This window comes from Dyella humicola (assembly GCF_026283945.1).
GTDB classification, from domain to species: domain Bacteria; phylum Pseudomonadota; class Gammaproteobacteria; order Xanthomonadales; family Rhodanobacteraceae; genus Dyella; species Dyella humicola.
In genome coordinates, this window is the sequence record NZ_JAPDPC010000001.1 from 56,239 (window position 1) to 171,581 (window position 115,343).

94 protein-coding genes, 1 tRNA gene, 1 pseudogene and 1 riboswitch (2 of these 97 only partly in view) are annotated in these 115,343 nt (G+C 62.2%); of the genes and pseudogenes, 54 read left to right on the top strand and 42 right to left on the bottom strand.

Annotated elements, in window-relative coordinates:
- From OUZ30_RS00270 to OUZ30_RS00285, 4 genes are all read left to right on the top strand, one after another.
- On the top strand, positions 1-1,112 hold the 3' portion of the coding sequence (locus OUZ30_RS00270; RefSeq protein ID WP_266180150.1) for an MFS transporter. Its footprint begins 178 nt before the window's first position; 1,112 of the gene's 1,290 nt are visible here — the last part of the coding sequence; its start codon lies off the left edge, out of view; the stop codon is at positions 1,110-1,112.
- A 107-nt stretch (positions 1,113-1,219) separates the two neighbouring features.
- Positions 1,220-2,878: a multicopper oxidase family protein gene (locus tag OUZ30_RS00275; protein ID WP_266180151.1), complete on the top strand. Its 1,659-nt coding sequence runs from the start codon at positions 1,220-1,222 to the stop codon at positions 2,876-2,878.
- A gap of 221 nt (positions 2,879-3,099) precedes the next feature.
- Positions 3,100-5,142, top strand: a complete 2,043-nt coding sequence (locus OUZ30_RS00280) for an alkaline phosphatase family protein (RefSeq protein WP_266180152.1) — start codon at positions 3,100-3,102, stop codon at positions 5,140-5,142.
- A 69-nt stretch (positions 5,143-5,211) separates the two neighbouring features.
- Entirely contained in the window at positions 5,212-5,691 is a 480-nt protein-coding gene (locus OUZ30_RS00285; RefSeq protein WP_266180153.1) for a DUF3617 domain-containing protein, read from the top strand.
- 772 nt (positions 5,692-6,463) lie between these two features.
- On the opposite strand, the gene OUZ30_RS00290 is transcribed toward OUZ30_RS00285, so the two are convergent.
- The 4 genes from OUZ30_RS00290 to OUZ30_RS00305 all read right to left on the bottom strand — a co-directional run bounded on the left by OUZ30_RS00290 (position 6,464) and on the right by OUZ30_RS00305 (position 16,370).
- A complete protein-coding gene (locus OUZ30_RS00290; protein ID WP_266180154.1) occupies positions 6,464-9,619 on the bottom strand; it encodes an efflux RND transporter permease subunit in 3,156 nt (1,051 codons plus the stop codon).
- 335 nt (positions 9,620-9,954) lie between these two features.
- On the bottom strand, positions 9,955-13,116 hold the full coding sequence (locus tag OUZ30_RS00295; RefSeq protein WP_266180155.1) for an efflux RND transporter permease subunit: 3,162 nt from the start codon (positions 13,114-13,116) through the stop codon (positions 9,955-9,957).
- A 206-nt stretch (positions 13,117-13,322) separates the two neighbouring features.
- Positions 13,323-15,221, bottom strand: coding sequence for a TonB-dependent vitamin B12 receptor (gene btuB / locus OUZ30_RS00300; protein ID WP_266180156.1), 1,899 nt, complete (start codon positions 15,219-15,221; stop codon positions 13,323-13,325).
- Between the two features lie 129 nt (positions 15,222-15,350).
- A riboswitch (cobalamin riboswitch) is annotated at positions 15,351-15,582 on the bottom strand.
- Positions 15,583-15,617: 35 nt separating this feature from the next.
- Positions 15,618-16,370, bottom strand: coding sequence for a GntR family transcriptional regulator (locus OUZ30_RS00305; RefSeq protein WP_266180157.1), 753 nt, complete (start codon positions 16,368-16,370; stop codon positions 15,618-15,620).
- Positions 16,371-16,589: 219 nt separating this feature from the next.
- Between OUZ30_RS00305 and zwf the strand changes: the two genes are divergently transcribed.
- The 4 genes from zwf (at position 16,590) to OUZ30_RS00325 (ending at position 21,482) form a co-directional block, all read left to right on the top strand.
- Positions 16,590-18,056: a glucose-6-phosphate dehydrogenase gene (zwf, locus tag OUZ30_RS00310; protein WP_266180158.1), complete on the top strand. Its 1,467-nt coding sequence runs from the start codon at positions 16,590-16,592 to the stop codon at positions 18,054-18,056.
- A gap of 144 nt (positions 18,057-18,200) precedes the next feature.
- Positions 18,201-18,905, top strand: a complete 705-nt coding sequence (gene pgl, locus OUZ30_RS00315; protein WP_266180159.1) for a 6-phosphogluconolactonase — start codon at positions 18,201-18,203, stop codon at positions 18,903-18,905.
- A 68-nt stretch (positions 18,906-18,973) separates the two neighbouring features.
- Positions 18,974-20,791: a phosphogluconate dehydratase gene (edd, locus tag OUZ30_RS00320; protein ID WP_266180160.1), complete on the top strand. Its 1,818-nt coding sequence runs from the start codon at positions 18,974-18,976 to the stop codon at positions 20,789-20,791.
- Between the two features lie 43 nt (positions 20,792-20,834).
- The gene (locus OUZ30_RS00325; protein ID WP_266180161.1) at positions 20,835-21,482 is read left to right on the top strand and encodes a bifunctional 4-hydroxy-2-oxoglutarate aldolase/2-dehydro-3-deoxy-phosphogluconate aldolase; all 648 of its coding nucleotides are present in this window, start codon (positions 20,835-20,837) and stop codon (positions 21,480-21,482) included.
- A gap of 3 nt (positions 21,483-21,485) precedes the next feature.
- Here OUZ30_RS00325 and OUZ30_RS00330 read toward each other — a convergent pair whose 3' ends face one another.
- Positions 21,486-21,791 carry a DUF1272 domain-containing protein gene (locus tag OUZ30_RS00330; protein ID WP_266180162.1) on the bottom strand — a complete coding sequence of 102 codons (306 nt, stop codon included), beginning with the start codon at positions 21,789-21,791 and terminating at the stop codon, positions 21,486-21,488.
- 143 nt (positions 21,792-21,934) lie between these two features.
- Between OUZ30_RS00330 and OUZ30_RS00335 the strand changes: the two genes are divergently transcribed.
- From OUZ30_RS00335 to OUZ30_RS00345, 3 genes are all read left to right on the top strand, one after another.
- Positions 21,935-22,786: an EamA family transporter gene (locus tag OUZ30_RS00335; protein WP_266180163.1), complete on the top strand. Its 852-nt coding sequence runs from the start codon at positions 21,935-21,937 to the stop codon at positions 22,784-22,786.
- Positions 22,787-22,913: 127 nt separating this feature from the next.
- Positions 22,914-24,518, top strand: coding sequence for a S10 family peptidase (locus OUZ30_RS00340; RefSeq protein ID WP_266180164.1), 1,605 nt, complete (start codon positions 22,914-22,916; stop codon positions 24,516-24,518).
- Positions 24,519-24,615: 97 nt separating this feature from the next.
- Positions 24,616-24,987 (top strand): nuclear transport factor 2 family protein, encoded by a 372-nt coding sequence (locus OUZ30_RS00345; RefSeq protein ID WP_266180165.1) that lies wholly within the window; start codon positions 24,616-24,618, stop codon positions 24,985-24,987.
- A 128-nt stretch (positions 24,988-25,115) separates the two neighbouring features.
- On the opposite strand, the gene rpoD is transcribed toward OUZ30_RS00345, so the two are convergent.
- A complete protein-coding gene (gene rpoD / locus OUZ30_RS00350) occupies positions 25,116-26,969 on the bottom strand; it encodes an RNA polymerase sigma factor RpoD (protein ID WP_266180166.1) in 1,854 nt (617 codons plus the stop codon).
- A gap of 163 nt (positions 26,970-27,132) precedes the next feature.
- On the bottom strand, positions 27,133-27,588 hold the full coding sequence (gene dtd / locus OUZ30_RS00355) for a D-aminoacyl-tRNA deacylase (protein ID WP_266180167.1): 456 nt from the start codon (positions 27,586-27,588) through the stop codon (positions 27,133-27,135).
- A 106-nt stretch (positions 27,589-27,694) separates the two neighbouring features.
- Between dtd and OUZ30_RS00360 the strand changes: the two genes are divergently transcribed.
- Positions 27,695-28,588 carry an LpxL/LpxP family acyltransferase gene (locus tag OUZ30_RS00360; protein ID WP_266180168.1) on the top strand — a complete coding sequence of 298 codons (894 nt, stop codon included), beginning with the start codon at positions 27,695-27,697 and terminating at the stop codon, positions 28,586-28,588.
- Between the two features lie 7 nt (positions 28,589-28,595).
- Here the strand turns inward: OUZ30_RS00360 and OUZ30_RS00365 are convergent, their stop codons facing one another.
- The 6 genes from OUZ30_RS00365 to OUZ30_RS00390 form a co-directional block, all read right to left on the bottom strand.
- Positions 28,596-28,922 (bottom strand): hypothetical protein, encoded by a 327-nt coding sequence (locus OUZ30_RS00365; RefSeq protein WP_266180169.1) that lies wholly within the window; start codon positions 28,920-28,922, stop codon positions 28,596-28,598.
- Positions 28,922-30,628, bottom strand: coding sequence for an ArnT family glycosyltransferase (locus OUZ30_RS00370; RefSeq protein WP_266180170.1), 1,707 nt, complete (start codon positions 30,626-30,628; stop codon positions 28,922-28,924). The genes OUZ30_RS00365 and OUZ30_RS00370 overlap by 1 nt, the downstream gene beginning before the upstream one ends.
- An 85-nt stretch (positions 30,629-30,713) precedes the next feature.
- Positions 30,714-31,742, bottom strand: coding sequence for a CDP-glycerol glycerophosphotransferase family protein (locus tag OUZ30_RS00375; protein ID WP_266180171.1), 1,029 nt, complete (start codon positions 31,740-31,742; stop codon positions 30,714-30,716).
- A gap of 3 nt (positions 31,743-31,745) precedes the next feature.
- Entirely contained in the window at positions 31,746-32,561 is an 816-nt protein-coding gene (locus tag OUZ30_RS00380; RefSeq protein WP_266180172.1) for a glycosyltransferase family 2 protein, read from the bottom strand.
- Between the two features lie 72 nt (positions 32,562-32,633).
- Positions 32,634-33,626: a glycosyltransferase family protein gene (locus OUZ30_RS00385; RefSeq protein ID WP_266180173.1), complete on the bottom strand. Its 993-nt coding sequence runs from the start codon at positions 33,624-33,626 to the stop codon at positions 32,634-32,636.
- A gap of 33 nt (positions 33,627-33,659) precedes the next feature.
- A complete protein-coding gene (locus tag OUZ30_RS00390) occupies positions 33,660-34,934 on the bottom strand; it encodes an O-antigen ligase family protein (protein ID WP_266180174.1) in 1,275 nt (424 codons plus the stop codon).
- Positions 34,935-35,169: 235 nt separating this feature from the next.
- On the opposite strand from OUZ30_RS00390, the gene OUZ30_RS00395 reads away from it, so the two are divergent.
- Positions 35,170-36,291, top strand: coding sequence for a glycosyltransferase family 4 protein (locus OUZ30_RS00395; RefSeq protein ID WP_266180175.1), 1,122 nt, complete (start codon positions 35,170-35,172; stop codon positions 36,289-36,291).
- A 19-nt stretch (positions 36,292-36,310) separates the two neighbouring features.
- Here OUZ30_RS00395 and OUZ30_RS00400 read toward each other — a convergent pair whose 3' ends face one another.
- From OUZ30_RS00400 to def, 4 genes are all read right to left on the bottom strand, one after another.
- On the bottom strand, positions 36,311-38,038 hold the full coding sequence (locus tag OUZ30_RS00400) for an ArnT family glycosyltransferase (protein ID WP_266180176.1): 1,728 nt from the start codon (positions 38,036-38,038) through the stop codon (positions 36,311-36,313).
- 100 nt (positions 38,039-38,138) lie between these two features.
- Positions 38,139-39,437: a 16S rRNA (cytosine(967)-C(5))-methyltransferase RsmB gene (gene rsmB / locus OUZ30_RS00405; RefSeq protein ID WP_266180177.1), complete on the bottom strand. Its 1,299-nt coding sequence runs from the start codon at positions 39,435-39,437 to the stop codon at positions 38,139-38,141.
- 2 nt (positions 39,438-39,439) lie between these two features.
- The gene (fmt, locus tag OUZ30_RS00410; RefSeq protein ID WP_266180178.1) at positions 39,440-40,378 is read right to left on the bottom strand and encodes a methionyl-tRNA formyltransferase; all 939 of its coding nucleotides are present in this window, start codon (positions 40,376-40,378) and stop codon (positions 39,440-39,442) included.
- Complete coding sequence (gene def, locus OUZ30_RS00415; RefSeq protein WP_266180179.1) at positions 40,375-40,884, bottom strand: peptide deformylase; 510 nt, start codon at positions 40,882-40,884, stop codon at positions 40,375-40,377. The genes fmt and def overlap by 4 nt, the downstream gene beginning before the upstream one ends.
- A 189-nt stretch (positions 40,885-41,073) precedes the next feature.
- Between def and OUZ30_RS00420 the strand changes: the two genes are divergently transcribed.
- The 6 genes from OUZ30_RS00420 (at position 41,074) to purD (ending at position 49,818) form a co-directional block, all read left to right on the top strand.
- Positions 41,074-42,201: a LysM peptidoglycan-binding domain-containing protein gene (locus OUZ30_RS00420; protein ID WP_266180180.1), complete on the top strand. Its 1,128-nt coding sequence runs from the start codon at positions 41,074-41,076 to the stop codon at positions 42,199-42,201.
- Positions 42,202-42,293: 92 nt separating this feature from the next.
- A complete protein-coding gene (gene dprA, locus OUZ30_RS00425) occupies positions 42,294-43,427 on the top strand; it encodes a DNA-processing protein DprA (RefSeq protein ID WP_266180181.1) in 1,134 nt (377 codons plus the stop codon).
- Between the two features lie 125 nt (positions 43,428-43,552).
- Positions 43,553-46,081 (top strand): DNA topoisomerase I, encoded by a 2,529-nt coding sequence (locus tag OUZ30_RS00430; RefSeq protein ID WP_266180182.1) that lies wholly within the window; start codon positions 43,553-43,555, stop codon positions 46,079-46,081.
- On the top strand, positions 46,082-46,654 hold the full coding sequence (tsaC, locus tag OUZ30_RS00435) for an L-threonylcarbamoyladenylate synthase type 1 TsaC (protein ID WP_266180183.1): 573 nt from the start codon (positions 46,082-46,084) through the stop codon (positions 46,652-46,654).
- Positions 46,655-46,847: 193 nt separating this feature from the next.
- A complete protein-coding gene (locus OUZ30_RS00440; RefSeq protein ID WP_283255856.1) occupies positions 46,848-48,227 on the top strand; it encodes an AMP-binding protein in 1,380 nt (459 codons plus the stop codon).
- A 307-nt stretch (positions 48,228-48,534) separates the two neighbouring features.
- A complete protein-coding gene (gene purD, locus OUZ30_RS00445; protein WP_266180184.1) occupies positions 48,535-49,818 on the top strand; it encodes a phosphoribosylamine--glycine ligase in 1,284 nt (427 codons plus the stop codon).
- Positions 49,819-49,833: 15 nt separating this feature from the next.
- On the opposite strand, the gene OUZ30_RS00450 is transcribed toward purD, so the two are convergent.
- Together OUZ30_RS00450 and OUZ30_RS00455 are read right to left on the bottom strand one after the other, a co-directional pair.
- Positions 49,834-50,241 carry an SRPBCC family protein gene (locus OUZ30_RS00450; RefSeq protein WP_266180185.1) on the bottom strand — a complete coding sequence of 136 codons (408 nt, stop codon included), beginning with the start codon at positions 50,239-50,241 and terminating at the stop codon, positions 49,834-49,836.
- 37 nt (positions 50,242-50,278) lie between these two features.
- Positions 50,279-50,605 carry a VOC family protein gene (locus OUZ30_RS00455; RefSeq protein WP_266180186.1) on the bottom strand — a complete coding sequence of 109 codons (327 nt, stop codon included), beginning with the start codon at positions 50,603-50,605 and terminating at the stop codon, positions 50,279-50,281.
- An 89-nt stretch (positions 50,606-50,694) separates the two neighbouring features.
- Between OUZ30_RS00455 and OUZ30_RS00460 the strand changes: the two genes are divergently transcribed.
- Positions 50,695-52,569 (top strand): MFS transporter, encoded by a 1,875-nt coding sequence (locus tag OUZ30_RS00460; protein ID WP_266180187.1) that lies wholly within the window; start codon positions 50,695-50,697, stop codon positions 52,567-52,569.
- Between the two features lie 288 nt (positions 52,570-52,857).
- Here OUZ30_RS00460 and OUZ30_RS00465 read toward each other — a convergent pair whose 3' ends face one another.
- From OUZ30_RS00465 to OUZ30_RS00500, 8 genes are all read right to left on the bottom strand, one after another.
- On the bottom strand, positions 52,858-53,727 hold the full coding sequence (locus OUZ30_RS00465) for a regulatory signaling modulator protein AmpE (RefSeq protein WP_266180188.1): 870 nt from the start codon (positions 53,725-53,727) through the stop codon (positions 52,858-52,860).
- Positions 53,728-53,858: 131 nt separating this feature from the next.
- A complete protein-coding gene (gene nudC / locus OUZ30_RS00470) occupies positions 53,859-54,830 on the bottom strand; it encodes an NAD(+) diphosphatase (protein WP_266180190.1) in 972 nt (323 codons plus the stop codon).
- Positions 54,831-54,843: 13 nt separating this feature from the next.
- A complete protein-coding gene (gene erpA, locus OUZ30_RS00475) occupies positions 54,844-55,221 on the bottom strand; it encodes an iron-sulfur cluster insertion protein ErpA (protein ID WP_266180191.1) in 378 nt (125 codons plus the stop codon).
- A gap of 46 nt (positions 55,222-55,267) precedes the next feature.
- Entirely contained in the window at positions 55,268-55,690 is a 423-nt protein-coding gene (locus OUZ30_RS00480; RefSeq protein WP_266180192.1) for a bactofilin family protein, read from the bottom strand.
- Positions 55,677-56,429, bottom strand: a complete 753-nt coding sequence (locus OUZ30_RS00485) for a DUF6776 family protein (RefSeq protein WP_266180193.1) — start codon at positions 56,427-56,429, stop codon at positions 55,677-55,679. Before OUZ30_RS00485 ends, OUZ30_RS00480 begins: the two co-directional genes overlap by 14 nt.
- A gap of 120 nt (positions 56,430-56,549) precedes the next feature.
- Positions 56,550-57,020 carry a bacterioferritin gene (bfr, locus tag OUZ30_RS00490; RefSeq protein ID WP_266180194.1) on the bottom strand — a complete coding sequence of 157 codons (471 nt, stop codon included), beginning with the start codon at positions 57,018-57,020 and terminating at the stop codon, positions 56,550-56,552.
- Positions 57,021-57,163: 143 nt separating this feature from the next.
- On the bottom strand, positions 57,164-57,364 hold the full coding sequence (locus OUZ30_RS00495) for a (2Fe-2S)-binding protein (RefSeq protein WP_266180195.1): 201 nt from the start codon (positions 57,362-57,364) through the stop codon (positions 57,164-57,166).
- Between the two features lie 75 nt (positions 57,365-57,439).
- A complete protein-coding gene (locus tag OUZ30_RS00500; RefSeq protein WP_266180196.1) occupies positions 57,440-57,997 on the bottom strand; it encodes an RNA pyrophosphohydrolase in 558 nt (185 codons plus the stop codon).
- 186 nt (positions 57,998-58,183) lie between these two features.
- On the opposite strand from OUZ30_RS00500, the gene OUZ30_RS00505 reads away from it, so the two are divergent.
- Positions 58,184-58,260 (top strand) — tRNA-Met (locus OUZ30_RS00505).
- 275 nt (positions 58,261-58,535) lie between these two features.
- Here OUZ30_RS00505 and OUZ30_RS00510 read toward each other — a convergent pair.
- Positions 58,536-58,844 (bottom strand): annotated as a pseudogene (locus tag OUZ30_RS00510) (IS66 family transposase); the annotation flags it as partial.
- A gap of 504 nt (positions 58,845-59,348) precedes the next feature.
- Between OUZ30_RS00510 and dcm the strand changes: the two are divergent.
- The 10 genes from dcm to OUZ30_RS00560 all read left to right on the top strand — a co-directional run bounded on the left by dcm (position 59,349) and on the right by OUZ30_RS00560 (position 77,627).
- Positions 59,349-60,620 carry a DNA (cytosine-5-)-methyltransferase gene (gene dcm, locus OUZ30_RS00515; RefSeq protein ID WP_283255857.1) on the top strand — a complete coding sequence of 424 codons (1,272 nt, stop codon included), beginning with the start codon at positions 59,349-59,351 and terminating at the stop codon, positions 60,618-60,620.
- Positions 60,620-61,066: a very short patch repair endonuclease gene (locus tag OUZ30_RS00520; protein ID WP_266180197.1), complete on the top strand. Its 447-nt coding sequence runs from the start codon at positions 60,620-60,622 to the stop codon at positions 61,064-61,066. The genes dcm and OUZ30_RS00520 overlap by 1 nt, the downstream gene beginning before the upstream one ends.
- On the top strand, positions 61,063-62,262 hold the full coding sequence (locus OUZ30_RS00525) for a type II restriction endonuclease (RefSeq protein ID WP_266180198.1): 1,200 nt from the start codon (positions 61,063-61,065) through the stop codon (positions 62,260-62,262). Before OUZ30_RS00520 ends, OUZ30_RS00525 begins: the two co-directional genes overlap by 4 nt.
- 188 nt (positions 62,263-62,450) lie before the next feature.
- Positions 62,451-65,852, top strand: a complete 3,402-nt coding sequence (locus tag OUZ30_RS00530; protein WP_266180199.1) for a hypothetical protein — start codon at positions 62,451-62,453, stop codon at positions 65,850-65,852.
- Positions 65,845-67,149 (top strand): coiled-coil domain-containing protein, encoded by a 1,305-nt coding sequence (locus OUZ30_RS00535; protein ID WP_266180200.1) that lies wholly within the window; start codon positions 65,845-65,847, stop codon positions 67,147-67,149. Before OUZ30_RS00530 ends, OUZ30_RS00535 begins: the two co-directional genes overlap by 8 nt.
- Positions 67,146-68,600 carry an Hsp70 family protein gene (locus OUZ30_RS00540; RefSeq protein ID WP_266180201.1) on the top strand — a complete coding sequence of 485 codons (1,455 nt, stop codon included), beginning with the start codon at positions 67,146-67,148 and terminating at the stop codon, positions 68,598-68,600. Before OUZ30_RS00535 ends, OUZ30_RS00540 begins: the two co-directional genes overlap by 4 nt.
- Before the next feature lie 335 nt (positions 68,601-68,935).
- Positions 68,936-70,759, top strand: coding sequence for a UvrD-helicase domain-containing protein (locus OUZ30_RS00545; protein WP_266180203.1), 1,824 nt, complete (start codon positions 68,936-68,938; stop codon positions 70,757-70,759).
- A gap of 7 nt (positions 70,760-70,766) precedes the next feature.
- Entirely contained in the window at positions 70,767-73,961 is a 3,195-nt protein-coding gene (locus OUZ30_RS00550; protein ID WP_266180204.1) for a helicase-related protein, read from the top strand.
- Positions 73,962-74,007: 46 nt separating this feature from the next.
- The gene (locus OUZ30_RS00555) at positions 74,008-75,879 is read left to right on the top strand and encodes a DUF1998 domain-containing protein (RefSeq protein WP_266183070.1); all 1,872 of its coding nucleotides are present in this window, start codon (positions 74,008-74,010) and stop codon (positions 75,877-75,879) included.
- The gene (locus OUZ30_RS00560) at positions 75,879-77,627 is read left to right on the top strand and encodes a nuclease-related domain-containing DEAD/DEAH box helicase (protein ID WP_266180205.1); all 1,749 of its coding nucleotides are present in this window, start codon (positions 75,879-75,881) and stop codon (positions 77,625-77,627) included. Before OUZ30_RS00555 ends, OUZ30_RS00560 begins: the two co-directional genes overlap by 1 nt.
- 30 nt (positions 77,628-77,657) lie before the next feature.
- On the opposite strand, the gene OUZ30_RS00565 is transcribed toward OUZ30_RS00560, so the two are convergent.
- Entirely contained in the window at positions 77,658-78,026 is a 369-nt protein-coding gene (locus OUZ30_RS00565) for a hypothetical protein (protein WP_266180206.1), read from the bottom strand.
- Positions 77,984-79,198 (bottom strand): tyrosine-type recombinase/integrase, encoded by a 1,215-nt coding sequence (locus tag OUZ30_RS00570; protein ID WP_266180207.1) that lies wholly within the window; start codon positions 79,196-79,198, stop codon positions 77,984-77,986. Before OUZ30_RS00570 ends, OUZ30_RS00565 begins: the two co-directional genes overlap by 43 nt.
- Before the next feature lie 353 nt (positions 79,199-79,551).
- Here OUZ30_RS00570 and OUZ30_RS00575 point away from each other — a divergent pair, with 353 nt between their 5' ends.
- Positions 79,552-84,564, top strand: a complete 5,013-nt coding sequence (locus tag OUZ30_RS00575; RefSeq protein WP_266180208.1) for a site-specific integrase — start codon at positions 79,552-79,554, stop codon at positions 84,562-84,564.
- Between the two features lie 28 nt (positions 84,565-84,592).
- Here the strand turns inward: OUZ30_RS00575 and OUZ30_RS00580 are convergent, their stop codons facing one another.
- The 5 genes from OUZ30_RS00580 to OUZ30_RS00600 form a co-directional block, all read right to left on the bottom strand.
- The gene (locus OUZ30_RS00580; RefSeq protein WP_266180209.1) at positions 84,593-84,859 is read right to left on the bottom strand and encodes a Txe/YoeB family addiction module toxin; all 267 of its coding nucleotides are present in this window, start codon (positions 84,857-84,859) and stop codon (positions 84,593-84,595) included.
- Positions 84,859-85,131: a type II toxin-antitoxin system Phd/YefM family antitoxin gene (locus OUZ30_RS00585; RefSeq protein WP_266180210.1), complete on the bottom strand. Its 273-nt coding sequence runs from the start codon at positions 85,129-85,131 to the stop codon at positions 84,859-84,861. The genes OUZ30_RS00580 and OUZ30_RS00585 overlap by 1 nt, the downstream gene beginning before the upstream one ends.
- Before the next feature lie 292 nt (positions 85,132-85,423).
- Complete coding sequence (locus OUZ30_RS00590) at positions 85,424-85,852, bottom strand: hypothetical protein (protein WP_266180211.1); 429 nt, start codon at positions 85,850-85,852, stop codon at positions 85,424-85,426.
- A gap of 368 nt (positions 85,853-86,220) precedes the next feature.
- Entirely contained in the window at positions 86,221-86,823 is a 603-nt protein-coding gene (locus OUZ30_RS00595; RefSeq protein ID WP_266180212.1) for a mobile mystery protein B, read from the bottom strand.
- Positions 86,816-87,301: a mobile mystery protein A gene (locus OUZ30_RS00600; protein ID WP_345781033.1), complete on the bottom strand. Its 486-nt coding sequence runs from the start codon at positions 87,299-87,301 to the stop codon at positions 86,816-86,818. Before OUZ30_RS00600 ends, OUZ30_RS00595 begins: the two co-directional genes overlap by 8 nt.
- Before the next feature lie 155 nt (positions 87,302-87,456).
- Between OUZ30_RS00600 and OUZ30_RS00605 the strand changes: the two genes are divergently transcribed.
- A complete protein-coding gene (locus OUZ30_RS00605) occupies positions 87,457-87,603 on the top strand; it encodes a hypothetical protein (protein WP_266180213.1) in 147 nt (48 codons plus the stop codon).
- A 302-nt stretch (positions 87,604-87,905) separates the two neighbouring features.
- Here the strand turns inward: OUZ30_RS00605 and OUZ30_RS00610 are convergent, their stop codons facing one another.
- Both OUZ30_RS00610 and OUZ30_RS00615 read right to left on the bottom strand, forming a co-directional pair.
- Positions 87,906-88,727, bottom strand: a complete 822-nt coding sequence (locus tag OUZ30_RS00610; RefSeq protein WP_266180214.1) for an HAD domain-containing protein — start codon at positions 88,725-88,727, stop codon at positions 87,906-87,908.
- 75 nt (positions 88,728-88,802) lie between these two features.
- A complete protein-coding gene (locus tag OUZ30_RS00615; RefSeq protein ID WP_266180215.1) occupies positions 88,803-89,000 on the bottom strand; it encodes a hypothetical protein in 198 nt (65 codons plus the stop codon).
- A 96-nt stretch (positions 89,001-89,096) separates the two neighbouring features.
- On the opposite strand from OUZ30_RS00615, the gene OUZ30_RS00620 reads away from it, so the two are divergent.
- Positions 89,097-89,663, top strand: a complete 567-nt coding sequence (locus OUZ30_RS00620) for a phosphatase domain-containing protein (protein WP_266180216.1) — start codon at positions 89,097-89,099, stop codon at positions 89,661-89,663.
- A 376-nt stretch (positions 89,664-90,039) separates the two neighbouring features.
- Here OUZ30_RS00620 and OUZ30_RS00625 read toward each other — a convergent pair whose 3' ends face one another.
- A complete protein-coding gene (locus OUZ30_RS00625) occupies positions 90,040-90,750 on the bottom strand; it encodes a hypothetical protein (RefSeq protein WP_266180217.1) in 711 nt (236 codons plus the stop codon).
- Between the two features lie 459 nt (positions 90,751-91,209).
- Between OUZ30_RS00625 and OUZ30_RS00630 the strand changes: the two genes are divergently transcribed.
- The 4 genes from OUZ30_RS00630 (at position 91,210) to OUZ30_RS00645 (ending at position 97,924) form a co-directional block, all read left to right on the top strand.
- Positions 91,210-91,785 (top strand): hypothetical protein, encoded by a 576-nt coding sequence (locus OUZ30_RS00630; RefSeq protein ID WP_266180218.1) that lies wholly within the window; start codon positions 91,210-91,212, stop codon positions 91,783-91,785.
- A 323-nt stretch (positions 91,786-92,108) separates the two neighbouring features.
- Complete coding sequence (locus OUZ30_RS00635; protein WP_266180220.1) at positions 92,109-92,330, top strand: LysR substrate-binding domain-containing protein; 222 nt, start codon at positions 92,109-92,111, stop codon at positions 92,328-92,330.
- A gap of 113 nt (positions 92,331-92,443) precedes the next feature.
- The gene (gene dcp / locus OUZ30_RS00640) at positions 92,444-94,654 is read left to right on the top strand and encodes a peptidyl-dipeptidase Dcp (protein ID WP_266180221.1); all 2,211 of its coding nucleotides are present in this window, start codon (positions 92,444-92,446) and stop codon (positions 94,652-94,654) included.
- 723 nt (positions 94,655-95,377) lie between these two features.
- Entirely contained in the window at positions 95,378-97,924 is a 2,547-nt protein-coding gene (locus tag OUZ30_RS00645; protein WP_266180223.1) for an ATP-binding protein, read from the top strand.
- A 27-nt stretch (positions 97,925-97,951) separates the two neighbouring features.
- On the opposite strand, the gene OUZ30_RS00650 is transcribed toward OUZ30_RS00645, so the two are convergent.
- Positions 97,952-99,646, bottom strand: a complete 1,695-nt coding sequence (locus OUZ30_RS00650) for a SulP family inorganic anion transporter (protein ID WP_266180224.1) — start codon at positions 99,644-99,646, stop codon at positions 97,952-97,954.
- Between the two features lie 204 nt (positions 99,647-99,850).
- On the bottom strand, positions 99,851-100,801 hold the full coding sequence (locus OUZ30_RS00655; protein WP_266180225.1) for a transporter: 951 nt from the start codon (positions 100,799-100,801) through the stop codon (positions 99,851-99,853).
- 360 nt (positions 100,802-101,161) lie between these two features.
- Here OUZ30_RS00655 and ppk2 point away from each other — a divergent pair, with 360 nt between their 5' ends.
- Positions 101,162-101,983: a polyphosphate kinase 2 gene (gene ppk2, locus OUZ30_RS00660; RefSeq protein ID WP_266180226.1), complete on the top strand. Its 822-nt coding sequence runs from the start codon at positions 101,162-101,164 to the stop codon at positions 101,981-101,983.
- Positions 101,984-102,039: 56 nt separating this feature from the next.
- The gene (locus OUZ30_RS00665) at positions 102,040-102,303 is read left to right on the top strand and encodes a hypothetical protein (protein ID WP_266180227.1); all 264 of its coding nucleotides are present in this window, start codon (positions 102,040-102,042) and stop codon (positions 102,301-102,303) included.
- A 105-nt stretch (positions 102,304-102,408) separates the two neighbouring features.
- Here OUZ30_RS00665 and OUZ30_RS00670 read toward each other — a convergent pair whose 3' ends face one another.
- A complete protein-coding gene (locus OUZ30_RS00670; RefSeq protein WP_266180228.1) occupies positions 102,409-103,359 on the bottom strand; it encodes a hypothetical protein in 951 nt (316 codons plus the stop codon).
- Positions 103,360-103,630: 271 nt separating this feature from the next.
- Between OUZ30_RS00670 and queD the strand changes: the two genes are divergently transcribed.
- The 13 genes from queD (at position 103,631) to glmU (ending at position 114,129) form a co-directional block, all read left to right on the top strand.
- On the top strand, positions 103,631-103,993 hold the full coding sequence (queD, locus tag OUZ30_RS00675; RefSeq protein ID WP_266180229.1) for a 6-carboxytetrahydropterin synthase QueD: 363 nt from the start codon (positions 103,631-103,633) through the stop codon (positions 103,991-103,993).
- Between the two features lie 152 nt (positions 103,994-104,145).
- A complete protein-coding gene (locus tag OUZ30_RS00680) occupies positions 104,146-104,538 on the top strand; it encodes a phasin family protein (RefSeq protein WP_266180230.1) in 393 nt (130 codons plus the stop codon).
- 240 nt (positions 104,539-104,778) lie between these two features.
- Positions 104,779-105,144, top strand: a complete 366-nt coding sequence (locus OUZ30_RS00685) for a hypothetical protein (protein ID WP_266180231.1) — start codon at positions 104,779-104,781, stop codon at positions 105,142-105,144.
- A gap of 3 nt (positions 105,145-105,147) precedes the next feature.
- Positions 105,148-105,963, top strand: coding sequence for a F0F1 ATP synthase subunit A (gene atpB / locus OUZ30_RS00690; RefSeq protein WP_266180232.1), 816 nt, complete (start codon positions 105,148-105,150; stop codon positions 105,961-105,963).
- 67 nt (positions 105,964-106,030) lie between these two features.
- The gene (gene atpE, locus OUZ30_RS00695) at positions 106,031-106,330 is read left to right on the top strand and encodes a F0F1 ATP synthase subunit C (protein WP_108471844.1); all 300 of its coding nucleotides are present in this window, start codon (positions 106,031-106,033) and stop codon (positions 106,328-106,330) included.
- A gap of 98 nt (positions 106,331-106,428) precedes the next feature.
- Positions 106,429-106,899: a F0F1 ATP synthase subunit B gene (locus OUZ30_RS00700; protein WP_266180233.1), complete on the top strand. Its 471-nt coding sequence runs from the start codon at positions 106,429-106,431 to the stop codon at positions 106,897-106,899.
- A 3-nt stretch (positions 106,900-106,902) separates the two neighbouring features.
- On the top strand, positions 106,903-107,436 hold the full coding sequence (locus OUZ30_RS00705; protein WP_266180234.1) for a F0F1 ATP synthase subunit delta: 534 nt from the start codon (positions 106,903-106,905) through the stop codon (positions 107,434-107,436).
- 26 nt (positions 107,437-107,462) lie between these two features.
- The gene (gene atpA / locus OUZ30_RS00710) at positions 107,463-109,013 is read left to right on the top strand and encodes a F0F1 ATP synthase subunit alpha (RefSeq protein ID WP_266180235.1); all 1,551 of its coding nucleotides are present in this window, start codon (positions 107,463-107,465) and stop codon (positions 109,011-109,013) included.
- A 93-nt stretch (positions 109,014-109,106) separates the two neighbouring features.
- Positions 109,107-110,036, top strand: a complete 930-nt coding sequence (atpG, locus tag OUZ30_RS00715; RefSeq protein ID WP_266180236.1) for a F0F1 ATP synthase subunit gamma — start codon at positions 109,107-109,109, stop codon at positions 110,034-110,036.
- Between the two features lie 78 nt (positions 110,037-110,114).
- Positions 110,115-111,527, top strand: a complete 1,413-nt coding sequence (gene atpD / locus OUZ30_RS00720; RefSeq protein ID WP_266180237.1) for a F0F1 ATP synthase subunit beta — start codon at positions 110,115-110,117, stop codon at positions 111,525-111,527.
- A gap of 58 nt (positions 111,528-111,585) precedes the next feature.
- Positions 111,586-112,014 carry a F0F1 ATP synthase subunit epsilon gene (locus tag OUZ30_RS00725; RefSeq protein WP_266180238.1) on the top strand — a complete coding sequence of 143 codons (429 nt, stop codon included), beginning with the start codon at positions 111,586-111,588 and terminating at the stop codon, positions 112,012-112,014.
- Between the two features lie 90 nt (positions 112,015-112,104).
- Complete coding sequence (locus tag OUZ30_RS00730) at positions 112,105-112,677, top strand: hypothetical protein (RefSeq protein ID WP_266180239.1); 573 nt, start codon at positions 112,105-112,107, stop codon at positions 112,675-112,677.
- 84 nt (positions 112,678-112,761) lie between these two features.
- Positions 112,762-114,129: a bifunctional UDP-N-acetylglucosamine diphosphorylase/glucosamine-1-phosphate N-acetyltransferase GlmU gene (gene glmU / locus OUZ30_RS00735; RefSeq protein ID WP_266183072.1), complete on the top strand. Its 1,368-nt coding sequence runs from the start codon at positions 112,762-112,764 to the stop codon at positions 114,127-114,129.
- A gap of 20 nt (positions 114,130-114,149) precedes the next feature.
- Here the strand turns inward: glmU and OUZ30_RS00740 are convergent, their stop codons facing one another.
- Positions 114,150-115,142, bottom strand: a complete 993-nt coding sequence (locus OUZ30_RS00740) for a chorismate transformation FkbO/Hyg5 family protein (protein WP_266180240.1) — start codon at positions 115,140-115,142, stop codon at positions 114,150-114,152.
- A 90-nt stretch (positions 115,143-115,232) separates the two neighbouring features.
- On the opposite strand from OUZ30_RS00740, the gene OUZ30_RS00745 reads away from it, so the two are divergent.
- On the top strand, positions 115,233-115,343 hold the 5' end (the start) of the coding sequence (locus OUZ30_RS00745) for a phosphopantetheine-binding protein (RefSeq protein ID WP_266151054.1). 159 nt of this gene lie beyond the right edge of the window; the window shows 111 of its 270 coding nt (coding positions 1-111); its start codon is at positions 115,233-115,235; its stop codon lies beyond the right edge, outside the window.

The following is a 115,343-nucleotide window of genomic DNA, read 5'->3' on the forward strand; positions in this document are numbered from 1 at the left end:
CGCGTGCGATCTTCATGTTGATCGGTGGCGCGGTGGTGGATCGCATGTCGCCACGGCGGGTGCTGCTCGCTGCCCGTGGTGTCAACGCCTTGCTGGTGAGCCTGCTGGCGCTGCTGGTGTGGAGCGGGGCCATCAACATGCCCCTGGTTTATGCGATTGCCCTGGGCATCGGCCTGTCGACGGCGTTTGCCTATCCGGCGTCCTCGTCGATCCTGCCGCAATTGATGGAACCCACCCAACTGGCCCCAGCGAACGCACTGATCATGGCCATGCGCCAATTGAGTGTCTTCGTGGGACCGCTGCTGGCTGGCCTGGTGATCGGCACGGGAGCGCATGCCGCCGTCACGCGCGGGCCGGCGGATGCGCATGGCCTGGGCCTCGCTTTCGGCATCGATGCAGTGAGCTTCCTTGCCTCGTTGGGCTCGCTGATGATGATCAGGCTGCACAGCGACGATCATCCCCGGCGTACCCAGGGCAGCGTGCTGGCCGCCGTGGCCGAGGGCGTGCGCGGGGTATGGGCCGATGTGCCACTGCGTGCGTTCATCCTCTACGTGGGCGCGGTCACGGTGTTCGTCGGCGGCCCGATCCAGGTTGGCCTGCCCGTGCTGGCAGACACGCGACTGGACCTGGGCGCGGCCTCGCTGGGCATCCTGATGACGGCCAACGGTGGCGGGATGGTGCTGGGAGGGTTTCTGTCGAAGCTGGCCGCCCGCCTGATCCGGGGTCGGCTTGGCCTGATGGTGCTGTGCATCGACAGCGTCGCCGGCCTGGGCTTGGTGCTGCTGGGTTGGGTCCACAGCACCTGGAGTGGAGCGGTACTGCTGGCCATGACCGGCGTGCTGGCGGGCATCGCCCAGATCTCCATCATCAGCTGGATCCAGCAGCGCGTATCGCGCGAAATGATGGGGCGCACGATGAGCCTGCTGATGTTCACGTTCATGGGACTCGGGCCGGTCTCGGCCGCGTTGGCCGGTGCCCTACTCAAGATCATCAGCCTGCCCGCCTTGTTCGCTGGCGCCGGCCTGGCCCTCACGGCGATTGCGCTGGGCTGCCTGACCAACTCGGCGTTACGCAGTATCGGCGCGCCCAAGCCCGACGAAGCCGTGGGCTGAAGCGGAGCCGCGGCTGGGCTGCCACGCGGTTGTCATGGGCGATTCTTAACGTGTGACGCCATGGCAGCCGCACCCTTCCCACACCGGCCCGAGCTGGCCCTCATCGCGTGAGTCTTTCGCGTCGTCGCTTCCTGCGTGGCCTGGCGGACATGGCCGGCGCCGCGGCCGCCGCCGACCTCGGCTTGCTGGCCTGGGCTGCCCCTGCATCGGCCGACGCGGGCATGCCACGCATGGCGATGCCGCAGCTCGCCGCGCCGAAGGTGGCGCTGGTCAATCCGGTGACCCTGGCCCGCTTTGTCGATCCGCTGCCGATTCCGCCGCTGGCGCGGGCGCTGGGGCAGCGCGAGCACCCGGCCTACCCGGGCAGGCAGCTTCCGCTGTATCGCATGGAGATGCACGCCTTCAGCGCGCGCCTGCATCGCGACCTGCCACCCACGCCGCTTTGGGGTTATGGCGGTACCTTTCCAGGGCCAACGCTGGTAGCGACGCGCAACGAGCCGATCCTGGTCGAGTGGGTGAATGCGCTGCCCGAGCGGCATTTCCTGCCGATCGATCACACCATTCACGGCGCCGAGCGCAGCAAGCCGGATGTGCGCACGGTGGCGCATGTGCATGGCGCGCGCGCACCCGCGGGCAGCGATGGCTATCCGGAGGATTGGTTCGCGCCCGGCCATTCAGCCGTCTATCACTATCCGAACGCGCAGGATGCCGCCACGCTCTGGTATCACGATCACGCCATGGGCATCACGCGGCTCAATATTTACGCCGGCTTGCTCGGTGCCTTCATGGTCCGCGACGCCGAAGAGCAGGCGCTTGGCCTGCCCTCGGGAGATTGCGATCTACCGTTGATCCTGTGCGACCGCCTGATTGCGAAAGACGGCCAGCTCTACTACCCCGTGTCGGATGATCCCGCGGCGCCATGGGTTTCCGAGTGCAACGGCAACGCGATCCTGTGCAACGGCAAGCTCTATCCGTTCCTCGACGTCGAGCCGCGGCGTTATCGGCTGCGCTTGATCAACGCGGCCAACACGCGCTTCTTCAACCTGTCGCTATCGTCCGGCCAACCGTTCCAGCAGATTGCCAGCGACCAGGGCCTGTTGCCGGCGCCGTTGCCGCGCGAGCGCATTGAACTGTATCCGGCCGAACGCGCCGACGTCGTGATCGACTTCAGTGGTCTCGACGGCAAGGCGTTGCAGCTGCGCCATCAATCCGAAGCGCTCCTGGAGTTTCGCGTGCGCGATCGTGGCCGTGGTGACGCAGCCGCGTTGCCGGCGACGCTGCGTAAGGTGGACCGCATCGATGCAAGCGTCGCCGTACGTGATCGCCTGCTCACGCTCGGTGAGCAAGATGACGCGGGCGGCCGTCCGATGATGATGATGTTGGGCGGCAGGCACTGGTCCGCGCCCATCACCGAAGACCCGCGGCAGGACAGCGTGGAGATCTGGAGCCTGCTCAACGTCACGGGAGACGTGCATCCGATTCATCTGCATCTGGTGCGCTTCCAGGTCGTCGATCGACGCCCGTTCGATCTGTTCGCCTGGAACGCGAACAAGACACTCAAGTACACGGGTCCCGCACAACTGCCGTCACCTCACGAGATGGGGTGGAAGGATACCGTGCGCGCCGACCCTGGCATGGTCACTCGCATCATCATGCGATTTGAAGGGGAGCCGGGTCGCTATGTGTGGCACTGCCATCTGCTCGAGCACGAAGACAACGAGATGATGCGGCCCTTCCAGCTGCTTCCCGCGCACGCAAAAGCATAGCGCCACCGAACGCTTTTTCTTGATCGCTCGCGCAAGCTCATGCGCCGTCGCAGCACTGTCATGTTGGGCGGCGGCGCTGTCGCCATAGTGCCAATGCACCGTCATCTTCGCGGACCAGACTCGCCGCTGGCCTGGATGCCCGATGTTGCGATCGGTCCCCAGGTTAATCAGGGGGATTACTCGATTGCAGCCCGAACAGGGTTTCTGCAGGAGATTCAGACATGTCCATGATGTATGTCCGCAAGCGGCTCATGCCGTTTGTCATCGGCACACTCACGGCCGGCCTCGCCGGTGTTGTCAGCGCACAAAGCACCACCTCGCCCGACCATGACGCGGTTTTCCGCGGACAGGTGCCGGCGTCTGGTGTGAGCAACCGCTCCGGTGTACCGGGAGGCGTCACCGTCTTGCATGCTCCCGGTGATGGTGAAGATCGTAGCGGTCGCACCAAGTCGCCCATCAAGCATGTGATCTTGCTGATCGGCGAAAACCGCACGTTTGATCATGTGTTCGCCACCTACACGCCGCCCAGCGGCCAGAGCGTGAACAACCTGCTGTCCGAAGGCATTGTCAATGCGGATGGCACGCCGGGCCCGAACGTCGCTGCTGCACGCCAATGGCAGGCTTCCAGCACCGGTGCGTTTTCGCTCGCTCCGACGCACACCAGTGCGTACACGGTGCTGCCGTCGATGAACACCGGCGGCGCGCCGACGCAGGCGCCGTTCGCATCCGCAGCACAGGCCGAAGCGTTGGAGCCGGCGTTGCCGACCAGCGCCTATATTGAACTTGCCGAAGGCGGCACGGGCCTGCCGAACAAGGTGGTCGACACGCGCTTCCCCACCCAGCTGCCCAATGCTCCGGTCGATATGCACGCGTCGATCAGTTACGACGACTACGCCAACAGCCCGGTGCACCGCTTCTTCCAGATGTGGCAGCAGCTCGACTGCAATGTGCAGGCAGCCACGGCAAAGAACCCCAGCGGTTGCCGCAACGACTTGTTCCCGTGGGTCGAAACCAGCATTGGCGCCGGCACCAATGGTGTTGCCCAGCCGGCCGGGTTCAACGAACAGAGCACGGGTGAAGGCTCGACCGCCATGCAGTTCCTCAACATGGCCAAGGGTGACGCGCCCTACTTTGCCGAGCTGGCGCGCACGTATGCACTGAGCGACAACTTCCACCAGTCGGTGATGGGCGGCACGGGTGCCAACCACATCATGCTCGGCTTCGGCGACTTGATCTATTACGCCGACAGCAACGGTAATCCCATCACGCCGCCGTCGAACCAGATCGAAAACCCGGATGCGCAGCCCGGTACCAACAACTGGTACGTGCAGGATGGCTACGGCGGCGGCTCGTATGTGAATTGCGCGGACGACACGCAGCCTGGTATCGCTGCCGTGAAGACCTACCTGAAGTCGCTGCCGTACCACACGTTCCATGGCACCGATTGCAGGCGCAACGCCTACTACCTGGTGAACAACTACAACCCGGGCTACCTGGGTGATGGTACGCCGGCCCCGCTCGGCGCCACGCAGTTCACCATACCGCCGTCACAGCAGGACAACCTCGCGCTGCTGTTGACGCGTCATCACGTGAGCTGGAAGTACTACGGTGAGGGTTGGGGTGGTGGCAAGGAGAATGGCGAAGCGGGCACGTTCTGCAATATCTGCGACCCGTTCCTGTACTCCACGCAGGTCATGACCAATCCGAAGCTGCGCGCCAACAATCAGGATATCAACGATCTCTACAACGATATCCAGAACGGCACGCTGCCGGCCGTCTCCATCGCCAAGCCGGATGGCATTCTGGACGGCCATCCGGCCTCGTCCAAGCTCGAGCTGTTCGAAGGCTACGTGAAGAAGATCGTGGACATGGCGAAGGCCAACCCGAAGGTGTGGGACGACACCGTCATCATGGTGACCTTCGATGAGGGTGGCGGTTACTACGACTCCGGCTATGTGCAGCCGGTCGACTTCTTCGGCGACGGCTCTCGCATCCCGCTGCTGGTGATCTCGCGTTATTCGGAAGGCGGTCGCGTGGTGCATACGTATTACGACCACGTCTCGTTCGACAAATTCGTCGAGGCCAACTGGGGCCTGCAGGAGACGATCTCGGGTCGCAGCCGCGACAACCTGCCCAACCCGGTATCGATGCCCGGCAATCCTTATGTGCCGGTCAATGCTCCCGCCATTGGCAATCTGATGAACATGTTCGACTTCGATCGTGGTGCGCAGCCGCATATGGCGGCGGCAGAAACGCAGGACTGAGTGCCTGCGGTTCATGCCCTGCCTGCGCAAGCAGGCAGGGCATCCTCATCGATCGACGGAGTCATGCTCATGAAGCAGTATCTCAATGCGATGGTTCTGCGCTGGCGTCGATGGAACGCGATGGAGCGCGTCGTCGCGCTGGCGTCGCTCGCCGTACTCAGCCTTGCCGCTGCGGCCAGCCATGCCGATCCGGGCGACTTCCAGGCCATGCCTGGCCTGTGGAAGATCGTCACGCACGGCGTTCATGGAAGTCATGCCGGTCAATCCACCGTGCAATGGCATTGCGTCGACGAAGGCGCTGACCCCTGGGACGAGTTCGCCAACATGCCGGTTCCGGCAAACGATCAATGCCGGCGTAGCGACCAGCATCGCAGCAGCACGGCATTGGCATGGACGCTCAGTTGTCCGGGCAGTGCGCAAACCACTGGTCGCGGCCGCGTGGACTTCGACTCGCCGGAACACTACACCGCCAGCACGAGCTTGCATGGCCATGAGGTCATGCATGTGGAAGGCCGGCGCTACGCGGCGTGTACCAGCGCGAACGATTGAGCGATACGGTTTTACTTCTTTTTTTCCTGCAAGCGATTTGAAGTAAGTCCCTATGGATCGCAGCGGGCGTTTCGATCGCCCGCCGGCGTTCCTTCACCTTCTCCCCTGCGGGGAGAAGGTTGGGATGAGGGGCGGGTGCTCGCGATGACGCGACAATCGAGCCTTATGGCCAGCTTGCCGCTTACGCAGCGGGCGTTCCGAACCGCTGCCGCGGTCCGGGTCACTTTTCTTTTGCTGGCCCAAAATAAAAGTAACCCAAAGTAGTGGCCTAAAGAGCCAGAGCTCATAGCATGGCGCGGGATACGAGCCTGACCGGCGTGGCCAGCCGAATTAGTTGCGGCCCATGGCCTACACACCGCCGCTACACCGCAACGCGCCGGTGCTCAGAGGGCTTAAGGCGTGGGTGGTGCGGTGGCCATCTGCGCACCCGGATACCGCAAACGTCACGCCCTTCGGCCGACCCTGCCTTAAGTCCTCGCCGCTTTGGCGCGTTGCGGTGTAGCCGCTGTGTCTCGCCGTGGGTCACCAAGTATTTTCTCGCGCAAACCTTCCAACGCTTCTATCCCACGGAGTGCTACCAGCCTTTAAGGCCGTTTTCTTTGGGTTACTTTTATTTTGGGCCAGCAAAAGAAAAGTGACTCGAGCGCCGGCAGGCGATCGAAACGCCCGCTGCGTAAGCGGCAAGCTAGCGACACAGCTCAGTTGTAGCGCGGCGGCGAGCACCCGCCCCTCACCTCAGTCCTCTCCCCACAGGGGAGAGGAAGCCAAGAGTTCAGCCCGCGGCCGTCTGCTCCTTCAGCGCACGCTTTGCTGCGCGCCGTTCCCTGCGTGCGGCCTGGCGAATCTTGCGGTCGTAATTCCACAGATAAATGGCCGGCGTGCTGAGCAGGGTCAGCAACTGCGACACCAGCAGGCCGCCCACGATGGCGACACCCAGCGGCTGGCGCATTTCAGACCCCACGCCAAAGCCAATCGCCAGTGGCAACGCGGCACCCATCGCGACCAGCGTGGTCATGGTGATCGGACGGAAACGCACCAGCGCCGCCTCGCGAATCGCATCGGGTGGCGGCAACCCGCGTTCGCGCTGGGCGACCAGGGCGAAGTCGACCATCAGGATCGCGTTCTTCTTCACGATGCCGATCAGCATCAGGATCGCGATGATCGCCATCAGGGTGAGCTGGGTTTGCGTCACCAGCATCGCCAGGAACGCGCCCGCGCCCGCCGCCGGCAGCGTGGACAGGATGGTGAGCGGATGACCGAGGCTCTCGTAGAGAATGCCCAGCACGATGTACATCGCCACAATCGACGCGATCAGCAAGACCATGCCGTTGGACTTGGCCTTCTGCAGTCGCTCGTTCTGGCCGGTGAATTCCACATGCACGCCAGCCGGCAAACCCACCGCGAGGGCAGTGTTCTCCACCAGCTTCACGCCGGCAACCTGGTCGATCTTCGGCGCCAGGTTGTAGTTGATGGTGGAGGCCTGGAACTGATTGTGGTGGCGTACGCGCATCGGGCTGATATTGGGCTCGATATGCGCCACCGCTGATAGCGGAATCATCAGCCCCTGCGCATTGCGCACGCGCAGATTGAGCAGCGCTTCCGGGCTCAGCGAGGCGGCCTGGTTGGAGGTAAGCACCACCCAGTACTGGTTGATATCCGAATAGATCAGCGAGGCCTGGCGCTGGCCGAACGAATTGAGCAGGGCGGTATCGATATCGCCCATGGTTACCTGCAGATGACTGGCTGCCTCGCGGTCCACCTTCATCAACTGCTGCTTGCCGACCAGGTCGAAGTTGCTGCCGACGTCGCGAAACTCCTTGGTGTTTCGCATCTTCTGCACCATCTTCAGCGTCCACGGCTGCAAGTCCTCGCCGTTGGTCGCGATCAACTGGAATTCGTACTGGCCGCCCTTGTCGCCACTGCCACCGCCGCCAAGGAACTGCACCAGGCTCAAGGACACCTTGATGCCTGACAGGGCGTCGTACTTTTTCGAAAGACGGTCCATGACCACCTTCGCGCTGTCTTGCCGGTCGTTCGGACCACTGCCGCGCGGCTTCAAGTCCACGAACATGCTGCCGGCGTTGCCCACCGCGCCGGTGCCGTCGTTGCTGCCCAGCGTGGTGAGCACGTCGAGCACGGCTGGGTCAGCCTTCATGATGTCGGCGGCGCGCTGTGCGCGTTCGGCCATCAGCGTGGGCGAAATATTGGCATCGGCGCGGATGTCGCCCTGGATCATGCCGATGTCTTCCTCCGGCATGAAGTTGCCGCCGGCGGTCTTGGCCACGGCGACACCCAGGCCGATGGTGAGCAGCAGCAGGATGAGCGGCTGCCAGCGCATCAGCCGGCGATGGTGCATGGCCCAGTCCAAGGTGCGCTCGTAGATGCGATGAAGGTTGCGATCGAAGCGTTCCAGTGCCCGTTCGATGCGGCCCGGCGTGCGTTCGCCTGGTTCCTCGTGCTTGAGGAAATAGGCGCACAGGGCCGGTGTCAGGGTCAGCGAGACGAGGGCGGAGATCACCACCGCCACCGTCAGCGTCACCGAGAATTCGCGCAGCAGCATGATGATCAGGTTGTTGCCGAACAGCAGCGGCGCAAAGACCGCGACCAGCGACAGCGTGATCGAGATGACGGTGAAGCCGATTTCGCGCACGCCGATCAGCGCCGCCGGCAGCGGCGCTTCACCGTGCTCCATGTGGCGCACGATGTTCTCGATCACCACGATGGCGTCGTCGACCACGAAGCCGATGCACAGCACCAGAGCTACCAGCGATAGCGTGTTGAGGGTGTAATCCAGCGCCAGCATCACCACGAAGGCGCCGGCCAGCGACAGCGGGATGCTCAGCGTGGCAATCAGGGTCGGGCGCAGTCGGCGTAGGAACACCAGCATCACCAGCACCACCATCACCACGCTGATCATCAGCGCGACCTGCACTTCATGCAGCGCCGACTTGGTGGTCTGGGTGAGATCGAAGATCGGGGTGATCTGCACGTCCGCTGGCATCCACTGGCGGAATTCGGGCAGGCGCGCGCGAATCTCTTCCACCGTAGCCACCGCATTGGCTTCCGGGCGCTTGCTGATCTGCATGGCGACGGTGGTCTGGCCGTTGAACCACGCGCCCTGGTAAATATCCTGCTGGCCACTGGTCACCTTGGCCACGTCGGACAGGCGCACCGGTGCGCCGTTGCGCTGGGCGATCAGCAGCTTGGCGAAGTCTTCGGGCTCACGCAGTCCGTCGTTGGCGGTCACCGTCATCTGGGTGCGGCCGTCGCTCAGGACGCCCTGCGGTGAGGTGACGTTCGCGGCGACCAGGGCGTTTCTGACGTCGTTGGCGGTGAGGCTCTTGGCCGCCAACGCATTGGTGTCCAGTTCCACCCGTACCGCGTGCGGCGTACCACCGAAGACTTGCACCTGGGCCACCCCGGGAATCTGCGAGACGGCAGGCTTCAGCAGGGTATCGGTAAGGTCGTAGAGCTTGTCTGGGGGCAGGCTTGTCGAGGTCAGCGACACCAGCAGGACCGGAATCTGCGACGTATCGAACTTGAAGTACTGCGGCGGGCTCGGCATCACCGGCAGGTCGGCCTGGGCGGCATTGATCGCTGCCTGCACGTCACGGGCGGCCTTGTCGGCGCTGCGGTCGAAGTTGAAGCGAATCTGGATGGTGGCAGCGCCCTCGGTGGCATTGCCGTACATGTCCTCGATGCCGGGAATCTGCCCCAGATGCCGCTCCAGCGGCGCGAGCACGGTGGAAGCCATGGTCTGGGCGCTGGCGCCCGGCAGCGCCGCGGAGATGAACACGCCTGGGACTTCCAGCGACGGCAACGCCGCCACACCGAGCAGGCCATAGGCAATCAGGCCCGCCAGCAACAGGCCAAGCCCCAGCAGTGAAGTGCCTACGGGGCGGCGAATCAGGGGCGCGAAGATATTCACTCAGGTTTCCATACCGGTAAGAGGCTGCGCACAGCCTCATGGCGGCCAGGGAAGCGGCCATGGGGCGTTGAAGGCGTGCGTTCACGCACGTCGTAGGCGGAATACGCAGTCATGCTGCACTTTATGCCTGCGTTGACACGACACGCGAATGTGCCTGAAGTCCGTCCCTGCCGAAAGACAGGGGACGAGGAAATCTGGGGATGGGGGTGGGTAGCGGAGGAGTATGACTGAAAGGAGCGGCGCCCCACTCGTGTTCAGGGAACTTCGTCAGCCCACCGCAAGTCTTGCGCGGCCGTTGGTGTTGGCGCCCCCACCACCTGCCCTCAACCCCACTTTTAGCCCGCGGGCTCCAGCTTCCCCGCCAACGCCCGTTTCGCCGCACGCTTCGCCTTGCGCGCGGCCTTGCGCTCCTTACGGTCGTAATTCCACAGGTAGATGGCCGGTGTGCTGAGCAGGGTCAGCAGCTGCGACACCAGCAGGCCGCCGACGATGGCCACGCCCAGCGGCTGGCGCATTTCCGAGCCGATGCCAAAACCGACGGCCAGTGGAAGCGCCGCGCCCATCGCCACCAGGGTGGTCATGGTGATCGGACGGAAGCGCACCAGGGCCGCCTCACGAATCGCTTCCGGCGGCGACAAGCCGTGTTCGCGCTGGGCGACGAGGGCGAAGTCGACCATCAGGATCGCGTTCTTCTTCACGATGCCGATCAGCATCAGGATCGCGATGATGGCCATCAGCGACAGCGAGAGGCCAGTCGCCAACATCGCCAGGAACGCGCCCGCTCCCGCGGCTGGCAGCGTGGAAAGGATGGTGAGCGGATGGCCAAGGCTCTCGTAGAGGATGCCCAGCACGATGTACATGGCCAGGATGGAGCCGATCAGCAGCACGTTGGCGTTGCTGCGGGTTTCCTGCAGCTGCTGGTTGCCGCCGGTATAGCCGATCTGGATGCCGGCGGGCAGGCGCGCATCCGCCACAATCTGCTCGATCAGCGCCATGGCCTTGTCCGTTGGCATGTTCTGCTCGGTGTTGTAGTAAATCTGGGTCGCTTCCAGCTGGTTGGTGTGGATGACCAGGGACGGTGAGACATTGGGTTCGATATGGGCCACCGCCGACAGCGGCACCATATTGCCCTGCTCGCCGCGCACGTAGGTGTTGAGCAGCGTCGCCAGACTGATCGAATGTTCCGCCGACGAGGTCAGCACCACCCAGTACTGGTTGATGTCCGAGTAGATGATCGAGACCTGGTTCTGGCCGAACGCGTTGTACAAGGCCGAGTCGATCAGTCCCATGTTCACCTGCAACCGGCTCGCCGCGGCGCGATCAACCTTCAGCATCTGCTGCTTGTCGATGCTGTCGTAGTCGGTGGAGACGTCGTGGAATTCCTTCCGCTTGCGCATCAATTGCGCGACCTGCAGCGCCCACGGCTGCAGGTCGGTGTTGTTGCTGCTCACCAGCTCGAAGCTCTGGCTGCCGCGGTTGCTGTCGTTGTTGTCGTTGAAGAAGCCGATGGAGTTCAGCGAAACGCGCAGTTCGGGCAACTTCTCGTAGGCCTTCGACAGGCGCGCGATGATGTCCTTGATCGACTCCGAGCGCTGTCCCGGCCCGCTGCCCCGCGGCTTGAGGTCGACGAACATGGTGGCCTGGTTGCCGACCGCGCCGCCGGCATTGTCGCTGCCCAGGAACGTGGTGACGTCGAGCACGGCGGGGTCGGCCTTCATGATCGCCGAGGCACGCTGGGCACGTTCCGCCATCAAGGTGGGCGAGATATTCGCATCGGCGCGAACATCGCCCTGGATCATGCCGATGTCTTCCGGCGGCATGAAATTGAAGCCGAACAGCTTGACCACGCCCGTCGCCATCACCACGGTCAGCACCAGCAGGATGATCGGTTGCCAACGCATCAGGCGGCGATGGCGCATGGCCCAATCCAGCGCTCGTGCGTAAATACGCTGCATGCCGAGGTCGAAGCGCTCGATGGTTCGCTCCAGGCGACCCGGCGCGCGCGTACCGCTCTCGTCGGCAGGTAGAAAGCGTCCGCACAGCGCCGGGGTTATCGACAGCGAGACGATGGCCGAGATCACCACGGCGGCCGTCAGGGTCACCGAGAACTCGCGCAGCAGCAGGGTGAACTGGTTGTTGCCGAACAACAGCGGGGCAAACACGGCAATCAGCGACAAGGTGATCGAGACCACGGTGAAGCCGATCTCTTTCACGCCGACCAGCGCAGCCTCCAATGGGGGCGCGCCCTTTTCCATATGACGAACGATGTTCTCGATCACCACGATCGCATCGTCCACCACGAAGCCGATGCACAGCACCAGCGCAATCAGCGACAGCGTGTTGAGCGTATAGCCCAGGGTCCACATCACCGCGAAGGCGCCCGCCAGCGATAGCGGCACGCTCAGCATGGCAATCAGCATCGGGCCGATGCGACGCAGGAATACCAGCATCACCAGGGCCACCATCACCACGCTCAACATCAACGCCACCTGCACCTCGTGAAGGGCGGACTTGGTGGTCTGGGTGAGGTCGAAGATCGGCGTGATCTGCAGGTCCGCGGGCAGCCACGCGCGCATCTGCGGCAGCTTGGCGCGCACGGCGTCGGCGGTCGCCACCGCATTGGCTTCGGGGCGCTTGGCGATGCGGATCGCCACCGAGCGATGGTTGTTGAACCAGGCCGCCTGGTACTCATCCTGCTGGCCACTGACCACATGCGCGACGTCGGACAGCCGCACCGGTGCACCATTCTTGTTGATCGCGATCAGCAGGTTGCCGAACTCTTCCGGGTTGTGCAGAGAGTCGTTGGCGGTCACCGTCATCTGCGTGCGGCCGTCGCTCAGCGTGCCTTGCGGGGAGGTTACGTTGGCGGCGCGTAATGCGTTGGCCACGTCGTTGGCCGTCAGCCCCTTGGCGGCGAGCGCGACGGTATTGAGCTCGACGCGCACGGCGCGCGGTCGTCCGCCGATGACGCGCACCTGCGCCACGCCGGGAATCTGTGCGAGAGCCGGATTGATCAGGGTATCCGCGAGGTCGTAGAGCTTGTCTGGCGGGACCGTCTCAGAGGTGAGCGAGAGCAGTAGGACGGGTATGTTGGCGGTGTTGAATTTGAAGTAACGGGGCGGCACCGTCATGCTCGACGGCAGGTCGACCCGGGCCGCGTTGATCGCCGCTTGCACGTCGCGCGCGAGCTTGTCCGTGTTGTTGCCGAAGTTGAACAGGATGCGGATCGAGGTCGAGCCGTCGTTGCTCTCCGAATGCATCTCCTTGATGCCGGGAATACGGCCCAGGTGTCGTTCCAGCGGTGCAGCCACGGTCGACGCCATGGTTTGCGCGTTGGCACCCGGCACCTCGGTGTAGACCACCATGCCGGGGAATTCGATCGCAGGCAGCGCCGCCACACCTAGCAACAGGTACGCCCACAAGCCCGCCAGGGTGAGGCCGAGCGCCAGCAGCGAGGTGCCGATCGGGCGACGTATCAATGGCGCGAAAAGGTTCACGGGCATCCTGACCGTTGTCATCGGCGCACCCCTGTCGCACCGACTAGCGGGACGCGTACGCGTACCCTCGGTCGCCTTTATGCACGCAATCGGGTGACGGCGAATGTGCCGTAAGGGATGGATTAATCGGGCGTCGTCATCCCGACCTACGCCGGGATGACGATCGTGCTAATTGCCGACACCCCGTGAGGTGCCGGCAGAGCAGATCAACGCGTCGACGGGTTATAGCGCAGCGTCAGGAACCAGGTGCGGCCAGGCTGGTTGAAGTAGTAGACCGTCTCGTAGTTGCGATCGAACACGTTGGCCAACTTGGCCTCGATGCGCCAGTTGGGCAGGAAGGCATAGCTCGCGCGCAGGTCCGTGGTGCTGTAACCGCCGAGGCGATGCTGGTTGGCCAGGTCGTCATAAGCCTTGCCCGAGGCAAAGAAGGTGGCGCCAATGCCGAACGCATCGAAGCGGCGATCCACATCGACGCGCGCCGTCTGCTCCGGACGACGCGGCAACAGGTTGCCGTCATACGAGCTCGCCGTGCTCTTGGGCTGCTGCAGGGTGAGGTAGCTCTGCACCTGCCAACCGTCGAGGTTCGCGCCTAACTGGCCTTCGACGCCGCGGATGCGCGCCTGGCTGATGTTCTGCGGCACGAAGTTGCTATCCAGTGCGATCAGATCGTCGATCTTGGTCTGGTAGACGTTCACCGCCCAGTTCCACGCCTCCTGCTTCTGGCTCAGGCCCAGTTCGCCCGAGCGCGACTTTTCCGGCTTCAGGTTGGGATTGCCCAGGCCGTAGGGGTAGTAGATGTCGTTGAAGGTCGGCGCGTGGAAGGCGGTGCCGTAGCTGGCCGACAGGCGCAGGTCATGATCGAAGCTGTAGCCCCACGCCAGCGCACCGGTGTTGTGATTGCCGAACTGATCGTTGTGATCGTGGCGCGCCGATGCCTGTACTTCGTTGCGACCGAAAGTGCCCATGTACTGCGCATAGACGCCGGTGTCCTCGCGCCGGCTGTTGAGGTAACCGGTGTCGCTGTTGATGTATTCCTGCTGATAGTCGACGCCAGCCGTCAGCAGCTGGTTGGTGTCCAGGGTGATGTCGTTCTGCCACGAGGCCTGGTTGCGGCGCGAGTCGGCATAACCGCTCGGCGTGCGCGGGTAATACGTCTGCGTGCCCGCGAAGATGTCGTTGTAGACGCCCTGGAAGTACGTCGACGAATCGTCCCTGCTCTGGCCGGCATTGAGCGTCACCTTCCAGGCGTCGAGCGGGGTGAAGCTCAGGCGCGCGCCGGACACGATCTGCTGGTTGACCGCCTGGTTGCCGCTGAAGGGGCTGCCGGCGTATTCGACAAAACTCTTGCTGCGCAGCCACGTTGCCGACAGTTCGGTGCCGTTGTCCCAGCGATAACCGCCGTTGGCCATGCCGTTCCAGTTGCGGAAGGCATCGTCGCCCGGCTGGTCGACGAAGCAACCGGCGCCAGCCTCGGCGGCGCCGGCGCGGCAGGCGGGGATGCCGCTGGTGTATTGACCGCCCAGGCCTACGTTGAACCAGGCGTGCGAGTCACCACCCGACAGGCCGGCGTGGCCGTCCGTGTAGCTGTGGCTGCCGGCCGACACGCTGAGTGACGGCGTGAGCTTGCCGTCCTGCTGCCCATGTCGGGTGAAGATCTGGATCACGCCGCCGATCGCATCGGCGCCGTATAGGCTCGAACGCGGACCGCGCACGATCTCGATGCGCTCGATCTGGTCGACCGGAATCTGCTCGAATGCCGGCAAGCCTGCACCCACCGCGCCGATGCGCACGCCATCGATCAGCACCAGCACATGGGTGGAATTGCTGCCACGCAGGAACAGCGAACTCTGCTGACCCAGGCCACCGGTCTGGGTGAAGGTCATGCCGGGCAAGCCCACCAGCAAGTCGTGTACCGACGCCGGCTGCAGCCGTTCGATATCCGCGCGGGTGATGACGGTGACCGAGGACAGCGCCTCGTCGGTGGTGATCGACGTGCGCGTGGCCGTGACGATCACGGTGGACAGCGATGGCGGCGAGTTTGTATCAGCGGCCTGGGCGGCCATCGTGCACGACAGCAGCGCAGCTGCCAGCAGAGTCTTCTTCATGGTGTTCCTTGTGGCCGCGCACCCGCGCGCGACACCTGACTTCCAGAGGTCGGACGGCCACTTGGGGGAGCAGAACGGCGGACAGGCGAGATGCGCCATGACACGACGTCCGGCCTCGCCCACCGCGAGCCATCCGTTACGTGTCGGGCCGGTCTCCGGGCTTGCGAGTGGCATGCATCGCGTGCATGCACCGTCGGGCGCCTTCCCGTGCCGAGGCACAGTGGCATGTCGCCATCAGGTTCGAATCACTCGCTTACCGTTGCGGGGGCAGCGCCGGAATGGCTGCGTTGGCAGCATGCACCGGCTTCCCGTTTCATCCTGTGGAGTTACGCCGCAGGACACCCGAACGAACGGAATTTTAAGGTTATCCCTCGCCAGCAGCAACCAAGCCGCGGCTTAGTCGGTTTGCAGCTCGGCCACGAAGTCGTAGATATCGCCGCGATACCACGAGGTGGTGAACTCCACCACGCGGCCATCATCGAGAAAGCTGCGGCGCTCGATATTGAGGCCGGCACTGCCCACCGGCACGTGCAGCAGACGGGCTTGCTGGGCGCCGAGCGAGACGGCCCGCAGTCGCTGCAAGGCGCGACGTGGGCGGCAACCCAGCGTTTCCAGCACCTGATAGAGCGAGTCGTGAACGACCATCGGGTCGGGCAGGATGCTGGCGGGCACCACGCTGCGTTCGATCGCCAGCGGTTCGTCCTTGGCATAGCGCACGCGATGCAGGCGGGCGACCAGCACGCCGGGCGACAGGTTCAGTGCCATGGATTCTTCCGGCGTCACCTCGCCCACGCCCCGTTCGAAGAACTCCGAACGCGGATTGAGACCGCGTGCGCGCAAGTCTTCGGTAAAACTGGTGAGGCGCGACATCGGCTTGATGATGCGTTCGGCCACGAAGGTGCCGGCGCCGTGGCGTTGGTTCAGCAGACCCTCTTCGACCAGGCCGGCGATGGCCTTGCGGATCGTCACGCGGGAGAGCTCCAGCAAGCGCGACAGGTCGCGTTCGCTGGGCAGGGCCTGGCCCGGCTCGATATCGCGGTGTTCCACCACGTTGCGGATGGCCCGGCGCAGGCGCAGGTAGGCGAGCGGTTGGCTGGTGGCCGGGTCTCGGCTCAGGCGGCGGTATTCGTTGACGAGGGCGGTTTCCATGCCGGAACGATACCAATGACCATACCAGTATGGCAATCGGGTGATTTGGCGGGACTTTCCGAGGTTACCAATTTCCGATGAGAACCGTTGTGCCAGGCGGGTTCACGCGGTATCACGGAGAACTGGTGTTGCCTGGTATGTCACTGGTACGATCCCGGGGCACCGCACGGGCGCCAGCGCCCTGTGCCCGCTCCCCGCATCGCCTTTGAGGTGACTGAAGTGACTGCTTCTCCCCTGCCGGTCGAGCCGTTCGACCTGGTGATTTTTGGCGGAACCGGCGACCTCGCCGTACGCAAGCTGCTGCCCGCCCTGTACCACCGTTTCGTCGATGGCCAGATCCCCACCTCCAGCCGCATCGTCGGCATCGCCCGCGAAGGCCTGGACGACGATGGCTACCGTGCCTCGCTGCGCAAGGCGCTGCAGGAAAACGGTGGCGACGCAGCCAAGATCGAGGCCTTCCTGGGCCAGGTGGGCTATCGCTCGCTGGATGCGCGCAAGGACGAAGGCTGGGATGCGTTCGCGGCGTTGATCGGCGAGCAGCCCGAACACATCCGCGTGTTCTATCTCTCCACCTCGCCGGAATTGTTCGTCGATATCTGCAACCGCCTCGGCTCCTATGGGCTGAACAAGGGCCGCGCCCGCGTAGTGCTGGAAAAGCCGATCGGCCGCGACCTGGCCAGCGCCAACCAGATCAACGACGCCGTCGGCCACGTCTTCGACGAAACGCAAACCTTTCGCATCGACCACTACCTCGGCAAGGAAACGGTGCAGAACCTGCTCGCGTTGCGTTTCGGCAATGCGCTGTTCGAGCCGCTGTGGAATGCCGAGCACATTGACCACGTGCAGATCACCGTGGCCGAAACGCTGGGGGTCGGCCAGCGCAGTGCGTATTACGACCGCGCCGGTGCCCTGCGCGACATGGTGCAGAACCATATCCTGCAGTTGCTGTGCATGGTGGCGATGGAGCCGCCCTCGTCGCTGCAACCGGATGCGGTGCGCGACGAAAAGCTCAAGGTGCTGCGTTCGCTCAAGCCGATCGATGAGAGCAATGCCGCCCAACTCACCGTGCGCGGCCAATACCGCGCCGGTGCCGCGGAAGGCCAGAGCGTACCGGGTTACCTCGACGAACTCGCCAGTGGCAAATCCAACACCGAGACGTTCGTGGCGTTGAAGGCCGAAATCGCCAACTGGCGCTGGGCCGGCGTGCCGTTCTACCTGCGCACGGGCAAGCGTCTGCCCGAGCGCGTGTCGGAAATCGCGGTGGTGTTCAAGGCGGTGCCGCATTCCATCTTCGATCCGGCGGCTGGCGTGCTCGCGCAGAATCGCCTGGTACTGCGCCTGCAGCCAGACGAAGACATCAAGCTGTGGCTCACCATCAAGCATCCGGGTCCGGGTGGCCTGCGCCTGCGTCACGTGCCGCTGGACATGAGTTTTGCCGAAGCGTTCGGCGTGCAGCAGCCCGATGCGTACGAGCGCCTGTTGCTCGATGTGGTGCGCGGCAACCCCACCTTGTTCATGCGTCGCGACGAAGTGGAAGCGGCCTGGCAGTGGGCCGATCCCATTCTCGCAGCGTGGGCGGACAGCGGCGAGACGCCGCGTCCGTATACCTCGGGCACCTGGGGTCCCAGCGCTGCCGTGGCACTGATCGAGCGCGATGGCCGCACCTGGAACGAGGAAAGTGAGTAAACCGCTCACCGATACTAGCCGCCGTGACGCAAGGGTGATTCACCCGAGCGTCGCGGCGGCCTGCCTAGACTTCCCGCCATCCTTGTACCGCGGAGCCTGCGTGAATTCACCGCGAAGCCCCGCCCTGCCTGCGCCCTGCCTCCCATGTCGAACCTAACCACACATAGCTTCACCGACAGCCAGGCCCTGGCCGTCGCGCTGGCCACCAACCTCGCCGAGCGTCTGCGCGAAGGCATCGCTGAGCGCGGTAGAGCCCTGCTCGCCGTTTCCGGCGGCAGCACACCGCGTCATTTGTTTGAGCGCCTTTCTCGCGAGACGCTGGACTGGTCGAAGGTCCAGGTCACCCTGGTCGACGAGCGCTGGGTTCCGGAGAGTAACGAACGCTCCAACGCGGGCATGCTGAAGGCGACACTGCTGCAGCATGAGGCGTCTGCGGCGCAGTTCGTTCCCCTCTATACCGATGCGCCGACGCCGGAAGCCGGGCTTGCCACGGTGCGTGCGCGGATGGCGTCGCTGGCGCTGCCGTTCGATGCGGTTGTGCTCGGCATGGGCAACGATGGGCATACCGCCTCGTTCTTTCCCGGCGGCGACCGTCTTCCCGAAGCACTGGATCCGAACAATCCTGTGCATGTGCTGCCCATGCGTGCGGCTGGCGCCGGTGAGCCGCGCATTACCTTCACGCTGTCCGCCCTGCTCGACACACGTGCACTTTGTCTGCACATCGAGGGCGAGGCCAAGCGCCAGCTGCTGGCCGATGCCAGTCAGGGCGTGGGCGAGGCCGCGAATTATCCGGTGCGCGCCGTGCTGACCCAGAAGCGCGTGCCCGTTACCGTCTATTGGTGCCCCTGAGGCTTCCGCGGAACCCTTCAGTACATGGCGCGCCTCGTCGCGCGCCATGACTTATCCGGAGTTTGATCATGAACGTGCTTCACCCCGTGGTTGCCGAAGTCACCGAGCGTCTGCGCGAGCGCAGCCGCGATTCGCGTGCGGCTTACCTGCGTCGCATCGATGCGGTACAAGCTTCCGGTACCCATCGCGAACGACTTTCCTGTGGCAATCTCGCGCATGGCTTCGCCGCCTGCGAAGGCTCGGACAAGGCACGACTGCGCGAAGGCCACACCCCCAATCTCGCCATCATCAATGCCTACAACGACATGTTGTCGGCGCACCAGCCGTACGAGCGCTACCCGGAGCTGATTCGCCAGATTGCGCGCGAGGCCGGCATCACCGCACAGATGGCGGGCGGTGTGCCTGCAATGTGCGATGGCGTGACGCAGGGACGCGCCGGCATGGAGTTGTCGCTGTTTTCGCGCGACCTGATTGCCATGGCGACCGCCGTATCGCTGTCGCACGACATGTTCGATGCCGCGCTTTACCTCGGCATCTGCGACAAGATCGTGCCCGGCCTGCTGATCGGTGCGCTGAGCTTCGGCCATCTGCCGGGCGTGTTCATTCCTAGCGGCCCGATGCCCAGCGGCATCAGCAATGAAGAGAAATCCAAGGTGCGCCAGGCCTATGCCGAAGGCAAGGCGACGCGCGCGGAATTGCTCGAAGCGGAAGCCGCCGCTTATCACGCGGCCGGCACCTGTACGTTCTACGGTACGGCCAACTCCAACCAGATGCTGATGGAGATCATGGGCCTGCACCTGCCAGGCGCCAGCTTTGTGGCGCCGGACACGCCGCTGCGTGACGCGCTGACGCGTGAGGCCGTGCTCCGTGTGGCCGAGCTCAGCGAGCCAGGTTCCGCTCATCTGCCCTTGGGTCACATCATCGACGAGCGCGCCATCATCAACGGCGTCATCGGCCTTCACGCGACGGGCGGCTCCACCAACCACCTTCTGCATCTGGTGGCGATCGCGCGCGCCGCCGGCGTTGAACTGCGCTGGGACGACTTCGACGCCTTGTCGTCGGTGATTCCGCTGCTGGCGCGCGTCTACCCGAACGGCTACGCCGATGTGAACCAGTTCCACGAAGCCGGTGGCATGGGCTTCCTGATCGACCAGCTGTTGAGCCAGGGCCTGCTACATGGGGACGCGCGTACGGTGTTCGGTACCGGTTTGGACGGCTATACGCAGGTGCCGCAGCTGGACGCCGAAGGCAAGCTGGCGTGGAAGCCGGTCTCCAAGGAAAGCGGCAATCGCGGTGTATTGCGCGGTGTCGGCGAACCGTTCCGCGCCGATGGCGGCCTGCGCATGTTGAGCGGCAACCTGGGGCGCGCGGTGATCAAGGTGTCGTCGGTGCCCGACGATCGCCTGGTGATCGAGGCACCCGCCATCGTGTTCCACGACCAGGACGACGTGCGCAAGGCGTTCGAGCGTGGCGAACTGAATCGTGATTTCGTTGCCGTGGTGCGCTTCCAGGGGCCACAGGCCAATGGCATGCCGGAACTGCACAAGCTGACCCCAACCCTCGCCGTGCTGCAGGACCGCGGGCATCGCATCGCCTTGCTCACCGATGGCCGCATGTCGGGTGCGTCCGGCCGCGTGCCGGCGGCCATCCACGTGACGCCGGAAGCTAAGGCGGATGGAGCGATTGCGCGCATTCGCGACGGTGACATCGTTCGCCTCGACGCGGTACATGGGCGCCTGGACGTGCTGGTGGAAGCGACCGAGTTCGCTTCGCGCGTGCCGGCGACGGCCGATCTGTCGGCCCACGAATTCGGCATGGGGCGCGAGCTGTTCGGCATCTTCCGCCAGGCCGCAAGCACGGCTGACCTCGGCGCCGGCGTGCTGTAACGCCGGGCCCAATAACTGACCCTTTTCGACATCACGGAACGCCATGAGCATCGAACAAAAGCAAAAGCAGATCGAAGCCACCCTGCGCCTGGCGCCGGTGGTACCGGTGGTCATCATCCATGACGCCCGCGCGGCCGTGCCGATGGCGCGTGCGCTGGTAGCCGGTGGCGTTCCCGCCATCGAAGTGACGCTGCGCACGCCGGCCGCGCTGGATGCCATCCGTGCCATCGCCGAAGAAGTGGAAGGCGCCGTCGTCGGCGTCGGCACGGTGTTGAGCGCAAAGGACCTGCGCGCGGCGCACAAGGCGGGCGCCCGTTTCGCGGTGTCGCCGGGCGTGTCGCCGGGCCTGCTCGACGCGGCCGACGACTGCGAGCTGCCGTTGTTGCCGGGCGTGGCCACGGCGGGCGAGGCGATGACCTTGCTGGAGCGCGGCTACCACCATCTGAAGTTCTTCCCGGCCGTGCCGGCCGGTGGTTACAAGCTGTTGGGTGCCTGGGCCAGCCCGCTGCCGCAGATCCGTTTCTGCCCGACCGGCGGGATCAGCCTGGCCAACGCCCCGGACTTCCTCGCGCTGCCAAACGTGCTGTGCGTCGGCGGTTCGTGGCTGACGCCGGCGGACAAGCTGGACAGTGGCGACTGGGCCGGCATCGAGCTGCTTGCGCGCGAAGCCGCGGCGCTGCGCGGCGCGTAATCGTCAGCGGCGTTCGGGCGGCAGCTTTTCCAGCCGCATCACCAGGGCGGCATGTTCGGCAAGGTCAACCGGCTTATAGGTGACCTTGCCGGTCGCGGGATACCTGGCCAGCGTGTTGCCGTTCTTCCAGTCCTGCTCTGGCCGGATCGGCCGCGCGGTGAAGCCGCCGCCGCAGTTGGGGCAAACGTTGTGCAGCAGCTCGACGCAGCCCTGACAGAACGTGCATTCGAACGAGCAGATCATGGCTTCAGTCGACGCAGGTGGCAGCGCTTTGTTGCACCGCTCGCAGGTGGGACGCAGTTCCAGCATGAGGTTTCACCCGATGACGATGACGCCATGATGGCACCGGTTAGCTCCACAACTCAGGAGCGTGAGTCCCGGGCCTTACCGCGAGCGCATGGCTCACCCATGATGCCCGATGGTTTGGACTTCTCTCTCTCCCAAGGGTATCCATGATCTACGTGCTACTGAGCGTCATCTGCAGCGTGCTGGTGTCGGTGCTGCTGAAGCTGGCGCGTCGCCTGGAAATCGATATCGGGCAGGCCGTCGCGTGGAACTACGTGGCGACCAGCGCGCTGACCGCCGCCGTATTCCATCCTTCGCTGGACGTGCTACGTAGCCCGCAGGCGCCATGGTTGGGCTTCGTGGGTCTGGGCCTGTTGTTGCCCTTGATCTTCCTGGCCCTGGCGGCCTCTGTGAGTAGCGCGGGCATTGTGCGCACGGACGCCGCGCAACGGCTGTCCTTGATGATCTCGCTGCTGGCGGCGTTCCTGCTCTTTGGCGAAACGCTGAGCATCTCCAAGGGGGCGGGGGTGGCGCTTGGCCTGCTGGCGCTGGCCTGCATGGTGTGGCGTGCGGAGCGCGGTGACCGCGAGAGCTCGGGCTGGCTGTGGCCGCTGGTGGTATTTGCGGGCTTCGGCGTCATCGACATTCTGTTCAAGCTGGTCGCCAAGGCCGGCACGCCATTCGCCGCATCGCTGCAGGCGATGTTCGCGCTGGCCCTGGTGGTCGCATTCGGTCTCCAGCTGTGGCGCCGGTGGTACGACCGGGTTCGCTTTACGTTGCGCGATGCGATCGCCGGGCTGATGCTTGGCCTGGCCAACTTCGGCAACATCGTGTTCTACGTGCGTGGCCATCAGGCCTTGCCCGACCATCCGGCCTTGGTCTTTGCCAGCATGAACCTCGGCGTCGTCGCGCTGGGCGCGCTGGTGGGCCTGCTCGCGTTCCGGGAGCGCCTGAGCCGGGTGAACCTACTCGGGCTGCTGCTGGCCCTGCTGGCCATTGGCTTGATCACCCGGACCTGAGAGCGCATTCGGCGTGCCCGGGACCGACCCGGGTTCCAGAGAGTGACTTCTGGGGTATGAAAGTTGGCCAGCGCAGTGCCTAAGCTGGCTGCTTTCGCGCGCCTCGCGCCTCCCAGGGGTTTCACACATGCGCAAGCTCTCCCTCGCCGCCGCCCTCGCCGCGCTGATGCTCAGCTCGGGCGTCTACGCTGCCGACAAGAATGACAATGACAAGAAGCCCGAGGACAAGCCCGACGCCGCGCTACTCAAGCCGCAGGCCTCGGAAACGTCCGGTTCGGTGAAGGTCGAGGGCAAGAATATCGACTACAAGGCCGTGGCCGGCACCCTGGTGCTGCACGGCAATGGCGACAAGGAGGGCGAGGCGCAGGTCAGCATGTTCTATACCGCGTACTTCAAGAAAGGCGCCGAGCCGGGCAAGCGCCCGATCACCTTCATCTACAACGGCGGTCCGGGTTCGGCCACCGTGTGGCTGCACATGGGTGCGTTCGGTCCCAAGCGCGTGGTGACCAGCGACGACGCGCACACGCCGGCCGCGCCGTATGGCCTGGTCAATAACGACTACAGCCTGCTCGACGCTTCCGATCTGGTCTTCATCGACGCGCCGGGCGCGGGTTTCAGCCGCCTGATTGCCGACGAGGCGGACAAGGGCAAGCGCGAGGAGTTGATGAAGGAGCGCCGCAAGCAGGTTTACGGCGTCGACGGCGATGGTCACGCCTTTGCGCAGTTCATCACCCAGTTCCTGTCCAAGTACAACCGCTGGAACTCGCCCAAGTACCTGTTCGGTGAGAGCTATGGCACCACGCGTTCGGCGGTGGTCGCCAACATCCTGGAAAACGAGCACAGCGTCGATCTCAACGGCGTGGTGCTGCTGTCGCAGATCCTCAGCTTCGACACCGACATCGACGGCGCTGCCAATAACCCGGGCGTGGACCTGCCCTATGTCGTGGGTCTGCCGACGTATGCCGCCACCGCGTACTACCACCACAAGCTCCCGCAGCAACCGGCGGCGCTTGAGCCCTTCCTGCACGAGGTGGAGCAGTACGCGTTGACCGACTACGCCTCGGCGCTGATGGCCGGCACGCGCCTGGACAGCGCGCGCAAGCAGGCGGTGGCGGAGAAGCTCCACCAGTACACCGGCCTGCCGGTGGCCTATCTGCTGAAGGCCAACCTTCGCGTCGACGGCGGCATGTTCGAGCACGAGCTGCAGGGTGATGGCGATGTCACCACCGGCCGCCTCGATACCCGTTTCTCCGGTCCTTCGCTCGATCCGCTGAGCAAGTCGTCCGAGTACGACCCGCAGTCCTCGGCGATCAGCTCGGCTTACGTGGCCGCGTTCAACGACTATGTGCGTCGCCAGCTGAAGTTCGGTGACGGCCAGACCTACCGCTTGTTCGCGGATATCGATCACTGGGAGTTCGCGCACAAGGCGCCGGGCAGCTCCGAATCGCTGCAGCAGTCGACCAATGTGATGCCCGACCTGGCCACCGCGATGAAGACCAACCCGAACCTGCGCGTGTCCTTGAACGGCGGTTACTACGACCTGGCCACGCCTTATTTCGCGGCCGACTACGAAATGCACCACATGCCGATCCCTGCCAACCTGCAGAAGAACATCTCGTACGCCTGGTATCCGTCCGGCCACATGGTCTACGCGCACGAGGATTCGCTGAAGCAGCTGCATGACAATGTGGCCCGCTTCATCGATGAAACTGACAACGTCAGCAAGCATTGACGTCTCGGAGGTGCGGCGGCCGGTGGCTGCCGCACCTTCACATGGGGCTGAACAAGCCGGCGCTACGCTCTGCGCTCCCCCGTCCGGAGACGTACGCATGAGCACTGAAACCGTTGCCAAACGGCTGATCGCACTCTGTCGTCATGGCCGTTTCGAAGAAGCGCAGCACGAGCTTTACGCGAAGGATGCGGTGAGCATCGAGCCCGAGGCGTCGGCGCAAGGCCCGCTGGGCAACGTCAAGGGCCTGCACGCGATCCTGCAGAAAGGGAAACGGTTCCAGGAGGCCGTGACGGAGATGCACGGCGTCGAGGTGAGCGATCCCCTGGTGGCCGGCAACTGGTTCAGCATCGTCATGACCCTGGACGCCACCATGAAGGAATACGGCCGCGTCAGCATGAGCGAGGTCTGCGTGTATCACGTCAAGGACGAGAAGATCGTGCACGAGCAGTTCTTCTTCGATCAGGGGTGATCTGTTCTGGCCAACCGGACAACAACCGAAGGGCTGGTCATCCATTCCCTTCGCTTCCGCGCCCGTTCGTACTCAACAAAAAAGCCCCGCTTCCGCGGGGCTTTTTGTCTTGCACGATTCGACGCTGATCAGTCGATGTCGAGGAACGAACGCAGCTGTTCCGAACGGCTCGGGTGACGCAGCTTGCGCAGCGCCTTCGCCTCGATCTGGCGAATGCGCTCGCGGGTGACATCGAACTGCTTGCCGACTTCCTCGAGGGTGTGGTCGGTGTTCATGTCGATGCCGAAGCGCATGCGCAGCACCTTGGCTTCGCGCGGGGTGAGCCCGGCCAGCACGTCACGCACGGTTTCCATCAGGCCCGTTTCCGTCGCCGATTCGACCGGCGAGCTGGCGTTGGTGTCCTCGATGAAATCGCCCAGATGCGAATCCTCGTCGTCGCCGATCGGGGTTTCCATCGAGATCGGTTCTTTCGCGATCTTGAGCACCTTGCGGATCTTGTCCTCGGGCATCTCCATTTCCTTGGCCAGTTCTTCCGGCGTCGGCTCACGGCCGAACTGCTGCAGCATCTGGCGGGAAATGCGATTCAACTTGTTGATCGTCTCGATCATGTGCACCGGGATACGGATGGTGCGTGCCTGGTCGGCGATCGAGCGCGTGATGGCCTGGCGGATCCACCACGTGGCGTAGGTCGAGAACTTGTAGCCGCGACGGTATTCGAACTTGTCCACCGCCTTCATCAGGCCGATGTTGCCTTCCTGGATCAGGTCGAGGAACTGCAGGCCGCGGTTGGTGTACTTCTTGGCGATGGAGATGACCAGGCGCAGGTTGGCCTCGACCATTTCCTTCTTCGCGCGGCGGGCCTTGGCCTCACCGATCGACATCGTGCGGTTGATTTCCTTGATATCGGTCAGCGGCAGGAACAGCTGGCGCTCGATCGAGGCGAGCTTTTCCTGCTCGGCGTCAATCACTTCCTTGAAGCCCTTGATGTTCGGCGACCACTTCTGGCGCTTGCGACCCAGCTCGGCCGCCCACTCGAGGTTGCCTTCGTTGCTCGGGAAGGTCTTGAGGAACTCGGCCTTGGGCATCTTCACGTGCTTGACGAAGATGTCCATCAGCACGCGCTCGTGGTGACGGATGTCGTTCACCACTTCGCGCAGCTTGCGCACGAAGCCGTCGATCAGCGCGGACGGCAGCTTGAGCTTGAGGAATTCCTCAGCCATCTGGTCGCGCAGCTTGACGATCTTCTTGTCGGTGATGTCGGTGGCCTTGGGGGCCGCCTTCTGGAACTTGCCGTAGTAGTCGCGCAGCAGTTCCATGCGGCGCTTGACCTCTTCCGGATCCGGACCGGTCGGGCCGGCTTCCTCGTCCTCGGCGTCGGCGTCTTCTTCCTCGTCGACTTCGACGTCGGCATCGACTTCCGCTTCGGCCGCGGCAGCCTGGGCCGCGTCGGCAGCCTCTTCCAGGTCGGCAAAGCCAGCCAGGATTTCGCTCAGGCGACGCTTGCCGTCCAGATGCTGGTCGTACTCTTCCAGCAGCAGCTGGATGGTCAGCGGGAAGCTGGCAAGCGCGGTCTGCACCTGGCCCAGGCCTTCCTCGATGCGCTTGGCGATGGCGATTTCGCCTTCGCGGGTCAGCAGCTCGACCGTACCCATCTCACGCATATACATGCGGACGGGGTCGGTGGTGCGTCCCACTTCGGAGTCGACGGCCGACAACAGCGCGACCGCTTCTTCAGCGGCGGCTTCGTCATCGGTGCCGGTGCCCGGCGCGGTGTCCGAGAGCGGATCGGCATCCGGTGCAGCGTCGTGCACTTCAATGCCGACGCCCTTGAGCACCGCCATGATGTCTTCGATCTGCTCCGGATCGACGATGTCGTCGGGCAGGTGATCGTTAATCTCGGCGTAGGTCAGGTAGCCCTGCTCCAAACCCTTGGAGATGAGCGCCTTGATTTCCGATTGTTGCTCGGGAGCTTTGCTATTCATACCTACCGCCGCGTATGCAGGAACCGATCAGTATACCCATGTGATGCTTTTTTGACCAGTTTTCAAGTGAAAGACATGCGAACACCGACACGCAAAAATCGCGCCAAATAGGCATCTTGCGGTGACTTTGTCGAAGTTGCGATGCGTGCCCTGATGAGGCTGCTCATGGCGTCTCCAGCCAGAACGTCACCGGCCCATCGTTGACCAGGTGAACCACCATATGGGCACCAAAACGGCCAATTTCCACCCTCGGGTGCGCCGCCTGCGCCAGTTCCACCAGACGCTCGAACCAGCGTCGACCTTCCTCCGGCGCCGCGGCGCTGGTGAAGCTGGGGCGCATGCCCGAACGGGTGTCGGCAGCAAGCGTGAACTGGCTGACCAGCAGCAAGTCGCCGCCGGTATCGGTCAGCGAACGGTTCATGCGGCCTTGTTCGTCGGAGAACACGCGGTAGCCGAGCAGCCGTTCCAGCATGCGCCTGGTACGGGGTTCGTCGTCGCCGGGTTGCACGGCTACCAGGGCGAGCAAGCCTGGCCCGATGGCTCCTACGGTTTGCTGTTCTCCATCGGCATGGGCGACATCGACGCGGGCGGAGAGGACGCGCTGGATCAGGGCGATCATGGGGGGTCAGCAGATGGCGATGAAATAAGTTTACGGCCTGTCGTTGGTCCCCGCACGACCGGCGTCAAGCCGCGTGGGCACGCGGGACGGTTACACTGCGCCGCTCATGCGACCCGACATCTATCTCATCTATCTGCTCCTGCGTCTGTTTGGCCTGCTTCCGCTACGCGTGCTGCATGGCATCGGTGCGGGTATCGGCCGATTCTCGCTATGGTGCGGCAGCCGCACCGCACACAACACGTCGGTGAACCTGCGCATTGCCCGCCCGGGCCAGGGTGATGCGGCGCATGCCGAGCTGCTGCGTGTGGCGATGATGGAAAGCGGCAAGTCGGCCACCGAGATCGCCAAGATTTGGGGCAGCGATGCCGAGCGCACGCTGGAGATGGTGCGCGAGGTGCGTGGTGAGGCGTTGTTCGATGCAGCCCTGGCGGCCGGCAAGGGCGTGATCATCGCGGCTCCCCATCTGGGCTGCTGGGAATTGCTCAACTACTGGCTGTGTCGCAAGACCCCGATGGCGATACTTTATCGGCCCCCGCGTATCGCAGCGGTGGAAGCCTTGCTGCGCAAGGTGCGCGGTGGGCTGGCGCCGGAGCAGGTGCGAGCCGAAGGTGCTGGCGTGCGCACGCTGTACAAGCGGCTCGCGGCCGGAGGCACGGTGGGCATCCTGCCGGACCAGAAACCACGAGAGGGTGATGGCGAATTCGCGCCGTTCTTCGGCCGTGAAGCACTGACCATGGTGCTGCTGCCGCGTCTGGCCGCGCGTACCGGGGCCACCGTGCTGTTCGCGTTTGCCGAGCGGCTGCCCAACGGCGAGGGCTATCGCATCCACCTGTTACCCGCGCCGGAAGGACTGGCTGACGCCGACCTTGCCGTGGCCTGCCCCGCGCTCAATCGTGGCGTCGAAAACTGCGTCGAGCTCGCCTTCGCCCAGTACCAGTGGCACTACAAGCGCTACACGGCCAACGACCGGACTAGCCCATACGACGTGCAGAAACGCTGAGCCTGATTCAGGGCGCGGGCCGCTCCAACCTGCGCAGGAACACCGTCATTTCCTTCTCGGCCTGCTTGTCGCCACGCGCCTGCGCGACCTGGATGCCCTGTTGCCATGCCGCTGCCGCACCGGCCTGGTCGCCCAGCGCCAGGCAGGCTTTGCCGAGCAGCTTCCAGGCGGCCGAATAGGCTGGATCAAAGGTTACCGCCTGCCGCAGTTCCTCCGCCGCGCCGTGGGCGTCGCCGGCCCCGAGCAACGCGTTGCCGAGGGAGAAACGCAACAGCGCGCCGTCGCGAGGGCCGCCGCATTGTGCGCGCAGGTTGGCGATCAGGGAGGCGTTCATCACTGCATGGAGCGGAAGCGCCACTCGTCGACCTGATAGACCCGGGTCGGATGCGACGGCTCCGGCGGGACTTGGCCAGCGCGCAACTGGGCCAGCGAGGTGGCCGGCCAGATGACGATCCAGCTCGAACGGAACGGCTGCACCAGCAGCGGATAGCGCAGGTCGCTGGCCTCGAGTTTCTCTGGATTCGCCACAATCAGGCCATCGGGATGTTCACGGGCAAACTGCTGCAGCGACTCGCCTTCGCTCAGGCGCGCGATCGGTCGGTTGATGCGCCCCTCGAAATGGAACTGGCCTTCGTACGTGCCCAGGTAACCGATCGCCCGCCCATCGGCATCGGCCGCGCCGAGCAGATGCGCCGACGGGCGCAGGTCGAAGTTCTGCCAGGTGGTCAGGGTGAACAGCGTATTGAGCGCCAGCGTGCCGACCAGGCCCGCGAACGCCAGGCGGCGCACTTCGCCGCGGCCACGCAGCAACAGCAGTGCGCCCAGCAGCACGAATACCACGCTGAAAAAGCGGCTGTAGCGCTGCGAGCTGTCGAACCATTCGCCATGCAGATCGTTGTGCGCCACCAGCACGGGCAGGGCGAACAGGAAGGCGCCGAACAGGATGCCGCCCACGCCCAGGGGCCAGGTACCCAGCCAGGGATTCGTGGCCAATGCCGGGCGCTGGTCGCGCAGCACGGCGATGGCGCCGGCGACCAATAGCGCCGCGCCGGCGTATTCCGGCAGCGGGTAATACAGCTGCTTGCCGCTGATGAACGAGAACGCCAGCATCACCGGCAGCAGCCAGCACAGCGAGAAGCGCAGGCCCATATCCAGCGGGCGACGCAGCGTGATCAGCGCAGCCCAGGCCCGCGGCCAGCCGCTGAATGGGAACAGCAGTCCGGGAATCGCAGGCAGGTACCACCAGAACGGGCGCGCGTGGTCGAACGCGTCCACCACGCGTCCGGCGGTCTGGGTGAAGAACAGGCGCTGGCGATAGGCTTCGCCACCACTGAAGCCGGCGGGCAGCGCCCAGGCCAGCAGCAGCGTGCCGCCGAGCAGCACGGACAGCAGGCCGCGGCCATACCAGCGGGCGCGGTTGTCGCGAGCCCAGTCATTCCATAGCGGCCCCAGCAACCAGGGGAACGCGACGTGCAGCAGCATCACCGGGCCCTTGGTCAGCAGGCCGGCGCCTACGCACAGGCCGAACAGCAGCCAGCGTGGCTCGGCGCGATGTGCCTTGGGCGTAAGGCACAGCAGCGCCGCCAGCACCCATACCGCCAGCAGTACCTCGTACATGATCTGCAGGCCGAACAGGAACGCATAGCCCAGCGCCAGCAGGATCCACGGCGCACCCTTGGCCACCCACGGGCGGTTGGGGAACAGGCGCTGCGCGAGCACCGATACCAGCACCAGCTGGGCGCCGCCGAAGATCACTTCGAGTACGCGCGGCCAGATGTCGTTGACGCCGAACACGAGCCAGCCGGCATGGATCATCCAGAACAGCAGCGGCACCTTCTCGCTATATGGCGTGCCATTGATATGCGGTACCAGCCAGTGCTGGTGGTTCCACATTTCCCAGGCCACGGCGAGGGTGCGAGTGGAGTACAGCGGCATCGGGCCATGCGAGAAGATCGCCAGCAACGCAGCCAGCGTCCACAAGGGCAGCCATGGCCAGAGTGACCGGAGATGTTCGGAACGGCTGTAGCTGCTGGATGCCACGGGCATTCCTCTTGGTGAACGTGGGGCGATTCTAGCCCGAGCCAGCCTTAGCCCATGATACGGGCCGACCCCTGGTCGGGCGATATCAGGCCGGACCCCAGTATCCGATGCGCCGGCGGATCTTGAGTTTGCGCCAGAAATTCCACGGCTTGCGGCGCCGGTTGCGCCCGCCCATCGCGATAAAGGTGTCGATGGCCTGCAGCACGCGTTCGCTGGAGTGGCCATCGCGGTAGGGATGGATGGCATCGCCGTACTCGCCGATCGCCTGCATCAGCTCCGCGGGCCGCGCCAGCGCACGCTCGATCGCCGGCTCGAACTGCGACGCCTCCTGGATATCGATCAGCTGCGGTCCGGGTCGGCGATTCTTGAACGTCACTACCGGCTTGCCGGTCAGCAGGAACTCATTGAGCGCGGACGAGGTGTCCGAGCACATCATGTCCACCTGGGGGAACAGCTCGAGGATGTTGTCGTTCTCGGCGAAGCTGAGGAATTCGTTCTGCAGTGCCTTGTAGCGCGCCGTGGTTTCCGGATTCATCTTCGGATGGAAGGTGACGATCCAGTGCCAGCGTCCATCGCGCGACAGTCGCTTCACCTCGTCGTATAGCGTCTCGGCGGCGCTCCAGGAAGGTGAGAAGGTGGAGTGATAGAGGATTACCGGCGGCTTGCGCACTGGCGGCAGCGGCCCGCTGATCTCCTTCATGAAGGGGTCGAGCTTGGGAAAGCCCGTTTCGATCACCGTGAAGTGGCCGACCCGGTCGGCAATGTCCTTGAACTTGGCGGTGTCGCGCGGCCCGGTCGTGCAGTACAGGTCGAAGAAACCGCGCACATAGATATGCCGCGGCTTGCCGGCGTCGAAACCATGGAAGGTTTCCACTTTCACGCCCGGGAAAAAATGCGGCACGGCGTTGCTGGACGTGATGACCGCCAGCGGTTTCCAGCGCCGTACTTCAGCGACGGTCAGCAGCGTTTCGCCTTCCACCAGATCTTCCGCACCAGGGCCATCGAAGAACCATGCCGCATCGTCCCCGCGCGCGCGTATCGCCTCCTGGATCGGGCGCAGAATGGCCAGCGCGTAGCGCTCCGAGCCATATAAAAGATAGTGCTGCCTGCTCATGCTTCAGCGATCGATACCATGACGTGTCAGTGCTTCGGCTGCGTTCTCGACCGAGCCAGGATTGCATTTCATTTCGTAATAACGCATGCGCTTGTAGACGGCATACGAGGCGGCGGTCTCGGCCACGACGAAGCCGCGCCAGCCGTCCAGACAGGCCAGCCGCAGAAAGTAGTCCTTGATAAACGTGAACGGGTAGACGAACGGCATCTCCCACAGGCGCAGCGGCTTGTTCTTCTCCAGCCAGTCACGGCATTTCAATTCGGCGTAACGCAGCACCTTGATCTGCTTCTCGGGCAGGCTGGGGTTGTTCTCGTGGTTGAAGGCCGCCTTCAACGTCACCGAGGGCCCGTCGAAGCGCAGCGACTCATGCACGCGCACATCGGCCCAGCGCGCCCGTTCGCGATGGAACAGGCGTGCCATCTTCTCGCCCATCGCAGGCAGGTACCAGCGCATGGGTGCACCCATGAAAATGGTCGCACGGCGCAGATAGGCGGCGCAGATCTTACTGGCCATCAATCCCGGCAGGCGTTGTTCCAGCTCGGCGCAAAGCGCGGGTGACAGGTACTCGTCCGCATCCAGCGCCAGAATCCATTCGTGGTTGCACTGAGTCGTGGCGAAATTGCGCTGCGGGCCAAAGCCCAGCCAGTCCTGATGGACCACCCTGGCACCATGCGCTTGCGCGATGGCGACGGTGTCGTCGGTGCTGCCGCTGTCGATTACCAGCTTTTCGGCGGCGAACGGCACACTGTCGAGACAACGCGCAATGTTGTTCGCCTCATTGTAGGTAATGACGACGAGGGTAATCGGAAGGGTAGGCATGAGCGGGATTCTAGAGCCTGTGATGGGCGGGAGACCAATGGGCCCGGCCCGCACGTGAAGCGTCGCTTCCGGCTAAAGCACTTTCTGCAGGGCTGCGTCGAGCCGTGATTCAAAACCATGCTGGTTCTGCAGATACCAGGCGCGGGCCAGTCTTCCCCGGTGCTCCCATTCGGAGCGCTGCATGCTTATGCAGCGCTCCACGGCCTGTTCCAGCGCGGGCGCATCGAACAGATAGCGGGTGGCAAGATTGAGCGGCTCGCCCGCGCTCGCGGCCACCGTGATGCCACGCTCGGCAGTGACCAGCTCGTTCATCGGTGGCGCGTCGCAGGTCAGCACCACGGCCGCGCAACTCAGCGCCTCGGCGATGTAATGACCCCAGCCTTCGGTTTCCGAAAGGCACAGCTGGAATACATGGGTGTTTTGCAGCGCGCGAATCTCTGCAATATCAGCCACGTATTCTCGCCGGTGTTCGATATTGCTCGTCGTACTGTTTGAGTCGTCGGCCGCGCCGGGCGCCTGCAATACATGCAGCATCGGCCATTCGGGGTGCCGCCGCCATGCGGCCAGCAGCCGCTCCGTGCCCTTCATGCGGCTGGCGCCCGCCAGGTGCAGGAAGGTGGGTTGCCGCGCGACGCCAGGCTGATAGCAGTCGGTGCTCTGAAAGCCTATATGAATGGCCGGTGCGCCAAGGCGGTCGAACAGTGCCGTCGCCGCCTGGGTCTTGGTGAACACGGCATCGAACTTGCCCAGGTGCCGGCGATCCCGTTTGGAAAACCATTCGGGGTTCGGGATGAAGGCATTACGGCGCGCCAAGCCCAAATGGTCCGGGCACACGTGCTCCAAGGTGATGCTCAGGTCGTAGCGAAACTCGCGGCTGCCCTGCAGCCGTTGCGCGAATAGCCGCAGGTGCTGCGTCAGCGACTTCCACCAGCGGCGCTGGCGCGGCGGCCCCACCGCCGTGAAGCTCACCTCGTGACCGAGATTGCGCAGGGCCTCCGTCAGCAGACGGATATCGTGGCTGAGTCCGCGGTTGTTGTCCCAGGCGATGAGGTTGATGCGGGCCATGGCGTCAGCGATGGAATAGCCGGGGGGCGGTGCTCATGTTGCGGCGATCTCGCGCAGCGCCCGCTCACGCTGCAGGCGACTTGCCAATACCGCCATGCCCAGGGTCAGGAAGAAGAACAGCGAATGTGGCATGGGTCGATACAACACATTGTCCGTAAAGCCGCATAGCGCGTACATGCTCACCGTGAGCAGGCCGATGGTTGCCGTCGTGGCCACGATGTCGCACGGGTCGAACACCCGGCGGGCAAAAAACACCATGGGAACGCCCAATAGCAGCAGCAGGACGATCAGCCCAGGCACGCCGCCGCAGACGGCCGCATCAAGGTATTCGCTATGCGGATGCGTGTATCTCGCGATGCTTTCACTCGCCAGCCCCTTGCTTACCAGGGTCTGGGTGTACTTGCCGAACTGGTCGATGCCCACGCCGGCCACGGGGTGCTCCATAAACGCGCGGCTGGCGACGCGCCACATTTCTATCCGCTCGCGGACGGCGCCCTGGCTGTCCTCGGCGCGGTATGTCGTCACTTCATGGCCGATGGCAGTAAAGCGCTGCATGATCTCGCCACGCAGGAACACCACGGAAACGGCCGCGATGGCCACGGCGCCGCCAAGCACGATCAGGGCATCACGCCACTGTTTCGTGCGCACGACATGTAGCAGTACAACCAGCAGGAAGACCGGTGCGCAAGCCAGCAGCGGTCCGCGGCTTTGCGTAAGCAGGGCGCCGAAACTGCCCAGCACAGCGCAGGCCGCATGGAGCGCGCGCTCCGGCCAGGAAAGCTGCGGACGTAGCATCTGCACCACGGCGCTCAGCGACAGGACGAGTATGAACATGGCCAGCTCGATGACGCCCCAGTCGGCGCCATCCAGCCCGGTAGCCCGGGGAGCGCCCTGGATGTAGTGCTGATAGATGCACACCAGTCCGAGTGCGGCGGCGCCAAGGCTGAGTCCCAGCCAGAACCAGCGCACATGGATGGAACGCGCAAAGACCGCGGCAATCGCCAGGAAGGCCAGGATGTGCGAAGGCAGGTCCAGCTCGCCCCACCCGAGGCGATGCCCCAGGATGTTGCCGATCGCATAGAGCATGCTCAATGCGCAGACCAGTACCACCGCCCTGGCTGCCATGTAGTTGGCTCGCACATCCCTATCGGCTATCAGGAGGCCGATGCCGTAGAAGAACAGCAAGGCGATCGGCACCACCTTGAGCTTGACTGGCACCGCGAACGAGATCGGCAGCAGCGCGAGCAACAAAGTTGCCGCGATAGTGCGGGCGCTAAAAGCCTGGCGGGCACGTGGAACCTGGTTCATCAAATCCTCTTCATTATTCGGCTTGCGGCGTACAAGCAGGCCTTGGCCGCACCAGCGCGAACCAGGTTTCACTTCGGCATTCCGTTATGTCCCCGGCCGGCGGCTATAGGGATATTGCCGCACAAGCTATGACATTCTATGGGGAAAAAGAGCCCCGTGCTGCCCATTCGGCGAGGCTGGGTTCATCCGTCGCAAGCCCTTTCGAAGGGCTCTCTGTCGCCATCGAGGCACCGGTTTGAAGCTTCTTTTCACCAACTTCCATGCCGGCGACGGCGGCGGCCACACTACCTATATCCGTGAACTCGCCGCGGCGCTGGCGCTACGCCATGAAGTTCACGTGGCTGCACCGCCCGGCAGCCGTTTGAATCGCGAGGCACGAACCCTGCCTGGTGTGTTCGTGCTCGATCAGCCGTTTCCAAATGGCCTGAATCGATGGCGGGCACGCCGCCATGCGCGGGCGCAACTGAAGCACTACCTGCGCACGCATGCCTTCGACCTGGTCCATGTGAACGGGTCGGCCGACCATCGGCTGGTGTTGTCGGCCATGCCGGCTGCGCGCCCCGCCCTGGTCTGGACCAAGCACAACTCCAAGCGGGTGCGTGGCGTGGGTGCATGGCTGCGCGCGCGACAGACCGACCAGGTGATTGCCGTGTGCGAATACACGCGCCGCGAACTGATGCGCACGGCCTACCGGCGTTGCCGCATCGATACGGTCTACAACGGCGTCGATATCGAGCGTTGGAAGCCCTGGGCTGCGGATGCCGCCGCCGCGGAACGCCGCCGCTGGGATGGCGGCGACGCCACGGTGTTCCTGCTCGGCAGCAATGCGGGTACCGCAAGCTACAAGGGTTGGATGGATCTGCTCGAGGCGGTGGCCTCGCTGCCCGAGGATATCCGTCGACGGTTGCGGATACCGATTGCCGGCGTGCCGCCCACCACGGAGGAGCGCCAGCGGGTCAGCGCGCTAGGGCTGGACGAGCAGGTGGTGTTTCCCGGCGTGCTGACCGATCCGCGCCCGCTGGTCGCTGCTCTCGATGTCGGCTTCGTGCTGTCGTACGACGTGGAGACCATCTCGTTTGCCTGCCGCGAGATGATGGCGATGGGCAAGCCCGTGTTGCTCACGGACTATGCCGGACTACCCGAGAACATTGATGCCGAGGTGGACGGCTGGCTGGTGCCGGTGCGTGACCGGGCGGCCATCGCTGCAGCCGTGCGGCGCTTGCTCGAGCAGCGAGATGAGTTCGCCTGCATGGGACGGGCGGCGCGCCAGCATGCCGAACGCGATTTCGGCCTGCCGCTGTTCGTGCAACGGACCGAGGCGGTTTATCGCCAGCTGCTCGAGTGGCGACAAGCCTGACGGGAGCTACCGGGCGCCCCTATTCCTCGGCGGATGCCGCTGTGCCGTCAACACCATTGTCCGGCAGGCAGCCCGGCGTCACCGCATCCGCCTTGAACAGCCACCATTCGCGACGGTTCGCGTGACCCAGGCTCACCGCCTTGCCGCGGTCGACGCAGTTGCCCAGTACCGGATCCAGCGCGAATAGCCAGCGGTGCGCCGGATCCTGCGCCTGCCATTGGATCGCGGCGGCGTATTGCTCGTGCCAGGGCCGGGTAAAGCCGAAGTCCATGGCCGGGCGATCGAGCATCAGCAAGTTCTGTTCCTTCCACGCGACCAGGCCAAGTTCGTCGCCCGCTGCCAGCCGATCGCGCACTTCCTGCATCAGGCCGGCGGCGGAGCTGGAATCGTTGAGCAGCGGATACGCCCACAGGCTCCATACCAGCCACATGACGGTCATGCCGCTGGCGACCGCGAGCACGCCGCGGCGCATGCGCCAGGTGGCAATCGCCAGCAGCTGCGCTGCGCCGATCACCACCAACATCCACCACAAGGCGTGGCCGCCTTCGTCGAAGCCTCGCGTGGTGGCAAAGTTGCTGGCGAACTTCGGGTGCGCGACCAAGGCCGCGCCGCCCACCGCCAGCATGGCCAGTCCCAAGACCCCGATGAACAAGAGTCCCGCCGCCCGTAGCCAGCGCTTCTGCAGCAGCTCGTCGAGATACGGCGCCGTGATCAGCGCCAGCATCGGCACGGCCGGCATGATGTAGACGTCGCGCTTGCCCTTCGGTATCGAGAAGAACACCAGCACCAGCAGGATCCAGCACAGGGGCAGCAGGATGCGCGCGTCCTTGGCCTTGAGCGCCCGCCACCAACGCGGCAAGGTGCCCGGATAGGTCAGCGACAGCGGCAACCAGGAGAACAGGACGATCGGGATATAGAACAGCGCAGGGTGATGGTGATCCCACGACTTGCCATAGCGGCCGGCCGTCTGATGAAACAGGATGTCGTTTACGTAGGCGGCGTAGGTAGGATCGTTCGCGTGTGTGTGTGCACCCAGCAGCATCGGTACCAGCCAGAGGGCGATTGCCGCGAGCAGCGCGAGCAGTCCCAATGGCCAACGCCACCACGCACCCGGCCCCATGCGTGACACGCCATCCCATTGCCAGCGCGCGGCGACGGCATAGGGGATCAGCAACAGCAGCGAGAGCATGCCGACGCCCTTGGTGATCACGCCAAGGCCGGCGCAGAAGCAGCCGAACCAGTAAGCACGCCAGTTCGGGCCCTTCAGCGTATGCACCAGCAGACCCCAGTTCGCCGCGGTGATGAAGAACATCACCAGCGGGTCGATCTGTGCGCGCTTGGTCTGGTAGACGAACTGGAACGTGATCAGCAGCGCCGCTGCGGCATACAGCCCGACCTGTCTGTGCCACAGGCGGCGCCCCAGGTCGTAGACCAGCAGCAGCGTGCCCAGTGCCGCCAACAGCGAGGGCAGCAGGAAGGCGACGCGCCAGCTGCGGGTCATCACGTAGCTCGCCGCTTCCGTCCACATCAGCATGGGCGGCTTATCCGAATACAGTTCGCTGCCGCGATGCGGGAATAGCCAGTCGCCGCTTTCCACCATCTGCTTGGCGGCCAAGGTGAAGCGGGGTTCGTCCGATGGCCAGGGATCGCGCAGGCCGATACCCACGCCGATCAGGACAACAGCGAACAGCAACAGCAGCCAGAACCGGCGGCGCTCCTCGGTGGTTGCTTGCGTAGAAACAGGCATGAATGGGTCCCGGTACGGCCGTGCCGCGTCGCCAGCGGTGGATGATTCCGGAGGCCGTGTCGAAGGGCCGGCGTGAGTGCGAGCGCGTGATTATCCTGCGTCAGGCCTTTTCGAGCACGGCATAGAACATGCCGTCCAGATCGCCATCGCCCGGCAACACCTGCCAGCCCACGCCGGCGGCCTGGCCGACGGGCAGGGTGAACGCGACGACGCGGGCATCCGCCTGCGACTCCAGCCACTCGCCCACCACGGCCTCGTTTTCAGCGCGTAGCAGCGAGCAGGTGACATAGACGAGCCGACCACCGGGCGCGAGCAGTGGCCATAGCGCGGTGAGAATGCGGCGCTGCTGCGCCACCATGGGGGCGATATCGCTTTCACGCCGATGCAGTCGCACATCCGGGCGACGGCGCAAGACGCCGGTGGCCGAGCAGGGCGCGTCGATCAGGATGCGATCGAACGGCTTGCCATCCCACCAGTCGGCGGGTTGCCCGGCATCGCCGCTGACGATGCCGGCCTGCAGGCCAAGGCGGTCGAGATTCTGCTGGATGCGCGGGACGCGTTTCGGATCGAACTCCAACGCCGTGAGCGCAAGTTCCGCCCGCTCCAGCAAGTGACACGCCTTTCCGCCCGGCGCGGCGCAGGCGTCGAGCACGCGTTGTCCGTCACGAATGTCGGCGAGATCGGCGGCAATCTGCGCCGCGCCGTCCTGCACGGCAAATTCGCCAGCGGCAAAGCCGGGCATGCGAGTCACATCGGTGCTGTGCGGCAATACGATGGCGTCGGACAACCAGGCATGCGGCTCAGCCGTATAGCCGCCCGAACGAAGATGTTCGATAACCGTGTCGCGCCCCGCACGTCGGCGATTGACGCGCAACATCAGCGACGGTTCGAGGTTGTCGGCGGCCATGACGGCGTCGGCCTGTTCCGGCCAATCGCGCGTGATCGCCTTGGCGAGCCACGCCGGATGCGCATGGCGCGTCTGCGCTTTCGCGTCGAGTGCGGCAAGCAGTTCGACACGCTCTCGCTGCCAGCGCCGCAGTACGGCGTTGACCAGCCCGGACATGCGGGGGCGTTGCAAGGTGCGCGTTGCCTGCACGGTGGCGGCGACGGCGGCGTAGTCAGGAAGTTCCAGCACTTCCAGCTGCACCAGGCCGAGCACCAGCAAGGCGTGGATGGCGGGTTCCTTCTGGCGCAGCGGTTTTTCGAGCAGGCGGTCGATCGCCGCGTCGAAACGCAGCCACCAGCGCGCGCCATCGCTCAGCAGGGCCATCAACAGGGCGCGATCGCGAGAGTCGGCAAGTCGCGGCGCGTAGCGCTCCATGGCGTCGCGCAGGGAGGCGCCGCGAAGAGCGACCTCGGCAAGGGCCTGGGCGGCGAGGGCGCGGGTGTCCTGGCTCATGCTTAAGCGCGCCGCAGTTCGGGGCGTGCGTTGAGGTAGTCGACGGCGCCGATACGCTTGCCGCCGGCGCGCTGCAGCGCCGTGATGTGCAGGGCGCCCTGGCCGCAAGCGATCTCGATGCCGTCGCGGCCCGCGCTCAACACGCTGCCGGGTGCGGCGGCGTGTTCGCGGTCGCTGGCCTGCGCGGCCCAAATGCGCAAGGTTTCGCCGGCGACTTCGCCCTCGGCGACTGGCCACGGATCGAAGGCGCGCACCTGGCGCTCCAGCTCGATCGCAGCTCGGCTGAAATCCAGCCGCGCCTCGGCCTTGTCGAGCTTGTGGGCGTAAGTCACGCCCTCTTCCGACTGTGCGTGCGCCAGCAGGGATACGCCGGCCATCACCCGGTTCAGCCCCTCGGCCAGCACCTCGGCGCCGAGCGCGGAGAGACGATCGTGCAGCGTGCCGCCGGTGTCCTCGCGGCTGATCGGCGTGCGTCGCTGCAGCAGCACCGGCCCGGTGTCGAGACCAGCCTCCATCTGCATCAGGTCGACACCGCTCTCGGCATCCCCGGCCAGGATCGCGCGCTGGATCGGGGCGGCGCCGCGCCAGCGCGGCAGCAGACTGGCATGCACGTTCCAGCAACCCAGGCGCGGCATCGCCAGCACCTTGCGCGGCAGGATCAGGCCGTAGGCCACCACCACCATAAGGTCCGCGGCATAGGCGGCCAGCGTGGCCTGGACCTCGGCGGGCTTCAGTGACTCGGGCTGTTGCACCGGAAGGCCAGCCGCCAACGCCGCCTGCTTGACCGGGCTGGGCGTCAGCTTGCGGCCGCGGCCGGCCGGACGATCGGGTTGGGTATAGACCGCCACCACCTCGGCGCCGCTGCTGCGGCAGGCCTCAAGACAGGGAACGGAGAAGTCGGGAGTACCGGCAAAAACGATGCGGAATTTGCCGTGGCTCAAGCGCTGGCCGCCTGCTTGCGCTGCTTGTCCATGCGCTTGAGCAGCAACGAACGCTTCAATGGCGACAGGTAATCCACGAAGACCTTGCCGGCCAGATGATCCATCTCATGCTGGATGCATACGGCGAGCGGACCTTCGGCCTCGACCACGATCTCGTTGCCGTCCACGTCCTGCGCCTTCACCTTTACCTTGAGGGCGCGGGTGACGTCGGCATAGATGCCGGGGAACGACAGGCAGCCTTCCTGGTAGACCTGGGCGCCATCCTTCTCGACGATCTCGGCGTTGATCAGCGCCAGCGACTGGTTGCGCTCGTCGCTCATGTCGGCGACCAGTACGCGCTGGTGCACGTTGACCTGGGTGGCGGCAAGGCCCACGCCGTTGGCGGCGTACATGGTCTCGAACATATCGGCCACGAACTGCTTCAGCGCGGCGTCGAACACGCGCACGGGCTCGGCCTTCGTGCGCAGCCGGGGATCGGGAAATTCGAGAATGGACAAGACGGACATGACTTTTACCTCAGCGCGCAAATTGCGGGCGAATTGGTAAAAGCCAAGCCCGGGCGCGATCTAGAATGGGCCTTATTGTACGTCGCCAAGCTCGTGTCTGGCATGCCATTTTGCCAACTGGCTCCAGTTGCGTGGTTGAACTGTTCGGTTACACTCGCCCGAGCGTCGGGGGATGGGGGAATCCCGTTTATGATCAGAAAGTCCATTGGGCTGCTGGCCGGCATGCTGGTCACGGTGGCTGTTTACGCTGCGGGCGCGCAATTGCGTGCCGATCATCCAGATACCTATACGGTGCGAAAGGGCGACACGCTCTGGGCGATCTCCGCGCGTTTCCTGTCCAAGCCGTGGCTGTGGCCGGAAATCTGGCAAGCCAATCCGCAAGTACAGAACCCGCACCTGATTTATCCGGGTGACGTGCTCAACCTGTCCTTCATCAACGGTCCGCGCCTGGGCTTGCAGCCTCGCGTGCGTGTTGAACAGGATGCCGTTCCTGCCATTCCATTGTCCGAGCTGCGCATGTTCCTGAAGGAAATGCGCGTGCTTGATTCCAACGAAGTATCCGCCTTGCCTTACGTGGTGGGCTTCGAGGAGGCGGATCTGCGTGGAACGGTCGGGCGCAATGTTTATGTGCGCGACCTGCACGCCGAGCCGGGCCAACGGTTTGTGATCGTGCGTCCCAGCAATGTCTTCCGCAACTTCAACGCCAGTGCAGGGCGTGATAACGGCGCTGACCTGGTGGCCCATGAGCTAGACAGCAACGTATCCCTGGTACGGACGCCGTGGAAGGAAGATTTCCGCAATGACGGCCACTGGGGTCGCGGCCAGGAAGTCGGCACCGAGGTCAGCGTGATCGGCACGGCCGAAGTACTGCGCATGGGCGATCCGTCGACCCTGCTCTTGCTCGATTCCACCATGGAAATCCGCAAGGGTGACCGCATCATGCCGGTGGATGACAAGCCGTACGACCCTTACTTCTACCCGCACGCACCGAAGTCGTTGCCAGGCAATGCGCGTGTCATCGCCTTTGCCGATGCCTTCGACGCGGTTGGCCCGCGCCAGGTGGTGGCACTGAATATCGGTGCACAGGACGGCGTGGACAACGGCCAGACCTATTCGATCTACCAGCCGGGCGAGACCGTTCCCGACGACGTGGCCAGCAACAGCTGGAATCGCGGCACCGGTCACAGCGTGACGCTGCCACAGGAATTCGTGGGTCACGTGATGGTGTTCCGTACCTTTGACCACGTCAGCTATGGCCTGATCATGGATGGCCTGCGCCCGGTGCACAGGCAGGACAAGCTCGAACTGCCGGAATAAACCCGTCGCTCAGCAGTGAGCGGCAGGGGACGACAGAACGGCGCGGTCATCACCGCGCCGTTTCTGTTTGGGTCGCCGCCTAAAGTCCACCGATGGACGAAACGGATGACGGCAATGCCTGGCGCCCCTGGCTGATCCTGCTGCGAACGCCCGGATTGGGTCCCGGTGGCCTGCGCGAGCACCTGGCTGCGCACCAGGGCAGCATCGAGGCGGTGCTGGATACGCTGCACCGGCAGGCCGCCACTCTCACCGAAGAAGCGCGCGCCTGGCTGATGCGACCTGACGAAACACGTCTGGCCGCTGATCTGGCCTGGCTGGCCGAACCCGATCACCGCTTGCTGTGCTGCCTCGACGCGGACTTCCCGCCGCTGCTGGAAACCATTCCCCAGCCGCCCGCGGCTTTGTTCGTGGCGGGTGACCCAAGTCTCCTGTTGCATCCGCAGATAGCGATCGTCGGCGCGCGGAGCGCAAGCCTGAGCGGCAGGACCGATGCCCGGGCGTTCGCTCGCGAACTGGGACTGGCGGGCTTCACCATCACCAGCGGCATGGCCGATGGTATCGACGGGGCAGCGCATCTGGGCGCCTTGGACGCCGAACTGCCCACGGTGGCAGTGATCGGCACGGGGCCGGATCGGGTCTATCCCCGCAAGCACCATGGGCTGGCCAGGCGAATCGCTCAGCACGGCGCCCTGGTCAGCGAGTTTCCGCCGGGGACGCCGGCCCGTAGCGACCACTTCCCCCGCCGCAATCGCCTGCTCTCCGGGCTGTCACTGGGCACCCTGGTGGTGGAGGCTGGATTGAGATCGGGCTCGCTGATCACCGCACGGCTGGCAGCCGAACAGGGACGCGAGGTGTTCGCCTTGCCCGGTTCCATACATAATCCGCTCGCCCAAGGGTGCCATCGGCTGATCCGCGATGGTGCGCGGCTGGTAGAAGGCGTCAGTGAGATCGTGGAGGCGCTTGCGCCTGCAGCGCTCGCACTGGGCCGCGAACTGGCCAGCCGGCTCGATCTTGAGCCGTTTGAGACAGGTCGTTCGGCTGCGGCGGCAGATCCCGCCGGCCAGGCTGTGCTAAATGCCCTCGGTCATGGGCCGATAGCGCTGGATGAGCTGGCTGCGTCCACCGGACAGGCTGTCGCCTTGGTGTCGTCGCTGCTGCTGATACTGGAGCTCGACGGTCGGGTCGAAGCCTTGCCTGGCAACCGTTACCAGCGGTTGCCGGACTGAGCCAAAGCCGCTCTACACCGCGTTTTCACATGGTCCAGCTTGACGTCGTCGAGCCGCCATGCCTTTAACTAGATAGAGAGACCAGCCCGGACGGGCCTGGCCATTGATGGCGGATACCGAGTTACATGGCAAAAAACCTGCTTATCGTCGAGTCGCCGGCCAAGGCGAAGACGATCAACAAATACCTCGGCAAGGACTTCCACGTCCTGGCCTCCTACGGTCACGTGCGTGACCTCAAGCCGAAGGAGGGGGCGGTCGATCCCGAGCATGGCTTTGCCATGGCCTACGAGGTGATCGAGCGCAACGAGAAGCACGTCGACGCCATCGCCAAGGCTGCCAAGCAGGCCGACGACATCTATCTGGCGACCGACTTGGATCGCGAAGGTGAGGCGATCTCCTGGCATATCAGCGAGATCCTGAAGGAGCGTGGCCTCACCGCGGGCAAGCGCCTGCACCGGGTGGTGTTCTCCGAGATCACGCCCAAGGCAATCAAGGCTGCCGTGGCCCAGCCGCGCCAACTCTCGCATGACATGGTCGACGCCCAGCAGGCGCGCCGCGCCCTGGACTACCTGGTCGGCTTCAACCTCTCGCCGGTGCTGTGGCGCAAGGTGCAGCGCGGCCTTTCCGCCGGCCGCGTGCAGAGCCCGGCCCTGCGCATGATCGCGGAGCGCGAGGAAGAGATCGAAGCCTTCGTCGCCCGCGAGTACTGGAGCGTCGAAGCCGCGCTGCGCCATCCCGAAGGTGACTTCACTGCCCGCCTCACCAAGTTGAACGGCAAGAAGTTCGAGCAGTTCGACCTCACCAACGAGCACGACGCGCTGGCCGCGCGCGCGGCGCTGAAGGAGGCCGCCCATGGCCGCCTCACCGTCAGCGACGTCGGCAGCAAGGAGCGCAAGCGTCGCCCGGCGCCGCCGTTCACCACCTCCACCTTGCAGCAGGAGGCAGCACGCAAGCTGGGTTTCTCCACCAGCCGCACCATGAAGATCGCGCAGGGTTTGTACGAAGGCGTATCACTCGGCAGCGAGGGCACCGTCGGCCTCATCACCTATATGCGTACCGACTCGGTCGCATTGTCCGAAGACGCCGTGACCGAGATGCGCGAGCTGATCGCGCGCGACTTCGGCGCCAAGGCGCTGCCGGATCATCCGCAGGTCTACAAGTCCAAGTCCAAGAACGCCCAGGAAGCGCATGAGGCGATCCGTCCGACCTCGGCCTTGCTGACGCCGCGCGAGGTGTCGGGCTTCCTCAACGAGGAACAGCGCAAGCTGTACGAGTTGATCTGGAAGCGCACCATCGCTTGCCAGATGATCCACGCCACGCTCAACACCGTGTCGGTGGAGTTCGCGCTGCCGCATGTGGCGGGGGGCGACGCCTCATTCCGCTCCACCGGTACCACCGTGGTCGATCCGGGCTTCCTGGCTGTCTACGAGGAAGGTCGCGACCAGAAGGGCGCCGATGACGACGACGAAGGTCGTCGCCTGCCCAAGCTGGCCGTGGGCGAGCAGATAGCCCTGCACGACATCCAGGCCGACCAGCATTTCACCGAGCCGCCGCCGCGCTACTCCGAAGCAAGCCTGGTCAAGGCGCTGGAAGAGCACGGCATTGGCCGTCCGTCGACCTATGCCAGCATCATCCAGGTGCTGCTGAACCGCGAATACGTGTTCCTCGACAGCCGGCGCTTCAAGCCGACCGACGTGGGCCGTGCGGTGAGCAAGTTCCTCACCGCGCATTTCACCCGTTATGTCGACTACGACTTCACCGCCAAGCTCGAAGACGAACTCGATGCGGTGAGCCGCGGCGAAGAAGCCTGGGTGCCCCTGATGGAGCGCTTCTGGGTGCCTTTCAAGCAGCAGGTGGACGAGAAGACCGAGTCGGTCGATCGCAGCGAAGCCACCGGCGCGCGCGAGCTGGGCGCCGATCCGAAGACCGGCAAGCCGGTGTCGGTGCGCCTGGGTCGCTATGGCGCGTATGCGCAGATCGGCGACAAGGACCAGGACGAGAAGCTGCAGTTCGCTTCACTGCGCCCGGGCCAGAGCATGCACACCATCGCACTGGCGGATGCGCTGGAGCTGTTCAAGCTGCCGCGCACGCTGGGCCAGGCCGAGAACGGCGATGAAGTGAGCGTAGGTGTGGGTCGTTTCGGTCCGTTCGTGAAGCAGGGCAGCACCTATGCCTCGCTGAAGGCCGAGGATGACCCGTATACGATCGAACTGCCGAGGGCCCTGCAGATCGTGCAGGAGAAGCTCGAGATGCTGGCCAATCGCATCATCACGGACTTCGGTACCGGCGTGCAGGTGCTCAACGGTCGCTATGGTCCGTACATCACCGATGGCGAAAAGAACGCCCGCATCCCCAAGGACCAGGAGCCCAAGGAGCTGACCGAGGCGCAATGCCTTGAGCTGCTCGCGGCGGCGCCGGTCAAGAAGGGGCGCGGGGCGTTCAAGAAGACGGCCGCCAAGAAAGCCGCGGCCAAGAAGGCGCCGGCCGAGAAGAAGGTCCCGGCCAAGAAGGCTCCCGCCAAGACCACCGCCAAGAAAGCGGCAACCAAGAAAACGGCTAGCAAGAAGACCGCAGCCAAGAAGACGGTGGCCAAGAAAACCGCCACCAAGAAGGCTGCCAGCAAGAAGACGGCGGTCACCCGGGCCGGCGCCTGAGTGCTGGCCCGATTTACCCTGTCTGAAGTGGATGCCGCCGCCGCGCTGATGCGTCGCGGCGGCGTACTCGCCTACCCCACCGAAGCGGTTTATGGGCTGGGTTGCGATCCGCACGACCAGGGGGCCTTCGAGCGTCTGTTCGCGCTCAAGCAACGTCCGCCCACCCAGGGCGTGCTGCTGATCGCGTCCGACTTCGCCCAGGTCGAGCCTTATATCGATCTCCCCGCCGTGCCAGCCGCCGTGCTGGCCCAGGTGCGTGAAAGCTGGCCGGGGCCGTACACCTGGATCTTCCCGCGCTCGCCGCAGGTGCCTGAATGGGTGGCCGGCGCCCATGCCGGGATTGCCTTGCGAGTGACCGCGCACGCGCCCGCCGCCGCCCTGTGCCGCGCTTTCGGCGGCGCCCTGGTGTCGACCAGCGCCAACCCCCATGGCGAGCCACCGGCCCAGTCAGCGGCCATGGTGGAGGGGTATTTCGGCCACGCGCTGGATGGGGTGCTCGACGCCCCTCTTGGCGACCAGAAGCGTCCCACGATCATCCGCGACGCTCTTTCCGGCGCTATCATCCGCAAGTAATTGGGGCCCGCCGCCGGCCAGTTTTTGCCGGAAGGATGAACGGTCTCCACACGCCACGAGTCGCCGGTAGGGGCAGATTCAGTGGTCACCCTGAGGATGGGGAACCTCGTGGGCTCTCGTTTTTTGACCGTCCGCAGCTCGGACCGGCGCCATCCGGCCGGTCGCCGGGCAGATTGCCGTTGTGGAGTAAGACTTGGCTATCGTTTACGAAATCTGTCGGCAGGAACAGGCGGCGCTTAGGCTGCCCTTGCTTGCGGCTGAGCATCCACAGCGCACGGTGGCGTGGCGGCAGGGCAAGGCTGTCAGTGCGGAAGCGTTTCTCGCCCATGTGCATGAAGTCGCCGGGCTGCTGCCGCCGGCCGCTACCGCGGTCAATCTATGCGAGGACCGTTACGCTTTCCTGGTCGCCTTCTGCGCCATCGCACTGCGTGGTCAGGCCAACCTGCTGCCCTCCTCGCGTGCTTTTCAGGCAGTTGAAGATGTCATGGCGGCTCACCCGGGCTGTTACGCCGTGGGCGAGCTGGCGCTCGACACACCGCCGCCGCATTACCGGCAACTTCCGGCGCTGTCGGCCCAGCCTGTGGCCGGCGAACCTTTCGCGGTACCGTCGATTCCCGCCGAGCAGGTGGTAGCCATCGGCTACACCTCCGGTTCGACCGGCGTACCCAAGGGCACGATCAAGACCTGGGGCGACTTCCAGGCCAGCACCGGCGGCAACCAGCGCATGCTGCAGGCCATGGTTGGCACTAGTTTCAACCTTGTCGCCACCGTGCCACCGCAGCATACCTACGGCATCGAGATGTCGGTGCTGCTGCCCTTGCTGGGCGACGTGGCTGTGCATGCTGGGCGCCCGTTCTTTCCGGCTGACGTGGCCACTGCGCTGGCCGAGGTACCCGCGCCACGCGTGCTGGTGACGACGCCCGTGCATCTGCGCGCGCTGATCGAATCCGGCGTGTCGTTGCCGCCGATGGCCGCCATGCTCTCCGCCACCGCGCCGATGCCGTTGGACCTGGCGCAGAAGGCCGAGGCGCACTTTGGCGCGCCCTTGCTGGAAGTGTTTGGCTCGACCGAGACCTGCGCTTTCGCCAGTCGTCGCGTTACCGCCGATGAATTGTGGACCCTGTACGACGACGTGCTTCTGCATCCGCAGCCCGACGGCACCCAGGTGCGCGCGCCCCAGCTGGCGCAACCGATGACGCTGGCTGACATCGTCACCCTGCACGACGGCGGCCGTCGTTTCCGGCTATGCGGTCGCCATGCCGATCTGTTGGAAATTGCCGGCAAGCGCGCCTCACTGGGCGATCTCACCCATCGTTTGCTGGCGATCCCTGGCGTGCGGGATGGCGTCGTCTTCCAGCTGGACGACAGCGACGCGCTGGGTGTGCAGCGCATCGCCGCCCTGGCCGTGGCGCCGGATCTGGACGAACACAGCATCATCGAGGCGCTGCGTCGGGCCGTCGATCCGGTCTTCCTGCCGCGTCCGCTGACCCTGGTCGATGCCCTGCCCCGCAACGAAACCGGCAAGCTGCCGCGCCACCGACTGCTTGCGCTGATGGGGCACGAACCGGCCTGAGCGTGCCGGTTCCTGGTGGCGGCTCGGCGATCGCATGAGGCCGAACACTAAGGTCTTTATCGATCCCTGGTACCGGCCGATAGAGTCACTTCCAGCCCCTCCCCCAACGTCCCAAGGCCGCATTCCAGACGCGTGCGGACGAGTCGAAACCCAAGCCTGAAGCGCAGGAGGGGGTGACTGGGGAATGAACGCGGCGAGGTCGTGTTGGCGAAGGCAGTCCCGGTTTCGGGTCGTTCCCGGCCGGTGCGCCGCTACAATGTCGCACTGCGCCAAACGGCACGCATCACCTTAAGCAAGCGGAGCAAGCATGAAAGTCCTGGTCATCGGCAGCGGCGGGCGCGAACACGCGCTGGCGTGGAAGCTCAAGCAGTCGGTTCGCGTCAGCGAAGTGATTGTCGCTCCCGGCAATGCAGGCACGGCCCGTGAGAAAGGCGTGCGCAATGCGGACATCGCCGTCACGGATCTGGAAGGGCTGCTCAAGCTGGCCAAGGATGAAAAGATCGCCCTCACCGTGGTGGGCCCCGAGGTGCCGCTGGTCGCTGGCGTCGTGGACAAGTTCCGCGCTGCCGGTCTGCGCTGCTTCGGTCCGCGCGCGATCGCCGCGCAGCTGGAGGGTTCCAAGGCCTTTGCCAAGGACTTCCTGCACCGCCACAACATCCCCACGGCGCACTATGCGGTGTTTACCGAGCTCCACCCGGCGTTGGCCTATGTGCGCCAGCACGGTGCGCCCATCGTCATCAAGGCCGATGGTCTTGCCGCTGGCAAGGGCGTGGTGGTGGCACTCACGCTGGCCGATGCAGAGCAGGCGCTGCACGACATGCTGGGCGCGCATGCGTTTGGCGATGCCTCCGCCCGCGTTGTGATCGAGGAGTTCCTCGACGGCGAGGAAGCCAGCTACATCGTGATGAGCGATGGCCAACATGCGCTGCCGATGGCCAGCAGCCAGGACCACAAACGTCGCGACGAAGGCGACATGGGCCCGAATACGGGTGGCATGGGCGCCTATTCGCCCGCACCGGTGGTGACGCCCGAGGTCGAGCGCCGCATCCTCAAGGAAGTCATCGAGCCGACGCTGCACGGCATGGCGATGGAAGGCGCACCGTTCATCGGCTTCCTCTACGCCGGCCTGATGATCGACAAGAGCGGCGCGCCCAAGGTCATCGAGTTCAACGTGCGCTTTGGTGACCCGGAAACGCAGCCGATCATGTTGCGCCTGAAGTCCGACCTGGTCGAGCTGATCGAGGCCGCGCTGGACGGCGAGTTGCATCACACCCATGTGCATTGGGACGCCCGCCCCTCCATCGGTGTCGTGATGGCCGCCGGCGGCTACCCGGGCAAGGTGCACAACGGAGATGTCATCACGGGTCTCGACAGCGACTTCGGTGCTGATGTGAAGGTGTTCCACGCCGGCACCCAACTCGATGCGCACGGTCACGTCATTACCGCGGGTGGCCGCGTGCTTACGGTCTGCGCACTGGGCAAGGACATCGCGGCGGCGCGCGAACACGCCTACGCCGCGGTTGGCAAGATCCATTACGAAGGCGCGTTCTGCCGCCGCGATATTGCTTATCGCGCGCTTCGTCGCGCCTGACTCGCGGTCGCTTGGTCAGGGACGCTCCGCGGCTTCCCTGAGCGATAGCAGCACATCAGCGAAATCGCCGGTGACCATGGGGCCGATCTCGCTCGCGAGCGGCCCGGTGATGCGGGTGCTATAGGTGATGCGGGTAAGACCCGAGGCCAGCGGTTCGATGCGATGGGCCACGATCACGCGCGTGTCATCGATGACCGTCTCGTCCGTGAAGCCTTGGTTTTCCACGACCGCCGTCAGCGTGCTGACAAAGGCGTCGGTTCCCGGTGGCTGCATCGTGAACGTCGTGCCCTCGACGAAGGGACCGTGCAGCTCGATGTGTTCGATGCCCGCATTCCACGCCTTCCATCCGGGCACGTCGGCAAACAGCTGCCAGAGTCGCGCCGGCGTCGCATGGGTTTCGATGCATGCTTCGTGGGTCCACATGGGCGGAGCTCCTTGGGTCGGGGTTCGGCAACACGCGTCAGCGGGCGCGCAGATTGAAGACAAAACCGTAAGGGTCGCGGACATAGCAGCGCGGCACGGAAGGATCTTCTTCCTGCACCGTGCAACGCTCCGCGACTAGCCGTGCCTTCGCCGCGATGAGGTCGTCGACCAGCAGCTCGAAGACCGGCCCGTGCGCTTCGCCCCGTTCGACATAGAGGCAAAACGAACCAGTTTCGAAGCCAACGAGATGGTCGCTCCGGTAACTTACCTGCAAGCCGAGCACGGAGCCGTAGAACGCCGTGGCCTGGTCCCAGGCCTCGGTGCGCAGGATCACTTCGCGGGTGGATCGAAAGGTGTCAGCCATGGCGATGACCCTCGTGGCGGCGGCGCGTTGAGCGACGGCGCTCACTCTACGCTGGTAGGCTTGGCGGCGACTCAACGCCCGAGCCCCGCATGAGCCAGTTCAACCTGCTTGGAAGCCGCCGCTTCGCCCCTTTCTTCTGGACGCAGGCGCTGGGTGCCTTCAATGACAATGCGTTCCGCAACGCCTTGATCATGCTGGTCGCGTTCCAGATGGGGCTGGATGACAAAACGGTGTCGCTGTATACGAACCTCGCGCCCGCGTTGTTCATCATCCCGTTCTTCCTGTTCTCCGCCACCGCGGGGCAGCTGGCGGAGAAATACGAGAAGACGCGCATCATCCGTATCGTAAAGCTGTTCGAAATAGGCGCGATGCTGCTGGCGGCAGTCGGCTTCTACACCCATCACACCACCCTGCTGCTGATCGTGCTGTTCCTGATGGGACTGCACTCCACCACGTTCGGGCCGATCAAGTACGCCATCCTGCCCCAGGCGCTGAAGCCCGAGGAACTGGTCGGTGGCAACGGCCTGGTGGAGATGGGTACGCAGATGGCCATGCTGATCGGCATGATCGTCGGCAATTCGCTGATGCTGATTGCCGGCTATGGGCCGATCCTCGCCTCGAGCGCGACGATCCTGATCGCGGTACTGGGGTACCTCGCCAGCCGGCGCATTCCGGCCGCGCCGGCCACCGCGCCCGACCTCGTCTTCAACTGGAATCCCTTCACCGAAACCTCGCGCGTGCTCGCCATCACGCGTGAGGACCGCAGGGTATTCAATGCGGTGCTGGGCATCTCATGGTTCTGGTTCTTCGGCACCGTGCTGGTGGCGCAGTTGCCCGGCTACACGCGCGTGAACCTGGGCGGCGACGGCTCGGTCAACACCCTGGTGCTGACCTTGTTTTCCATCGGCACGGGCGTCGGCGCGCTGTTGTGCGAGCGCATGTCGGGACGACGCGTGGAAGTGGGGCTGGTTCCCTTGGGCGCGTTCGGCCTGACCGCCTTCGGCATCGATCTCTATGCCGCGCACCCCGGTGTGGCTACCGCGCATGGATTGGATTGGCTGGCCTTTCTGCGTAGCACGGGCAGTTGGCGCATCGCCTTCGATCTCACCATGATCGGCGTCTTCGCCGGCTTCTACGTGGTGCCGCTGTTTGCCTTCGTGCAGGCGCGTACGCCACGTGATCGCCTGTCGCGCGTGATTGCGGGCAACAATATTCTCAACGCCTTGCTGATCTGCCTGGCCGCGGGCTTCGGCTTGGCGCTGGGGGCCATGGGTTTCACCGCGGTGCAGATCTTCCTCGCCGCGGCGCTGCTCAATGTCGTGGTGGCCGCCTACATCTTCATCCTCGTGCCCGAATTCCTGATGCGCTTCATCACCTGGGTACTGGTGAACATCTTGTATCGGGTGCGCGTGGATGGGCTGGAGCAGATTCCTGAAGAAGGTCCGGCGCTGCTCGTGTGCAACCACGTCAGCTTCATGGACCCGCTGCTGCTCATGGCCAACCTGCGACGGCCTGCGCGCTTCGTCATGTACTACAAGATCTTCAACATTCCGTTGCTGAAGTTTGTGTTCCACACCGCCAAGGCGATTCCCATTGCGGGACACAAAGAAGATCCCGAGGTGTTGCAGCGGGCTTATGACGACGTGGATGCGGCGCTGGTGGACGGTGAGTTGGTCTGCATTTTTCCAGAGGGTGGCCTCACGCGTGATGGCGACATTGCGCCTTTCCGACAAGGCGTTGCGCGCATCCTCGAGCGCCGTCCCGTGCCGGTCGTGCCGCTGGCATTGCGCGGACTATGGGGCAGCGTGTGGAGCCGACGCGATTCGATGCTGCATCGCGCGCGTCTGCCGCGCCGCTTTCGTGCGCGAGTGGAACTGGTGGCAGGCGCCCCGCTGGCACCGGCGGAGGCGCGTACGGAGGCATTGGAGGCGCGCGTGCGTGAACTGCGCGGGGACTTCGCCTAAGAGCCTGTTCAAAATCGCCGGATCCGCGTCGGGTTATCCCAAGGCGTTGCTTAGTCCCGAGTCGCCACCCCAGTTACCTCACCGTCATCCCCGCGAAGGCGGGGATCCAGTGACTTTCGTTCTTATGTCACGTTGAAGCAAAAGCCAAAGGCGCTGGATGACCAGCCCTACGGCTGTTGAGAAGCGCCTCCCGCCTTCGCGGGGATGACGGCCCAGGAAGAGAGGCGCGAACGTCTAGCTCTTGCAGAGAAATTGACGAGGCGCTACGTGGCCTGATCGCCGTCTGGCTCAGCTCATCCACCCAGCCAACACAATCACCGCCACCACGCTAAGCCAAGCCAGCAAGGCGCGCAGCAGCGCACCACGCAGGCGTATCAATTCGGCGATAGGGTCGCAGCGTTCCTCGGCGTAGCCGTCGCCGGCTTCGATGTCGACCTGCACATCCGCGCGCGCCGCGGCGCCCAGAAAGCCTGGGCCTTCCACGTACCAGCCATGCGGCGACTGCTGTAGGTGCCAGCGTTTCCAGGCGCCGATCACCGCATCCCAATGACCAACCAGGGCCAGTGTGAACACCATCAGCTGCGCAGGCAGCCAGTCCGCCATGTTCGCGAATGCGTGCGCCGATGCGCGTGCCTGCGGGTCCACACGCAGCGTTTGGTCGCGGCCTAACGTCTGCGCCAGGCGATAGAGCAGCGCACCCGCGGGGCCCAGCAGGAAAAACCACAGCAAGACGCCGAAGCGACGACGTAACGCCGCATAAGCCGTTGCCTCGCCGAGCGCGATGGCGTGCCACACCACCGGTTCACCATCGTCGGAAAGCGCCTGTGCGGCAGCCTCGCGAGAGGGTTGGTCGGCGGCCTTTAGGATGGCTTCCAGGTCCGCCTCGAACGCGTGCGGACCAAAGCAGTACAGCAACACCACCAGCGAAAAGATCAGGCGCAGCAGGTCGGCGCCCGGGAGCAGGCTGATCAGCCAGATCGCCAAGAGGCAAAGCACCACAGGTACACCCAGCGTCACAGCGACGCGTGCCGGCCCGCCGGTATCCCCAAGCTGCGCTACCCAGCGGCGGAATCCGCCATCGCCGCGCCAATGCGCCAGCTGTGGCATCACATGCAGAAGACCGAGTGCGATGAGGGCGGTAAGCAGGCTGACAGCCATGGATCCAGCGCTCCGAATGAGTGGCGGCATTGTAGGGCAAGGTCAGCGAATAGCGCGGCACCTGGGAGATGACAGGTTGGCGACACAAGGCGACGCGTACGCATCGACCGCGCTAGCGATCGCGGCAGGACTCAGCGCTTCGTTTGCGCGATCAGCGCGTCGAGGTCGAGCCCGGCGCGTTGCTGCAGCCAATGCGCCAGCAAGTGGTAGGACACCGACAACCGCAACGAGGGCAGGAAGCTTCCATCGGCAAGTCCGTCGACGATGTCCTGGGGCGTAAACCAGCGCGCCTCTTCCAGTTCGTGATCGCGCAGGCGAATGGTGCGTGACACGGCGGTGGCGGTGAAGCCCACCATCAGCGATTGCGGCAGCGGCCACGGCTGGGAGGAGTGATAGTGCACCTCGCCCACGATGACGCCCGACTCCTCGGCCACTTCGCGTCGCACGGCGTCTTCCAGCGCTTCACCGGGCTCGACAAAACCGGCCAGCGTTGAATAACGGCCCTTCGGCCAGCCAGCCTGACGGCCCAGCAGGCAGGCGCCTTCGTGTTCCACGATGACAATCACGGCAGCATCGGTGCGCGGGAAATGCACCCGCCCGCAAGCGGCATTGGTGCACTGCGCGCGATGGCCAGAGGCCACCAGGATCACCGGCGCGCCGCAGTGCGCGCAGAAGCGCGTTTCGCGCTGCCAGTGCGCCAAGCCCTTGGCATAAGCAAACAAGCCGGCCTCGTCGGCGGGCAATTGCAGGCCGACGTCGCGCAAGCCGGCGCGGCGCGCGCCCAACTTGCTCTCCAGTTCACCCGCCCGTTCGGCGTCGTCCAGGGCCAGCAGGAAATGCGGCCGCTCCCCGGCAAAGCCGAGAAACGTCGCCTTGAGCTCGCCCAGCAAGTGTTCGCGCTCGCCGCTATCGAGCCAGCGCAGTGCTTCGTGATCGGGCAACAGGTAGGTCTGGCCCAGCGCATCCAGCAGCAGGTAGCGGGCATGCTCCGAGTTCGCCTGCTCGTTCACCCACAGGGACTCGTCGCGCCGCTCGGCGACCCGGTCAAGGATCAGGCTTAGTCCCGCGAAGGTATTGAGGCGCGGCAAGCGGGTGCGTTCCATGCCCGGGCGATGCTCAGGCAGAAAAGGATGAACCGCAGCCGCAGGTGCTCTTGGCGTTGGGGTTGCGGATGACGAACTGCGAGCCGCTGAGGCTTTCCGAGTAGTCGATCTCGGCGCCGGTGAGATATTGCAGTGACAACGGATCGACCAGCAAGGTGACGCCTTCCCGATCGAGCGCAAAATCGTCCTCAGCCTGGGCTTCATCGAACGTGAAACCGTACTGGAAGCCGGAACAGCCACCGCCCGTGATGTACACGCGCAACTTCAATTCCGGGTTGCCCTCTTCGACGATCAGCTCGTGCACCTTGCGGGCAGCGGCCTCAGTGAAGACCAGCGGCGCACCGGCGCTGCGGTAGTCCGGGACAGTGGGAAAGGGGATGACGGTATCCATGGGGTTCTAATGGGGGCACAGCGGCTGAGGCGCAAGCATAGCGCGATCAGGCCGGCACCACCTCGACGCCAGCCAGCTGCGGTGCAGGAAGCTCTCGCAGCAGTTCCACCGCGTGATGGCTCATGCGGCCGTTGACCTGGGCGCCGGCGGCCATTTCCAGCGTCCGGTAGTTCACGTCGCCGGTGATGCGGGCCTGGGGTGCCAGTTCAAGCCGCTCGCCGGCATGGATGTCGCCCAGCACCTCGCCATTGATGATGGCGTGCGGCACGCGGATCTCGCCCTGCACGACACCGTTCTCGCTCAGCGTGAACACGGCATGCTCCTCATCCGCCAGCACCGTGCCCTCGATGCGGCCATCCAGGTGCAGCGCACCGCTGAAGCGTACGTCGCCCCGGATCACCGTGCCGCGTGCAATCAGGCTGGTGTCGTGGCTGCTGGGCGATCGGTCGGCGCGCTTACGGTTGAGCATCCTGTTCTCCTTGGGTCGGGGTGAGGTGGCCAGACAGCGCATCGCTCCATGTCACGGTCCGGCTGACGGCTTCGTCACCCGCCGGCTGGCCCTGGATCAGCAAGCGCGTGGGGCGGAAATCGGCGGGCAACACGATGGTGCCATGCAGCTGTTGGAAGTATTTGAAACGGAAAGGCATGCCGCCGCTTTGCGCGGCGTCGCCGAGCGCGGCCCAGTCGAGCCGCACCACCTTGTCGCCACGCAGGCCTTCGACGCTGATGGTGGCGGTACCGGTCACGTCTTCGCCGCGCTTGGCGTTCTGGGTGAGGCTGATAGTGATATTCCAGGCTTGCGAGTTGGCCACGGGCTGGAGCCGCACTTCCTGCACCTTGAGTCCTTCGCGCTGGGCATCACCACCGGTGAGGCGCGAGTAGAAGCCCAAGTCGGCGCGCAAGCCGCTGATCTCCTCTTCTCGTTCCGCCAGGGTCTGGCGCAGCGAGCGGGTGGCGATATCCCCTACTTGGTTGGCGCGCTGCAGGTTGGCGACCTGCTGCTTGAGATCGTCATTTTCCTTGGTCAGCGCCTTGAGCTGCCTTTGCTCCTTGGCGGCCGGCGTCGTACGGCGCACCGTGGCGCCAACGATCAGCGCCACCAGCAGCAGGCTGATTAGCCAGGCCGCAGCCAGCCACAGCACGCGCCGACGCCGCCCGGCCGCGTCAAGCGGCCGAACCACGAATCGCGGTGGTGGGCGTGAAGCCATGCACGGCCTTCCCAGGAAAAGGCAAGGTATAGCGGTGCCGTGGCAAGAGCGTCAAGGAACGGGACCACGCTTCAGGCGTAGGGCAGGCGGGCCACGGAGGCTTCGCCTGCCCGTAGGCAGTCAGCTATCCATCTTGCTCTGCAAGTAGCGCTCGGCGCTGATGTCCTTGACCAGGCTGAACTGGGTTTCCAGCCAGTCGATATGCTCTTCTTCGTCGTGCAGGATGTCTTTGAACAGGTCGCGGCTGATGTAGTCGGCAATGCCTTCGCTGTAGGCGATGGCTTCGCGGAGATCCTTCACTGCCGCCAATTCCAGCTCGAGGTCGCCCTTCAAGCATTCCAGCGCATTCTCGCCGATGCGCAGCTTGCCCAAATGCTGCAGATTCGGCAGACCATCCAGGAAAAGAATGCGCTCGATCAGATGATCGGCGTGCTTCATTTCCTCGATTGATTCCTTGTACTCATGCTCGGCCAGTTCGCCGTAACCCCAGTCCTTGTACATGCGGTAATGCAAGAAGTACTGGTTGATGGCGGTCAGCTCGTTGTAGAGCACCTTGTTGAGGAACTCGATGACCTTGGCGTCGCCCTTCATGAGAAGTCTCCTTGCGGTTCCAGCAGGCGACTATACGTCGTCCCGACAAGGGCTGACGAAACGAGAATTGCTATGGATTGCCCATAGCAAAACGCGCGGCCAAGGCCACGCGCTGAAGGGTCTAACGCAGGTTCGAAGCCGACTCAGGCGACAGCAAGAATCGGCAGCGTGAACGCCACTTGGGCGACCGCCTGATCGAGCGTGGCGCGCGCCTCCTGCTCGCAGCAGCCGCAACAGTCGGAACACCCCGTGCGGGACTGCAGCTCGGCAAAACTTTGCACGCCATCGGCCGCGGCGCGGCGGATGTCATGGTCGGTAACGGCGTTGCACATGCAGATATACATGGCACATATGGGAACGCAAATGCGAATGATTGTCAACACATCGCCCGGCGACCCCAGGCGGCCTTCGCCTTGGGTTCAGGCAGCGGCCCAACCTTTGCGGGGGGGGTTGTTGGCATCGTGCTCGCCACGCTGGGGCAGCTCGCCCACCTGGACGCTGAGCAGGGACTCGACCAGCGGCGCGAACTGGCGCAGCGCCCGTTCGTACACCTGGCGCTTGAAATTGACCACATGCGAGGCCGGGTACCAGAAATCCACCCAGCGCCACAGATCAAACTCGGGCTTCTCACAGGCGTCCAGGCGCAGCGCATTCTCTTCGCCTACGAGACGCAGCAGGAACCACACCTGTTTCTGGCCAATGCAGGTCGGGCGCTGGTGGTGGCGCACATAGCGGCTCGGCAGGCGGTAACGCAGCCAGCCACGGGTGGCGCCAATCACCTCCACATGGTGCGGCGCGAGCCCGGTTTCCTCTTCGAGCTCGCGGTACATCGCTTCCAGCGGCGTCTCGTCGCTGCGCATGCCGCCCTGGGGAAACTGCCAGCCATCACGATTGACGCGGCGAGCCCAGAACAGTCGGCCGTCTGCATTAAGCAGCACGATGCCCACATTCGGACGGTAGCCATCAACGTCAATCATGTCGCCTCCTGAGGCTGCTGGCGCGACTAAAATACGCGCGTCCAGAACACCTTAGCTGGGGTTGATTCAACCACAGCGCAGGAAGTGGCGGCAAGCGAAACACTTGAACCGAAAGGCAGGGGCCATTAGACTGCCGGGCCCCGCCTGGTCGACGTCACGTCGACGACAGCGCCGGGCGGCACCCAAGGCTATGTAGCTCAGCCGGTTAGAGCACAGCACTCATAATGCTGGGGTCGGTGGTTCGAGTCCACCCATAGCCACCATGAAATTAACGCCCCTGCGAATTGGTAAGTTATTGATTCTCAGGGTAAGTCGTTCGCCAATCCCCATCTTTTTTGATGATTTCTTTGGTGCTCTCCAAGCGTCGAGTTTTTCGTGCGCGCGGTTTGAGCCCTGTTCGTGCCCTATCCGATGAGTCACAAAATCACGTGTCAACTTTTTGGCATCGAGCGCAAATCACGGCCACGATCCGCCCGTTTCTGGGCACTGATGCGTAAGCGTCCGGCCACGCCACATGGCGTGACGTAAGCCGCTCCGGTTAGGTGGGCGGAAGCAACGAGTCGATGTCGCGGTCTTTCGTGGTTGGGAGGCGCGTGAGCATGTCGGTGAGCCGCGCATGGGAATCCAGACCGTTGGCTTTGGCCGTGGCCAGCAAGCTCATGATCGCCGCGGCACGCTTGCCGGAAGTCTCCGATCCAGCGAAGAGCCAGTTCTTGCGCCCCAACGGAATCGGGCGGATCGCGTTCTCGATCGGGTTGTTGTCGATCGGGTAGTCGCCATTATCGACGTATCGCACGTGTGCGGCGTCCCAGCGCCGCGAGGTGTAATCGAAGGTTGCACCAGCGTTTTGGCGGTCGCATCGCCATCGCTTTGGAGCTGGCCAAGGGGACGGTGGTGTGGGCCACAGTGACCTGGTTGGTTGATGCCATACCTTCACCCTCCCCGACAGCAATGCTGCTGAGAATCGGGGCCGAAATGTGCGGCTGCGCGGCACGCTGCAAAAAACGCCACGGCGTCCCATTGAGATCGCACCTAGGGCGAATAGTCCAATAATTGTATGAAAATAAGCCTTTTTCCCCGTATCTTGCCTATAGCCTCATACGCCAGATATGGCAATCAAGAGCGAATTGCCCACCGTCCTGAAACATTCGGGGGCGCTATCGTGGCTAGGTTTTGGGCAGCCTCTCAAAGTTTTTGTCGCTAGGCATAAGAAAGTTAGTTTTTGAGGCAAATGTAGAGTTCCTGAGGCAAAAAAACTCACTTTCGAGGCAGTTCGACGGGTCAAGTCGTCGATTTGGGGAGCTGTGGGAAATCCCTAGCCTCTGGGTCAAAAAGTAGACATACTGTCCGCATGTCATCCCATGAGACGACTGCTGTGCACACTACGCATGATCTGCTTTTAAGGGTGCGCGAGCGGCTGACCCAAGCCGACATTGCCCACCGCCTTGGTCGAACCATACGAACCGTTTCGCGCTGGGAGAACAAGGCGACTTCATGTCCCCTGATGCTCGGACCGGTGCTGGCAAACATGCTGGAAGAGAAGAACATGGCAGAAAAGCCCGAGTCGAAATTTACTTTCATTGATCTTTTTGCCGGCATTGGCGGCACGCGCCTAGGCTTCGAGGCGGCTGGCGGCGAGTGCGTCTTCACCAGTGAGTGGAATGAGTGGAGCAAGAAGACCTACATCAGGAACTTCGGCGAGGGGCACAACTTTGCCGGGGACATCACGCAGGTCGACGCGCACGACATTCCAGACCACGATGTTCTGGTGGGTGGTTTCCCCTGTCAGCCGTTTTCGCTGGCCGGTGTAAGCAAGAAAAACTCGCTCGGCCGTGCCCATGGATTTGAATGCACCACTCAAGGGACACTCTTTTTCGACATCCAGCGGATCATTGAGGCCAAACGCCCCAAGGCGTTCCTGCTGGAGAACGTTAAAAACCTGCTGAGCCACGACAAGGGCAACACATTCCGGGTCATCAAGGATGTGCTCGAAAACAAGCTTGGCTACAAGATCGACTACAGGGTCATCGACGGCCAGCATTGGGTGCCCCAGCACCGCGAACGAATACTGATTGTCGGGTTCCGGGAGGCCACGGACTTCACATGGGATGATCTTCGAGTGCCCAAGCAAGGCCCTTCCATTGACACCATTCTGCATCCACAGGACGGCAGCGAAGTGGCTGAGAAACACTACACGATGGGACCGGATGCAAAGGTCAGCCCAAAGTACACGTTGACAGCCAATCTCTGGTCATACCTGCAGAACTACGCGGCCAAGCATGCAGCCGCCGGCAATGGATTTGGCTTCGGCCTGGTCAGGCCGGGTGATGATCACCATACCCGGACGTTGTCCGCGCGCTATCACAAGGACGGCAGCGAGATCCTGATTCATCAACCGCGCAAGCGACCCCGGCGCCTGACCCCAAGGGAATGCGCACGGCTGATGGGTTTTCCGGAATGGTTCGAGAGCCCGGTCAGCGATACCCAGGCCTATCGCCAGTTTGGTAACAGCGTGGTGGTGCCAGTCATTGCAGAAGTCGCCCGGATCATGGCACCCCGAATTCTAGAGCTGAAGCAGGCAGAGGAAAGCGGCGTGCACCAGGAGCGTCTACTCGTTGCCTGATGGCTGATGTTGTCGACCAGGTTACGCGGAGCCGGATGATGTCCGGCATTCGTGGCAAGGACACAAAACCCGAATGGATTGTTCGGCGGGGACTCCACGCCATGGGCTTCAGGTTCCGGTTACATGTCCGCGACTTGCCTGGGCGGCCTGATCTCGTACTGCCCAGATACAACGCGGTCATCTTCATTCATGGGTGTTTCTGGCACGGGCATAACTGCCGACTGTTTAGGTGGCCCGCGAGCCGCCCCGACTTCTGGCGAGAAAAAATCGAGGGCAACAGGCAAAGGGATGTCCGTGCTTTGTACGACCTGGATTCCACGGGCTGGCGTATAGCGGTAGTCTGGGAATGCGCTCTACGGAGCAAAGGGGGGGGGATGGAGTCTGTCATAGAACGGCTGGCTGCTTGGCTTAAGAGTGACTCGTCGAGCGTGGAATTCAAGGAATGAAACGGGGATATCTTTCCGAGTACTTTGACGGGGTGGCCATCAAACGGCTTGCTGCGGTGGACATCGACGTTACCCGCTCCCACCAGCACGAGATCGGCACCGTTAAAGCGATGAGGTCCTTCATGGGCCTGCCCGTATTTACTGAAAGGTGGCCCACACGTTTCATCTATATGGATGATGAGAGTGACGAACCACTTTCAGAGGAAGCGACAGTCACTTACTACGACGTCCGCGCCAAGAATCCTGACCGCAGCCCCGAGCCAAGATTCTATTTCCCAACTACTCAGGTAACCCAGAGCGCCAGCGTTGGGGACTTGCTAGTGATTGCAAAATGTAAGGATGGAAGGCTTCTTTTCATCTTTGCTGAGAACGAGTCGAGCGCGGCCCGACAGCTTGAGTGGCTGTTTGGATTCTCGGATGACCTGTTTCCAACCTTCTCAGTACGGTCTGAACTTGAAACAGAGAAGGACCGTATTGGGTTATCGGCCACCTTTATCCTGGAAACCATCGGTGTAGAAGTTGTAAGGTCAAACGACACGTTTCTTGACGAGATGCTTCGCAGGTTCAACGGGTCCTTTCCGAATACCCGTCAATTTTCGGAATTTGCGCGCGAGAGTCTTGGCGACGTCGATCCTAGGGATGACCCGGATGGTGCACTGATGGCCTGGATGGAGCGGGAGGAAATTCTGTTCCGTACGCTTGAGCGCCATTTCCTTGCGGACTGGCTGCAACACAGTTTCAGGGGTGATGTCGATGACTTCATGAAGACATCGCTTTCGGTTCAGAACAGACGCAAGAGCAGGGTCGGCTACGCACTGGAGAACCACTTCGAAGTAATCCTCCAGTCGTTTGGCAAGCGATATCAACGTACCGTGGTTACGGAAAACAAGGCAAAGCCCGACTTTCTTTTTCCAAGCCAGATGGACTATCAAAATCCGGAGTTCCCTGCCGATCAACTCTTCATGCTCGGAGTCAAGAGCACCTGCAAGGACCGGTGGAGGCAGGTCCTCTCCGAAGCGGACCGCATTTCCAGAAAGCATCTCATGACACTCGAAAGTGCAATCAGCGAAAACCAGACGGAAGAGATGAAAGCCAAGAACCTTCAACTTGTCGTCCCGCGATCGGTCCAGGGGAGTTATAAGACCTCCCAAACTGACTGGCTGATGGACTTGAGCACCTTCTTGAAGTTGCTCTAGATGTGATGCGGCGGACGGTCCGTGGAATGTCTGGTAGCTAGGCAACATCTCGAAGCAATCATCTGAGGTTGAGACGGCTTGCGAGAGCGCATGGCTCGTGATCAGTTGCGGGGGGGGTAACCAGTGGAACATTTAGGCATAGCTTTGTCTGCCCGCGAATGTGAGATGGCCTTTGAGGCGCCTCGGCCGTGATCGAGACCGTTTCAAAACAGCCATACTGGGCCACAGCGAAACCTTGGCCTGAGACCCGGCTAACAGAGGTTGCGGCCGAGATGGCCGCCATGGCCTCAACGACTCCCTATTGCCACGCGAGAGATCGCAAACGGTTCAGGGAGTTCATCTTCAACATCTCTATGAGCTGCCTTCCCGAAGCTAGTGCGAACTACTACTGGCCAGACCTGCATCGGGAGATATCCAAACGCCTGCGTGAAAGCGACCCTCATCCTTCAGAGGAAGAACTGACAAGATTTGGCCGCGAGCTACTTGAAGTAACAGATCGAAAGGAGCTGAGCAGACTTCGAGAAGTTGGCGTACACCATTGTTTTCTTACCCTCATATTGGAACAAGCCGGGATCGGGAGGGATCGAAACAAGATCATCAATGGCTTTTTGAGCTGGCTGGTTGGATTGCTCCCTTGCATGGAGGAGCGGGCAAGCACCGAAGCCGCGGTTCGCGCAGTCCACGACTACATCCAAACGCAGCATGAGACATCGAGACGCGATGCCATGCTGCTCTCGGGAGTGCTCGCACATATCGGCGCCGAAATCATGTCGCTGGTAGAAGCAATCACGGTATGTCCAGATCGCGTGGAAATGATCGACTGGTCATGGGATCGGTTAAGGCAGTGGTGGCTTGTTGAGGCGGGTTCCGATTTGAACGCCCTAACGCCTTCGGCGGCGAATGTTCTTCTGAAATGGATCTCGAAACTGTCTTCAACGTGGAAACGCTCCGAGATTTTTCGTCTATGCCGCATAAAAAAGATTGAGTGTCATTGGCCCGACGGTTCACAAGCCTCCGCGTACAGCAGCCACTTCGATCTCCCTCTCGGAAGGGCAACCATATCGACACGTCAGGTTTCGCAGGACATCTCCATCATTGATATTGATGAGTTGAGCCTGATCGATATAGAGAGACTTGAACGTGACGTGTGGCATGAAGTCGGGAATTCATATCGCTTCAAGATCTCGGCGGAACCGTTTTCTGAATTTTATCGGGATTTCGGCGAAGCCCGCTCTGTACCTGTATTCACGAATGCCGGAGGAGGCACTGCCAGCGTCCATTTTCTCGGGCGTCGGTCGGTTGACCCCATCCCTGCCGCAGCAAGCGCACTGAATGTTTCTGTCCGCTTCAAGTGGCGTTATGGAAACCTCCTGGCGGTCCTTGGAAGAATCAGGACATCCGTCGAAGACGGTGACGGGTATATTCTACGTATCGGCAACAAGGAGGTCTGGTCGGGATCTGTCCGCAACGGATATTTAGCCGGCCTGACGTTGAGGCCGTTGGGAGTCGAGCGAATTCTGGCCCCTGTGGAGATCAGAATCGACATCAGCCTGATTCGCGATGGTCGAGTCGAGGCGCAGAGGCTCGTTCCTGTGTGGCCGTTGCAAGAGGATGCATTTCTCGTCTGCGGCAGCAATGTCTACCGGAATGCTTCAACCGCAATCTGCTGGGTCAAGTCCGGCCGCGACAACTGGCGCACATCCCTTCTAGCGAGGAAACCTACTCCCGACGTTACGCTTTTCGGCCTGCGAGAAATCACACGTACCGAAACAAGTGTTTCTGGCCGACCCTATTCGCAAATTGAACTCGGTCCATCGGGTGGCTCTCAAGGCGAAGTGCAGGTCGGAAGCCGGAAATGGACAGTCGAGTTCAGAACGCAGCTGGCGCTGTCCTATTTCCCGGATAGAGAGACAGTAAGAGGGTACGTGTCTTTCGCTGGCGCGGGGAATGTCAGAGTGGTTGAGCGAGCGAAGGACGCAGCGCTCCGATGTCACGACCCGATTGGTGATTCCGACCTGGGGCTCTGGCTTGCCGTTGGCGACGTACAGTGCTTCCACAAGCTGAGAAATTCGGACCTCGCGATCCTCCATGATCAGCCGGCAATCGATATAGGAAACATCGCCGAGTCGAACGGCCTGATATGGCAAGGAGGTTGCCTCGCGATTCGGGTCGGAACCCCCTCTACTGCTGGAGAGGCCTCTTTCAACTTTTTCCTGCCTCCGGATAGTTCGGCTGTGGCGTCCTCGCAGCTAAGCAGGCGATCCCGGCTAGAGCTCGAATTTCCGCATCGCTCAATCATGGTCGAGTCGGATACTCCTGTTCTCGCGCCGGATGCGTTTGAGGCGAAATATTGCGTTGGCACAATTCGGGGGGAGGAGTGGAAGGTAACGGCCCGGTGGAAGCCTCGTCTGCTTGATATGACTGTTGGAGATTCACTCGGCGCAGAGTGCGGCTATCGGTACAGGGTGTTCGCGCAGCCGTTGATCCCAACAGAGATTAGTTGTCGCCCCGTCCTGTCTCACGCGAGTCACTCAGCGGTAAATTTTGCAGGCACGTTATTCCAGTTTGATACGAGTGAGTCATTCGATCTCTTGCCTCAGGTTCGACTGCACATGGCGGAGAGAAGATCGAACACTGCGCCGCTGGTGTTCGCTTCCGGCAGTGAACAGGTGGCGTGGAGTGTTGACGCTTCACCGTGCGTGCGACATTTGCAAGCGGTAGTTGCGTCACAGTTGAATGGACTTATGCAGGTTGCGGTGCAACTGAGGTTGGCAAGTCTGTTTCCCTGCGAGCTAATGCTTACGCTGGAGGGCGACAACCAGCCACCCGCGAACAAATCATTCTGGACAAACCCTGGCCCGGATTTCGAAGAATCTTTTGAATTTTCATTGCTCGTTGCGATGCCGCATGAGTCAGAGGGGCCGCTGCGGATTCGGGTAACGAACGGGCAAGAAGAAATTCACGTTTCGTATCTGAAAGATGCTGCATCAGATCCCAGAATGCGCAGCTTTGATGGTATCGAAGGACTGGTAAGAGCCTATCGCGAGACAGGTTCATCTGTCTGCCTCACCGAGATACTTCATGCGTATCTGCAGGGGTATAGGGATGCATGTCTTTTGTGCCTGCCTGGAAGGATTGCCGGAAAGATTGCAACCGGCGCCAATCCTCAAGCCGAGACGGCGACCCGGTTAGCGCTGAAAATGCTCGAGACGATTGAGTCAGGATCTATTGCCTATCACCCACTGCCTTCGGTGCGCGGTATTGACGAGGACCTTGCAGTGCTGACGTGTTCAATTTGGCTAATGCTGTCGGGGCGTTTAGCCGCAGCGGGAGTTCTTAGGCCCGACGATTTTACCGAGGCAATAGTCGTCGTTCAGTCGACTGGTGTCCTGCGCCACGAGCGCATGAAGGGCATTGCTGTGCTGGCGGCCGGTTACGCCAGAACCGTTGAAGAGGCGAGACAACTCCCCACCAAAGTCCATTGGACCCTCGAGGCTGTCCCCTCTGAAATGCTCGGATCCGAACTACACTCGTGTCTGGGGCAACTATCGCCGGAAATCCGAATCTGGTTGGGGAATTTAGATGAGTAAGAAAGCGGCCAAGGGACAGCTGAGTGCCCTTGCGCATGATGTGCTTGAGGGACTGGACACTTCTGGAAAACTATCACCTGATCTCACGCAAGAGCTGATCGAGATGTCCGCGGCGACGAGGAAGGATTTCCTTGAGGCTCTCCGCGAGCGAAGCAAGGCGAAGGGTGCAATCAGACAGCCGTCGTCGGTAGTAGAGTTTCTTGCGCCGCTGCTAAGTCCGGGCGCAGCTAACAAGCCAGATTTTCTTCCAAGGTACCTGAGGTCACTTTTTGACTGTGCTCAAGCACTGTGCAGCGAGCCTCCCAGCGCGGCGACGGCACCTTTGTTCATGCGCCTGATCGGGCTCGCGGAGGCTGAGGCCATAAAGGCGAAAGGCTCTCCCTCGATACACTTTGAAGCGCTCTCCTCAATCGAAAGCATCGTATCTGCATTTGATGCGACCCTATCAAGCGGGGATCACCATGCCGAGCTCACGCGTAGCCGCGCCAGCTGGCTGCCTCTTGTTCCAGAGATTGCTGCGAAGTCGAATGCCTCGCTATCGCAAGCTGGCGCAACAGCGCTTATCGCAATCCTGGGGAATCAAACGCATGAGCTTCCTACTGCAGTACGTCTTAGCATCGAACCGCTTCTTCGCGTTGCCGGCAGGAGATCGACGGAAGCCACGCACCCAGCTCAGCCAGTCGCGGAGATTGCCCACAGGTTGACGACCCAGCAGGCAGCAATTCCTGGATCAGGTCTCTTACCAGAAGCTGCAAGGTTTGCCGAAGATTTGCAGGGTCTGGTCGTACGCTTGTCCACCCGGTTCGAGGAAAGACTCGAGAATCTCAGGATCAGCGCGGGGAGGCTTGAATCAGAGAAGTCGAGTCTCGAGAGTCAGCTGAAGGCGTCGTTGGGAGAGGCTGAAATTCAGCGACGAGAATCAGTCAGACTCAAAGAGGAATTGCGGACGCTTCGGATCGACATTGAGGAATCTAGGACCCACGCCACGGGCGTGCAGTTGGAGCTGGAAAAGTACAAAGCGAGGCATGATGTAATCATTCAAGATTCTGACACGCGCGAACGCGACTCGGCCGCGCGTACCAGACGTGAGCTGGTCGACAAGCAACTTCGAACGCTGCTTTCGGTAAGAGACTGCCTGGCAGAGCTGAATTGCGCGCCCAATCCAGGGCGGCCAGTCAGACAGGCTGTTACCAACTTCAATAATTTTGTCCGCTTTCTAGTTCACAGCAGCTACATAGCGTCTGAGCAGATCCCAAAAATTGAAACGTCAAGCGTCCCTGGCGAAACCCTGTCATGAGGATCGGTATCGATCTCGGAACGACAACATCCACAGTCTCAATTCTCGAACCCGATGGAAGAGTTCGGGCAGAACCGCCGATACCGTCGCTGGGCGCCTGGAGAAATGGGGAAACTGTTTTTGGTGAAAAGGCCTACTCAGCGCTAAGCAGTATTGATGAGAAGTCCTTTGCCGTTCGCGATCTCAAGCTTAGCCTTGGCCAACGTGACGTAAGAATCGGGCCTCACATCGAGTCGACTGAAAAGCTGGTCGCTCAGCTTTTGCGCACTCTTGCGCGGCGGGTGGCTGGTGATCATGAGATCGAGGAAGCCGTAATCGGGACTCCAGTCAACGTATCAGAGGAACATCGCGCTGCGTTGCTGAGAAGTGCCGAGCGTGCGGGGTTCAAGAGGGCCAGGCTGGTCTATGAGCCAACTGGAGCTCTCGTAGGTGCAATTGATCCGAGTCGAATGAGTCAACACAGCATCGTACTGGTTGTGGACTGGGGCGGCGGTACGCTCGACCTGTCGATTGTGAAGCGAACTGGTGACGTACTTCGTGAGCTGGCCGTTGACGGGGACGTTTCAGTTCTTGGTGGATCACAAATGGACGAGCGGCTTCTGTTGGCGCTCGTCAATCAGCAACCAAAACTGAAAGCTCGTCTTGCCGAGATGCCGGCATGGCGTGATGAGCTCATGGTTGATGTTGAGCAGTACAAGCGACAGATTCTCGAGTCGGCCTATCCTGAAGAAGACGAAGTAGAGATCTGGCCAAAGTGGCTGGACGAGCCCCTCGTTCTAAAAGGCGGCGACGTCGTGCGGGCCGCGACTGACATGTCACAGCTTGCGGCCGAGCGGATACTGGAATTTCTGTATCGATCCTCTGTAAGCCTTTCGCAGCTGACTCACGTTTTGTTTGCGGGAGGAGTCTGTCAATGCGATCTGATCCGCGAAATGCTCCGTGACAAGCTGCCAGACATCGAAGTGATCGAAACGTCGGCTCCGCAGCAGCTGACCGGCCGAGGCTGCGGCCGTTTGCTCCAGTATGGGTTCGAGGTCCAGCTCGCTTCCGACTTTGGTGTCAGGCAGTCGGATGGGACATTCTGCGGAATTCTTCCAGCAGGGCATGACTTGGGTCTAGGGACCTACCGTGTGGCCGATTTCATGCTGACAGACGCGCTGGCTCCTGAGGCGATATTCGATTTCGGCATTGTTTCTTCGAGCGCCGAGCGCTCTGACATGATGTCGGGAAGCGCCGAGGGTTTCCTTAGTCTTAGCACAATGTTCCTGCGATGCCAGCAGAGCTTGGGTCAGCTCCGCGGGGGCTCACATGACGTCGTGCGACTATACTCAGGCATCACTCATTCGCTCACTGTCACTGTGTTTGCACAATCAAATGTTGGTGGCTCATCGGATAGCCGAAGCATCACCGGCGTACCCCTTTTGATCCGGCTGAACGGGATTGATTCATGAAGCCCAACATCCGGCTGCAAACCAACGTTTTATGTGTGAAGCAAGGTAGCCAAAGCCTGACTCACAGCGAAATCGTCGGCCGTCTTGGATATTTCGAACTGGCTGAGTACAGGCGGATTAACCCTGTCCTATGGACTCAGGCTCCCAACTACCGATGGACGGACCGCCAGCGGTGGGAACTCGATGGTCCACGTGGACGCACGAAGGAAAGTTCCGGAAGTCTGTGGCAACGACGGCCCGACATGCGTCCGGTGCCGCCATCACAATTGCAAAACCCCTTTGAAGTCCAGACAGACATCCTTGTGTCAGAGAGGGGGCGGCGCTCGTTGAGTTCGATGGAACCATTGATTCCTGTGGTTTCGCTTCCCTCTGAGCCCACGGATGTCTGCTCGGAACAGGACAGTGTCATTACCGCAGGCATCCAAGAGGATCTGCTGGTTGTTGCGCCGCCTGGCACAGGCAAGACGCACACACTGATCGAGAGAATAGCGTACCTGATCTCGCATGGGCACGTTGAAAATCCTCGTGAGCAAATACTGGTTCTGAGTTTTACCCGGTCCGCTGTCGCCGAGCTGAAGAAGCGATTGCTTGCGAAGGTCCATGCCGGAGGTTCGGGGGATCTGCTCTACGCACAGATACGCACGTTCGATTCACTGGCCACGAATCTGCTTCGGATGGACCTGCATCAGGACAGCATTGCTGGGGGTTACGACAATCGGATAGCCCAGCTCAACGAACTCTTGGGCAAGGGGAAACTTCCACATACAAAGGACGCCCTATCGAAAGTGCGATTTCTCCTCGTGGACGAGGTGCAAGATCTCAACGGCGACCGCGCAAGGATGGTTCTGGCGATTGCAAGCGACGTCGCAAAAAGCGGTGGCTGCTGCATGTTTCTTGGCGATCCAGCCCAAGCGATCTACGATTTCGAGGAATCCAAAGACGCCGAGAACGCATTCACCTCAATCGATTTCCTGCGGAAGATCACGGAAGGCAGCTACTCGGGGAGATCGCCCGCAAGGGAGGAATATTCCGAGTATCGCCGCTTCGAAACCCGGGAAATGCTGGACTTCGTTAGGGCTGCGAGAGCAGCGATGGGAAGCAACGGCTCACATCCGGATGGTTCCCACCTCGACGAGCTTCTCGGCGCCCTGGGAGAGCGGACAAGTCTATCCAGTGTTCCCGCGCTAGTTAATCCCACGACGACAACCGCGATCCTGACAAGAAACAATCTAGAGGCCTACTGGATCTGTGACTGGCTCACTAAGCGCGGTATCGAGGCGGATCTGTGGCGCGGCGCCGGCGGGAGCTATTGGCCAGGTTGGATCGGCAGACTATTCCTGGGATTCCAGGGCGAATGGATTTCAATCGAGAAGGCCCGTCAGCGGTGGGAAAAGCACGTCGCGGCGTATACAAGCATTACGTTCGAAGAGGCGGTTTGTTTCCTCGAGAAACAGGGGTTGAGTGAGCCCGGCGCGGGAACCATCCAGCTGGGGCCGATTTCCGACCACCTCCTGAATGGTTCTCCAGTCAATCCACAGGGAAACGCGAAATCGAGAATCGTAATTTCCACGGTCCATCGATCGAAGGGACTTGAGTTCGATGATGTCCTTTTGCTCTCGCCTAGTGGAATGGATGGTGCCGATGAAATCCGGATCGTCTATGTGGCCGCCACCCGAGCAAAGCGAAAGTTCCGTGTGCTGGAGCGGGATAGCCAAGTGATCAGGAAGGGAAACAGGCAAAGCCGCTCATTGAAAACAAGCGGATTCCACATATTCAGCTACCCGAAGGCGCCGCGGATTGGACTTCTGGTCGACGGATATGACGTCATTGATCCTGATTCAATTCTGAGCCTCGAGGAGCCTCTCGCTGCCCAGAAGAGGCTGTGGGAGGAATGCGCCGGACGACCAAGAACAATGGAGGTAATTGGACTGTCCGCCACAGTTTCCGGGAATACGATCGGGCAGCTCAGCCGCAAGTATGCGGGTGACATAGGCATCCTCCGCCGCTGCCGCGGCGTTCCCAATTCTGGCCTCGATGGCCTTCAGGTTGTCGATCTGGCAACCGTCTCAATCCAGGCATTCGGAAATACAGCAGAAGACGAGCTTGGCACTGCGAGGCTTGCAATTGTCCCCGTCGTAACTGGCGTTGCGTCCATATAGGTCAAGCATGAACAATTTTGAACAAGCCAGAGACCTCCTGACTAGCGACTTGCGTAAGTACCTTATCGGTCCTGCTGAGGGGGAAGAAGAGATAATTCCGGAAAGAGCCAGCGACCGGTATCACGTGGGCAGTCTCGCTCCCTCGGGAACCATCGTTTCCCAAGAGGAGGACGACGCTGATGATTCCGCAGATGCGAGTGGAGCAGAAGGAAAGAGCGGCGACGGTGTCCTTGCGCTGGCAAATGCCGCACAGCAGTCTGCGGTGGGTTTCACCTTCCAGGTTCCCACGAACAGGCGCGTGCTGATAGATGTGTCGTGGGCCGACTACATTGCCGTAGCCGACAAGAAATCTGGCACGGTTTCGGTCAATGGATCCCAGTCGGGCGACCATTGTTCCGACGGCGCCGTAAGCCAGTCTGCAAGCACGAGCTCCTGGAGATGGCGCCGCTCACCACATGTCCTGAACGACATTGTGCTTCCTCTCCAGATTCTCGATAAATCCGGATCGGAGCAGATCGCATCCGATGGCGACATAAGTCTTGAGCTTCACGAGCGTGTGAGTGGAAACCTGAGGATTGTTACAGTCTCCCTTGTGAACCGTCGGCCGCGTCCCGATCGAGAAAAGAGACGGGAACAGGGCGTTCCGCCAGAGGACGCCAATATTTATCAGGTCTCGCTTTCAATCCGCTCGGAAGATGGGTCGAAAGCATTTGTCTCAAGATCAAGTAGCGAGATGATCTCCGATCCAGAGTTCCTCGTTCACGAGTTGCTCTACCGCAACGTGAGGCAGTATGCCGTAGGACATGGATGTGCAACAGACTGGTCGCCCGATGGAACGGACGCAAGCGTAGCGAAGATCTGGTCAGACTGGCTGCCAACCTCTGAGGTCTTTAAGGCGTCTTCAAGGGTCGAATCACTCGACGGTTCCACAGCGCTAGATGTCGCGTACCTCGCTTCTGCCCAAAGAAAGGAATTGATCGAAGAGCTTGGGGCTCTGCCGAACGCCTACGCCAGCTGGATCGCCGGTCTGCGTTCCTCGCTTGACGAAGTAGTCAAGGAATGCGACTCCAACGTCGCGTCGCGTATTCGGGGAGTCGCCACAAAAAATCTGGACGCGTGCGAGCGCGTAAACAACCGCATCAGGGAAGGAATCGCCTTGATCGCCTCTGACGATCATGTCTTTTGTTCGTTTGCACTTGCCAACGCAGCGATGGAAGCAAGCATGAGGATCGCGCGGCCCATGAGCACGCCGCTATGGCGTCCATTTCAGTTGGCCTTCCTGCTTCTGGCCATGCCGTCTACTGCGTCGGGTGACCATCCGGAGCGCTTAACTCTGGATCTGATCTGGTTTCCCACCGGTGGCGGAAAAACTGAAGCCTATCTAGGACTTGTCGCGTTCACCCTGTTCCATCGCCGACTGTCAGCGTCAAATCCCAGGGATGGCGGGGGAACGGCTGTAATCACGCGCTACACGCTCCGCCTGCTTACCATGCAGCAGTTCGAGCGTGCGGCCAGGACGGTAATGGCGTGCGAAGTGCTGCGGCGCAAGGATCCGGCTGGCTTAGGTTCTGAACCTTTCTCCATCGGCCTTTTCGTTGGCAATGGCGTCACTCCCGGCGATCTTGCGACTGCCCAGAGAGTGCTGGAAGGAACAAACGAGGACAAGTCGCTCGCGACGCTACCTGTGACCAAGTGCCCCTGGTGTTCTGAAAAGATACGATCCAATCGCGACCAAACAATCGACCGCAGTGGGCTTAGGGTCGTTACTCGATGCCATAACCAGGCCTGTGATTTTCAAGCCGGTTTGCCTATCGCATGCGTGGATGAGGAACTGTTTGCCCATCCTCCTTCGATGATCATTGGTACCGTCGATAAGTTCGCCATGATGGCCTGGGAGCCACGGATTGGCCGTCTGTTCGGCCGGCCGAATCTATCGAGGCCGCCAAGCCTCATCATTCAGGATGAGTTGCACCTCATAGGCGACGCTCTGGGGTCGATCACTGGCCTGTACGAGACCGCCGTCGATCTCCTCTGCTCTGAAAATGGAGTTCAGCCGAAGATTGTCGGGTCAACGGCGACCATCAGGCGCGCCAGAGCCCAGTCACACTCAGTTTTTCTCCGGGAAGTTGCGCAGTTTCCGCCAAACGGGCTCAACTACGACGACTCATTCTTTTACCGCGAGGACCGGTCAAACGCAGGGCGGGTCTACATGGGAGTGCATGCACAGGGAAGATCACCGAAGCATACGCTGGCGCGACTGATCGGGATTCTCGGTCAGGGTGCCATGTCAATCAAAGACAAGACAGCTCAGGATCACTACTGGACGCTGGTCACCTACTTCAACAGTCTTCGCGAGCTGGGAGGCGCCTGGGTGCTTGGACTGGATGACGTTCCCAAGTACATCAAGGCAATGCCGGCGAAGCAAATGCCCGATCGGCGTCTCGGCGAACCTACAGAACTGACGAGCCACCTGCCATCCACAGCGATTCCTGGCGTCTTGGAAAGGATCGCTGCATCGAGAAATTCTGATGACGACGATCGCGAAACCGTTGACCTGCTCCTGTGCACAAACATGATTTCCGTAGGTGTCGACATCGATAGACTGGGTCTCATGATCGTCAACGGACAACCGAAGACCACGGCCGAGTACATACAGGCAACAAGCCGGGTAGGAAGGCCGGAAGGCGCGGCGGGTCTCGTAGTGACCCTGTACAACTGGACCAGGCCACGGGATCGATCGCACTACGAGAGGTTCAGGTCGTATCACGAGAGCTTCTATCGAAATGTCGAAGCGACAAGCGCGACGCCATTCTCAATGCGTGCGCGTGATCGCGGCCTACATGGGGTTTTCGTTTCGCTGATGAGACTCACGATTCCTCAGCTGGCGGATTCGCCGATGACAATTGATGATCCTGCAGTCAAACCTCGAGTCGCCCTCATCATGAGTTCCATTGTGGATCGGGCGCAACGGGTTTCCGGGTCGGAGGACGTTGCAGCTGAGGTCCTGGAGGAACTTGAGTACATTCGCGACAAGATCCGGGCTGTCGCCGAAATGGAGGGCGTTTGGCATCGCGGTTCGGGTGTCCGCGTCCTCCGCAGGCCAAATGAGGCAAGAGGTGTCGGAGGTGGGATAGAGACGCCGCAGTCCATGAGGGACGTAGATCCGCCCTGTGCCATTGAACTCAAATCTCTTTCGTCTTAATCAGGCTTAGACAGTGAACCGACCTCCCAACCGCGCGCGTCAGGAAGTGAAGCCATCGAAGACCACAGTCGGAAAGCTTGGCATGTCCCAGGCGGTATCGACATTTGGCATCGGTTCCATTTACGAGATGCGCTCCGCGGGCAACTCTGGCGACCTTGTTCTTCATTCTGTGATGATGGCTGGACTTGAATACTGGCCCCTAGATAACTCGAGTATCCTGCGAGAACCATCTCTGGCACATGCGCTCGGGGTGAATGTGTTCCGTCGACCTCCAGTGGCTGGCGACGACGCGCGGACGTCGAAGGCAATGCCAGCGGTTCGATTCCCAGGACTTCACTACTGCAGCAAGGAGTCTTGCGGCCGCGTCGGCTTCGTTGGAAAGGAATTCTCAGATGAACGCACTAGAGGAGTCCGTTGCGCAAAGAGCGGCTGTGGAGGGAAAGGTGTTCCCTTCCGTTTCGTTGTCGCGTGCCACGACAAGCTTGATCCGGTTCAGCCTGGTCATATTGAGGATTTTCCGCACACTTGGTGGGCACACGAGTGCGATCGCGCCTGCGAGTCTCCCGTGGTTGTCCTGTCGGCCAGTACAGATAAGTCCGGCCTCGAAGGACTTAGGTTGCGTTGCACCTCTTGTGGCAAGAGCAGGAGCCTGGCTGGCATCTTCTCAGAAGGGTCACTTGCTCATCTGAGATGTCGAGGTCGGCGGCCCTGGCTCGGCGACAGCGAGGAAGGCTGCAATCGACAGCTGCGCGTTCTGCAACGAGGAGCATCCAACGTCTATTTTCCTGTAGCCGCCTCAGCGATTTCAATTCCTCCATTCTCGACCAGATTGAACAGTCTGCTTTTGGAAGTCCTTGGGCAAGGCCTGATCAACCGCATTCTCGGCGGTGATCACGGTGGAATTGAGAATGAGATTGCAAATCTGAGGAACACACCAGGACTTGATGACCCAGACCAGTTTTCCGACCAGCAGATACGTGAGGGAATTCTTGTAGTCGCCGGTGTCCACGATGCCAACTTTGCGAATACAGAAGCAGAGCAAAAACAGCTCGAGCGCAACGCCCTCGTTATGGGACAGCATGAAGACGACGCAGGAGACTTTCATGCAGAACGTGTCCAGTTCAATCCGTCGGATGATGCCCTTGATGGCCTTATAGGGAACCTCGTCCAGGTACATCGTCTTCGCGAGGTTCGCGCATTGCGGGGATTTCAACGTGTCGACCCCACGTTTGATGGCGACCCGTACCAGCTGCAGTGTGCGCCACTCTCAAAGAGTCCTCAGTCATGGCTTCCGGCTATTGAGGTCCGTGGAGAAGGGATCTATGTCGAACTCGACTCCAGTGCAGTTGCGAAGTGGGAACTCTCACCGCCTGTACAAGCCAGGATTGGTCTAATCAGGAAGAACTATGTCAAAGCTTGCCGGAATGCCGGCCGCGATCCTGATCGCCCGCCATCGGCAAAATTTATCCTGGTGCACACGCTTTCGCATATGCTGATGAAGCAACTATCACTTGAATGCGGCTATTCGGGTTCATCGCTTCGTGAACGCCTCTACGTATCTGATGATGTTTCTCAAGAAGTACGTGCAGGCTTTCTCATGTATACGGCTTCCTCGTCCGCGGATGGAACCCTTGGGGGCCTGGTCAGTCAGGGTGAAGCCCCGGTTTTTGCGAGGATGCTACGCAGTGCTGTTGAATCGGCACGCTGGTGCTCATCCGATCCCCTTTGCATTGAAAGTGTTGGGCAGGGCAATGATGCCCTCAATCTTGCAGCGTGCCACGCATGCGCCCTGATTGCGGAAACTTCCTGCGAGCGAAGGAACATGTTTCTGGATCGTGCACTTGTTGTCGGAACACTGTCGGACCGTAGTCTTGGTTTCTTCAGCAAACTCATCTTTGAAATGGATGTCACCAACTGATGGCGAAGATTCATCCCTCCTGTCGTCCCACTCGCTCAGACAGGGTCAGTGATGCGGAACTTGATGTGCTGGAGGCACTCACGTTGTTGCCAGACGAATGGGTCGTTCTTCACTCGTTGTGGATGAAGACACACCACACGAAACTTCACGCTGAGGCCGATTTCGTTCTGATCACTGATCGTGCAGTGATCATTCTCGAGATAAAGGGCGGTGACGTATGGCGCGATAGCGAGGGCTGGAACTTTCGCACCAAGTCCCGCAGCAGGCACAACACGAAACGTGAGGGTCCGTTTGACCAGGCACGGGGAGCTTACTATGGACTTCGCCAGTACCTTAAAGATTGCGGACACCAAGAACTCTTCAATGAGCTTGTGTGGGGTTACGGCGTTATCTGTCCAGAGTGCATTCTCAAAGTGCCTCACGATGATGCGTTTGCCGACAAGGCAATGCTGCTGGATGAACGGGGCTTTCCGGGAAAACTGGGCGCTTATATCAATGAGCTCACCGATTACTGGACTCAACGTCTGGTAAACGACAACCAGGGCGGCAGGAAAGTCAGAGATGCCCGCATTAGTCTGCCGCGCCGGCTGGAGCTAGTGCGACTGTTGCGCCCAAATTTTGAGCTGGTTACCGGCGTCGGTGCTGAAAGTACTCACGTTGAGAGGGAGTTGATAAGACTTACTGATCGTCAGCTCGTGGCTCTGGACTATATGGCTCTGGAGCCACGTAACCTGCTTATCGGCGCGGCAGGGACGGGGAAGACAGTCCTTCTGATAGAACAGGCGCGGCGATCGGCTTCGGAAGGAAAGAAAACTCTGGTCCTCTGCTTCAATAAAATTCTGGCAAGGAAAATGGCTACAAGTCTCCAGGTCGATGGTGTCGAGGTGGGGAGCTACCACCAATTCGCTGTACGCCTTTGCGCAAAATCAGGACTGGCTGCCAAGTTTTCGGAGTCGTGGGACGAGTTCTGTATTTCTCTCAGGGAGCAATCAGCTGAACTGATCTCATCGATGACTGTCGACGACCTATACGACTACGTGCTGATCGATGAAGGGCAGGACCTCATGAACTATGAGTTCATGGAGCTAGTGAGCTGTGTCCTTAAAGGGGGTCTTGAGTGCGGAAGCTGGATGATCTCCTGCGACGAGCGGCAGGCTATATTCCATGACAATTTTGACGAGTCGCTTATTGCACGGCTTCGCGGTGTCGCAAAGCAGACCCCCCTTGCTCTCAACTGTCGAAACACCCGACAGATCGCCGCGTATGTTTCGGGATTCTCTGGCGAGGGAGCAACCTCGACCCGGGGTGTAAACGGCGAGATCCCATTGTTTCGGTACTTTGATACCCGTGAGGACTACCTGAAAGTCCTCAAGAAAGTCGTGAACGAGCTTGTCCACTCCTTCATTGATGCCGGACTTGCTGCTTCCGAGATTGTAATTCTTTTTACAGACAAGGAATTTGTTCCCGACGAAGTAACGAGACCGGGATTTTTTCTGCGCGCCGTTAGCCCATTCGACCCTGACGTTTCTGCTGGTGACCGCATCCAGATTTCGAGCGTTCAAGCCTACAAGGGACTGGAGGCGAAGGCGATCGTGTTGCTGGGCATCAAGGAGTTTAGCGGTAGATCATCTCGTGGTCTTTTCTACGTGGGTGCATCAAGAGCGAAGAGTAACTTGAGGGTTATCCTCCACAAGGATTGCGACTACGCAAAGAATGTCATTCCGCAAATTTCCGAGATCCTGAGATGAAGCGGCTTTGGCTGGAATTTCTGTCCTAGATCATCCTTTGATGCGCGACGCATCGAAGTATTTGGGCAACACGCATCTCCGTGTCTCGGCGATGCACGTTTTTGATCCCGGAATCATGTAGTCCTTGTACGTCACCTGCCCAATCGCGGACGTTGATTCACTACGACACATCACACCGTCCTTACCGTCGTCCGAGCAATAAGCAGGTTCACCCAACGCCGAACCGGCCGCAAAGCCTGCGGCGCCCCCAAGCAAACCGCCAAATATTGCATGCGCGATGACATCCAGCGGAAAGGTTGGGCCCATTGCGTCCGTAATCGCCGTCGAGGCACCCTTGATGGAACCGATAGCTCGGCTCAGGGACGGGTGGGTAGGTTCTCCAATAATGCCGGTTTGCATGGTGGCGCAGCAATCTCCAGCGAGAGTTTTGACTCAAGTAATTTGGCCACCGCCACTCCGTCGTTTCGCGTCAAATTCGGGATAAATCGCGAGTACACGCGAAAGAGCATCTGCGTGTTCGCGTGTCCAAGAATGTGGGCAACCCATTCGGGATTTTCGCCGGCGCCCAGCATCAGTGTCGCCGTGGTGTGCCTTGTCTGATAGGGCCGGCGCGCGGGCAAGCCCAATTGCTTGAGCAGGGGAAGCCAAATCCGGTTGTTGAAGTTCTTGGCGTTGATGGGCAGGCCATTACGGGTCGGAAAGACCCACGGACACGCCGGATCCCGCGATGCCCATTGGATCTCCAAGGCCGCCTGAACCATCGGCAGCATCGGCACGTCACGCGAGGACCGTTCCGTCTTGGTCCCCTCTTCCAATTTGCCGATGACCAAGGTCTCCCGGACGAGGATGAGCCCCCGTTCCCTGTCCACGTTCTCCCATCGCAACCCATTGATCTCGCCGGTTCGTAGTCCGGAGAAGAACCGCGTAATCAGGTAATTGCGTAGATCGGGCCGTACAGCCTCCAGGATGGCCTGAACCTCTGCAAGGTTAAATGGCCTGGCATCCGAGCGCTTCATCTTCAGGGGCTTGATGCCCTGAAATGCTGGCGAAAACTCAAAGCGAAGCGCGGCCTCGTTGAGCACCTGCCTCAGGAAGCACATGATCTTGTTGATCCGACTGGGGCTGAGCGCCCCCTTGTAACCCCGAAGCGTTGCCAGGTGGGCGCGGAAAGCCAGGATGTCCGCGCGGGAAATGGCCGACACGGAAGTCTCGCCGAACCGCGGCAACAGATTTTTTGCCATGACCTCCCTGACGGTGCGCAGGTGGATGGCGCTCCACTGGGGCGTCATCTCTGCAATCCAGGTTTGTGCAAAATCGCGAAAGAGCGGTGAGCGCCTCCTCTTATGGATCTCGCCATCAAACGTCGCGGCCTTAGGGCTCTCGGGAAAGAAATCCCCGTAGCGGAAGCCTTCATCCTTCATGGCAGCTTGCAGGTTGCGAAGGAGGGCTTCGGCGCGCCGCCGATCCGCCGGCATGTCCATGTAGGACGTCTGTTCCCGGCACCGCACTCCTTTGTAATAGAAGTCGAGGTAAAGCCTCCCCGTTTCGGGCCGAACGCGGATCGAGGACATGGTCAGGCGCCCCTTCCGGTGATGGCGGGGGTGTGAAGGGACACTCCAGCAGGACTGACTGCGCACGGACTAACGAGTGGTTGGGCGAGCATGGCTGGTCTCATAGGCAAGATTTGCCCTACGAGACCACGGGCGACGATTTGCGCAAGTCGACGATCATGCGTCTTGTCGCCCCGTCTTGCCGCGCTTCGCTAGACCCTCGGACTGTCCTTCGTGGACAGTTGCCGCTCCTCGTCCCCGCGCCATTTTCGCGACAAGCCCGGTTTATCTGCACCTCCGCAAACATGAGGGGGGTCTATTTGCCATCAGCATGGCTAACGCGTCCGTCATTGCGGCGCGCGCCAGCACGTCGCGTGATCGTGCGAAATGGGCTCAACGTGAGAAAGGACCAAGAAGACTATCTGACCGGCTATCTGACCAAACGAGGTATGCGCCATCAGCAGATGCAGTTGCTTTTTCGAATCCTAGTCGCCGTCGGTTCATCGAATCATGCCGTGTGGACCGCAACGACCCTCCTTCTTAAGGAGGTGGCCAATAAGTTCCCTTGGTTCGCGGAATCTCCTCAGGGAGCAGCACTTGGACGCCCGGCCACCTTCAGCTCGTTCTTTTCGGCCAACAGCACAATGCTACAGATGCTTGGGTATGACGATTCTCAAGGGCCGGATCACTGCATGATGCTATCGCTGCTACAGCACAGCGGTAGCAGCACGGGCCACCTGGCCCTGAGGGACGTGGCAATTCTTGCCATCATCGCCGCTTGTCACGACGACAGCGAAGACGTCGACTGGCAGACAGACCTCTCGGCCATTGCCCGCATCGCCGGCGCCACGGATGAAGCCATCGTGCGCGCCATTTCGCGATTGACCTTTGACTGTCCCTCCTCGGTGCTCAGCCAATGGCGGTCCGTCATGGACGAACACGCCACCTTGTCGACCGATACTCGGCGGTCACTGCTCTCCTTGGCGCGCATTGTTCGCAGGGCCTGGCCCCTTCCTCCAAAGGAGCCTTTGCCTTCGCCGCTGGGGCCGGACCCTTGCGTCGGATCTGCGGCAGTCTCTGACGAGTGCGCGGCATCCATGGAGTTACCCAATTCCAGTGGAAGCTTGATTGCGGCTGCTCAGGGGGGCGAAACGGAACCTCATGTTACGGGCGACTCGGACACATCTATCGCCTCATCGAAGGCCCCGGCGCGGAGGCGAAAGTCGACGAAGGAGGAACGCAAGGAGCACGGATTCGGCAAGATCGCCGGCAAGCGCATTAGGGTCAGGGAGTTGCCCTCAAAGGCCCAGCTTCTCAACGTCCCTCAAAAGCCTTCTGACCCCGAAGATAAAGGCGAGCGACGTCAACCCGAAGACTACCGCAATGCTCAGTACATCTTGGCGGCTCCATCACCTAGTACCGCGAAGATCGAAGTGGCCCGGCCTTTGGTCGGTGAGCGCATGGCGATCTGTGATTTTCGCGCTGATAAGTGTTGGCTGGCCGATACGGACCGCTGGAATGTTTTGACGCCCGAGGAGACAAAGCATGCCCTCAAAGCGGCGTTCGATCATGCAGAGCAAGCAAAGTCGGATATTGACGTCGGCGGTGATATTGAACATGCCAAGGGAGAGCTGCGTGCGACCCTCGAGCTCGTCCTGATTGCCCTGGCCGCGATATCAGACAAGTCAGTCGCCGAGGTCCAGTTCGCTACGCGCAAACACGCGCTTGCCGCATCGAACGCTGTTTCCGTGACGTGGGATGGGGAGCTCATCCGGAAAATTCCCTCCGTCAAAGGTCGCTTCAAGCCTAAGCCGGAAGAAATGGAGTACCTGCGGCCAGTCCAGGAAATGGTGATCCTTCGCCTGCCTCTGGAAGGCGTGCGCCTGCTGCGGGCATGGATCAAGGTTGAGAAGCTGGACGAGGCGAGAGGGCCGGTAAAGTTATTTACGGAGCGCGTCGCGGGGTCGAGGCGCCTGTCGCCGTTATGTGAAATGCTGGCCAATCGGTCGGGGGTGCATCGCCTCGCGGCTGGACGCCTTCGCGACGTACTTCCTTTTGACGTGTTCCGAGTCACCACCGACGTGACGATTGCGCAGTTCGTCTCTGGCAGGGCGCTTCGCCTTTCTCCAGTGGGGGGCTCCTACTACACGGCTCGGCTCTGCGAATTGCAGACGGTCTACGATCAGTTTGTGCGCCGGATTGGGCTGACCCCTGCTGCCGCGATGACCGCCGGCCTCGACGTCCTGATTGGTTCGAAGCTTAGTATGAACGACGAGTACGTCCATCAGCGGATTGCGGGCATGGGGAACGGACTCAATCGGTCCACCGCCATGCTTCGGAGTCCGATCGCGAAAATCGTCGATTGTCACAATCGAATGGTGGCCTATGTAGGCGGCATGCTCGAGGCCGCTATGGCGACTCGCAGCGCAGGCACGGTGGGGGACATCCGGATGCGCGATATGTGTTTGGCATCAGGGCTCATCGAAATTTCCGACAAGGACGTGGACGCAGGCCATTCGGTACGCCGCCTCGTTCTCTGCCCCATGGTCGTCGAACAGATTCGCGCGTTTCGCGCGCATCTCTACACGTTACAGACGATGGAGAGGCTTCCACATCATATTCGCGCCTATGCCACATGTGCTCTTTCCGGCGAAGGTCCGCTCATTGCGTTGGTGAATCAAGCCAAGGACATCTACCGTTACGAGCGCAAAGCACTCAAGCGCTTCTTTCCCGCCTTAGTTGTACTGCCAGGCAATGCATTTCGTCATCGCGCAGCGACCAAACTGCGAGCGATGGGATGCCGTGGCGACCTGGTGGCCTCACAGCTTGGCCATCTCGAATTTGCCCAAGTCTTCGGGATCGATAGCCCTACTTGCCCGCGCGACCACGACAAGGTTATCGGACAATCGGTGGATGCCTCGCTAAAGTCGGATGGCTGGAAGATCGTGCGCGGCCTTGGCCAAGAGGCCGTCGCTGATCCCGTGCCAGGCCGTCTGAGCCTGGACATGAAAGCCGTCGAGGAAGACGTTGCTCGGCGGGAAAAGAACCGAAGGCCAGATCGGTCGCCCGCATGGCACCGCCGGCGAGAGAAAGAGCTTTCGTCCATTGAGGAGGAAATTACGCAGCTTCTGGAGCGCCATGCCCCCGATTTCCCTGTTGTCCACGGTGTGCGCCACATTAATGGAGAATGTCTGGGAACAATGCGGAACATCATCGCTACGCAGCACACGGAGGATGCTGACTCTCGGGAGTGGCGTTTCGACCTGTTGCATCGCCAGATGATGGCAGGCGAAAGACAAGGGCGATGGGTGTGTGAGGACAGAAGGCGTGTATTTCGCCTTTATACCGAACCCAGTCCATTCGCCCGTGGCATGTTGGAGGAACATGCGAAGATCCTTGGCTTGCGACGTTGGTTTTGCGAGGCCTTGCCGCACGCGATGATCGGTCATGTAGACCAGGACTCGCTCGTGCACTGGTTCCTTTTGGGGCTCATCTTGTTCGACTTCGTGGTCGAAACACGTGAGTTGGAGGCCTACGCTAAGGCTGTGCCTGGCGCGTGGCGGTCTAAGAAACACGGGGATGCCCTGTTTCTCTCCATTCAGATGGACAAGGAGACGACGCTTCAAACCATCCAACTGACAGGCGTCAATGCAGCCCTGGCCGCGCGGCTCTGTGGCAACGACTTTGGCGCTTCAGAAAGCATCATCCAAGACTTTGAAGGCTGGCTTTCGAGGACACTTCCGGCGCTCATGAAGCCGGAGCGTGGCCATGTATTGCCATGCCTGCTTCTCGCCGCCCGCATTTCCAGTCGCTTCGAATTGCCGGGCACCCTTCGGGCACTCAGGAATCAGACGCTCAAGGCCGTCTCGCTTCGGCCAGAGCGGATGCTGGCGCTTGTCGATGACCTTGCAGGTGGAGATGGGCTTATGCCGGCAAAATCACCCGACTTCCATGAGGGGAAGACGGTGGAAGCGCCAGCCTGTTCAGAGGCTGAAAGTCGGACCTTGCGCCTGGCACTGGCCGCGATCCTCCGTCCAGGAAGGAAGAGGTACGAACAAATCACGGCAAAAGTCGGGCGCACTGCAAAGGGTGACGTGGTGCAGACGATGGAGGAAAAGCTGACGGCGTTCAAAGAGCGCGTCAAGTCGACAAGTGAGCTTTTCTATTTTTTGGCAAGCTATGCGCTTCGGCTCCTCACGCGCGGCACTGGAAATTCAGGTCCTCTCAAGCGCTCGTCGGTTGAAAAGTACGTCTGCTGGATTGCCAAGTACCTCTCAAAGTACGGACCGGGTAATGCGTACTGCGCGATGGACGAGGATGCTTTTATCAACCTTTACGATGCGATTGCTGGAAGCGTTGAAGAATCAACGGAGGCAGGCCTACGGGCGTGTTTGTGGTACTTCCACTCGTACATCCAGAGCTACCACCAAGTGGTGCGCCTCGACGCCGCGGAGGTTCTCGGCGGTCATCCTATCCCAGCCAATGTCGATGCAAATGTCATTACTGAAGCGGAGTACCGCAAAGCGCTCGACGCGTTTGCCAATGACATCAGGGCTGCAGTGCGTCGGGGCGATGACGAGGCGGCCAATTATCTCAAAGCGGCGCGTGTGACTCTCATACTGATGCGGCGATCGGGTAGTCGCCTGGGAGAAGTCATGGGCCGACGAACGAAAGACCTTTTCCTGGGTGAGGAGTGTTCAGTGATTGTCTTGCGCGCAAGCAAGTTTGGGACGCTCAAAACCATTAGCGCGCTGCGTGCCGTGAACATGCACCAAGATATGACGCAGGAAGAACGCGTCATTGTATGGCGCTGGATTGAAGAGCGAGAGGGACTTTGTGGTTCCAATGACCGGCGCAATTGGTCTCTTTTTGCTACCGGACGGGCCGATACGCCCCTCCTTGAGCGGCACCGGATCACAGCTTTGTTGTCCGAAAAGCTCAGAATGGCAACCGGTTTGTACGAAGCACGTCCCCATTGGCTTCGGCATAGCGCGACCTGCACGGATTTCAATGCCTTGTATGAACCTGTCAGGGACGCCGAGGGGTGCATCATTCCCGACGTCGCAGTGGCACTTCGTGTTGGAGGCGTGGGTGCCGGACCGTTGCATCTGGGTGAGCAGGTGAGCTTGCGGGCTCGTCGCGGACATCGCCACCTCGCCACGACAATTGCGTCTTACAGTCACACGTTTATCTTAGCCATGGGGCATGGTAGTGCGTGGTCGCGTCTGGCTTTCTCGGACCGGCAGATGGCGGCGATCTGTGGCCTGACTTACGCGCACGTCCGCAAGCTCCGCGAACGGTTTCGAAGGAAGAAATACCGTGATCAGCATCTTGGCATGCTCCTCCTGCAACGGAGCGGCGTGCCCTATGGCGATCACTTGAAGTGAGCGCCTGGCTCGTCGTACCGAAACGGCTCTAGTGATCACCGTAGTGGAACTTGCAACTGATGATGGAGATGCACTCATCATCGAAGGCGTAGACCAGGCGATCCTTCTTGTTGATCGACCTGGACCAAAAGCCGACCAGATCACCGCTCAACTCATGAGGATCGCCCAATCCGTCGTTCGGAGTCCTCTGCGCATCCTTGATGAGGGAGTTGATCTTCTTCAGGGTCTTCTTATCTTCAGCCCAATCCTGGTAGTCCTTCCAGGCTTCGTCCGTGAACGTGATACTTCGTGCCATCAAGCGCGCTCCTCTCCCTCCTCCTCGATCAGCTCTCGCTTCTTAGCCTTCCCCGCCTTGAACTGAGCGATGGACTTGGCGAGGTGATCGCGGTTTGCTTTGTTGCTGAGTAGGTGAATGGTGTCTGCCATCGAGTTGTAGTCCGCAAGGGACATGACTACTGCGTCCTCGTGGTCGCGGCGATGGATGACCGTGATGGAGCAGTCGCTCGCTACGGTATCCAGCACATCCTTGAGGTTGTTACGGGCGTCGGAAAAGCTGACGACTCGCATTGGGTTCTCCTGTCTGTCTTACCTTTCTATGTGTTCCTGATGTCTTTCTTAACTTGTGCAATATGTTGTACAAGTGCAGTTTAGAACATGCTCTAAGGGGCAACAAGTGGTTAGTACAGACCCTTCGCGACACCTACATCACTGATTCTATTGGCTTTCCATGGTCCGCCTAGGTTGATCCTAGGTCTGACTTCAAGCCGCCCTCGAGCCACCATTCAGGCAAAATGTGCCCCAGCGAGAGGGCGGCCCTCCGGCGGAGTCAGACCGGTTACACAGCCGGCCGAGGTCTTTGCTAAGCGTGGTCGACCGGCATAACGCTCTGGCGCGCGGCCCACATCACGCGCGCCGGATCCAACGCGAGCAGCTCCCGCGGGCGGGCCCCGCCCAGGTAACTGTTGACGGCCTCGAACCAGACCGCCATGCCCCAGGCGTCCTGTGTCGCACTGAGAATGACCATGACGTCCTGCAATGCGGGCAGCGGTTGCCACCCGCGGGGATCCATACCGTAGAACGGAAAGTGGTCCCTGCCATCGAGCGCGAGGGCGTAAATCTGCCCTGCCCGTTGCCAAGCCACGGGATCCGGCGGCGGGCTGCCGGGGGGTGCATGGGCAGCCATCTCAGCTGCATCGAGCCAACGCGCGCCCTGGAGCACGGCCTCGCGTGCCCGAGCCTGCATCGCGGCCTCCATGGCGCTGATCCTGGGGTCGTTTCGTGCCGTCATGCCGTACCAATGACTCCCAGGTCGTCGGTCAAAAAGCGATGCGGTAGGTGGGGCGCCCCTGCCTCGGTGGACTCATGCGACGGCTTGCTCCTTCAAGGTGCCGTCGTCATTGATGTCCTTGGCGCCGAGGATACCGTTGGAACACGTCTCACGCCACGCGGCCAGGGCTGTGCCGGAGGGGTGGGGTTGGGGGTTTTAGCGCGAAAACTAAATCCCAGGCAAGCCGCACAACGGTGCGGGTTCCCACGGTTTCGTGGCTTCCGTCCGGTAACCGGACAAACACCGCCATTTGGTAGCAGGCGCCCAGCGAAACCTGCCGAGTGACTTCACTAGCTGTCGCCGCCAGAAAGTTGCGCAATAGGAGCAAATCAGCTGCGCACGAACCGAAGAAGAGGCTCCAGATCGCCGGTGTCAGCCTGACGCACCAACTCCAGGTAGCGCTGGCGCACCCGCTGGTCGTGCGGTGCCGGCCCCCAAGTGAATGGCTGGGCGCCATGGGACTGCAGGAACAGGTCTGCCATAACCCGCGAGCACCGGCCATTCCCGTTGGGGAACGGGTGGATGTACGTCAACTGGTGATGGAGTCGGGCGGCCTGTTCATCAAGCAGGTATGCCCCGAACTCCTGCCAAGCGCCAACATTGTCGAAGAGCTGCCGCAGCTGCATAGCGATCTGGTGCGGGGCCACGCCGATGTTGCGCTCGGTCAACCGGAACCGACCAGCCCACTCCCAAACCTCGCCGAACATGCGTGCATGCAGCTGCCGCAGAAAGTCTTCGCTGGACACTACGACACGCTTTTTCCTGATCTCGCGGGCAGCCCAGCGCATCGCGGTGAAGATGTTGGCGCCTTCAGCGTCATTTAGGTCGCCCCGGGTCGCCACCCATGACAGCTTCAGCCCTCGCGCTTCGTCCGGGCCCAGAGGTGTTTGCCCGTCATCGAGCTGGAAGTCGAACCCCTGGGGATCAGCCAAGCTCGCTCTCCCGCCACAGTGCAGTGTCGGGGATCGCGGCTTCCGCCTCTTGCAGAAGAAGCCGGCGTAGGTCATCGGAGACCGCCTGGTCTTCGAGCCTCATGTGGGCGGCGGTCCGGTTGAATGCGGCGTTGTAGAGCTTCAGGCGCTGTTGGTCCACGCGGGACTGCAGGGGCTGCCGGGGCACCACCAGCACAACCAATTCGCAATCCATGGCCTCCACCGCGCGGCGCAGCGTTTCGACGCGCACGGTGCCGGCACGCTCGCTTTTTTCCAGCTTAACCACTGAACTGGGAAGCACACCCAACCGGCGCGCGAGATCTGACTGCGACATCCCCAGGGCATCGCGCATAGCGGCGATCCAGCCCCCCCGGGGGGTGGACTGGAGCCGAGGAAGCACTTCGCGCAACCAGTTGCCAGCTTGATCGAGTCGTGTGCGGGCGAGGCGGCGCATCTGCTGGGTGCTGTGGGATGCCATCGATATGCCCTGCAGGGATGAAGCAGTGCATACAATTATGCCCTATAGGGCGCAAATATCAAAGGTGCCTATTCGCTATAAGGCGGTATCGGCTTAGCTAATTAAGCCCTATAGGGCATGCGTATTCCGGGCTATCGCGACAAACACGCCAAAAAGTGCCTCGAACGCGCCGCGCGAAGCAGCACGCCGAATGGGGCATCGATGAGCGTTTGATGCGCTATTACCTGGCGCCGGAAACCGCCGCGACCCGGCGCGAAGCCCCCTACTCGGTGCAGTACGCGCTGGAACAGCTGGACCGGTGAGTCGACCTACCTAGATGACTAAATCGCGGCCGCGGAAGGTGTGCGTAGACGACTAAATCACGCTCGCGGATGGCGTGCCAACGCGGGCCTCGGACCGGACGTTTAGTCATCTAGGTAGGGAATTTAGTCATCTAGGGAGGTCGCACCGGCGCCCCCCTTTAGTCAAACACTCACGGGCCGAAACAGCTGGACCGGTGAGCCGACCTAGCCGCGCACCCTGATCCCGGGACACCATGGCTGGCCGTAGAGAATGTCGCCAACCTCTATGACATCGGCGCGCCTTTGATCGTCACGCGAGGCGGCTAAGTAGGCGCGCCAATTCGGTCGGCCTTGCTGTGCAGGTGGGCCAGGCGCTCCTCCAGCTGCAGGCAGACCCGGGGCTCACTGAGGCCGAGCTGCGGGTCGCAGCGCACCAAGTGCGCCAAGGCGGCGTCGGGCCAACCGTTCGCGTCGTCATCGAGCGCGAGCCACTGCGCAGGCTGCCGCCGGCGCGCGTCACGGGCGATCTGTTCGTAACGGGTCGACCGATCCATCCACCAGTCGACCAATTCGTCATCGAGCGCGAAGCGGCTGTGCCAGGTGGCGCCGATCACGCGCCGACGCAGCGCAGGCGGCAGCCGTTTGCACGCGTAGCCGAAGCGCTTCACGCGCACCCAACTGGTCGAAAGAACGATGTCGACCTGCGGATATGGTGCGAGGATGTGCACCAAGCGTTCGGCGTATTCAAACAAAGTGCCCGGACCGCGCAGGTACGGGCGATTGCGCCAGTCCAGCCACACGTCGTCATGGTGCAGCACGCCATCAAAATCCAGGTACAGGACCAGGTGGGGTGTCGCCGACGCGTTCGCCGGGGCTGCAGGCGGATTAGCGTCCACCAGGTCCAACGGTGCATCGAAGTCCGCCGTGATCGTCACCTGCCCCTTTAGCCCCCCGACGCGGCGGGCGACGGGGGCCGGCGGCGCGATCGGGAAGTGCGTGGCCTCGTAGTCCATCACCTGGTCTGCGAGCCATGCGAAGCGCGCCGCCTCCGGCGTCCCCGGCTCGGGTTCGTGGTCGACATAGCCCGACAGCTCGCGCAGGGCGGCCTCGTAGTCAGCGGGGGTCTGGATGGGGTTGCCGCTCACCGGGCCTCCATATGTCGTAACTGAGCGGATCGGCCTGCAGCGAATCTAGGCCAGCGCGTTTTCGTGATCAGATGACTAAACCTTCGGGGTGGTTCGGCATGTGAGGGTTTGCCGATTTCGCGTCAGATTGATGCCGAGCGATTTCGCGGAAACGCCGTGCTTGCGGATGTATTCGGGGACTTCCGTCGGGGGGCCGCGCCACAGGATCGGGTCATAGTCGACGCCGGCGACAGGCTTGGGCAGTTTGGCCAACCAGTGCTTGAACCATTGCATACAAATTCCTCCGAGGGTGGTGTTGCTCACGGTAGTGCAGCACGACAGTCACGGTGCGCAATACTGGCCTCTGAAAATCACTCACTCATCGAATATATGCCGAACACCACGATTCGCACGAGCGTGACCGATCCCTTACGTATCGCCACACTTCCTGTAACCGGCGGCGGAGCCATTGGCGTGACGTTCGCCCCGGGCAAGCATCAGGTGAATGCCATGTCCGGTGGCACATGGCAGCGGGATCTCGATGTAGATCTACAGGCGATCAAAAGGTGGGGCGCTGATGTCTTGATCACGCTACTGGAACAAGAGGAATTGACCGAGCTGGCCATTGCACCGCTGGCGTCGCGCGCGGAAGCGGCGGGCCTGCGTTGGTTCGGCTTGCCCATCACGGACGGCGCGGCACCCGATGATCGCTTCCTGGTTCCTTGGTCCGAACTTGGCCCACGCTTCGCGCGCGAACTTCAAAACGGCGGGCGCCTAGTCGTGCACTGCAAGGGCGGCCTCGGACGTGCAGGCACTGTGGCCTGCCTTCTGCTCCATGCCACGGGGGCAGCCCGAGGTGCCGATGAAGCAATGGCCATGGTGCGCGCGGTTCGACGCGGCGCAATTGAAACGAAGGCGCAGGAATCGTTTCTTCACGCCTGGTATAGCCAAGGATAACCCGCCCCATTCATGGTCGGCGCTGTCTCGGGGCGCTGGGCGTCGCGACAGATATGCAGCTGCGTGGCGAGTGGGCGCCATTGCTGTGCCTCCTGTGCGTAGTAGTGAACGGCATCGGCGGAATTTTCGCGGGCGCCCGAAATTTAGCCGCGTCTACGGTGACCATAGACTGCGGGCGTACTAGTCATTTGGGGAGGTTGACGCCGTACGTCGCATGGCGCTTCGACCTCCCTAGATGACTAGTCCCACGCGTCGCATGGCGCCGCGATCTACCTAGATGACTAGTGCCACACGTCGCTTGGCGCCTCGACCTCCCTAGATGACTAAGAAAGAGCTGCGCACCTGGCGATACTGACCCGAACACGGTCCCCAATTGTCACTTCTGCGTCGGCGTACGTGCTTGGCGATTACCCAAGACTTTCCAAGATTGAACGGCACCCAAGACGCTGGCGCCGAGGGCGAAGGCGATCCAGCAGGCAACGGCGGCTATGCCGATGGAGAGCAACGCGATGATTCCTCCCATCACGGCCCAGCCTGCGGGCATGAGGGGTTCCGCTGTCCAATGGGATGGCCCGGACGCGGCCGGAGCCCCCGGTAACCACCAGCCAATGATTGCCATGAGAAATGTCAGGCTGGCCAGCAAGGGCAGACCGATCAGCACACGGATCCAAAAGCGACGGTCCAATCGAACGCGGGTCGGTGCGGAGGGCGCGCTGCAACTTCCTTGCTTCAGGTGGTTCGGTCGCGGCACGTTGTCATCGGGCATCGGAGGTTTGGGGGGCTCTAGATGGCGCCAACTAGCGCTCTGCCTTGATTGCGTGTGGATCCAGAATGCTGCTCCAAACACGGCACACAGGTGATCGGTAGCGACCTTTTCGTATCGAGCTTCAAAGGCCCGATGAAGCGCGTTGTTCAAGGATGCTCGGCGGTCGGCGTCCTGTTGCTCGCCCTGTGCTCTTACGCCGTCCCACCACACATCAAAGATCTGGCAGGCCATCGCTTCATCAGTGCGGCGAGTCGGCCATCCAGTGCGTTGTATCCAATCGATAGCGTCCAACAATGCTTCGTTTATGGGCTGGTCTTGCATGTGTCTTCACCTTATGGCGCGTTGTGGAGTTACCGACTCGGTAACTCCACTAACCAACCACGGGTCGTTGTTGACGCAAGTGGTCACTCAAGTCTTTTCACGCACCACATCCGTGCCGGAGTCTTGTAGCCAGGTTGTCCATCCAGGACAGCCAAGGACCGGATTGCATCGCGACTTTGCCCGTGCCGAGGATTTGGGAGAACCTCGCCGTGCCGGATTTCGATATGAGGACGCCACCTTGTGGAAGGTCCTGCGCGACACGGTCCTCGCAGGACCGTTACGGTGTCAGATCGCGGATGACCCATGTCCTAAGCGATGACGCAAAAGGATCGACTGTCCCGCATGGACAGGCACGCATCGTTAGATCGGTTGGCTCCAGAAGGAGCCAATCGACTACTTGCGCAACCTTCGATCGGGTGTACTTGAGTTGGACCAACCGCCAAGCAAAGGAGATGGTCCGTGATTGCAACGATCGAGGGATTTACCCTCATGGAGATCTATGAGGCTGCATACGTCAGTAAATTTGACCGGTCATTTCAGGCATTCGCGGGTGACCCTCTCGGGACGCTGAAAGCAATAGGTCAGGGAGACGCCATGGCGCTCATGAAGCGAGGTCATCGACCCCTCCTGCCTGCGCAGGTCACGCAACGGATGCTCAATGACCGCCAATGGCGAGGCGAAGGTCACGACGTGGATGCGCTCTACCAGCACCGCCAAATTCCTTTGGCCATTCGCTATGTGTCGCCGCCCAGCAGTGCGCCCACGGAAGAATCCGACTCTCCAGGGCCCCATGGGGCGCGGCTCCTCAATTTGGCAATGGAGGCGGCGGTGTCTTTCGGGCAGCGCGTCAGCAAACCGAATGTCTCACCGATTGGTTACTTGTCGCCCGATCTGGCGTCGCCTGGATTTGATATGCATACAGGTACGTTTGAGGGGCCGCTAGTGAATCCCGCTAGCGGGCTTCCGATGATTGGTGGCTCGATGATTGATGTTGGTGGAAATGTGTTTGGCACGGGGCCATCGCTCTTCGACTGATACAGACCGCATGACCGAGCGGTCCCTACCGTTCGGTCATGCTGGCATGTGCCTGAAGTGACAGTTCCTCATGGCGCAGCGTCGAAGTCCTCGTGAAGTATCCTGCAGGATGCAGTTGGCCCCATGGCCAAGCTGACCCAGCAATCCGAGACCGTGGGCGCCGTTCCGAGATTAGATCGTTGGCAAGAAATAGCTGAGGTCGGCTTTCGACTGCGGATTCAGCCGGTCGTTGCAACACTCCTGCTGCTCGCGCAGTCTTCAGTGTGTCGCAACGACCGGCTGAATCCGCAATCCGAAGCAGATCTCAGCTGCCAGTTCGCCAAATGTGCGAGCGTGTCAACAATTCTGCGGCGGTCTTGCAGGCGGCCACCGATGGCCGCGGCGTGGTGCTCGCGCGCAGAGTCCTGGCCATTGACGACGTATCCGCCGGCCGGCTCATCCTGTTGATTCCGAAGGTGAAGCTGGCGCCACAACCGGCTCATTACCTGGTCTATCGGGCCGAAAGTTCCTCGCTGCCCAAATCGCGGCTTTTCGCGAATGGTTGATGAGGGCGGCGGCAGCAAGCGGCTGAGTGGGTGCGTGCCTGACTTTCGACCCATGGCAGGCGGGGCAAGGTGTGGTTAGGTCGAGGTTTGTGCAGTTCACTGGGGAATTCCTGATGCTACGCCTTCGTACGCTTGTCATAGCCACGTCCATTGCGCTGGCCGCCTGTTCGCAGCAATCGAACGAACAGGCTGCGCCGCCCGCTCCCGCTGCCGCCGGCACCACGCCAGCCAAGGCATCCACGGCGGCGCCGGCCGCCGAGGTCAGTGCCGTAAACCCGTTCCTCTCCCCCAGCACGCTGCCGTTCGAGGCACCGCCGTTCGACAAGATCAAGGATGGCGACTACCAGCCAGCGCTAGAGGAGGGCATGAAGCAGCACCTGGAGGAGATCAACAAGATCGCCGACAACCCGGATGCGCCCACCTTCGAGAACACCTTCATCCCGATGGAGAAGTCGGGTCAGCTGCTGTCCCGCGTTCGCCGTGCTTTCTTCGCGGTGACGGGTGCCAACACCAACGACGTACTGCAGAAAGTGCAGCAGGATGAAGCGCCCAGGTTTGCGGAGCATCAGGACGCCATCGTCCTGAATGATAAGCTCTTCAAACGCATCGAGACGATCTACAGTCACCGCGATTCGCTCAAGCTCGATCCGGAATCCAAGCGCCTGGTGGAAGTCACCTACAAGAACTTCGTGCGCGGCGGCGCAAAACTTTCCGATGCCGACAAGACCAAGCTCAAGGACCTCAACAAGGAAGAGTCCGGCCTGCGCGCTCAGTTCACGAAAAAGCTGCTGGCTGGCACCAAGGCCGGTGCGCTGGTGGTGGACGAAAAAGCCACGCTCGATGGGCTGTCCGATGGCGACATCGCCGCCGCTTCGCAGGCTGCAGCCAGTCGCAAGATGGACGGCAAGTGGGTAATCCCACTGCAGAACACCACGCAGCAGCCGGCGTTGCAGAACCTCAACGACCGCGCCACACGCGAGCAGCTGTTCAAGGCGTCGTGGAATCGAGCGGAAAAGGGCGACGACAATGACACGCGTGAGCTGATTTCCCGCATCGCGCAGATTCGCGCCGAGCAGGCTAAACTGCTGGGCTTCTCAAGTTATGCCGCATGGAAGCTGGAAGACCAGATGGCCAAGACGCCGGAAACGGCGCTCACCTTCATGGACAAGTTGGCCCCGCCTGCCACCGCGCGTGCCGGGCGCGAGGCGCAAGATATCCAGGACGTGATCGACCAGCAGAAGGGCGACTTCAAGGTTGAGGCGTGGGACTGGAATCACTACGCCGAGCAAGTCCGCAAGGCCAAGTTCGATCTTGACGAATCGCAGATCAAACCGTACTTCGAGCTGGACAACGTGCTGCAGAACGGCGTGTTTTACGCAGCCAACCAGCTCTACGGTCTGACCTTCAAGGAGCGCAAAGACATCCCCGTCTGGCAGCCTGACGTACGCGTGTTCGAAGTATTCGACAAGGATGGCACCTCCATGGCGCTGTTCTACGCCGACTACTTCAAGCGCGACAACAAGAACGGCGGCGCCTGGATGAGCAACCTGGTGGCGCAGTCCAAGCTGATGGGCACCAAGCCGGTGGTGTTCAACGTCGCCAACTTCACCAAGCCCGCGCCGGGCCAGCCAGCGCTGCTGTCGTTTGACGACGTCATCACCATGTTCCACGAGTTCGGTCATGGCCTGCATGGCATGTTCGCGAATTCCGAGTATCCGAGTCTTTCGGGTTCGGCAACGGCGCGCGATTTCGTGGAGTTCCCGTCGCAGTTCAACGAGCACTGGGCCACCGATCCGAAGATCTTTGCCAACTTCGCGAAGAACTATAAGACCGGCGAGCCGATGCCGCAGGAACTGGTCGAGAAGATCAAGAAGGCCAAGACCTTCAACAAAGGCTACGACATGACCGAGTTGCTCTCGGCCGCGTTGCTGGACATGAGCTGGCACAGCCTGTCGGCCGATGCGCCGAAACAGGACCCGAACAGGTTCGAGATGGACGCGCTCACCAAGGCCAAGATCAACCTGAGCTATGTGCCGCCGCGCTATCGCTCCAGCTATTTCTCGCACATCTGGGGTGGTGGCTATGCCGCGGGTTACTACGCCTACCTGTGGACGGAAATGCTCGCCGATGATGCCTTCCAGGGCTTCGTCGACAAGGGCGGCCTGACACGGGAGAACGGCGACCGCTTCCGCGCGATGATTCTTTCGCAGGGCAACACGCAGGACCTCGCCACGATGTACAGGAACTGGCGTGGCAAGGATCCGAGCATCGAACCGATGCTGCTTAATCGTGGTCTGAAGGAAACACCGCCGCAGAAGCAATGACTTCTTGGTGTTGAAAAAGGAAAGGGCCGGCTACTCCGGCCCTTTCCTTTTGGACGGCTATCAAGACCATTCACGACTTGCCGACAAGCTGCCGGGTCCGGTGCGATAGAACACCAGCTGAGTTGACACGGGTGGACAGGGCGCGCAAAGGCTCATAAATGAGCTATTGGCGGCTTAATGGGTCATATAAGAGCTATGAAGCGTCAAGAATTCGAATTCGCCAGCCCGTCGGTCGAAGCCATCGGGCGCAATTTGGGTGCTTTGGCGCGACAGGCCCGTGTCGCACGCAAGTGGAGCATGGCGATTCCATCGGCCAAGAGTTCTCGAAAAGTAGGATTGCGCAGGCTGGCGAGGAGCCTTGGTCAATTCGACAAGGGCCACGGAATCCACTGGACCAGTCGATAGCCTGTTGGCGCTCGTGGAAAACTGACCATCGCTGCTCATTGATAGTTGACCAGGGCGGACCCGAAATCGCCGCACCTTCGCGTACACCGCCATGGCCTGCACCTCGCCTTTCCACTGGATCGGATCCCGCGGGCCATTGAAGAACACCATGGTCAAAAGTAAAGACACTCTCGGCCTGGACGAGGCAGCGTAATGGTGCCCGTCGGGGTATAAGCTGTGTGTTCAGGGGTGCAGCGTCTTGATGAATCGGTAACGCATTCTCGAGACGCGACTCGGCACGGATTGCCATAACCAGGTCCGGATGGGGCGCGCTGGGGCATGGCGAACGAAAAGCAGCCAGAAAAGCAGCCGGAAGATCAGGAGAAACCCCCGGCGTTCGCCTTTGCGAACGTGGTCGTCGACGCGTGGGCCCATCGGGTGACGCGCGATGGACGTGAAATTACCGTGGAGCCGAAAGCTTTTGCCGTGTTGCTGAAGCTGCTTGCGCATCCAGGCCAGTTGATCGGCCGTGACGACCTGCTGGACGCCGTGTGGGGGCACAACTTCGTCACGCCTTCTACACTCAGCCGCGTCATTGCGCATCTGCGAAGGGCGATGGCGGACGACGCCGAACAGCCGCGTTATATCCAGACCGTGCACGGCCTGGGCTACCGCTTCATCGCGCCGCTCAGTGAGCAGCAAGCGGAGCAGGCGGAGGAGCCCGCACCGGCGCTGAGCTTCGTGCCGCCGGCTCGTGCCCGCCTGCCGCAACGGGCCGACCCGTTGATCGGACGCGACGACGACATCACCCAGCTCGGCCACCTGCTGCAGGATGGCCGCCTGGTGACGGTGGCTGGAGCGGGTGGCATCGGCAAGACGCAGGCCGCCTTGGAAGTGGCGCGGAGCGTCACCCGGGATTTTCTGGACGGCGTGTGGTTATTCGACTGCACGGCGCAATCCGACGGTGAGGGGCTCGCACGCTGGCTGGCCGGCCTGTTTGATATACGCCTCACGGCGGGTATGGACGAATTGATGACACGTCTTGGCGCCCTGCTGCGGACGCGTCACGTGCTGCTGGTGTTCGACAACTGCGAACGCATCGCCGCGCCGTTAGGCGCGGCGATCGAGGCCTTGCTGGCGGCAAGCGTGGATCCGCGCGTGCTGGTCACCAGCCAGCACCGCCTGAACTGCCAGGGGGAAACGCTCTACTGGCTCCCGCCGCTGGATGTACCGCCGGTGGGCGAATGGAACACGGACGAGGATGTCGCCCGCCTGTCCGAGGTGCCTTCGGTGAAGCTGCTGCTGACGCGCTCGCGTGCGTTTGCATCGGGCTTTGCGCTGACGCTGGCCAATGCGGCCACGGTCGCTGAGATCTGCCGTCGCCTGGATGGATTGCCTCTGGCCTTGGAGATTGCGGCGGCACGGCTACGCCTGCTCAGCCCCGAACAGTTGCTGCAGCGCATGGACGTCCATTTGCTGAATATCGCCGAGGGCTGTCCCAGCTGGCCCGCCCGCCACCAGACGTTGCGCGCGCTCATCGACTGGAGCTTTGCGTTGTTGTCCGGGCGCGAGTGCTCGCTGCTTGGCGGCCTCAGTGTCTTCATTGGTCCATGCACGCTGGGCGGCGCCAACGCGGTCGGCGCGGTGTTCGGTCTCTATGACGAACAGGTGGTGGATGCGTTGGGTGGGCTAGTCGACAAGTCCTTGCTGGTCGTCAACACCGCTACGCTGCCGCCGCACTATCGCCTGCTCGACAGCGTGAGGCTCTACGCCCTGGAGAAACTTGCCGAGAACGGCGATGTGGAACGCGTGCGCGACGCGCATCTGGCGCATTTCGTGCGTCTTGCCGAACGTGTCGACGCGGAAATACGCGGCGAGCACGAGCAGTTGTGGTGCGATCGGGTCAGGCACGAATGGGCCGATCTGCACGCTGCCTTCGACTATGCCGTGTCGCGACGGGATCGCGTCGAGATGGCGCTGGCCCTGAGCGGCAACCTGTGTTGGTACTTCAGGATGGGCGCCGACTACGGCGAGGCCGTGCGCTGGCTCGACCAGGCGCTGCGCCTGGAGCCGGCACTGACGCGGCAGCGGGCGCAGGCACTGATTGCTTGCGGCGTCATGCAACACCAGTTACAGGTGCACGAGCGCGCGCAGGCACTGCTGCGCGACGGCATCGCGTTGGCCGAGCAGCTGGGGGAGTCGGGCCTGGCGGGTGCCGGCCGGGCCGTACTGGCGTTTGAGTTGGCGACGTCCGGAGATATCGCCGGCGCGGAGGCCTGTGCGGCATCAGCGCAGGTCATCGCGGATGTTCAGGGCGACGCGTGGCTACGCTCGATGGCGCTTATGGGGCGCGGCATGGCCTTCGCACTGGGTGAGCAGCACCGCGAGGCGGAGGCTTGCCTCGCCGAAGCTTTCGATGCGGTGTCGACGCCGGGCCATGGCGTGTATCAGCAGGCATACGTCCTGATCAACCGGGCCTTGCAGCGCTACTACCTGGGCCAAATGCCCGGCGCGGCCGGGGACTGGCTGGCTACCATCGAAGCCTTCGTCGAACTCGAGGACTGGCGCGGCGTGGCCGGCTGCGTGGAAGGCGCCGCTTATTTGCTGAGCGAGCGTGGCGACGTAAAGCGGGCCGCGCGCTTCCTGGCTGCTGCAGCGCACGTCCGCGAATTGACCGCCGCGCCGCTCATGCCGCAATGGCGAAAGGCGCAGGCGATGGTCGAAGCGGTGGTCCGCGATGCGCTCGGGCCATCCATCGAACCGGTGCAGAAGGACGCTGTCACCACGCGCTTCACCGAGATCGTGGCGGAAGCCCGCACGGCCTTGGCAGAAGTAGCGGCCAATCAGTCTGCTCGCGCCGACGTCGGTAGACGCTCCAGATCGTAAGCCGTGGTGAGCCCGGTTTCGTTTTCTTCAGGCTTTCCAGTCCACCGCATGCTCCTCGAGGTAGGCGTCGACCGCGGCACCGATGGTGGGATAGAGCGCACCGAATCGCTCCAGCAAGTCGAAGCGCTTCAGTTTTTGTTTGACCGGGTCCTTCATCTCCGCGAACCGCAGCTCGACGCCGGACTCGCGCAGTGACTGTTCCAGTTCGGCAAGCATGTCCGCCGAGGTCACGTCGATGCTGGTGACCGGCTCGGCAGCCACGGTGATCCGCCGCACCGGCGTCGGCGATTGCGCCACGGCCTCGAGCACGCGTTGGTGGAACAACTCGGCATTGGCAAAGAAGAGGGGGGCATCCCAGCGGAACAGCACCAGGCCAGGAATGAGCCGCGCCTCGGGATAGCGCTTGATGTCGTGGTAGCCCCGGATGCCGTCGACACGACCCATAACGGCGTAGTGCGGCCGCCAGCCGTCCCAAAGAAATTCAATGATCGCGAGGCCGATCGCGATGCCAATGCCGGGAATCACTCCCAGCATCGCGACACCGACGAAGCAGGCCATCGAGAGCCAGAACTCCCACGGCTGAATGCGCAAGATGCGGCGAAGGTCACTGAACTCGAACAGGCCGATCGCCGAGGCGATCACCACGGCCGCCAGCGCGCTGCTCGGCAGGTGCTCCAGCAGGTTCGGTGCCACCAGCAGCAACAGGGCCACCGCCAAGGCACCAACCACACCGGTTAGCTGGGTCTTCGCGCCCGCGGCTTCGGCGACCGGTGTGCGCGAGGAGCTGCTGCTGATCGGGAATCCCTGGAACAGCCCAGCCGCCAGATTCGCAGCACCGAGGCCGATCATCTCCTGGTTCGGATCGACGGCGACGTGGGTCCTGGCCGCGTACGTGCGCGACAGGACGCTCGTGTCGGCGAACGCCACCATGGCGACGGCGCAGCCGCCGATCAGCACCTGGCCGAGGTCGGCCAGGCCGATCCACGGCAGTGCGAAAGATGGCAGGCCCTGCGGCAGCGGACCGAGCACCTTAACCCCCGCGCTGTGATCCAGGCCAAATGCACCGACCACGATCGTGGCGGCCACGACTGCAATCAGGAGCCCGGGAATTCGCTGCCAGCGCTTGAGCAGCAGGATGACCAGCAGCGTACCGATGCCGATCGCGAACGCCGTCCAGTTGGCCTGGCCGCCGAGGATGGCTTGGGTGATTCGTACGAGGTTGCGCAGCGGCCCCGCACTATCGATGGAAAAGCCGAGCAGCTTGGGCAGCTGGCTGATGAGTACCGTGAGCGCGATGCCGTTCATGTAGCCGTAGCGAATCGGCTTGGACAACAGCTCGGTGACAAATCCCAGGCGCATGACCCCGATCAGGATGCACACCAACCCCGACACGATCGCCATTAGGCTCGCCACAGCCACGGCGCGCATCGGATCGCCGGCAGAGAGAGGCAGCACGACCGCAAGAATCACCGCGGCTAGCGAGGAATCCGGCCCCAGCACCAGAATGCGGCTAGGGCCAAACAGCGCGTAGGCGATGAGGGGAACGATGGTGGCATAGAGGCCATAGATCCCCGGGACACCCGACGCCACGGCGTAGGCAATGCCGACAGGGATCAGCATCGTGGTCAGCACCAGGCCGGCCATCAGGTCATGTGGCAGCCACGCCGCCTGGTATTGGCGGGCGATGCGCAGTCCGGGTAGCCAACGCTGCCAGCCGTTCATGCCTTGTCCTTTGTTGATACCAACAGATGCATGCGGCGGCTCACGTCCATGAGTTTCCTGGCGCGTCCTCACACCCCTCAGTCAGCTTCGTTGCGGGTCGCGGGCGGACATCCGGAGCACGTCAAAGGCCGAATGTGTGGGCAGCCATACGAGGGCGCCCGCCACCATCGCACCGATGGTCATCATCACTCAATCGACGTGTTCTCAGGGGCGCAGCGTGGCCGTCAGCATGATCGGCTGGTCCGTATGCCCGTTGGGGCCGCGGAATTCGTAAATCCATCGCGAGCGAAGCTCGATATTGCTGCCCATCCATCGGTGGGCCCAGGAAACCTGGGGACCGACGCCCATCGCAAGCCCATTGTTTGCCTCGTAGTTCGCGCCTCGGCCCGGCATGCTGCCAGGGTCGGAGTTGGGCGTTTCGATGGCCGCAGCGACGCCGCCAACGGCCCAGCCATTCGACGTTCGTTTCATCAGCATCGTCTCAAAGCGTCCGATGAAGCCGTTCTGATACATCGCGTTGGATTTTTGCGAGAACACACCCATCGCGAAAACGGTGGAAGATTCGACGTCGGAGCCCGGAAAGACCCGGGTGTAGGCCACTCGGGGCCGGATGCTCCAGACGTCCATGGCAGTACTGTTGGGGCGCCCGTATTGATAGCCGTGTGAGGTCGAGGCCATGCCCAGCGAAATGGCGATGCGGTCGGTCTGGCTGATGTGATAGCTGGCTACGACCGGGACAAAGCTGGCTGCGTAGTTGGCATTGGTTGGATTGACACCGAGCGCATCCGATTCGACGCCGGGAGGCAGTGGGGTTGCATAGGCAGAGCTAGCCAGCGATGCAATGCTCCATCGTCCGTGCCCTGCGCCCCATGCATGCATGTCGCTCATTTCAGGGAACGTCCACGTTTCGCCGAACTCTGTAGCGGCCTGAACAGCGTCCGGGACCGGTGTGAGGGGCGCCGGCATGCCCGCATCAGACATCGTGCCGGGATGCCCCGCCCAGTCCGGGCCGCTTTGCCCCAGTCGCGCAGACGATGTGCCCTGTGAGCCGGTGGCCTGGGGGTCCGCGCCCCCGCCTCCAGCGAGCACCGGCACCGACCAGATCAGCGCCACCAGCGATACGGTGGCGGTACGGAATAGCGGACTCATCGCCATGCCCCCCAAGAAGAGCATTTAGTCAGTCATTGACTACGCGGAGAGCGCGGGGCTAGTCGTCGGCGGCTGCCGGCATCATGAAAGTCGTGGAGCTGTCGGCACGAAACCTTCCGTCGCGACGACTAGGTGCGCTTTCAGGCGCGTATTTAGACACCACGCGCGTCAATCTGCCGTGCATAGGAATGTGAATCGCATGCACTGCGTGACGAGATCTTCATGGCCGCGGCGATAAGTTTGACGGACAAAGCAAGGCTGGTGCGGCCGCCGCCGCTCCTTCGTGCCAACGACGGCGAGCTTAATGGCCGTCGACGGGAAGGTTCGTTTGCATGCCAGGTCCAGGGCGAACATGAGGGCGATGCGATGGCAAAGGACAAAAAGGCAGCCAAGGGAGACGAGCCCGCCGAGCGGACGAAACTCAAGAACAAGGACTATCAGAACGAGCTGCAGAAGCTGCATGTCGAACTGGTGAAGCTGCAAGGCTGGGTGCAAAAGCAGGGTTCCAAGATTTGCATCGTTTTCGAAGGGCGTGACGGCGCAGGCAAGGGTGGCGCCATCAAGGCCATCACCGAGCGGGTGAGTCCGCGCGTGTTCCGAGTGGTTGCGCTGCCAGCACCCACCGATCGCGAGAAGAGCCAGATGTATATCCAGCGCTACCTGCCCCATTTGCCGGCGGCGGGCGAGATCGTGATTTTCGATCGCAGCTGGTACAACCGGGCGGGCGTCGAGCGTGTGATGGGCTTTTGCACCGACGAACAGGTTGAGAGCTTCCTGCACGTGGCGCCGCTGGTGGAGCGCGGCATGGTCGCTTCGGGCCTCACCCTGCTCAAGTATTGGCTGGAGGTCGATGAAGCCGAGCAGACGCGGCGTTTGCAGGGGCGCATCGACGATGGGCGCAAGATCTGGAAGCTGTCGTCGATGGACCTGAAGTCCTATGGCCGCTGGTACGACTACTCGCGCGCACGCGACGCCATGTTCCGCGCCACCGACACGGAATTTGCGCCGTGGCTGGTGGTCAACTCCAACGATAAGCGCCGCGCCCGTCTCAACATCATCAACGACCTGCTCAACCGCATTCCGTACAAGGAAGTGCCGCGCGAAAAAGTGGTCCTGCCCAAGCGCGAGAAACGCGGTGATTACCGCGAGCCGGATTATCCATACCGCTTCATCGACGAAAAATTCTGACGGACGCGGGCGATGGTGCCAGCGCTGCAGAGGACGGTTGTTTCGGGAGGGCGTTCATGACCCGCTTACTGCTTGGCAATATCGAACCGGGCACGTCCGAAGAGGAGGTTGCAGCCTTCCTCGACAAGTACGGTTTTCCGGCCTATGACCGCATCGAGCAGGTGCCCGGCGACGGTTCGCGGCCTGCCGTCCTGCTGACCTACATTGGCGTCACGGAATCGGCGCTGGAGAAATTGCGTCCGCGTGTCCATCACGTGTTCTGGAAAAGGCGCGAACTCAACGTGATGATCCTGGGCGATCACACGGACCACGCGGAGTGAGCGCCGCCCGCCTGAGATCGAGTCGACGGCCAGGGAAGGCATGCTTTTGAGACGCCAGGATGGCCAGCTTCTGCTGCACGGCGGGTCTCGCGGCCTTCGTAACGGCTACAAATGCACGGTGGCCGACAGCAGCATGGGCTGGCTTGCGTGTCCGCCGGGGCCATTGAACTCGTAGATCCAGCGATAGCGAAATTCGATGTTTCCGCCCCGCCACCTGGTGTTCCAGTTGATCTGTGGCCCCACGCCGAGCCCCACGCCATCGAAGCTCGGGTTGCGCGGCATGCCGTAGCTGGGTGTGTTGGGATCTCGCGAGTAGTGTTCGATCGCGGCGGCCACCCCACCGACGCCCCAGCCGCCCGTGCTTTGTCGCATCACCACAGTCTCGATGCGACCCACCGCACTGTTCTGGTAGATCGCATTGGTCTTGCGCGAGAACCAACCGACGGCGACGATCGTGGAGGCATCCCCTTCACCGCTGGCCAGGGTCTTGATGTAGGCCACCTTCGGCGTGAGGGTCCAGAAGTTGTACGCGGCCTTGCTACGCCGGCTGTTCTGGAGGTTGCTGGTGGTCGCGGTCACGCCATACGACACCGCGATGCGGTCGTTCGGGGTGATGCGGTAACCGGCAAGGAGCTGCGTGCGGGCGATCGCCGCCTCGCCATTGGCCCCGAAGCTCGTGCTGCTCGGCAGGCTTGCGCTCTGGAGGTTGAACGCATCGGGCGACCCGTTGTAAGACGTCGTCACCGAAGCGAAGCTCCATCGCCCGACGTCCCGGCTCCAGTCGCTGCGGCCGGCGGTGGGAAACGCCCAGGCCTCGCTCATCGCCGTCGCCATGCGGACGGCACCTGGGGCGGCGACGGGCGTCACCCCGTTCGCTGCGCTTGCCAGACCGGTGTCCCATGAATCGGCGCGAGCATTCGTTGCTGGGCCGGCGTAGGCAGCGACGGGACGGCCACGCAAAAGAAGCTCCGGGCCGCCATCGGCAGCCGCGGCCAAGCCTGGAACGATGGCCGTCGTCAGTGCAGCGACGGTAGCGGCCTTCCACAACCTGCACATCGCCCTACCCTCTAGGCAAGGAGGACTCGGTCACGCATCGATCTTCAAGAGATTGCGAGGTGTGGTCGTGGGTGACACGCAGTAGGGCCGTTGGTTGCCTTCAGTTCCCCGCGTGCCGACGACCCCCGCCTCCGGACGCCCATTTAAGCCAGCGTGCACGTCAACCCGACGTGCAACGCATGTGTGGATAACCATCGCTCTTGGGCGTGTGAAGAGCCACGGCGGGCGGCGTGCCTCGGAAGCGACGTGCCGCAAGCGGTAGAATGGCGCTATGCATATCTTCAAAGTCTTCCACATCGAAGCGGCCCATCGACTCCCGAATGTGCCGTTGGGCCACAAGTGCGCGCGACTGCACGGGCATTCCTTCCGTATCGAGATTCACGTAGCGGGCGAGCCGGATCCGTCGCTCGGCTGGGTCATGGATTTTGCTGACGTGAAGACAGCCTTCGCGCCGCTGTATGACCAGCTCGATCATCACTACCTCAACGACATCGAGGGGCTGGAGAACCCGACCAGCGAAATGCTGGCGCGCTGGATCTTCACGCGCCTGGAGCCGCGTTTGCCTGGCCTGGACAAAGTGGTCGTGCACGAGACCTGCACGTCGGGCGCCAGTAGTAGCCGTGACAGCTTTTGACGCGTCGCAAAATTTCATGGGTTCGTCTTAAAGTGGCGAATTCATTGAATTTTTCGTGACACGGTAGTTCTGACATAAAAAATATATTGCATTGCAACAAATGGCTTGGTAGGCTACGCCCACTACCCAAACTCCCGTCGAGGGACCAAGTCATGACGCAGCAACTCAATTCCCAGATTTTTGCTTACGCCAAACAGCTGGCTGACAGTGCCTTCAAGGCGCAGTCCCTGGCGCTCAAGGGTCTGGAAAAGGTCGCCGAGCTGCAGATGAAGGCGCTCGAAAAGCAGGCGGAAGTCACCTCCACCTTCATCACCGAAGCTTTCGAGACCCGCGATGCCGATGGCCTGCGTGTTCTGTGGGAGAAGGGCACCGCCGTCAGCCGCGAGAACGCCGAGCGCGCCGTGGCTGTGACGCAAGAAATCATTGCTGTGACCCAGAAGACCGCCGAGTCGCTCAATGCACTCGTGCAGGAGCAGCAGCAGGCAGCCAACGACGCCGTTGCGGCGCCGGTGGCCGCCGTCAAGAAAGCCGCTGCAGGCAAGTAATCACGTTTTATCGACGCAACACTTCTTCCCCCCAGTTGCGTCTCAGGGCCGGACTCATGTCCGGCCCTTTTCTTTGGGCGCCGCCCTAGACGTCGCAATGTGAACAAGACGACGTTTGACAAAATGCCGCGCGTGGCGCGACTTGTCGCTCCAATCGACGCGCTGATATACTCTTACGAATTGGAACATGGCGCGTAGCTGTATCGGTGCCGCCTCGTGTAAACCGCGCGGGGGCGTTACGTGCTCAACAGTCTTGTCTCCGGTCGACGTCTCGCCTTGCGCATCGTGTGGCTGCAGCTTGCTGTAGCGGTGCTGGCCGGCCTCGTTTTCCTGACGCTGGGTCGTCGTGAAGCGATATCGGCCGCTGCCGGTGCAACGATAGTGGCGCTGGGTACCGCGCTGCTGTCAGCACGCTTCTTCAGCGGGTTGAACGGGGCTGGTATGGCGTTGAGCCGATTGCTGACAGGCATGCTCCTTAAATGGGTCGTGATCGTCGGAGGGCTGGTCGTGATCCTGTTTAAATTCAAGTTGCCGCCGCTGGCCGCCATCACGGGGTTAGCGGCTGCTTACGCAGTTTATTTGCTGGCGTTCAGATTCAAGGGTTGAGACATGGCAAGCGAGTCGGGCGGCCTGACCGAATACATTCAGCATCATCTGACCCACCTGCGTCCGCACACGAGTCCGGATGGCTTCTGGGCTGTGCATATCGACTCGGTCGCAGTGTCGTTGGTGCTTGGCGCGGTCTTCTGCCTGCTGTTCTGGCTGATGGCGCGCAAGGCCACCGCAGGTGTGCCGGGCAAGGGCCAGGCGTTCGTCGAGCTGGTGCTCGAATTCGTCGATGGCCAGGTCAAGGACGTGTTCCATGGCGACCGCCGTTTTCTCGGGCCGCTGGCGCTGACCGTCTTCGTCTGGGTGTTTCTGATGAACGCGATGGATCTGCTGCCGGTGGATCTGCTGCCCTGGATCTTCGGGAAACTCGGCGTCGGTCATTTCCGCTCCGTGCCGACCGCCGACATCAACATGACGTTCGCGATGTCGCTGACCGTGTTCGTGTTGATCATCTTCTACAGCTTCAAGGCGAAGGGTTTCAACGGCTATATGCACGAGCTGTTCACCGCGCCGTTCGGCAAGCATCCGGCGCTGTGGATTCCCAATTTCCTGCTCAACGTCGTCGAACTGCTGTCCAAGCCGGTGAGCCTGGCGATGCGACTGTTCGGCAACATGTACGCAGGCGAGCTGGTGTTCATGCTGATCGCCGGCCTGTTCAGTGCCGGCGCCGGCCTGGCTGGCTGGGCGCTGTTTGGCGCCGGCATCATCGGTTACACGGTGTGGGGCGTGTTCCACATCCTGATCATCGGCATTCAGGCCTTCATTTTCATGGTGCTGACGATCGTCTACATCTCGATGGCGCACGATCACCACTGATTCGTGCGTTCGAATTATTCGTTTCAACCTTTTTGACTTTTCAGTTTAAATTTCTCAGGAGACCGTCGTGGAACTCATCGCTCATATTGCTCAAGTGCAGTCCTTCACCGCCATCGCGCTGGGTCTGATCATCGGTCTCGGTGCACTCGGTGCCTGTATCGGTATCGGCGTCATGGGTTCGAAGTTCCTCGAGGCCGCTGCCCGTCAGCCGGAACTCGTGCCGCTGCTGCAGGGCCGCATGTTCCTGCTCGCCGGCCTGATCGACGCGGCGTTCCTGATCGGTGTGGCGCTGGCGATGTACTTCGCCGTGGCGAACCCGCTGCTGTCGAACGTGATGAGCGCTGCCACGGCTGCAGCTGGTCACTAATCCGTCGGTTCATGGCGCCGCTTCGGCGGCGCCGCATTTCCGCAACGACGCTTCGGCGTACTTGCTCGTAATACACAGCAACTACAGGTAACGCAGCGATGGATTTCAACGCGACCTTGATTGGCGAAATGCTTTCGTTCGCCATCCTGATCTGGTTCTGCGTCCACTTCATTTGGCCGCATATCAACAAGGCGATTGAGGAACGGCAGATCAAGATTGCCGAGGGCTTCAATGCCGCAGAGCGCGCGCACGCCGAGCTGAGGGACGCCGACCGCAAGGTCGAGGCGGAGATCAAGGTGGCTCGCCAGCAGGCCAACGAGATCATCGAGCGTGCCCAGCAGCATGCCAACCAGATCGTGGACAAGGCTCGCGCCGAAGCCACGACCGAGGCCAACCGCCTGAAGGCCGCCGCCGCCGACGATCTCGTTAGCATGCAGCAGCGTGCGCGCGAAGAACTGCGTGGCTGGGTTGGCCGTCTGGCCATCCAGGGCGCGGAGAAGATCGTGCAGCGCGAAGTCGATGCCACGGCCCACAAGGCCATGCTCGACCAGCTCGTGGCCGAGATCTAAGTCATGGCCCAGGCAATCACCCTCGCCCGCCCGTATGCGCGTGCTGCCTTCGAACTGGCCCACGAGGCCGGTTCGCTTAGCGCATGGTCGCAGGCGCTGGCTTTCGCCGCGGAAGTGGCGAAGGACCCGCGTGTGGCCGGCTTCGGCAACGATCCGCGCGTGAAGCCGGAACAGCTGGTGGCGCTGCATCTGCCGCAAGGCATGAGTGCCGACGCGCCGTTCGCTCAGTTCCTGGGCGAGCTGGCGGAGCATCGCCGGATGGCCTTGCTGCCGGAGGCCGCCGCCTTGTTCGAGCAGTACAAGCGTGAATCGGAGTCGCAGCTGCTGGTCAAGGTGACCAGCGCGTTCGCGTTGGATGCCGCCCAGGCCGAACAGCTGAAGGCGTCGTTGAAGCGCCGCTTCAAGCGCGAAATCGAACTGGAGACCAAGGTCGACGCGACGCTGCTTGGCGGCGTGGTGATCGACACTGGTAGCGAAGTGATCGACGGCTCTGCTCGTGGACGTCTGGCGCGCTTGTCCAGCGCGCTGACGCACTGAATTTCTAAAATTTCGGGATACCGACCATGTCCAGCACCACTTTGAACCCGTCCGAGATCAGTGAACTGATCAAGAGCCGCATCGAGCAGTTCAAGCTCGGCGCGGAAGCTCGCAACGAAGGCACCATCATCAGCGTGTCCGACGGCATCGTGCGCATCCACGGCCTGGCCGACGTGATGCAGGGCGAAATGATCGAACTGCCGGGCAACTCCTTTGCAGTGGCGCTGAACCTCGAGCGTGACTCGGTGGGCGCCGTGGTGCTGGGCGAGTACCAGCACCTGCGCGAAGGCGACGTTGCCAAGACCACCGGCCGCATCCTTGAAGTGCCGATCGGCACCGAGCTGCTCGGCCGCGTCGTCGATGCGCTGGGCAACCCGATCGACGGCAAGGGCCCAATCGATGCGAAGCTCAGCTCGCCGATCGAGAAGGTTGCCCCGGGCGTGATCTGGCGTAAGTCGGTCGACGAGCCGGTGCAGACCGGTTACAAGTCGGTCGACTCAATGATCCCGATCGGCCGTGGCCAGCGTGAGCTGATCATCGGTGACCGTCAGACCGGCAAGACCGCGCTGGCGATCGACGCGATCATCAACCAGAAAGACTCCGGCATTAAGTGCATCTACGTCGCCATCGGCCAGAAGCGTTCGTCGATCGCCAACGTCGTGCGCAAGCTCGAAGAGAACGGCGCGCTGGCCAACACCATCGTGGTCGTCGCCTCGGCTTCCGAGTCGGCAGCGCTGCAGTACATCGCACCGTACTCCGGCTGCACCATGGGCGAATACTTCCGTGACCGTGGCCAAGACGCGCTGATCATCTATGACGATCTGTCCAAGCAGGCCGTGGCCTACCGCCAGATCTCGCTGCTGCTGAAGCGCCCGCCGGGCCGCGAAGCCTATCCGGGTGACGTGTTCTATTTGCACTCGCGTCTGCTCGAGCGCGCTTCCCGCGTCTCCGAGGAATACGTCGAGAAGTTCACCAACGGCGAAGTGAAGGGCAAGACCGGTTCGCTGACCGCGCTGCCGATCATCGAAACGCAGGCTGGCGACGTGTCTGCGTTCGTGCCGACCAACGTGATCTCGATCACCGACGGCCAGATCTTCCTGGAAACCGACCTGTTCAATTCGGGCATCCGTCCGGCCGTGAACGCCGGTATCTCGGTGTCCCGCGTCGGTGGTGCCGCGCAGACCAAGATCGTCAAGAAGCTGTCCGGCGGCGTGAAGCTGGCGCTGGCGCAGTTCCGTGAGCTGGCAGCGTTTGCGCAGTTCGCTTCGGATCTGGATCCGGCCACCCGCGCCCAGCTCGACCGCGGTCAGCGCGTGACCGAGCTGATGAAGCAGGCGCAGTACGCCCCGCTGTCGATCGCCGAGCTGGCGCTGTCGGTGTACGCGGCCGAGAAGGGCTACCTCGATGACCTGGCGGTCAACAAGGTGCTGCCGTTCGAGAAGGGCCTGCATGCCTTCATGCACCAGAACCATGGCGAGCTGATGAAGAAGATCGTCGCCACCGGTGACTGGAACAACGAGATCGAAGGCGTCTTCAAGTCCTCGCTGGACGAGTACAAGAAGACCGGTAGCTGGTAAGCAATAACGGGTGTACAGCCGCCAGTTGCGCGGCTGTACAGCACTCCGGCCGAACGGACCGGGATCGCAATCACCCAACAGGTTGAGGCAAACGTGGCAAGCGGACGCGAAATCAAAACCAAGATCAAGAGCACGCAGAACATGCGCAAGGTGACGCGCGCGCTCGAAATGGTCTCGGCCTCGAAGATCCGCAAGGCGCAGGATCTGATGAAGGCCTCGCGCCCCTATGCGCGCGCCATGCGCAAGGTCATCGCGCATGTGGCCCAGGCCAACACTGAGTTCAGTCATCCGTTCCTGCAGGAGCGCGAGACCGTCAAGCGCGTGGGCTATGTGGTCATCACCACCGATCGCGGCCTGTGCGGTGGCCTGAATTCCAACCTGTTCCGTCGCCTGTTGCCGGCCATCCGCGAGTGGCAGGACAAGGGCGTCGAAGTGGACGTGGTGGCGATCGGCCAGAAGGCGATCCAGTTCTTCCGTCGCATCAAGGGCATCAACCTGATCGGCAGCGTCAGCCATCTCGGTGAGAAGCCAAAGCTCGATCATCTGGTGGGCGTGATCAAGATTGCGCTGGACGGCTACCTGGCGGGCAACGTCGACCGCGTGTTCCTGGCCCACAACGACTTCGTCAACACCATGGTGCAAAAGCCGGCCGTGCACGCACTGTTGCCGCTGAACGTGGTTGCCGAGGAACTGGGTATCGCGGCCAGCGAGGCGTCACCTTCGCCGGATTACCCGGTGGCGGGCCTCAAGCTCCAGCACCAGCACGACTGGGATTACATCTACGAACCCGATGCCGCCACCGTGCTCGAGCACGTGATGGGTCGCTACATCGAGTCGATCGTGTATCAGGGCGTGTTGGAAAACCTGGCCAGCGAGCATGCGGCGCGCATGGTCGCGATGAAGAGCGCGTCGGATAACGCGAACAAGGTGATTGGTGAGCTGACGCTGATTTACAACAAGGCGCGTCAGGCTGCGATCACCCAGGAAATTTCCGAAATCGTAGGCGGCGCTGCGGCAGTTTAAGCCGCGCTAGAACCAAATTTCATGGCGACGCGAAGCGGCGCCGCAACAAACACTAAAAGATCCATCCGGAGCAAATCCATGAGCCAGGGCAAAGTTGTACAGATCATCGGCGCGGTTATCGACGTGGAATTTCCGCGCGATCAGGTGCCGCAGGTTTACGACGCGCTGAAGATTGACGGCACCGATATCACGCTGGAAGTCCAGCAGGTATTGGGTGACGGGATCGTCCGTACCATCGCCCTCGGTTCCACCGGCGGCCTGAAGCGCGGCCTCGTGGCGCGCAACACCGGCGAAGGCATCAAGGTGCCGGTCGGCAAGGCCACGCTCGGCCGCATCATGGACGTGCTGGGCGAGCCGATTGATGAAGCGGGCCCGATCGGCGAGCAGGATCGCTGGGTCATCCATCGCGAAGCGCCGAGCTATGACGACCAGGCGGCTGCCAGCGATCTGCTGGAAACCGGCATCAAGGTCATCGACCTGATGTGCCCGTTTGCCAAGGGCGGCAAGGTCGGCCTGTTCGGCGGCGCCGGCGTGGGCAAGACCGTGAACATGATGGAGCTGATCAACAACATCGCCAAGGCGCACGCGGGTCTGTCCGTGTTCGCCGGCGTGGGCGAGCGTACCCGTGAGGGCAACGACTTCTACCACGAGATGAAGGACTCCAACGTCCTGGACAAGGTCGCGATGGTGTACGGCCAGATGAACGAGCCGCCGGGCAACCGTCTGCGCGTTGCGCTGACCGGCCTGACCATGGCCGAGTACTTCCGCGACGAGAAGGACGAGCACGGCAGGGGCAAGGACGTGCTGTTGTTCGTCGACAACATCTACCGCTACACGCTGGCCGGTACCGAAGTGTCCGCACTGCTCGGCCGTATGCCGTCCGCCGTGGGTTACCAGCCGACGCTGGCCGAGGAAATGGGCGTGCTGCAGGAGCGCATCACCTCGACCAAGACCGGTTCGATCACTTCAATCCAGGCCGTGTACGTGCCCGCGGATGACCTTACCGATCCGTCGCCGGCCACCACCTTCGCCCACTTGGATGCGACCGTGGTGCTCTCGCGTAACATCGCCTCGCTGGGTATCTACCCGGCCGTGGATCCGCTGGACTCCACCAGCCGCCAGCTCGACCCGAACGTGATCGGCGTCGAGCACTACGACGTCGCCCGTCGCGTGCAGGGCACGCTGCAGAAATACAAAGAGCTCAAGGACATCATCGCGATCCTGGGCATGGACGAGCTGTCGGAAGAAGACAAGCAGGCCGTGTCGCGTGCGCGCAAGATCGAGCGCTTCTTCTCGCAGCCGTTCCACGTGGCCGAAGTGTTCACCGGTTCGCCGGGCAAGTACGTGCCGCTGAAGGAAACCATCCGCGGCTTCAAGATGATCGTGGACGGCGACGCTGATCACCTACCGGAACAGGCGTTCTACATGGTCGGCGGCATCGACGAGGCCATCAAGAAGGCCGAGGAAATGGCTGCCAAGAAGGCCGCCTGATCCCTCAGGGCGGACCTAACGGTCCGCCCGTCGCCTTAAGCATCCGGAATCTTCAGTCATGAGCCACACCATTCGCGTCGAAGTCGTCAGTGCCGAAGCCGAGATCTACTCGGGCGAGGCGACGATGGTCGTTGCCACCGGCGAGCTCGGCGAGCTGGGCATCACGCCGCGCCACGCGCCGCTGATCACCCGCCTGAAGCCGGGCAAGGTCGTCGTTACCCAGTCGAACGGTGAGAAGATCGATATCTCCATCACCAGCGGCGGCATTCTCGAAGTCCAGCCGCAGGTGGTCACCGTGCTGGCGGATTCGGCGATCCGCTCCGACAAAATCGATGAAGCTGCCGCCCTGGCCGCCAAGCGGGAAGCAGAGGACGCGCTGGCCAATCGCACCGACGCGGTTGAGATCGCCGATGCCCAGGCCAAGCTGGCCCAGGCACTCACCCAGCTGCAGGCGCTGGAGCGTCTCCGCAAGACGCTCAAGCACTAAGACACGCGCCCACCCGGGCGATACGAGACGCCGGCCAACAGGCCGGCGTTTTTGTTTATGCTGCGTCCACCCCACGGGAGAGGGCGACGCATGGACGTGAAGTCAATTCGCCAAGCCAGCTATCGACCGCCGCTGGGATGGGCTCTTGCCGCCGCCGCTACCATGCTGGCGGGTTGCGCGACCACGCCCTCGCCGGCACCCGCACAGCCGTCCCCGCAGGGCGATACGTCCTATCGCGCCGTCGCTAAGGAAAGCATGCGGCATTACCAGCTGGCGATGGGTGAGATTTCCACGGGTGCCATACCCAGTGCGCGCTCGGCCCCGATCTATCCGCCGGAATTGCTCTCGTCCGGACTCCCGCCGGTTGAAATCGAGGCACAGTTGATCGTCAATGCCGAAGGCAAGGTCAGCGAGGTACGCATCGCCGACGAGGTACAGGTCGATCCCCAGCGCCGGCCGTTCGCCGATGCGGTACGCAAGGCGGCCATGCAATGGACGTTCGAGCCCTTGTTGATCAGTCGCTGGGCGGCCGATGCGAACGGCAACGAGCACAAGGTCGACAGCGAAGCGCGCCCGTTCAGCGCAGCCTATGTGTTTCGCTTCGCCTGGAAGGACGGCAAGCCGGTCACCGACGTCAATGCCGCCGCGGACGGCGCGCGCTAGCCTTTTTCACGCCCTCACCATGTCCGCAGATCTCCATCCGGCGGCTGCTATGCTCCGCCGCTAGCCACGACGGGCCAGCCCATGATCAAAAACGCTCCCCTCCACGTCATCGTCCTTGCCGCTGGCGAAGGCAAGCGCATGAAGTCCAAGAAGGCCAAGGTGCTGATGCCATTGGCCGGCCGACCGTTGCTGGCGCATGTGCTCGAGGCCGCCCGCGCATTGGGGCCTCAGGTCATCCACCTGGTTTATGGCCATTGCGGTGAGCAGGTGCGGGCGGCGTTTGAGGGTCAGGCCGATTTGCATTGGGTGTTGCAATCGCAGCGGCTGGGTACCGGGCATGCCGTGCGTGAAGCGCTGCTTGATGTTCCCGACGATGCCACGGTGTTGGTGCTTTATGGCGATGTGCCGCTGACTCGCGCACAGACCTTGCAGCGCCTCGTGAACGCCGAAGGCACGGTCGGCCTGTTGGCTACCCGTGTCGCCGATCCGCAGGGTTACGGGCGCGTACTGCGTGACGGCAATGGCTTGGTGCGTGCCGTCGTGGAAGAGAAGGACGCCGATGACAGCCAACGCGCCATCAATCTGATCAACACAGGCATTGTTGCCGCCGAAGCGGTGGCACTGAAGCGCTGGACATCGAAACTCGATCGCAACAACGCGCAAGGCGAGTACTACCTCACCGACATCTTCGCCATGGCCGCTGCCGAGAATCGTGCTGCGGCGTGCGTGGAATGCGAGGACGAATACGAGGCGGCCGGTGCCAACAATCCCTGGCAGCTGGCCGAGCTTGAGGCTCAGTATCGGCTGCGCGCCGCCAAGGCGCTGGCGCTGGAAGGTGTGCGCATCGTCGATCCTTCACGCATCGACGTACGCGGCACGGTGACGGCGGGCGCGGACGTCGACATCGATATCGACGTCATTCTCGAAGGCGAGGTATCGCTGGGCGAGGACGTACGGATTGGCGCATTCACACGCTTGAAGGATGTGCGTCTCGCCGCAGGCACCGTCGTGCATTCGCACTGTGATCTGGAAGGCGTGGTGACGCACGGTCCGTGCATCATCGGGCCGTATGCGCGCTTGCGCCCGGGTACCGAACTGGCTACCGGCGTGCATATCGGTAACTTTGTCGAGACCAAGAAGGCGCATCTCGGCGAGGGCAGCAAGGCCAATCACCTGAGCTATCTTGGCGACACCGTGATTGGTAGCGGCGTGAACATCGGCGCCGGCACCATCACGTGCAACTACGACGGCGTGAACAAGAGTCTCACCACGATCGGCGATGGTGCCTTCATCGGCTCGAACAGCGCCTTGGTGGCCCCCGTGACGATCGGCGCCCAGGCCACCATTGGCGCGGGCTCGGTGATCGGTAAGGATGCGCCGGCCGGTGAGCTGACACTGGCGCGCGCGCGTCAGGTAACGCTTGAGGGCTGGCACCGTCCGACCAAGAAATGACCCGTACGATCCGGTTGCTGTTACGCGTAGCGCCAGCCGTCGATTTCCACCAGCAATTCCTGCCTGCAGATGTCGCCGTGCAGCAGGAGTACGGGCACGCCGGGCAGCCGGCGCTGCAGGACATCGCGAACCATTGGCGCGTCGGTCGGCTGTCGCACGTAGGCCTTGAGCGGCGATTGCGTGTCGAAGCCGGCGTTCATGCCGGCGCTGGCAAGCAGGGCCTCGAGGTTGGTCAGCGTTTCGTCGAGTTGGGCCAGCAGGTCGTCCTGATGTGCCGAGGCGTGGCCAACCACGGCGGCCGTTCCTGAGATGGCCAGGGCGTCCTGAGCCGGCAAGGCCATGGCGCGGGCGAATCGGGGCGTTGTGCGGCCATATTGGCGCGGGTAGTGCCAGGCGCTGACCTGGCGCGGATTTTCCACCCTCAGGCCGGGCTGGTCACAGGCGAGCAGGTAGACCTGCAGGCGCGATTCGGCGGCATGGTGGCCGATGGCGGTCGCGGCGGGGAATCCCTCGGCGAAGAACGCGCCCATGCCCTCCACCCGGCCATCGCAGAACTGCTTGTAGCGCTCGCTGTCGCCGTCGCCCAGGTTGATGTCGCCGAGATAATTCCAGATGCGTTGCACGTGGTGTTCACGGCGGGTCGCAAGAAAACCGCACACGGCCGCGTAAGCAGCGGCGCTGGCGCCGCGGGGGCCACCGTGGGCGTGCTCGTCCAGCTCGATGGCAGCGAACAGCCAGCCGTCGCCGGCGGACCAGCGCAACTCGCCCGCGCGACCATGGGTTACCGTCCCGTTCACCTGCCAGATCTCCAGCGGTGCCGGCGCATCAAAGCACTCGAGATCGACCCTCACCCAGCGCGGATCGGCGCTTCGGCTGGCGCCGGCTCCAAAGCCGAATACGGCCAGCGTGCCCGACTCGTGCAGGACCGCCTCGGCGTCGGCACTGCGGTAAGACACCTGCGGTGCGCGCCGCAGCGCAGGCCGGGCGACAGCGTTTTCACAACCCTGAACCATGGAGTGCAACCGAGGGAGGCGGGGGCGCTATGTTACACTTGTCGGCCGCTGCCTCTGGGGGAGAGGCGCATGTACCGAGTACGCAAAGGCATGGCCGAGCAGAGCACCCCACAACACCAGCTGGCTACCTTGATCGTGGAATGCCTCAATCTGGAGGCAGTGACGCCTGATCAGATCGATCCTGATGCACCTCTGTTCGGC

What these genes read in the sequence shown, in the direction of transcription:
- OUZ30_RS00500 (WP_266180196.1), bottom strand. Translation starts at nt 57,997, where the DNA reads ATGATTGACGTTGATGGCTACCGTCCGAATGTGGGCATCGTGCTGCTT.
- OUZ30_RS00400 (WP_266180176.1), bottom strand. Translation starts at nt 38,038, where the DNA reads ATGCCTGTTTCTACGCAAGCAACCACCGAGGAGCGCCGCCGGTTCTGG.
- OUZ30_RS00700 (WP_266180233.1), top strand. Translation starts at nt 106,429, where the DNA reads ATGGATTTCAACGCGACCTTGATTGGCGAAATGCTTTCGTTCGCCATC.
- OUZ30_RS00305 (WP_266180157.1), bottom strand. Translation starts at nt 16,370, where the DNA reads ATGGAAACCGCCCTCGTCAACGAATACCGCCGCCTGAGCCGAGACCCG.
- OUZ30_RS00535 (WP_266180200.1), top strand. Translation starts at nt 65,845, where the DNA reads ATGAGTAAGAAAGCGGCCAAGGGACAGCTGAGTGCCCTTGCGCATGAT.
- OUZ30_RS00665 (WP_266180227.1), top strand. Translation starts at nt 102,040, where the DNA reads ATGACCCGCTTACTGCTTGGCAATATCGAACCGGGCACGTCCGAAGAG.
- bfr (WP_266180194.1), bottom strand. Translation starts at nt 57,020, where the DNA reads ATGAAGGGCGACGCCAAGGTCATCGAGTTCCTCAACAAGGTGCTCTAC.
- OUZ30_RS00420 (WP_266180180.1), top strand. Translation starts at nt 41,074, where the DNA reads ATGATCAGAAAGTCCATTGGGCTGCTGGCCGGCATGCTGGTCACGGTG.
- OUZ30_RS00725 (WP_266180238.1), top strand. Translation starts at nt 111,586, where the DNA reads ATGAGCCACACCATTCGCGTCGAAGTCGTCAGTGCCGAAGCCGAGATC.
- OUZ30_RS00375 (WP_266180171.1), bottom strand. Translation starts at nt 31,742, where the DNA reads ATGAGCAGGCAGCACTATCTTTTATATGGCTCGGAGCGCTACGCGCTG.
- OUZ30_RS00325 (WP_266180161.1), top strand. Translation starts at nt 20,835, where the DNA reads ATGAGCATCGAACAAAAGCAAAAGCAGATCGAAGCCACCCTGCGCCTG.
- rpoD (WP_266180166.1), bottom strand. Translation starts at nt 26,969, where the DNA reads ATGAATAGCAAAGCTCCCGAGCAACAATCGGAAATCAAGGCGCTCATC.
- OUZ30_RS00655 (WP_266180225.1), bottom strand. Translation starts at nt 100,801, where the DNA reads ATGGCGATGAGTCCGCTATTCCGTACCGCCACCGTATCGCTGGTGGCG.
- OUZ30_RS00585 (WP_266180210.1), bottom strand. Translation starts at nt 85,131, where the DNA reads ATGCGAGTCGTCAGCTTTTCCGACGCCCGTAACAACCTCAAGGATGTG.
- OUZ30_RS00635 (WP_266180220.1), top strand. Translation starts at nt 92,109, where the DNA reads ATGTGCGAGCGTGTCAACAATTCTGCGGCGGTCTTGCAGGCGGCCACC.
- OUZ30_RS00390 (WP_266180174.1), bottom strand. Translation starts at nt 34,934, where the DNA reads ATGAACCAGGTTCCACGTGCCCGCCAGGCTTTTAGCGCCCGCACTATC.
- ppk2 (WP_266180226.1), top strand. Translation starts at nt 101,162, where the DNA reads ATGGCAAAGGACAAAAAGGCAGCCAAGGGAGACGAGCCCGCCGAGCGG.
- OUZ30_RS00730 (WP_266180239.1), top strand. Translation starts at nt 112,105, where the DNA reads ATGGACGTGAAGTCAATTCGCCAAGCCAGCTATCGACCGCCGCTGGGA.
- dtd (WP_266180167.1), bottom strand. Translation starts at nt 27,588, where the DNA reads ATGATCGCCCTGATCCAGCGCGTCCTCTCCGCCCGCGTCGATGTCGCC.
- dcm (WP_283255857.1), top strand. Translation starts at nt 59,349, where the DNA reads ATGTCATCCCATGAGACGACTGCTGTGCACACTACGCATGATCTGCTT.
- OUZ30_RS00545 (WP_266180203.1), top strand. Translation starts at nt 68,936, where the DNA reads ATGGAACCATTGATTCCTGTGGTTTCGCTTCCCTCTGAGCCCACGGAT.
- OUZ30_RS00340 (WP_266180164.1), top strand. Translation starts at nt 22,914, where the DNA reads ATGCGCAAGCTCTCCCTCGCCGCCGCCCTCGCCGCGCTGATGCTCAGC.
- OUZ30_RS00560 (WP_266180205.1), top strand. Translation starts at nt 75,879, where the DNA reads ATGGCGAAGATTCATCCCTCCTGTCGTCCCACTCGCTCAGACAGGGTC.
- OUZ30_RS00330 (WP_266180162.1), bottom strand. Translation starts at nt 21,791, where the DNA reads ATGCTGGAACTGCGTCCCACCTGCGAGCGGTGCAACAAAGCGCTGCCA.
- OUZ30_RS00450 (WP_266180185.1), bottom strand. Translation starts at nt 50,241, where the DNA reads ATGTGGACCCACGAAGCATGCATCGAAACCCATGCGACGCCGGCGCGA.
- OUZ30_RS00360 (WP_266180168.1), top strand. Translation starts at nt 27,695, where the DNA reads ATGCGACCCGACATCTATCTCATCTATCTGCTCCTGCGTCTGTTTGGC.
- atpA (WP_266180235.1), top strand. Translation starts at nt 107,463, where the DNA reads ATGTCCAGCACCACTTTGAACCCGTCCGAGATCAGTGAACTGATCAAG.
- OUZ30_RS00580 (WP_266180209.1), bottom strand. Translation starts at nt 84,859, where the DNA reads ATGGCACGAAGTATCACGTTCACGGACGAAGCCTGGAAGGACTACCAG.
- OUZ30_RS00485 (WP_266180193.1), bottom strand. Translation starts at nt 56,429, where the DNA reads ATGGCTTCACGCCCACCACCGCGATTCGTGGTTCGGCCGCTTGACGCG.
- OUZ30_RS00565 (WP_266180206.1), bottom strand. Translation starts at nt 78,026, where the DNA reads ATGCAAACCGGCATTATTGGAGAACCTACCCACCCGTCCCTGAGCCGA.
- OUZ30_RS00465 (WP_266180188.1), bottom strand. Translation starts at nt 53,727, where the DNA reads ATGGCTGTCAGCCTGCTTACCGCCCTCATCGCACTCGGTCTTCTGCAT.
- OUZ30_RS00590 (WP_266180211.1), bottom strand. Translation starts at nt 85,852, where the DNA reads ATGACGGCACGAAACGACCCCAGGATCAGCGCCATGGAGGCCGCGATG.
- atpD (WP_266180237.1), top strand. Translation starts at nt 110,115, where the DNA reads ATGAGCCAGGGCAAAGTTGTACAGATCATCGGCGCGGTTATCGACGTG.
- OUZ30_RS00600 (WP_345781033.1), bottom strand. Translation starts at nt 87,301, where the DNA reads ATGGCATCCCACAGCACCCAGCAGATGCGCCGCCTCGCCCGCACACGA.
- pgl (WP_266180159.1), top strand. Translation starts at nt 18,201, where the DNA reads ATGTCGAACCTAACCACACATAGCTTCACCGACAGCCAGGCCCTGGCC.
- OUZ30_RS00285 (WP_266180153.1), top strand. Translation starts at nt 5,212, where the DNA reads ATGAAGCAGTATCTCAATGCGATGGTTCTGCGCTGGCGTCGATGGAAC.
- OUZ30_RS00335 (WP_266180163.1), top strand. Translation starts at nt 21,935, where the DNA reads ATGATCTACGTGCTACTGAGCGTCATCTGCAGCGTGCTGGTGTCGGTG.
- OUZ30_RS00540 (WP_266180201.1), top strand. Translation starts at nt 67,146, where the DNA reads ATGAGGATCGGTATCGATCTCGGAACGACAACATCCACAGTCTCAATT.
- OUZ30_RS00645 (WP_266180223.1), top strand. Translation starts at nt 95,378, where the DNA reads ATGGCGAACGAAAAGCAGCCAGAAAAGCAGCCGGAAGATCAGGAGAAA.
- erpA (WP_266180191.1), bottom strand. Translation starts at nt 55,221, where the DNA reads ATGGATACCGTCATCCCCTTTCCCACTGTCCCGGACTACCGCAGCGCC.
- OUZ30_RS00650 (WP_266180224.1), bottom strand. Translation starts at nt 99,646, where the DNA reads ATGAACGGCTGGCAGCGTTGGCTACCCGGACTGCGCATCGCCCGCCAA.
- OUZ30_RS00495 (WP_266180195.1), bottom strand. Translation starts at nt 57,364, where the DNA reads ATGTATATCTGCATGTGCAACGCCGTTACCGACCATGACATCCGCCGC.
- OUZ30_RS00380 (WP_266180172.1), bottom strand. Translation starts at nt 32,561, where the DNA reads ATGCCTACCCTTCCGATTACCCTCGTCGTCATTACCTACAATGAGGCG.
- nudC (WP_266180190.1), bottom strand. Translation starts at nt 54,830, where the DNA reads ATGGAACGCACCCGCTTGCCGCGCCTCAATACCTTCGCGGGACTAAGC.
- OUZ30_RS00455 (WP_266180186.1), bottom strand. Translation starts at nt 50,605, where the DNA reads ATGGCTGACACCTTTCGATCCACCCGCGAAGTGATCCTGCGCACCGAG.
- OUZ30_RS00625 (WP_266180217.1), bottom strand. Translation starts at nt 90,750, where the DNA reads ATGCAAGACCAGCCCATAAACGAAGCATTGTTGGACGCTATCGATTGG.
- rsmB (WP_266180177.1), bottom strand. Translation starts at nt 39,437, where the DNA reads ATGAGCCAGGACACCCGCGCCCTCGCCGCCCAGGCCCTTGCCGAGGTC.
- OUZ30_RS00615 (WP_266180215.1), bottom strand. Translation starts at nt 89,000, where the DNA reads ATGCAATGGTTCAAGCACTGGTTGGCCAAACTGCCCAAGCCTGTCGCC.
- purD (WP_266180184.1), top strand. Translation starts at nt 48,535, where the DNA reads ATGAAAGTCCTGGTCATCGGCAGCGGCGGGCGCGAACACGCGCTGGCG.
- OUZ30_RS00280 (WP_266180152.1), top strand. Translation starts at nt 3,100, where the DNA reads ATGTCCATGATGTATGTCCGCAAGCGGCTCATGCCGTTTGTCATCGGC.
- atpB (WP_266180232.1), top strand. Translation starts at nt 105,148, where the DNA reads ATGGCAAGCGAGTCGGGCGGCCTGACCGAATACATTCAGCATCATCTG.
- OUZ30_RS00670 (WP_266180228.1), bottom strand. Translation starts at nt 103,359, where the DNA reads ATGTGCAGGTTGTGGAAGGCCGCTACCGTCGCTGCACTGACGACGGCC.
- queD (WP_266180229.1), top strand. Translation starts at nt 103,631, where the DNA reads ATGCATATCTTCAAAGTCTTCCACATCGAAGCGGCCCATCGACTCCCG.
- OUZ30_RS00520 (WP_266180197.1), top strand. Translation starts at nt 60,620, where the DNA reads ATGGCTGATGTTGTCGACCAGGTTACGCGGAGCCGGATGATGTCCGGC.
- OUZ30_RS00620 (WP_266180216.1), top strand. Translation starts at nt 89,097, where the DNA reads ATGCCGAACACCACGATTCGCACGAGCGTGACCGATCCCTTACGTATC.
- edd (WP_266180160.1), top strand. Translation starts at nt 18,974, where the DNA reads ATGAACGTGCTTCACCCCGTGGTTGCCGAAGTCACCGAGCGTCTGCGC.
- btuB (WP_266180156.1), bottom strand. Translation starts at nt 15,221, where the DNA reads ATGAAGAAGACTCTGCTGGCAGCTGCGCTGCTGTCGTGCACGATGGCC.
- OUZ30_RS00525 (WP_266180198.1), top strand. Translation starts at nt 61,063, where the DNA reads ATGAAACGGGGATATCTTTCCGAGTACTTTGACGGGGTGGCCATCAAA.
- OUZ30_RS00460 (WP_266180187.1), top strand. Translation starts at nt 50,695, where the DNA reads ATGAGCCAGTTCAACCTGCTTGGAAGCCGCCGCTTCGCCCCTTTCTTC.
- OUZ30_RS00385 (WP_266180173.1), bottom strand. Translation starts at nt 33,626, where the DNA reads ATGGCCCGCATCAACCTCATCGCCTGGGACAACAACCGCGGACTCAGC.
- def (WP_266180179.1), bottom strand. Translation starts at nt 40,884, where the DNA reads ATGTCCGTCTTGTCCATTCTCGAATTTCCCGATCCCCGGCTGCGCACG.
- OUZ30_RS00570 (WP_266180207.1), bottom strand. Translation starts at nt 79,198, where the DNA reads ATGTCCTCGATCCGCGTTCGGCCCGAAACGGGGAGGCTTTACCTCGAC.
- OUZ30_RS00550 (WP_266180204.1), top strand. Translation starts at nt 70,767, where the DNA reads ATGAACAATTTTGAACAAGCCAGAGACCTCCTGACTAGCGACTTGCGT.
- OUZ30_RS00365 (WP_266180169.1), bottom strand. Translation starts at nt 28,922, where the DNA reads ATGAACGCCTCCCTGATCGCCAACCTGCGCGCACAATGCGGCGGCCCT.
- OUZ30_RS00480 (WP_266180192.1), bottom strand. Translation starts at nt 55,690, where the DNA reads ATGCTCAACCGTAAGCGCGCCGACCGATCGCCCAGCAGCCACGACACC.
- OUZ30_RS00680 (WP_266180230.1), top strand. Translation starts at nt 104,146, where the DNA reads ATGACGCAGCAACTCAATTCCCAGATTTTTGCTTACGCCAAACAGCTG.
- OUZ30_RS00345 (WP_266180165.1), top strand. Translation starts at nt 24,616, where the DNA reads ATGAGCACTGAAACCGTTGCCAAACGGCTGATCGCACTCTGTCGTCAT.
- dcp (WP_266180221.1), top strand. Translation starts at nt 92,444, where the DNA reads ATGCTACGCCTTCGTACGCTTGTCATAGCCACGTCCATTGCGCTGGCC.
- OUZ30_RS00430 (WP_266180182.1), top strand. Translation starts at nt 43,553, where the DNA reads ATGGCAAAAAACCTGCTTATCGTCGAGTCGCCGGCCAAGGCGAAGACG.
- OUZ30_RS00740 (WP_266180240.1), bottom strand. Translation starts at nt 115,142, where the DNA reads ATGGTTCAGGGTTGTGAAAACGCTGTCGCCCGGCCTGCGCTGCGGCGC.
- OUZ30_RS00705 (WP_266180234.1), top strand. Translation starts at nt 106,903, where the DNA reads ATGGCCCAGGCAATCACCCTCGCCCGCCCGTATGCGCGTGCTGCCTTC.
- dprA (WP_266180181.1), top strand. Translation starts at nt 42,294, where the DNA reads ATGGACGAAACGGATGACGGCAATGCCTGGCGCCCCTGGCTGATCCTG.